At 73.5% G+C, this 115,343-nt stretch carries 90 protein-coding genes and 5 pseudogenes (1 of these 95 running past the window's edge); 36 read left to right on the top strand and 59 right to left on the bottom strand.

Annotated elements, in window-relative coordinates; translation table 11 throughout:
- Positions 1 to 945, top strand: partial view of a beta-N-acetylhexosaminidase gene (locus tag DEH69_RS12980; RefSeq protein ID WP_113687098.1) — the 3' portion only. The gene continues 516 nt to the left of window position 1, outside the view; only the last 945 of its 1,461 coding nucleotides appear in the window; the start codon falls outside the window, past its left edge; it ends in the stop codon at positions 943 to 945.
- 159 nt (positions 946 to 1,104) lie between these two features.
- Here the strand turns inward: DEH69_RS12980 and DEH69_RS12975 are convergent, their stop codons facing one another.
- A complete protein-coding gene (locus tag DEH69_RS12975; RefSeq protein ID WP_113687115.1) occupies positions 1,105 to 2,529 on the bottom strand; it encodes a cation:dicarboxylase symporter family transporter in 1,425 nt (474 codons plus the stop codon).
- 235 nt (positions 2,530 to 2,764) lie between these two features.
- Here DEH69_RS12975 and DEH69_RS12970 point away from each other — a divergent pair, with 235 nt between their 5' ends.
- Both DEH69_RS12970 and DEH69_RS12965 read left to right on the top strand, forming a co-directional pair.
- On the top strand, positions 2,765 to 4,405 hold the full coding sequence (locus DEH69_RS12970) for a sensor histidine kinase (protein WP_113687114.1): 1,641 nt from the start codon (positions 2,765 to 2,767) through the stop codon (positions 4,403 to 4,405).
- Complete coding sequence (locus DEH69_RS12965; RefSeq protein WP_113687097.1) at positions 4,402 to 5,130, top strand: response regulator; 729 nt, start codon at positions 4,402 to 4,404, stop codon at positions 5,128 to 5,130. The genes DEH69_RS12970 and DEH69_RS12965 overlap by 4 nt, the downstream gene beginning before the upstream one ends.
- Before the next feature lie 60 nt (positions 5,131 to 5,190).
- On the opposite strand, the gene DEH69_RS12960 is transcribed toward DEH69_RS12965, so the two are convergent.
- Both DEH69_RS12960 and nhaA read right to left on the bottom strand, forming a co-directional pair.
- Complete coding sequence (locus tag DEH69_RS12960) at positions 5,191 to 6,027, bottom strand: endo alpha-1,4 polygalactosaminidase (protein ID WP_113687113.1); 837 nt, start codon at positions 6,025 to 6,027, stop codon at positions 5,191 to 5,193.
- 103 nt (positions 6,028 to 6,130) lie between these two features.
- The gene (gene nhaA / locus DEH69_RS12955) at positions 6,131 to 8,017 is read right to left on the bottom strand and encodes a Na+/H+ antiporter NhaA (protein ID WP_113687096.1); all 1,887 of its coding nucleotides are present in this window, start codon (positions 8,015 to 8,017) and stop codon (positions 6,131 to 6,133) included.
- 122 nt (positions 8,018 to 8,139) lie between these two features.
- On the opposite strand from nhaA, the gene DEH69_RS12950 reads away from it, so the two are divergent.
- The 3 genes from DEH69_RS12950 (at position 8,140) to DEH69_RS12940 (ending at position 12,086) form a co-directional block, all read left to right on the top strand.
- Positions 8,140 to 9,471: a TerD family protein gene (locus DEH69_RS12950; RefSeq protein WP_113687095.1), complete on the top strand. Its 1,332-nt coding sequence runs from the start codon at positions 8,140 to 8,142 to the stop codon at positions 9,469 to 9,471.
- Between the two features lie 105 nt (positions 9,472 to 9,576).
- Entirely contained in the window at positions 9,577 to 11,187 is a 1,611-nt protein-coding gene (locus DEH69_RS12945) for an alkaline phosphatase (protein ID WP_258534632.1), read from the top strand.
- 26 nt (positions 11,188 to 11,213) lie between these two features.
- Complete coding sequence (locus DEH69_RS12940; RefSeq protein WP_113687093.1) at positions 11,214 to 12,086, top strand: hypothetical protein; 873 nt, start codon at positions 11,214 to 11,216, stop codon at positions 12,084 to 12,086.
- A 71-nt stretch (positions 12,087 to 12,157) separates the two neighbouring features.
- Here the strand turns inward: DEH69_RS12940 and DEH69_RS12935 are convergent, their stop codons facing one another.
- Positions 12,158 to 13,075 carry an NAD(P)-dependent oxidoreductase gene (locus DEH69_RS12935; protein ID WP_181727415.1) on the bottom strand — a complete coding sequence of 306 codons (918 nt, stop codon included), beginning with the start codon at positions 13,073 to 13,075 and terminating at the stop codon, positions 12,158 to 12,160.
- Positions 13,076 to 13,286: 211 nt separating this feature from the next.
- On the opposite strand from DEH69_RS12935, the gene DEH69_RS12930 reads away from it, so the two are divergent.
- Both DEH69_RS12930 and DEH69_RS12925 read left to right on the top strand, forming a co-directional pair.
- Positions 13,287 to 14,612, top strand: a complete 1,326-nt coding sequence (locus DEH69_RS12930; RefSeq protein ID WP_220131254.1) for a cytochrome P450 — start codon at positions 13,287 to 13,289, stop codon at positions 14,610 to 14,612.
- Positions 14,613 to 14,713: 101 nt separating this feature from the next.
- Positions 14,714 to 15,472 (top strand): bifunctional 2-polyprenyl-6-hydroxyphenol methylase/3-demethylubiquinol 3-O-methyltransferase UbiG, encoded by a 759-nt coding sequence (locus DEH69_RS12925; protein ID WP_113687091.1) that lies wholly within the window; start codon positions 14,714 to 14,716, stop codon positions 15,470 to 15,472.
- Positions 15,473 to 15,578: 106 nt separating this feature from the next.
- Here DEH69_RS12925 and DEH69_RS12920 read toward each other — a convergent pair whose 3' ends face one another.
- Both DEH69_RS12920 and DEH69_RS12915 read right to left on the bottom strand, forming a co-directional pair.
- On the bottom strand, positions 15,579 to 18,932 hold the full coding sequence (locus tag DEH69_RS12920) for a ferritin-like domain-containing protein (protein ID WP_113687090.1): 3,354 nt from the start codon (positions 18,930 to 18,932) through the stop codon (positions 15,579 to 15,581).
- Positions 18,929 to 20,332 (bottom strand): NAD(P)/FAD-dependent oxidoreductase, encoded by a 1,404-nt coding sequence (locus DEH69_RS12915; RefSeq protein WP_181727414.1) that lies wholly within the window; start codon positions 20,330 to 20,332, stop codon positions 18,929 to 18,931. Before DEH69_RS12915 ends, DEH69_RS12920 begins: the two co-directional genes overlap by 4 nt.
- Positions 20,333 to 20,627: 295 nt before the next feature.
- Here DEH69_RS12915 and DEH69_RS12910 point away from each other — a divergent pair, with 295 nt between their 5' ends.
- From DEH69_RS12910 to DEH69_RS12900, 3 genes are all read left to right on the top strand, one after another.
- Positions 20,628 to 22,223, top strand: a complete 1,596-nt coding sequence (locus DEH69_RS12910; RefSeq protein ID WP_113687088.1) for a tryptophan halogenase family protein — start codon at positions 20,628 to 20,630, stop codon at positions 22,221 to 22,223.
- Between the two features lie 44 nt (positions 22,224 to 22,267).
- Entirely contained in the window at positions 22,268 to 22,729 is a 462-nt protein-coding gene (locus DEH69_RS12905) for a flavin reductase family protein (RefSeq protein ID WP_258534631.1), read from the top strand.
- 141 nt (positions 22,730 to 22,870) lie between these two features.
- Positions 22,871 to 25,741: an AAA family ATPase gene (locus DEH69_RS12900; protein WP_220131252.1), complete on the top strand. Its 2,871-nt coding sequence runs from the start codon at positions 22,871 to 22,873 to the stop codon at positions 25,739 to 25,741.
- An 8-nt stretch (positions 25,742 to 25,749) separates the two neighbouring features.
- Here the strand turns inward: DEH69_RS12900 and DEH69_RS12895 are convergent, their stop codons facing one another.
- The 4 genes from DEH69_RS12895 to DEH69_RS12880 all read right to left on the bottom strand — a co-directional run bounded on the left by DEH69_RS12895 (position 25,750) and on the right by DEH69_RS12880 (position 29,877).
- Positions 25,750 to 25,974, bottom strand: coding sequence for a hypothetical protein (locus tag DEH69_RS12895; RefSeq protein WP_113687085.1), 225 nt, complete (start codon positions 25,972 to 25,974; stop codon positions 25,750 to 25,752).
- On the bottom strand, positions 25,947 to 26,657 hold the full coding sequence (locus tag DEH69_RS12890) for an NAD(P)-dependent oxidoreductase (RefSeq protein ID WP_181727412.1): 711 nt from the start codon (positions 26,655 to 26,657) through the stop codon (positions 25,947 to 25,949). Before DEH69_RS12890 ends, DEH69_RS12895 begins: the two co-directional genes overlap by 28 nt.
- A 228-nt stretch (positions 26,658 to 26,885) precedes the next feature.
- Positions 26,886 to 28,223, bottom strand: coding sequence for a family 43 glycosylhydrolase (locus DEH69_RS12885; RefSeq protein WP_113687083.1), 1,338 nt, complete (start codon positions 28,221 to 28,223; stop codon positions 26,886 to 26,888).
- A 73-nt stretch (positions 28,224 to 28,296) separates the two neighbouring features.
- Positions 28,297 to 29,877, bottom strand: a complete 1,581-nt coding sequence (locus DEH69_RS12880) for an N-acetylmuramoyl-L-alanine amidase (RefSeq protein ID WP_258534630.1) — start codon at positions 29,875 to 29,877, stop codon at positions 28,297 to 28,299.
- 163 nt (positions 29,878 to 30,040) lie between these two features.
- Between DEH69_RS12880 and DEH69_RS12875 the strand changes: the two genes are divergently transcribed.
- The 5 genes and pseudogenes from DEH69_RS12875 to DEH69_RS12855 all read left to right on the top strand — a co-directional run bounded on the left by DEH69_RS12875 (position 30,041) and on the right by DEH69_RS12855 (position 33,564).
- Entirely contained in the window at positions 30,041 to 30,754 is a 714-nt protein-coding gene (locus DEH69_RS12875) for a helix-turn-helix domain-containing protein (protein ID WP_113687081.1), read from the top strand.
- Between the two features lie 26 nt (positions 30,755 to 30,780).
- Positions 30,781 to 31,482, top strand: a complete 702-nt coding sequence (locus DEH69_RS12870) for an SRPBCC domain-containing protein (protein WP_113687080.1) — start codon at positions 30,781 to 30,783, stop codon at positions 31,480 to 31,482.
- 193 nt (positions 31,483 to 31,675) lie between these two features.
- The gene (locus tag DEH69_RS12865; RefSeq protein WP_113687079.1) at positions 31,676 to 32,143 is read left to right on the top strand and encodes a hypothetical protein; all 468 of its coding nucleotides are present in this window, start codon (positions 31,676 to 31,678) and stop codon (positions 32,141 to 32,143) included.
- 131 nt (positions 32,144 to 32,274) lie between these two features.
- Positions 32,275 to 33,067: pseudogene (locus DEH69_RS12860) on the top strand (phosphotransferase).
- Between the two features lie 2 nt (positions 33,068 to 33,069).
- Positions 33,070 to 33,564: an NUDIX domain-containing protein gene (locus DEH69_RS12855; RefSeq protein WP_258534629.1), complete on the top strand. Its 495-nt coding sequence runs from the start codon at positions 33,070 to 33,072 to the stop codon at positions 33,562 to 33,564.
- 51 nt (positions 33,565 to 33,615) lie between these two features.
- Here DEH69_RS12855 and DEH69_RS12850 read toward each other — a convergent pair whose 3' ends face one another.
- Complete coding sequence (locus tag DEH69_RS12850; RefSeq protein WP_147255551.1) at positions 33,616 to 34,026, bottom strand: hypothetical protein; 411 nt, start codon at positions 34,024 to 34,026, stop codon at positions 33,616 to 33,618.
- Positions 34,027 to 34,308: 282 nt separating this feature from the next.
- Positions 34,309 to 35,088: a DUF6882 domain-containing protein gene (locus DEH69_RS12845; protein WP_147255549.1), complete on the bottom strand. Its 780-nt coding sequence runs from the start codon at positions 35,086 to 35,088 to the stop codon at positions 34,309 to 34,311.
- A gap of 219 nt (positions 35,089 to 35,307) precedes the next feature.
- Between DEH69_RS12845 and DEH69_RS12840 the strand changes: the two genes are divergently transcribed.
- Positions 35,308 to 35,685, top strand: coding sequence for a nuclear transport factor 2 family protein (locus DEH69_RS12840; protein ID WP_113687076.1), 378 nt, complete (start codon positions 35,308 to 35,310; stop codon positions 35,683 to 35,685).
- A 78-nt stretch (positions 35,686 to 35,763) separates the two neighbouring features.
- Here DEH69_RS12840 and DEH69_RS32675 read toward each other — a convergent pair.
- From DEH69_RS32675 to DEH69_RS12820, 4 genes and pseudogenes are all read right to left on the bottom strand, one after another.
- A pseudogene (locus tag DEH69_RS32675) lies at positions 35,764 to 36,029 on the bottom strand (IS630 family transposase); the annotation flags it as partial.
- Between the two features lie 71 nt (positions 36,030 to 36,100).
- A complete protein-coding gene (locus DEH69_RS12830) occupies positions 36,101 to 36,385 on the bottom strand; it encodes a response regulator transcription factor (RefSeq protein WP_220131251.1) in 285 nt (94 codons plus the stop codon).
- Between the two features lie 33 nt (positions 36,386 to 36,418).
- On the bottom strand, positions 36,419 to 38,527 hold the full coding sequence (locus DEH69_RS12825) for a glycoside hydrolase family 3 N-terminal domain-containing protein (RefSeq protein WP_113687074.1): 2,109 nt from the start codon (positions 38,525 to 38,527) through the stop codon (positions 36,419 to 36,421).
- 114 nt (positions 38,528 to 38,641) lie between these two features.
- On the bottom strand, positions 38,642 to 39,793 hold the full coding sequence (locus DEH69_RS12820; protein WP_113687073.1) for a LacI family DNA-binding transcriptional regulator: 1,152 nt from the start codon (positions 39,791 to 39,793) through the stop codon (positions 38,642 to 38,644).
- Positions 39,794 to 40,275: 482 nt separating this feature from the next.
- Between DEH69_RS12820 and DEH69_RS12815 the strand changes: the two are divergent.
- Positions 40,276 to 40,421 (top strand): annotated as a pseudogene (locus tag DEH69_RS12815) (IS5/IS1182 family transposase); the annotation flags it as partial.
- Between the two features lie 369 nt (positions 40,422 to 40,790).
- Here DEH69_RS12815 and DEH69_RS31485 read toward each other — a convergent pair.
- Entirely contained in the window at positions 40,791 to 40,934 is a 144-nt protein-coding gene (locus DEH69_RS31485; protein WP_181727411.1) for a hypothetical protein, read from the bottom strand.
- Positions 40,935 to 41,076: 142 nt separating this feature from the next.
- A complete protein-coding gene (locus DEH69_RS12810) occupies positions 41,077 to 41,952 on the bottom strand; it encodes a carbohydrate ABC transporter permease (RefSeq protein WP_113687072.1) in 876 nt (291 codons plus the stop codon).
- 86 nt (positions 41,953 to 42,038) lie between these two features.
- On the opposite strand from DEH69_RS12810, the pseudogene DEH69_RS32670 reads away from it, so the two are divergent.
- Positions 42,039 to 42,395: pseudogene (locus tag DEH69_RS32670) on the top strand (zinc ribbon domain-containing protein); the annotation flags it as partial.
- A gap of 14 nt (positions 42,396 to 42,409) precedes the next feature.
- Here the strand turns inward: DEH69_RS32670 and DEH69_RS12800 are convergent.
- Genes DEH69_RS12800 through DEH69_RS12790 form a run of 3 tightly spaced genes read right to left on the bottom strand, consistent with a single transcriptional unit; the run spans position 42,410 to position 46,118 of the window.
- Positions 42,410 to 43,405, bottom strand: a complete 996-nt coding sequence (locus DEH69_RS12800) for a sugar ABC transporter permease (protein WP_258534628.1) — start codon at positions 43,403 to 43,405, stop codon at positions 42,410 to 42,412.
- On the bottom strand, positions 43,402 to 44,472 hold the full coding sequence (locus DEH69_RS12795) for a LacI family DNA-binding transcriptional regulator (protein WP_113687071.1): 1,071 nt from the start codon (positions 44,470 to 44,472) through the stop codon (positions 43,402 to 43,404). The genes DEH69_RS12800 and DEH69_RS12795 overlap by 4 nt, the downstream gene beginning before the upstream one ends.
- Positions 44,473 to 44,528: 56 nt before the next feature.
- Positions 44,529 to 46,118 (bottom strand): FAD-dependent oxidoreductase, encoded by a 1,590-nt coding sequence (locus DEH69_RS12790; RefSeq protein ID WP_113687070.1) that lies wholly within the window; start codon positions 46,116 to 46,118, stop codon positions 44,529 to 44,531.
- A 275-nt stretch (positions 46,119 to 46,393) separates the two neighbouring features.
- Here DEH69_RS12790 and DEH69_RS12785 point away from each other — a divergent pair, with 275 nt between their 5' ends.
- From DEH69_RS12785 to DEH69_RS12765, 5 genes are all read left to right on the top strand, one after another.
- Positions 46,394 to 48,028 carry an extracellular solute-binding protein gene (locus tag DEH69_RS12785; RefSeq protein WP_147255547.1) on the top strand — a complete coding sequence of 545 codons (1,635 nt, stop codon included), beginning with the start codon at positions 46,394 to 46,396 and terminating at the stop codon, positions 48,026 to 48,028.
- Complete coding sequence (locus tag DEH69_RS12780) at positions 48,018 to 49,673, top strand: FAD-dependent oxidoreductase (protein ID WP_258534627.1); 1,656 nt, start codon at positions 48,018 to 48,020, stop codon at positions 49,671 to 49,673. Before DEH69_RS12785 ends, DEH69_RS12780 begins: the two co-directional genes overlap by 11 nt.
- 23 nt (positions 49,674 to 49,696) lie before the next feature.
- Positions 49,697 to 51,301, top strand: coding sequence for an FAD-dependent oxidoreductase (locus tag DEH69_RS12775; RefSeq protein WP_113687067.1), 1,605 nt, complete (start codon positions 49,697 to 49,699; stop codon positions 51,299 to 51,301).
- Between the two features lie 322 nt (positions 51,302 to 51,623).
- The gene (locus DEH69_RS12770; RefSeq protein WP_181727410.1) at positions 51,624 to 55,199 is read left to right on the top strand and encodes a polysaccharide lyase family protein; all 3,576 of its coding nucleotides are present in this window, start codon (positions 51,624 to 51,626) and stop codon (positions 55,197 to 55,199) included.
- 12 nt (positions 55,200 to 55,211) lie between these two features.
- Entirely contained in the window at positions 55,212 to 56,864 is a 1,653-nt protein-coding gene (locus tag DEH69_RS12765) for a GxGYxYP domain-containing protein (protein WP_113687065.1), read from the top strand.
- A gap of 41 nt (positions 56,865 to 56,905) precedes the next feature.
- On the opposite strand, the gene DEH69_RS31480 is transcribed toward DEH69_RS12765, so the two are convergent.
- Genes DEH69_RS31480 through DEH69_RS32030 form a run of 3 tightly spaced genes read right to left on the bottom strand, consistent with a single transcriptional unit; the run spans position 56,906 to position 57,953 of the window.
- Positions 56,906 to 57,217 (bottom strand): hypothetical protein, encoded by a 312-nt coding sequence (locus DEH69_RS31480; protein ID WP_181727409.1) that lies wholly within the window; start codon positions 57,215 to 57,217, stop codon positions 56,906 to 56,908.
- Positions 57,218 to 57,234: 17 nt separating this feature from the next.
- Positions 57,235 to 57,477, bottom strand: coding sequence for a hypothetical protein (locus DEH69_RS32035; RefSeq protein WP_220131250.1), 243 nt, complete (start codon positions 57,475 to 57,477; stop codon positions 57,235 to 57,237).
- Positions 57,474 to 57,953, bottom strand: a complete 480-nt coding sequence (locus tag DEH69_RS32030) for an ABC transporter permease (protein WP_220131249.1) — start codon at positions 57,951 to 57,953, stop codon at positions 57,474 to 57,476. Before DEH69_RS32030 ends, DEH69_RS32035 begins: the two co-directional genes overlap by 4 nt.
- An 11-nt stretch (positions 57,954 to 57,964) precedes the next feature.
- Here DEH69_RS32030 and DEH69_RS12750 point away from each other — a divergent pair, with 11 nt between their 5' ends.
- The 5 genes from DEH69_RS12750 (at position 57,965) to DEH69_RS12730 (ending at position 63,950) form a co-directional block, all read left to right on the top strand.
- Positions 57,965 to 58,537, top strand: a complete 573-nt coding sequence (locus tag DEH69_RS12750) for an arabinan endo-1,5-alpha-L-arabinosidase (protein ID WP_220131248.1) — start codon at positions 57,965 to 57,967, stop codon at positions 58,535 to 58,537.
- Positions 58,538 to 58,798: 261 nt separating this feature from the next.
- Entirely contained in the window at positions 58,799 to 60,097 is a 1,299-nt protein-coding gene (locus tag DEH69_RS12745) for a helix-turn-helix domain-containing protein (protein ID WP_113687064.1), read from the top strand.
- Between the two features lie 30 nt (positions 60,098 to 60,127).
- Positions 60,128 to 60,871 carry a toll/interleukin-1 receptor domain-containing protein gene (locus DEH69_RS12740; RefSeq protein ID WP_113687063.1) on the top strand — a complete coding sequence of 248 codons (744 nt, stop codon included), beginning with the start codon at positions 60,128 to 60,130 and terminating at the stop codon, positions 60,869 to 60,871.
- Positions 60,868 to 62,868, top strand: a complete 2,001-nt coding sequence (locus DEH69_RS12735; RefSeq protein ID WP_113687062.1) for an ABC transporter substrate-binding protein — start codon at positions 60,868 to 60,870, stop codon at positions 62,866 to 62,868. Before DEH69_RS12740 ends, DEH69_RS12735 begins: the two co-directional genes overlap by 4 nt.
- Positions 62,865 to 63,950 carry a hypothetical protein gene (locus DEH69_RS12730; protein ID WP_258534626.1) on the top strand — a complete coding sequence of 362 codons (1,086 nt, stop codon included), beginning with the start codon at positions 62,865 to 62,867 and terminating at the stop codon, positions 63,948 to 63,950. Before DEH69_RS12735 ends, DEH69_RS12730 begins: the two co-directional genes overlap by 4 nt.
- Positions 63,951 to 64,012: 62 nt before the next feature.
- Here DEH69_RS12730 and DEH69_RS12725 read toward each other — a convergent pair whose 3' ends face one another.
- The 3 genes from DEH69_RS12725 to DEH69_RS12715 are packed head-to-tail and all read right to left on the bottom strand — an operon-like array spanning position 64,013 to position 68,267.
- Positions 64,013 to 64,612, bottom strand: a complete 600-nt coding sequence (locus DEH69_RS12725; RefSeq protein WP_113687061.1) for a GNAT family N-acetyltransferase — start codon at positions 64,610 to 64,612, stop codon at positions 64,013 to 64,015.
- Positions 64,609 to 66,393, bottom strand: a complete 1,785-nt coding sequence (locus DEH69_RS12720; protein ID WP_113687060.1) for an IucA/IucC family siderophore biosynthesis protein — start codon at positions 66,391 to 66,393, stop codon at positions 64,609 to 64,611. Before DEH69_RS12720 ends, DEH69_RS12725 begins: the two co-directional genes overlap by 4 nt.
- Positions 66,390 to 68,267: an IucA/IucC family siderophore biosynthesis protein gene (locus DEH69_RS12715; RefSeq protein WP_113687059.1), complete on the bottom strand. Its 1,878-nt coding sequence runs from the start codon at positions 68,265 to 68,267 to the stop codon at positions 66,390 to 66,392. The genes DEH69_RS12720 and DEH69_RS12715 overlap by 4 nt, the downstream gene beginning before the upstream one ends.
- Before the next feature lie 134 nt (positions 68,268 to 68,401).
- Between DEH69_RS12715 and DEH69_RS12710 the strand changes: the two genes are divergently transcribed.
- The 3 genes and pseudogenes from DEH69_RS12710 to DEH69_RS12700 form a co-directional block, all read left to right on the top strand.
- Positions 68,402 to 68,617, top strand: a complete 216-nt coding sequence (locus DEH69_RS12710) for a hypothetical protein (RefSeq protein WP_113687058.1) — start codon at positions 68,402 to 68,404, stop codon at positions 68,615 to 68,617.
- A 277-nt stretch (positions 68,618 to 68,894) separates the two neighbouring features.
- The gene (locus DEH69_RS12705; RefSeq protein ID WP_113687057.1) at positions 68,895 to 69,110 is read left to right on the top strand and encodes a DUF5988 family protein; all 216 of its coding nucleotides are present in this window, start codon (positions 68,895 to 68,897) and stop codon (positions 69,108 to 69,110) included.
- Positions 69,111 to 69,164: 54 nt separating this feature from the next.
- A pseudogene (locus tag DEH69_RS12700) lies at positions 69,165 to 69,518 on the top strand (acyltransferase domain-containing protein); the annotation flags it as partial.
- Between the two features lie 42 nt (positions 69,519 to 69,560).
- On the opposite strand, the gene DEH69_RS12695 reads toward DEH69_RS12700, so the two are convergent.
- The 6 genes from DEH69_RS12695 to DEH69_RS12670 all read right to left on the bottom strand — a co-directional run bounded on the left by DEH69_RS12695 (position 69,561) and on the right by DEH69_RS12670 (position 84,680).
- Positions 69,561 to 70,724, bottom strand: coding sequence for a glycosyltransferase (locus tag DEH69_RS12695; protein ID WP_113687055.1), 1,164 nt, complete (start codon positions 70,722 to 70,724; stop codon positions 69,561 to 69,563).
- A complete protein-coding gene (locus DEH69_RS12690; RefSeq protein WP_113687054.1) occupies positions 70,721 to 71,653 on the bottom strand; it encodes an alpha/beta fold hydrolase in 933 nt (310 codons plus the stop codon). Before DEH69_RS12690 ends, DEH69_RS12695 begins: the two co-directional genes overlap by 4 nt.
- A 3-nt stretch (positions 71,654 to 71,656) precedes the next feature.
- Positions 71,657 to 71,923 (bottom strand): acyl carrier protein, encoded by a 267-nt coding sequence (locus tag DEH69_RS12685; RefSeq protein WP_113687110.1) that lies wholly within the window; start codon positions 71,921 to 71,923, stop codon positions 71,657 to 71,659.
- Positions 71,924 to 72,000: 77 nt separating this feature from the next.
- On the bottom strand, positions 72,001 to 76,533 hold the full coding sequence (locus DEH69_RS12680) for a type I polyketide synthase (protein ID WP_113687053.1): 4,533 nt from the start codon (positions 76,531 to 76,533) through the stop codon (positions 72,001 to 72,003).
- Positions 76,534 to 76,535: 2 nt separating this feature from the next.
- Positions 76,536 to 83,411: a type I polyketide synthase gene (locus DEH69_RS12675; protein ID WP_258534625.1), complete on the bottom strand. Its 6,876-nt coding sequence runs from the start codon at positions 83,409 to 83,411 to the stop codon at positions 76,536 to 76,538.
- A gap of 492 nt (positions 83,412 to 83,903) precedes the next feature.
- Positions 83,904 to 84,680: a (2Fe-2S)-binding protein gene (locus tag DEH69_RS12670; RefSeq protein ID WP_113687052.1), complete on the bottom strand. Its 777-nt coding sequence runs from the start codon at positions 84,678 to 84,680 to the stop codon at positions 83,904 to 83,906.
- Positions 84,681 to 84,765: 85 nt separating this feature from the next.
- Here DEH69_RS12670 and DEH69_RS12665 point away from each other — a divergent pair, with 85 nt between their 5' ends.
- The gene (locus DEH69_RS12665) at positions 84,766 to 85,950 is read left to right on the top strand and encodes a cytochrome P450 (protein WP_220131247.1); all 1,185 of its coding nucleotides are present in this window, start codon (positions 84,766 to 84,768) and stop codon (positions 85,948 to 85,950) included.
- Positions 85,951 to 85,969: 19 nt separating this feature from the next.
- Here DEH69_RS12665 and DEH69_RS12660 read toward each other — a convergent pair whose 3' ends face one another.
- From DEH69_RS12660 to DEH69_RS12545, 23 genes are all read right to left on the bottom strand, one after another.
- Positions 85,970 to 86,851: a dioxygenase gene (locus DEH69_RS12660; protein WP_113687051.1), complete on the bottom strand. Its 882-nt coding sequence runs from the start codon at positions 86,849 to 86,851 to the stop codon at positions 85,970 to 85,972.
- A 30-nt stretch (positions 86,852 to 86,881) separates the two neighbouring features.
- Entirely contained in the window at positions 86,882 to 87,739 is an 858-nt protein-coding gene (locus DEH69_RS12655) for an SDR family oxidoreductase (protein ID WP_113687050.1), read from the bottom strand.
- On the bottom strand, positions 87,736 to 88,251 hold the full coding sequence (locus tag DEH69_RS12650; RefSeq protein WP_113687049.1) for a MarR family winged helix-turn-helix transcriptional regulator: 516 nt from the start codon (positions 88,249 to 88,251) through the stop codon (positions 87,736 to 87,738). Before DEH69_RS12650 ends, DEH69_RS12655 begins: the two co-directional genes overlap by 4 nt.
- Positions 88,248 to 88,502 carry a hypothetical protein gene (locus DEH69_RS12645; RefSeq protein WP_113687048.1) on the bottom strand — a complete coding sequence of 85 codons (255 nt, stop codon included), beginning with the start codon at positions 88,500 to 88,502 and terminating at the stop codon, positions 88,248 to 88,250. The genes DEH69_RS12650 and DEH69_RS12645 overlap by 4 nt, the downstream gene beginning before the upstream one ends.
- Before the next feature lie 15 nt (positions 88,503 to 88,517).
- On the bottom strand, positions 88,518 to 89,828 hold the full coding sequence (locus DEH69_RS12640) for an ATP-grasp domain-containing protein (RefSeq protein ID WP_181727408.1): 1,311 nt from the start codon (positions 89,826 to 89,828) through the stop codon (positions 88,518 to 88,520).
- Positions 89,829 to 90,539: 711 nt separating this feature from the next.
- On the bottom strand, positions 90,540 to 91,595 hold the full coding sequence (locus tag DEH69_RS12630) for a glycoside hydrolase family 5 protein (RefSeq protein WP_181727407.1): 1,056 nt from the start codon (positions 91,593 to 91,595) through the stop codon (positions 90,540 to 90,542).
- 127 nt (positions 91,596 to 91,722) lie between these two features.
- Entirely contained in the window at positions 91,723 to 92,817 is a 1,095-nt protein-coding gene (locus DEH69_RS12625) for an ABC transporter ATP-binding protein (protein ID WP_113687044.1), read from the bottom strand.
- Positions 92,817 to 93,878, bottom strand: coding sequence for an ABC transporter ATP-binding protein (locus DEH69_RS12620; RefSeq protein WP_113687043.1), 1,062 nt, complete (start codon positions 93,876 to 93,878; stop codon positions 92,817 to 92,819). The genes DEH69_RS12625 and DEH69_RS12620 overlap by 1 nt, the downstream gene beginning before the upstream one ends.
- 16 nt (positions 93,879 to 93,894) lie before the next feature.
- Positions 93,895 to 95,046 (bottom strand): ABC transporter permease, encoded by a 1,152-nt coding sequence (locus DEH69_RS12615; RefSeq protein WP_113687042.1) that lies wholly within the window; start codon positions 95,044 to 95,046, stop codon positions 93,895 to 93,897.
- Between the two features lie 10 nt (positions 95,047 to 95,056).
- Complete coding sequence (locus DEH69_RS12610; RefSeq protein WP_258534635.1) at positions 95,057 to 96,037, bottom strand: ABC transporter permease; 981 nt, start codon at positions 96,035 to 96,037, stop codon at positions 95,057 to 95,059.
- A 76-nt stretch (positions 96,038 to 96,113) separates the two neighbouring features.
- The gene (locus tag DEH69_RS12605; RefSeq protein ID WP_181727406.1) at positions 96,114 to 98,087 is read right to left on the bottom strand and encodes an ABC transporter substrate-binding protein; all 1,974 of its coding nucleotides are present in this window, start codon (positions 98,085 to 98,087) and stop codon (positions 96,114 to 96,116) included.
- Between the two features lie 127 nt (positions 98,088 to 98,214).
- Positions 98,215 to 99,816: an FAD-dependent oxidoreductase gene (locus DEH69_RS12600; RefSeq protein ID WP_181727405.1), complete on the bottom strand. Its 1,602-nt coding sequence runs from the start codon at positions 99,814 to 99,816 to the stop codon at positions 98,215 to 98,217.
- The gene (locus tag DEH69_RS12595; RefSeq protein ID WP_113687039.1) at positions 99,813 to 100,925 is read right to left on the bottom strand and encodes a LacI family DNA-binding transcriptional regulator; all 1,113 of its coding nucleotides are present in this window, start codon (positions 100,923 to 100,925) and stop codon (positions 99,813 to 99,815) included. The genes DEH69_RS12600 and DEH69_RS12595 overlap by 4 nt, the downstream gene beginning before the upstream one ends.
- A gap of 304 nt (positions 100,926 to 101,229) precedes the next feature.
- A complete protein-coding gene (locus tag DEH69_RS12590) occupies positions 101,230 to 102,105 on the bottom strand; it encodes an anchored repeat-type ABC transporter permease subunit (RefSeq protein WP_113687038.1) in 876 nt (291 codons plus the stop codon).
- Positions 102,105 to 102,848, bottom strand: coding sequence for an anchored repeat-type ABC transporter ATP-binding subunit (locus tag DEH69_RS12585; RefSeq protein ID WP_113687037.1), 744 nt, complete (start codon positions 102,846 to 102,848; stop codon positions 102,105 to 102,107). The genes DEH69_RS12590 and DEH69_RS12585 overlap by 1 nt, the downstream gene beginning before the upstream one ends.
- A complete protein-coding gene (locus DEH69_RS12580; protein ID WP_220131245.1) occupies positions 102,845 to 103,855 on the bottom strand; it encodes a choice-of-anchor M domain-containing protein in 1,011 nt (336 codons plus the stop codon). The genes DEH69_RS12585 and DEH69_RS12580 overlap by 4 nt, the downstream gene beginning before the upstream one ends.
- 58 nt (positions 103,856 to 103,913) lie before the next feature.
- Complete coding sequence (locus tag DEH69_RS12575; RefSeq protein WP_220131244.1) at positions 103,914 to 105,512, bottom strand: anchored repeat ABC transporter, substrate-binding protein; 1,599 nt, start codon at positions 105,510 to 105,512, stop codon at positions 103,914 to 103,916.
- A 98-nt stretch (positions 105,513 to 105,610) separates the two neighbouring features.
- Positions 105,611 to 107,803, bottom strand: a complete 2,193-nt coding sequence (locus DEH69_RS12570; protein WP_181727403.1) for a choice-of-anchor M domain-containing protein — start codon at positions 107,801 to 107,803, stop codon at positions 105,611 to 105,613.
- A gap of 236 nt (positions 107,804 to 108,039) precedes the next feature.
- Positions 108,040 to 108,345, bottom strand: a complete 306-nt coding sequence (gene rpsN / locus DEH69_RS12565; protein ID WP_113687035.1) for a 30S ribosomal protein S14 — start codon at positions 108,343 to 108,345, stop codon at positions 108,040 to 108,042.
- A gap of 16 nt (positions 108,346 to 108,361) precedes the next feature.
- Positions 108,362 to 108,598: a 50S ribosomal protein L28 gene (gene rpmB, locus DEH69_RS12560; RefSeq protein ID WP_113687034.1), complete on the bottom strand. Its 237-nt coding sequence runs from the start codon at positions 108,596 to 108,598 to the stop codon at positions 108,362 to 108,364.
- Positions 108,599 to 108,649: 51 nt separating this feature from the next.
- Positions 108,650 to 108,814: a 50S ribosomal protein L32 gene (rpmF, locus tag DEH69_RS12555; RefSeq protein ID WP_113687033.1), complete on the bottom strand. Its 165-nt coding sequence runs from the start codon at positions 108,812 to 108,814 to the stop codon at positions 108,650 to 108,652.
- A 120-nt stretch (positions 108,815 to 108,934) separates the two neighbouring features.
- Positions 108,935 to 109,540 (bottom strand): fructosamine kinase family protein, encoded by a 606-nt coding sequence (locus DEH69_RS12550; protein ID WP_113687032.1) that lies wholly within the window; start codon positions 109,538 to 109,540, stop codon positions 108,935 to 108,937.
- A gap of 168 nt (positions 109,541 to 109,708) precedes the next feature.
- On the bottom strand, positions 109,709 to 111,748 hold the full coding sequence (locus DEH69_RS12545) for a heavy metal translocating P-type ATPase (protein WP_113687031.1): 2,040 nt from the start codon (positions 111,746 to 111,748) through the stop codon (positions 109,709 to 109,711).
- 98 nt (positions 111,749 to 111,846) lie between these two features.
- Between DEH69_RS12545 and DEH69_RS12540 the strand changes: the two genes are divergently transcribed.
- Both DEH69_RS12540 and DEH69_RS32665 read left to right on the top strand, forming a co-directional pair.
- Positions 111,847 to 112,248, top strand: coding sequence for a helix-turn-helix transcriptional regulator (locus DEH69_RS12540; protein ID WP_113687030.1), 402 nt, complete (start codon positions 111,847 to 111,849; stop codon positions 112,246 to 112,248).
- Between the two features lie 63 nt (positions 112,249 to 112,311).
- Entirely contained in the window at positions 112,312 to 112,869 is a 558-nt protein-coding gene (locus tag DEH69_RS32665; RefSeq protein ID WP_258534624.1) for a hypothetical protein, read from the top strand.
- Positions 112,870 to 113,140: 271 nt separating this feature from the next.
- Here the strand turns inward: DEH69_RS32665 and DEH69_RS12530 are convergent, their stop codons facing one another.
- The gene (locus DEH69_RS12530) at positions 113,141 to 113,653 is read right to left on the bottom strand and encodes a glutathione peroxidase (RefSeq protein ID WP_113687029.1); all 513 of its coding nucleotides are present in this window, start codon (positions 113,651 to 113,653) and stop codon (positions 113,141 to 113,143) included.
- 57 nt (positions 113,654 to 113,710) lie between these two features.
- Positions 113,711 to 114,496: a type I methionyl aminopeptidase gene (gene map / locus DEH69_RS12525; protein WP_113687028.1), complete on the bottom strand. Its 786-nt coding sequence runs from the start codon at positions 114,494 to 114,496 to the stop codon at positions 113,711 to 113,713.
- A 66-nt stretch (positions 114,497 to 114,562) separates the two neighbouring features.
- Here map and DEH69_RS12520 point away from each other — a divergent pair, with 66 nt between their 5' ends.
- Positions 114,563 to 114,904: a helix-turn-helix domain-containing protein gene (locus tag DEH69_RS12520; protein WP_258534623.1), complete on the top strand. Its 342-nt coding sequence runs from the start codon at positions 114,563 to 114,565 to the stop codon at positions 114,902 to 114,904.
- Here DEH69_RS12520 and DEH69_RS12515 read toward each other — a convergent pair.
- On the bottom strand, positions 114,841 to 115,233 hold the full coding sequence (locus DEH69_RS12515) for a hypothetical protein (protein ID WP_258534634.1): 393 nt from the start codon (positions 115,231 to 115,233) through the stop codon (positions 114,841 to 114,843). The genes DEH69_RS12520 and DEH69_RS12515 overlap by 64 nt on opposite strands.
- Positions 115,234 to 115,343: the final 110 nt, after the last annotated feature.

The raw sequence follows: 115,343 nt of genomic DNA, 5'->3' as shown, positions 1-115,343 counted from the left end.
TTCGGCGGGTTCAGGACCGGTTCCGTGGTGGGTCACAATCGCGAAGGGCGCGAGAACGACACCCCCCATGGCGGCTTCTACACCCAGGACGAGCTGCGCGACCTCGTCGCCTACGCCGCCCGCCGAGGGGTGCGGATCATGCCGGAGATCGACGCGCCAGGCCATATGCAGGCGGCGATCGCGGCCTACCCCTGGCTGGGCAACGACCCGGACCGGCAGCTGCCGGTGCGCATCCGCTGGGGCATCTCCCAGCACGTCCTCAACACCGCGGACGGCACCGTGGAGTTTGTGCGGCAGGTGCTCGACGAGCTGACCGATGTCTTCCCGTTCGAGTATGTGCACATCGGCGGCGACGAGGTCCCGCCCGACGAGTGGGCCGTCAGCGTCGAGGCCGGGCGGCGGATCGCCACCGAGGGCCTTGACGGGCCCGAGCGCCTGCTCGGCTGGTGGGCCGGGCAGCTGGCCACCCACCTCGGCAAGCTGGGCAGGAGGGCCGCGGTCTGGGACGAGCTGATCGAGCAGGGCGTGCCTGACGACGCCGCGGTCTTCGCTTGGCGTGGCGTGGACCGCGTGGAGCTGGCGACGCGTTCGGGCCTCGACGTGGTCGCCGCGCCCGAGGAGTTCACCTATCTCGACTGGGCCGAGGCGGACGGGCCCGACGAGCCGCTGGCCATCCGGCACGGCCTGCCGCTCGACAAGGTGCACGGCTTCCGCCCGCTTCCCTCCGTGCTCGGCGTCCAGGGCCAGCTGTGGAGCGAGTACCTGCCCACCACCGACCTGGTGGAGTGGCGCGCCTATCCCAGGCTCGCCGCTCTCGCCGAGGTGGGCTGGCGCGCGGGGGAGCGGGACTTCGCCGACTTCCACGCCCGGCTGACGGGCCACCTCCCGCTGCTCGACGCGCTCGGCGTGCGCTACCACCCGCTCGCGTCCCTGGGAACGGCCTGACCTGGGAACGTTCTGACGCCGAACGTTCTGGCAAGGGGGCGGCCAGGGCAGTGAGGGCTGCCCTGGCCAGCGGCCCGTCGGGGAGACGGCCTCGAACGCGGCGCCAGGCCCGCGCGAGCGGGGGAGTGCCGGGCGGGGCGCCGCGGCTTGCGAACGGGGTCAGACGCCGACCGGATCCGCCTTCTCCGTCGTCGCCTTCCCCCGCGCGGGCGCGGCGGCAGGCGCCTCGGGCTCGGGCGGCGCCGCGTGCCCGTGGTCGACGAGCGTCTTCTCGTCGAACGGCACGCGCCCCGCGAGCACCTCCCGCATCCGCTCCTTGTCGACCTCCTTCGTCCAGACGCCGATGACGACCGTGGCCACGGCGTTGCCCGCGAAGTTGGTCAGCGCGCGCGCCTCGCTCATGAAGCGGTCGATGCCGACGATCAGCCCGACCCCGTCGAGCAGTTCGGGCCGGTGCGACTGGAGCCCGCCCGCCAGGGTGGCAAGGCCCGCGCCCGTGACCCCGGCCGCGCCCTTGGAGGCGATGATCATGAAGATCAGCAGCGAGATCTGCTCGCTCAGCGTCAGCGGGTCGCCCATCACCTCGGCGATGAACAGCGACGCCATGGTGAGGTAGATCGCCGTGCCATCCAGGTTGAACGAGTAGCCCGTCGGCACGGTGATGCCGACGACCGGCCTGCTCACGCCGGCGTGCTCCATCTTGGCGATCAGCCGCGGCAGCGCCGACTCCGACGACGACGTGGACAGGATCAGCAGGAACTCCCGGCCCAGGTAGCGCAGCAGGGAGAACAGGTTGACGCCCGTCACCAGGCGCAGCAGCAGGCCGAGGATGCCGATCACAAAGATCAGGCACGTCGCGTAGAAGCCGACCATGATGATGGCGAGCGACCGCAGCGCGTCGACCCCGGTCTCGCCGACCACGGCGGCGATCGCGCCGAACGCGCCCACCGGGGCCAGCCACATGATCATCGCGAGGATCCGGAAGACCAGCCGCTGGATGTGCTCGACGCCGCGCAGCACCGGCGCGCCCGCCGAGCCCATGGCCTGGAGCGCGAAGCCCGCGAGCAGCGCGATCAGCAGCGTCTGGAGCACCTCGCCCTCGGTGAACGCCGAGACAAACGTGGTCGGGATGATGCCGAGCAGGAAGTCCACGGTGGACTCGCTGGCGCCCTCCGCCTGGGCGGCGCCCGCGTCCGCGGTGGCCTCGGTGATGCGCAGCCCCGAGCCGGGCTCGAGGAAGTTGCCCACGAGCAGGCCCACGGCCAGGGCCAGCGTGGACATCACCACGAAGTAGCCGAGGGCAAGGCCGCCGACCGCGCCCACCTTGGCGGCCTTGCGGACCGATCCGATGCCCAGCACGATCGTGCAGAAGATGATCGGGGAGATCATCATCTTGATCAGGTTCACAAAGCCGGTGCCCAGGGGCTTCAGCTCCACGCCGGCGTCGGGGAAGGCGAGGCCCACCACGATGCCCGCGATCACCGCCAGGATGACGGCGATATACAGATAGTGGGTCCGGTCGCGCCGACGGGCGCCCTTCCCGTCCGGCTTGCTTCCCGGTTCCGTCGTCGTGGTGGGGGCCACGGTGGTCTCCTCGTCGTCGTGGAGCGGTGGGTGGAGCGGTGGGTGGAGTGGTGCGTGCGATGTGAGCGGCTCGCGTGGCGCCAAGGCCACGGCGGGGGCCGGGGGCGTGCCGCGCACCCGGCGTCCCGGTGACTCTCCACCCGCCTGTGACCCCCGTCACGGTTGCGTTCATATCGTTCGCCGACCACCGAAACGTGGGTTTCCCCCACGTTGACCGTCCGTGCACACTGTCGACATGCGCCTGCCTCGCCCCCGGAGCCTCGCCGGCCAGCTCTTCGCCCTCCAGGCGGCGCTGGTCGCCGTGCTGGTCGCCGGGTGCGTCGTGTTCGCCTATGTCACCGACCGGGAGCAGGCCGAGGACGCCGCGCTCGACCAGGTGACCGCCGCCGCGCGCGCCATCGCCAGCTCGCCCTATGTGCGCGAGGCCGCCCTCGCGCCCGACCCCTCGCCCGCGCTCCAGCCGTACGCCGAGGGCGTGCGCCGCGACACCGGCATCACCTTTATCACGATCATGGACACCGAAGGGGTCCGCTGGACCCACCCCAACCCCGAGCGGATCGGCGAGCACTTCGTCGGCCACACCAGGCAGGCCGTCGAGGGCGCCACCTTCACCGAGACCTACACCGGCACCCTCGGCCGCTCCGTCCGCGTGGTCACCCCCGTGCGCTCGGGACCCGAGGGCGGGGGCGAGGTGATCGCCCTGGTCAGCGCGGGGCTCACCGTCGAGGCCATCGGCGACCGGCTGGCCGGGCAGGTCACCGCGCTCCTCGTGGTCGCCGCCACCGCGCTCGCGCTCGGCGGGGCCGTCACCTATGTCCTCAGCGCCCGGCTGCGCCGCCACACCCACGGGATGAACGCCGCGGAGCTCGGCCGCATGCACGACTACCACCAGGCGACCCTGCGCGCCGTCCGCGAGGGGCTGCTGCTCGTCGACTCCTCGGGCAGGATCGGGCTGATCAACGACGCGGGCCGCGAACTCCTCGGCCTCACGGGCGACCCGGCGGGGCGGCACATCCGCGACCTGGGCCTGCCCGAGCCCCTGACCGACGCGCTGCTCTCCGCGGGTCCCCGCGTGGACGAGGTGCATGTCACCGAGGACCGGATCGTCGCGCTCAACACCTCGCCCGTCTCGGGCGGCGAGCGCCACGGCTCCGTCGTCACCCTGCGCGACCACACCGAGCTCCAGGCGCTCGCCGGTGAGCTCGACTCGGTGCGCGGCTTCGCCGAGGCCCTGCGCTCCCAGGCGCACGAGGCCGCCAACCGCCTGCACGCCGTCGTCTCGCTGATCGAGCTGGGACGCGCTGACGAGGCCGTGGAGTTCGCCACCGCCGAGCTTGAGCTGGCCCAGGCGCTCACCGACCAGGTGGTGGGCGCGGTCGGCGAGCCGGTGCTCGCCGCGCTGCTGCTCGGCCAGGCCGCCGAGGCGAACGAGCGCGGCGTCGAGCTGGTCCTGGCGCCCGAGAGCCGCATCGACGACGGCGTGCTCCCGCCCACCCTGCCCGCCCGCGACCTGGTGACCATCCTCGGCAACCTGGTCGACAACGCCGTCGACGCCGCCGTCGAGGCCGCGGCCGAGGTCGCCACCGGGCCCACAGGGGCGCGCGTCACCGTGACGGCGCGCGCCGAGGACGGCGAGCTGCTGCTCGCGGTGCGCGACACGGGCCCTGGGCTGACCCCCGAGGCCCTGGACGCCGCGTTCCGCAGGGGCTGGACCACCAAGCCAGCCGAGGCCGAGGGGCCGGGCCACGGCCTCGGCCTCGCCCTGGTCGGCCAGGCCGTCCGGCGCAACGGCGGCACCCTCGCCACCGCCCGACCACCCGAAGGCGGGGCCGAGTTCACCGTTCGGCTGCCCCTGCGCACGGAGGTGCCCGCATGACCCTCACAGGACCTGGCGGCGAACGCGCCACCCGCGTCGCCCTCGACCCGGCCATACGCGTCCTGGTCGTCGAAGACGACCCGCTCGCCGCCGACGCCCACCGCCAGTACGTCGAGCGCGTGCCGGGCTTCACCGTCCGCGGAGCGGCCCACTCCGCCGCCGCGGCCCGCCGCGCCCTCCAGCGCGTCCGCGTGGACCTGCTGCTCCTCGACCTCTACCTGCCCGACGGCCACGGCCTGCGCCTGGTCCGCTCGCTGCGCGCGGCGGGCCACAGCATCGACGTCATCGCGGTGACATCCGCGCGCGACCTGGCCGTGGTCAGGGAGGGCGTCTCGCTCGGCGTGGTCCAGTACGTGCTCAAGCCGTTCACGTTCGCGACCCTGCGCGACCGGCTCGTGCGCTACGCGGAGTTCCGCGCGTCGGCGGGCGAGGCCAGCGGCCAGGAGGAGGTCGACCGCGCCCTCGCCGCGCTGCGCGCCCCCCGCCCCGCCGCGCTGCCCAAGGGCATGAGCGGCCCCACGCTCGAGGCCGTGACCCGGGCGCTGCGCGAGCGTGAGGGCACGGCGACGGCCGCGGAGGCGGCGGCCATCGCGGGCATCTCCCGCATCACCGCCCGCCGCTACCTGGAGCACCTGGTCGCCTCGGGGCTGGCCGAACGCGCCCCCCGCTACGGCCAGGTGGGCCGCCCCGAGCTGCACTACCGCTGGCGGGTCAGGCCGTCCTAGGCAACGGCGGCCGCGACGCCCCGGCGGGGCCCCGGCGAGGTCAGGGCCCCACCCGCGCGCTCAGCAGGTCTCGCGCCAGGCGTCCAGGTCCCATCGCTTGACCAGCGAGCTGAGGCCCAGCGCGGTGGTCTCCGCGCAGAACTCGTCGGCGGCCAGCTCGTACTCGACATGGAAGACGGCCTTGCCCGCCTCGATGAACGGCCGCAGCCGCTCGCACTCGCCGAACGCCGCGCACTCCTCGTTCACCGCGAAGTCGAAGTCGTCGAGCAGCTCGGGGATCTGGTCCAGGTCGTTCTTGAGCCCCACGGAAAGGCCGCGCTCCCTGGCCAGCTCGGACACCATGCGGTTGTAGGCGAGCTGGTCACCGGCGGTGAGTGGGAAGCCGGTGTCGTTGAGGTAGCCGTCGACCAGGTCGGGCTCCACCGCGTCGAAGCCCTTCTCCGCGCACATGTCGAACCGCTCGGCCAGCAGCGGGCGCAGCACGTCGCGCTCCCTGATGTCGAGCCAGCGCTCGCCCTCCCAGCCGTTGCCGAGGCCGCGCAGCTCGCCGGGGAAGTCGGCGGCGTCGGGCCGCCAGTCCTCCCACGCGCCGACGTTGATGTAGCAGATCACCCTGACCCCGCGCCCGTGCAGCGCGTCCACCACGTCGGCGCCGTGGTCGAAGCCGTCGATGTCGTAGACCGGCACGTCGACATCGGGGTCGAGCGTGCCGTTGAGCTGCCACTGCCAGTCGAGGCCGGGCTCGGGCCGCCACAGCTCGGGCGTCTCCGATGGAGGAGGCGCCGGAGGGTCCTGGGCCGACGGCGCGTCATCGGAGCCGCCGCCCGAACAGGCCGTCGCCACCAGGGCGATCAGGGCGATCACGGTGATCAGGGCCAGGAAGGGGGCAGGTGACAGGGCGCGCGGCCGGGACGTCCAACGCGGCACGAGGGGGCGAGCGGGCACAGCGCAGTACACCCCGGCCCGCCGTCACACCGCAAGTCGGGCCGCGCCCCACGGCTCAACGAGCCAGCGCCGCCCGCGCCTTGGCCGCGCGCACCGCCTCGGTCAGGCTGTCGATGTCATAGGCGCCGTGGTGGCGGCGGCCGTTGACAAAGAACGTCGGGGTGCCCGAGACGCCGCTGAGGTCGGCCGACTCGATGTCCTCGGCCACGCGCGTCGCGCCCCGCCGCCGCTGGAGGTGGTCGCGGAAGCGGTCGACGTCGAGGCCCAGCTCCTCGGCGTATCCGACGAGGTCGGGCATGCGCAGCGCGCCCTGGTGGTCGAGCAGCAGGTCGTGCATGCGCCAGAACGCGTCCTGCTCTGCCGCCGCCTCGGCCGCCTCGGCGGCAAGGCGCGCGTTGGGGTGCACATCGTGCAGCGGCAGGTGCCGCCACACGTACCGCAGATTGCCGACCTCGGCGAGCAGCCGCCGCACGACCGGCTCGGCCTGGCCGCAGTACGGGCACTCGAAGTCCCCGTACTCCACGAGCGTCACCAGCGCCTCGGCGGGCCCGCGCACATGGTCGCGCCCCGGGTTTACGTCGGGCGACAGATCGGTGATCAGCTCGGACCGGCCCAGCAGCGCGTCGACCCTGGCCCGGCGCGGCAGCAGCCGCAGCCCCCGCGACACCAGCCACGCGAGCGCGGCCGCGCCGACCACCGAGGAGAGGATCCCGATCTTCGCCTCCTCGAGGCGTTCGCCGCTCAGCGCCTTCGTCGCGATCAGCAGCGACACCGTGAAGCCCGCCGAGGCCATCGTGCCGGAGGCCAGCGTCGAGCCCCAGCCCACGGGCGGGCGCAGCCGCCCCCCGCTCAGCCGGGCCGTCAGCCAGGACGCGCCCGCGATCCCGAGCGGCTTGCCGATGAGAAAGCCCAGCAGGATCCCCAGCGTGACGGGCGAGGCGAACGCGTCGGCCAGCCGCCCGCCGCCCAGCTCCACTCCCGTGTTGGCCAGCGCGAACAGCGGCACGATCACAAAGCTCGACCACGGGTGGAACAGCCGCTGGAGCCGGTCGTTGGGCGAGAGCGCCGACGCGAGACCCGAGCGCACCGACCGCTCGTACTCGGCCGTCGGCTGCTCCCTGAACAGCCGGAACAGGTCGGTGGCGCGCTCCAGATCCCCGCGCGCCGCCGGATAGGCGAACGTGAGCAGCCCCATCACCAGGCCCACCACGATCGGGTCGACGCCCGACTCCAGGAACGCCACCCACGCCGCGATCCCCAGCACCGCGTAGGCCGCGCCCCGGCGCAGGCCCCCGGCGCGCAGCGCCAGGATCAGCGCGAAGACGCCCAGCCCGATCAGCAGCGCCAGCAGGTCGAAGTCCTCGCTGTAGACGAACGCGATCACGCCGAGCGCGGCGAAGTCGTCCACGACCGTCACCGTCAGCAGGAACGTGCGCAGCCCCTTGGGGAAGCGCGAGCGGAAGAGCGCGAGGATCCCCAGGGCGAACGCCGTGTCCGTGGACATCGCCGCCCCCCAGCCACCGGCCGACGAGCCGCCCGCGTTGATCACGAGGAAGATGGCGACCGGCAGCAGCATCCCGCTCAGGCCCGCCGCGAGCAGCGGCACCACCCGCCGCCGCTCGCGCAGCTCGCCCATGTCGAACTCGCGGCGCGTCTCCAGGCCGACGACGAAGAAGAAGAGCGTCATCAGGCCGCTGTTGACCCATTCGCGCAGGTCGAGCGCCACCTCCCAGGCGCCGAGGCGGATCGACAGGTCGGTGTGCCAGACGGAGGCGTACGAGGAGGGCGCCGCGTTGATCCACACGAGCGCCATGACGGCGGCGGCGAGCAGCACGACCGCGCCGCCCGTCTCCGTTTTCAGGAAGAGGCGCAGCGGGGTCCGCGTGTCCTGCTCGTCCGTCGTCTGGCCCGAATAGGGCGGGGATGTCCCGGGTTCGGTCACCCGGCAATTCTGCCCGCGCCCCTCGCGTTCTCCCGGGCGGACGCGGCCCTGCTGCCCCGGGCGCGCGCTGATTACACTGCGGAGCGCGACACCGCAGGGACCGCCGCCGCACGGGAGACGCCATGAGTCAGCTCGCCAAGGGCGCCAACGCGCCACTGACCGACGGCTCGCAGGTCGTCGCCGAACTCCACTGCTCGGGGGCGCCCGTCGACCTGAGCGCGCTGCTGCTCGCCGCCGATGGCAAGGTCAGGTCGGACGCCGACATGGTCTTCTTCAACCAGCCCGAGGCCGAGGAAGGGGCCGTGCGGCACACCCCGACGGGCGGCGCCCAGCTCCCCGAGCGCGTCGTCGTCGAGCCCGCGAGGCTGCCCGCCGACGTCGACCGCGTCGTGCTCGTCGGCAGCTGCGACCCCGAGGACGAGAGCCACACGTTCGCCGAGGTCGGAGGGCTCGCCGTGCGGGTCGCGCACGGGGCGGGCGAGGGCGTCGAGTTCGTCGTCCCGCCGCTCACGGAGGGGGAGCGGGCGGCCGTGCTGGTCGAGCTGTACCGCAGGGGCGGGGGGTGGAAGATCCGCGCCGTCGGGCAGGGGTACGCGGCTGGACTCGCCGGGGTGGCCACGGACTTCGGCATCTCGGTGGACGAGGATCCCGCGCCCGAGCCACCGGTCGCCGCGCCCGCGCCAGCGCCGCCCCTCGCCCCGCCCGTGCCCGCCGCGCCGCCGCCCCCGCCCGCCCCGCTCGGCGCGGTCAGCCTCGACAAGGGCGGGCGCGTCGCCATCGGCCTCGACAAGGGCGACGCCGACCTGGTCGTCACCGCGCGCCTGATCTGGGACGGCGGCAGCGCCCAACGCGTCATCCAGGGCGCCGACCTCGACTTCTACGCCCTCTTCGTCCCCGCGTCCGACGTGCTCCCCGGCGCCCTCGAGCCCGGCACGCTCGTCCGCAAGGACCATGTGCCCGAGGGCGCGCCCCCGCCCGCCGAGGCGGTCAAGAAGCGCGGCCGCTACCGCCGCCCGAGCGGCGAGGCAAGCAAGGACGCCGTCTACTACAGGAACCTGGGCTCGCTCAAGGAGGCCCCGTTCATCTCCCTCGACGGCGACGCCCGCATGCCGGGCAAGGAGACGATCAGGATCACGCGCCCCGCCGACCAGGGCTATGTGCTCTTCTGCGCCTACTCGGCCCTGAGCAACGGCGCGGGCTCGTTCCTCAGCTTCGGCGCCCATGTCGTCGTGAGCGACGGCCGGGGCTCCGAGGTCACGGTGCCGCTCTTCGAGAAGACCAGGACCCGCTACTGGGTCGCCATCGCGCTCGCCGACTTCACCGCCTCCGGGGGTGTGGCCATCAGGCAGATCGAGGCGTACAGCGCGCGGATGACGGAGAAGCGCCCCCTGCTCCACCGCGACGGCACGATCGCGATGAACGCCGGGCCCGTGGAGTTCAAGCACAGGACATGACGCCTCCCGCGGGTTAAGGGCCGGGGGCGGGGGCGCGGCGGGTGTTCACGCACGGTTCCCCTGTTCCCCGGGACGGGTTCAGCGCGGCGCGGTGTCATGCGAGCCGTGCACGAGAAAACTCCAGGTCCCGCGGCCCTCGCCGCGACCCGACGCAGATTCGTGACCGTCACGGGAGCCGCCGCGGCCCTCGCCATGACCGGCGCGCTGACCCGCGGCGACGACGCCACCGCCGCGGCCCGCGCGACCCCTGCGTCCCGCCTGGACCGCGGGCCGCTGTTCACGCTCGGCGTCGCATCGGGCGACCCGCTGCCCGACGCCGTCGTCATCTGGACCCGCCTCGCGCCCGAGCCCCTCGCGCCCTTCGGCGGCATGGACCGCGGCCCCGTCGAGGTGCGCTGGGAGGTATCCGAGACCGAGTCGTTCGCCCGGATCGTGCGCCGCGGCACCGCGACGGCCCGCCCCGAGTACGCGCACACCGTCCATGTCGACGTCCGCGGACTGCGGCCCTGGCGGCGCTACTTCTACCGCTTCCGCGTCGGCGGCCAGCTCAGCCCCGTCGGCCGCACCCGCACCGCCCCCGCGCCCGGGGACCGCCTGTCGTCGATGACGCTGGCGTTCGCCTCGTGCCAGGCGTGGTTCGAGGGCTTCTACACCGCCCACGCCGACCTCGCGCGCCGCGACCACGACGTCGTCCTCTTCCTCGGCGACTACATCTACGAGTTCGGCGCGGACAAGGGCATCAGGCCGGGCTCGGGCGACCTCCACGCGATGCGCCAGACGGTGACGCTCGACGAGTACCGGGAGCGTTACGCCCTCTACAAGCTGGACCCCGACCTGCAGGCCGCCCACGCCTCCGCGCCCTGGATCGTCACCATGGACGACCACGAGGTCGTCGACAACTGGGCCGACGAGTTCCCCCACCCCGGCGGCCCCGCCGACCAGTTCCTGGTGCGCCGCGCCAACGGCTTCCGCGCCTACTGGGAGCACATGCCGCTGCGCCTCGACCAGGCGCCCACGGGCCCCGACATGCGGCTCCACCGGCGACTCCGCTATGGGACGCTCGCGGAGTTCAGCGTGCTCGACACCCGCCAGTACCGCTCCGACCAGGCCATGGGCGACGGCATCAAGCCGCCCAACCCCGGCTCGCTCGACCCGGCCCGCACCCTGACGGGCGACGAGCAGGAGCGCTGGCTGCTCGACGGCCTCGCCACCTCCCGCGCCCGGTGGAACGTCATCGGGCAGCAGAACGCGATGGCGCGCCTCGAAATGGTGCCTGGGCCCGAGCAGGGCGTGCCGATGGACACGTGGGACGGCTACGCCGCCTCGCGCGACCGCGTCATCGGCGGCGCCCACGAGCGCGGCGTGCGCAATCTGATCTCGCTCGGCGGCGACCTCCACCGCAGCGTGGCCTCCGACCTCAAGCTGGACTTCGACGACCCGGGATCGGCCACCGTCGGCACCGAGTTCGTCGGCACGTCCATCAGCTCGGGCATGGACGGCATGGACCACGACGAGGACGGGCTGACCCTGCTCGCCGAGAACCCCCACATCCACTACCACAACGTCCAGCGCGGCTACGTCAGTTGCCGGATCACCCCGGACGAGTGGACCTCCGACTACCGCGTCGCCGACCGGGTCACCACGCCGGGCGGGCGCATGTCCACGCGCGCCAGGCTGGTCGTCGAGGACGGCCGCCCCGGCATCCAGCGCGCCTGACCCCGAGCCCACAGGAAGACGAGCCCATGCCCGAGCGTTCGCGCCCGCACCGCCTGCTGCCCCCGGCCACCGCCGCGGTCGCCGCCCTGCTGGTCGCGGCCCCGTCCAGCGGCGCGCCCCACGCCCCGGGCGCCCCACGGGCCACCGTCGCCCTGACCGCGGAGCCCGGCGCGGTGGAGCTGACCCCGCTGCCCTGCTCCGCCACGGCGTTCCAGGCCGTCATGGCCAACACGGGCGCCGATGACAGGTTCGCCGACATGACGATCGCCTCGCCCGGCCAACTGGCCCTCTCCCGCGACATCTTCTCCAGCTACCTCCCGGCCGCCGAGCCCGACCAGCCGGTCCCCGCCGAGATCGAGGTCACGGCCCCGCGCGACACCGAGCCCGGCACCTATGACATCCGCCTCAAGGTGGAGCGCGAGCGCCTGACCGTCCCCGTCCATGTCCGGCCCGCGCCGCCCAAGGGGCCGGGCGACAACCTGGCCATCGGCGAGGCGGCCTTCGCCTCGTCCACCCATGGCAACTTCGCGGTCTGCGGCGGCGTCGACGGCAACGCCGACCACGCCGACTGGAGCCGCGCCACCGGCTGGAACGACGGCACCTCCCGCGTCTTCCCCGACACCTACGGCGTCCGGCTCGACCGCGCCCACGAGGTCAGCGAGGTCAGCGTCCTGACCCTGGACAGCACGGCCAACCCCGCCGCGCGCTTCGGCATCAGGGACTGGGACGTCCAGGTCATGACCGACGGCACATGGCACACGGTCGCCGAGGTCCGCGGCAACACCCGGGGCCTGGTCACCACGGCGTTCCCCGCGACCGAGGCCGAGGCGGTCCAGCTCCTGATCCACGCGTCGAACGACGCGAACTACTCACGCGTCATGGAACTCGAGGTGCGCTGACCGTCGCGCCGCCCCTCGCGCCGCCCTTCGCGCCCCTTTCGCGTCGACGCTGCCCGGCGCGGGACGGCTCCTCAGGGGGCCGTGCGGCGGGATTCGATCGTTTCCAGCAGGCTCGTGGGGCCCTGCGCGCCTTGGCCATCCGCGGCGCGCCGCTCCAGCAGGGACATCAGGTGGTCGAGGCGGCTGGTGTCGATGCCGCGGGAGCGGCGCAGGGCGATCAACGGGCGGGTCATCGCGGCCAGTTCGGTGACGGAGCCATACGCGGCCGGATCGTAGTCGCCCGTGTCGGCCTGCTGGGCGATCAGCGGCATCAGCGGCGGGATCTGGCCCATCGTGCGGGACACCACGGGGGCGAAGTCGGACGCCGGGACGCCCTCGGCGCGGACCAGGGCCAGGGCGTGCAGATAGCCCACCCAAAACTCGAAGTACAGGCTGTTCATCGCCGCTTCGAAGAGCGGCGCGACCCCCGGGTCCGCGCCGACGTAGCGGGACGCCTTGCCGAGCGCGAGAAGCGTCGGCTCGTGCCGCTCGTACGCCGCGCGCGGGCCCGCGTAGAGGAACTGCGTCTCCGGGCTGCCGATCATCCTGTGGTCCGCCATCGCGGGCGCGGCCAGGTAGTCGGCGCCCCGCTCACCCGCGTACGCGGCGGCGCGGCGCGCCTCGTCGGGGGAGTGCGACGTCACGTTGACCAGCGTGCGGCCCGCCACCGCGCCGCCCGCTTCCGCGATGACCCCGCGGGCCGCCGCGTCGTCCGTCACACACAGGATGACCAGCGGCGCGGCCGCGGCCGCCGTCGCCGCCGTCTCCGCGCGGATCGCGCCGGCGGAGACGAGCGGGTCGACGCGCCCGGGCGAGCGGTTCCACGCGGCGGTCGTGTGCCCCGCGGACAGCAGCGCCCTGACGATCGCGCCACCCATGCGCCCGGTGCCGAGAACGGCCACCTCGGCGGACGGGGGGCGGGCGGACGGGGAGTGAGGGGTGTCGTTCATTTTGCCAGCCTGCCCGGCCGGGGCGCCGGGCGGCGACGGCGGCGGCGAATACCACTCATCCGCGCGGGATGGGGGCGGCGCGGGGCGGTGCGGAGGGGGCATCCGTGCTCCTCAACCCCCCGCTCGCGGCCCCTCGATGCGCGATGTGGCGGCCGGGGCGGCGCACCACACTGGGACGGTCCGTCCGGAGCCGAACTCACGAGGAGTGGGGATGACGACTGCCGCGACGATTCCACTGGCGGGTGACGCGGTCCCGGTCCTGGGCCACGCCCTGCCGCTGCTGCGCGACCCGCTGGCCTTCCTCTCGTCCCTGCCCGACCACGGGGACCTCGTCAGGCTGCGCCTGGGGCCGCTGTCCCTGGTCATGGTCTGCGACCCCGTGCTCACCCGCCATGTCCTGCGGGACGACCGGACGTTCGACATGGGCGGGCCGATCATGGACCGCGCGAGGGAGCTCGCCGACGGCGTCGGCACCTGCCCGCGCGAGCGGCACCGCAGGCAACGGCGGCTGTGCCAGCCCGCGTTCCACCGCGGCCGCATGCCCGCCTACGGGGGCGTGATGGCCGCCTCGTGCGCCGAGGTCGCCGCCTCGTGGCGCGACGGGCAGGAGATCGACATCACCGACGAGATGGGCGCGCTCATCCTGCGGATCGTGGCCACCACCATGTTCTCATCGGCGTCCCCCGAGCTGACCCGCTCCATCTCGGAGGACTTCAAGGCCATCTCGGGCCCGGTCTTCTGGCGCATCGTCATGCCGCCGCGCTTCCGGGGGCTGCCCACCCCAGGGAACCGCCGCTACCGCCGCGCGCACGCCAGGCTGCGCCGCACCGTCGCTGACATGATCGACGCCCACCGCGCCGCGGGGGCCGACCGCGGCGACCTGCTGTCGTCGCTGCTCACCGCGCGGGACCCGGACAGCGAGGTGGAGCGAACGGCGCTGACCGACGAGGAGGTGATCAATCAGGTGATCAACTTCTTCACGGGCGCCGACGCCACAGGGCCCGCCATGGCCTGGGCGCTGTGCCTGGTCGCCGCCCACCCCGACATCGAGCGGCGGCTGGCCGACGAGGTGGACGAGGTGCTTGACGGCGGCCCGCCCTCGTGGCACCACCTGCCCAGGCTCAGGCTCGCCGAGCGCGTCATGACCGAGGCGCTGCGGCTCTACACCCCCACGTGGTTCGGCAGCCGCGTGGTCACCGAGGACACCGACCTGGGCGGCCACCGGCTGCCCGCCGGGACCATGATCGGCTGGAGCCCCTATGTCATCCACCGCCTGCCGCAGCTGTACAAGGAGCCCGAACGCTTCGACCCCGACCGGTGGCTGGACGCCGACGTCGGGCACGAGGCGTACTTCCCGTTCGGCGGCGGGGCCCGCAAGTGCATCGGCCAGCGCTTCGCCCTCTCCACCGCCGTGCTGACGCTGGCCGCCATCACCTCCCGCTGGACGCTGCGGCCCGTGGACGGCGGGCCGATCCGGCCCGTCGCCAAGGTGCTGCTCGCGCCGCACGGCACGCGCATGCGCGCTGTCGCCCGCTGAGCCCCATCCCCCTTCCCGCCCCATCCCCCTTCCCGCCCCATCCCCCTTCCCGCCGCGCGCCTTCCGCGCGGCGGACCCCCGAGAAAGGAAACCGCTGGAGCATGACGGCACACGGCACCACGCCCGTCCCCACGGATGCCCTGGCCGAGCGGTCGCGGACCGTCGGCGCCCTCTTCGACGACGTCGCCGAGGCGCTCACCCGGCTCGGCGACTGGATGAGCGAGGCCCCCGGGCTTCGCGAGTGGCTCGACGCCCGGCTGCCGGGCGGCGCCCGCGCGATCGATGTCGGCTGCGGCACCGGCCGGTTCTGTCCCCGGCTCGCCGAACGGTACGAGGAGGTCGTCGGCGTCGACCCCGCGGGGGCCCTCCTCGACATCGGCCGCAAGACCAACGCCGGGCCCGGCATCCGGTACGAGCGGCGCAGCGCCTATGACGTCACCCCGGAGCGGGACGGGCGGTTCGACCTGGTCTTCTCCTACAGCGCCGTCTTCCACATGCGCCCCTACGAGGCGATCCTGCCGCATCTGATCTCGCTCGTGGCGCCGGGCGGGCGGATGGTGATCTTCGAGCCTGAGCGGACCGCGCTGCACGACCGCAAGGGCAAGGACGCGGACTGGCTGGTCAACGTGGCATTCCAGAGCGCCCAGTTGGCGTACCGGATGGCGGGCGACGTCGGGGCGGCCATCGACGCGCTGCGGCTGTTCTTCCACCCCAGCTGGCAGAAGCTCAGCGAGGGCAGCGCGCTGCCGAGCCGCGAGGAGTTCGGCGAGGTCTTCTCCACCTGGCTGCCCGGCTCCGAGCTGGCCCATGATGTGGTGCCCGGCATGGCCGTCGCCGTCTGGGAGGCCCCGGCCGACTGAAGCCGACTGAAGCCGACCGGAGCCGACCGGAGCCGAACCGGAGCGCGTGGAGCGGCCCGGGGGACATCCCCCGGGCCGCCGCCGCGCCATCCCCGCCGCGCGCCGCTCACCCGCCGCGCGGGTCGAACCCCGTGAAGTAGTCGGCGTAGAAGCGCATCAGCTCGGGCACCCGCTCGGGCACCCCGGGCAGCTCCGCGGCCATCGCCGCCAGATGCGTGAACCGCAGCACGATCGACCGCATCGCCACATCGGGCCTGGCCAGGAACCCCGGCTCCTCCTCGAGCTCGAACGAGGGCCCCGCCGTCCGCCCAGGGCGCCCCGACGGCAGCGTCACCAGGTGCTCGGCCAGCGGCCGCATCATCCCGGTCATCACGTCGATCGCGGCGTTCATCAGCTGGGAGCGGCGCAGGCTCCCGTCCGCGGCGAACCCGAAGTGCTGGATCATCAGCTGGTTCATGAGGAAGTACGACCGGTTGAACACGACCATCGCCGCCCGCGCCGCAGGGTCGGTCACCTGCTCGCGCGCCGGATTGCCGCCGTGCAGCGAGGGGTTGCGCAGCACCGGGTAGGCGGGCGTCCACGGCGGGCGCCGCCGCCCCGGCTCCTTCCGCGCCCGCTCGCGGCTCTCCGCCATCAGCAGGTCCGAGATCCGCAGAAACGTCTCGTAGTGCGACTCCTCGTCGTGCTCCACCGCGGTGAGGACGGCCCCCTCGCCGTGCTCGGTGACGAAGTCGATGGCGAACAGCGCGCTGGAGACATCGTCTACCTCCAACTGGTAGTCGGGATGGGCGGTGTTGACCGACTCGCGCATGAACAGGTGGTGCTCGCCGCCCCCGCGCCCCCGGTCCACCAGGAAGAGGTCGGGCACCGTGCGGATGCCCTCGCGGATCGCCTCGTAGAGGTCGCTCAGCGACTGGTAGGGATAGGGGCTCGCGCCATGCGCATGACCCTCCGCGTCATCCGCCAGCTCGGGCGTCGCCCCGTGCGGCTGCTCGATCGCGATGAAGCGCTGCACGCTGCCGAGCCCGAAGCCCTCCAGGCTCAGATCGAGCGGCACCCGCAACTCGCCGTTGACCGTGCCGAAGTCGATCGCCGGGAGGTGGAACGGCTGGCCCATGGCGGTGATGATGTTGTTGATGACGAGAAAGTGCATCATCTCCTCGCGCGCGACGTTCAGCAGGCTGCCGCGCATCCCGTTGGACAGCGTCTCGCCCCCGTCGCCGCACGCCACGCGCAGCTGCTCCTCGGTCCACTCGCCGCGCCGCACCAGCTCGCGGCCCGCGCCGAGCAGCGGGATCGACCAGGCGGCGTACAGGTACTGGAGCATCACGGCCAGCTCGAGCCGCGCCGCCTCCCGCAGCCCGGCGTAGAGCTGGGCGCGCGTGGTGATCCGGCCGTCCCTCGCGCGCCGGGGCACCAGCAGCGGCGGCGGCCGCCGACCGGCCTCGTCCGCCCGCAGATAGGCCAGCAGCAGCCGCGCCTGCGGCCCGGTCATGTCGCGGGTGGGCGGCATGTAGAACGTCTTGTCCCGGTGCGCCGGGTCGCACATCAGCCAGATCAGCCGCGCGTGCGTGGCGACGCGCGACCGGTCGGCGAGGCTGAAGATCTCGTCCTTCATGAACGAGTACAGCAGCTCGTACGGCGCGAACACCTCGCGGTAGAGCACGTCGAGGGTGACCTGGTCGCGCGGGATGGCGTCCAGGTGCGCGCTGTCGTGCAGGGCGCGCACCTCCACGGTGGCCATGGCGGGCCAGTATCCGAGGGCGTCGTCGTTGTCGTACGCGCGGGCGGCGGAGCCCGGCGCTTCGAGGTCGCACGGCGGCTCGTCGCCCTCGGGCAGGAGCAGCAGCCGGGTGGTGCCCGCCCGCGCCCGCCGCACGCCCAGCGTGGCGCGCCCGTCGGGCCCGGTGGACAGCGCGCAGCCCGCGGCCCAACGGCCCCCCGCGGCGCGCACGTCCACGACGCGGATGTCGCCGCAGCGCGCGTCGGGCGCGCTCGCGCGGGCGTCGCCCGGCAACGCGCGGGGGTTGAAGAACTGGAGCACCCGCAGCCCCTTCACCGCCGCTGGGCGCCCGAGCCGGTGGACCTGGAGGGCGACCTCGGCGGTGCCGTCCCCACCCGCCACCGGGTCGGGCTCCTCGAGGAACAGCGCGGAGTCGTCGATCCGCACGACCGTCTCCTCCTCGGTGAGCAGCACGGTCGGCTCCCTCCCATCGGCCGTGCCGAGCAGCACCAACGGCTCGGCTGGCGACGCCCGTTCGCCCGGCCCGCCCGGCTCCTCGGGCCCGCCCGGCCCGCCCGGCACGGTGGGGACGGTGACCAGTCCGCCCGTCGCGTCGGTGTCGCCGAGGTAGGCCGCCGCGGGGACCCTGGCGACCAGCCGCCCCGAGTCACGCGTGCGCAGCTCCAGGTCGCCCACGTCGAGGCGCGGCCCGAGCCGGTGCAGCGGCCCAGGGCCGGGTTCGGCGGCCCTTGAGACGGCGGGGACCGCGGTGATCAGGTCGAGCGTGGTGTGCTCCGCGGTCACCTCGACCGCGGCGTTCCCGAGCGGGGAGCCGGGCGCCCGGCGCGCGGTCAGCAGCCGCCCGGCAGGGCACGTCCGCGCCTCGCCGCGCCGCCAGGGCGCGATGGTGCCGCGCACCCGCCAGACGTCGGGGGCGTCGTTGGCGCGCGGCGCGGCCATGTCGGTCAGCGCGAACCGCACCACGAGGCCGCCGAACCCGGCGGCCCCGACGCGCTCCCGCAGCAGCCGCGCCGCGCGCGACGCCTCGGCCTCCGCGAGCCACAGCAGCCCGGCCCCCTGGCCTTCGCCCGCGCCCTCGCCGGGGTCGGCCGCCACGGCGAACTGGTGGACCACCGAGCGCCTGAAGTGCGCGGCCAGCGGGTGGTCCCCGGCGTCCAGCACATGGCGCGAGCCCTGCCAGCGCGGTGGCTGGAGCCCGGTGACGGGCCCGGTCGCCATGTATCCGGTGTCGTGCGAGCGGCCCCGCCTGCCGAAGCCGAGCCTGCCGACCATGACGGTGGTGGTCCAGCTCGACGCGGGGTCGATGTCCAGGACCCGGGCGCGGTTGAACGTGGTGCCCAGGTAGTCGTTGTAGTGGCCCCACAGGTCCACATGGCGGCCCACCACGGGGTCGTCGGCCTCGGCCCGGCCCGGGGAGCGCTCCCAGCCGGTGATGCGCGCGTCCACCCAGAAGTGGCCGTTGCCCCCGAAGTTCCACCCCTTGACCGTGGAGAACCGGCCGTCCGGCGTGGTGGTGCCGTCGGGCTCGAACCGCGTGCCGAGCGCGTCGAGATGGGCGTGGTAGTCCGACGCGGGCCCCTCGGGCGGGAACGGGCGCCCGTCGACGGTGAGTGCGCTGTTGCGCGCCAGGTCGTAGAGCCCGGAGCGCGGCCCGGTGGGCAGCCGGGTGACGGCGGTGCCGGCGAAGTGCAGGCGCGGCAGGTCGAAGACGCTCAACGGGCCTCCCTGAGCGCGGAGTCGATCGCGGCGACGGCGCCGAGCGCGGACTCGATGGCGCCGTTGATCCAGGCGGGGGTGGCCGAGCAGTGCTCACCGGCGAAGAACAGCCGCCCCTGCGGCCTGGCGGCGCGCCGCATCTCCTCGGCGTGCGCGGCGGCGTCCTTGCCCCACCGCCAGCGGCGCGATGTGCAGCCCTTGCTCCAACGGTGGCCCGCCCAGGCGACGCTGGCCGCGCCGAGCACGAACCCCGGCTCGGCGAGCGCGGGATGCAGCGGCGCCAGCTCGTCCACGACGGCGGCGTGCCGCGCGTCGGGTGGGTACTGGCCGAGCAGGTCGGCGTCCTCGGCGATGGCGTAGGAGCCGAGCAGAGCCACGCCCTTGGCCGGGTCGCCCTCGCGCGGGGGGTAGTACGTCTGCCGGGTGCGGCCGCCGGTCGCGGACGCGCCCCCGCTGATGCCGTCGCGCTCCCAGAACGCCTCGCGGCAGTGCAGCGCTATCTTGGTGGCCGCGCCGTAGTCCACGCTGTCGATGACGTCGCGCTTGTCGTCGTCCACGCCGGACAGGGCGAGGCCGCGCACCACGGAGAACGGCAACGTGCACAGCGCCAGCGGGTGTTCGCGGCCGATCGCGCGGCGGCGGTGGCGCAGCGCGAGGTGGACCAGGTCGGGCGCGACATGCACCCCGGTGACCTCGCGTCCCAACAGGACGGGCCCGGCCAGGCGTTCGGCGAGGCGGTCGGCCAACTGGCCCATGCCGCCGCTGAGATACATCAGCCCGCCGCCCGACTCGAGCAGCAGGTCGTCGAGGAACCCGTAGAGCCTGGGGCCGCACCCCATGCGCAGCCCCGGGTGGTCGCCGAACACCGCGGCCAGGTCGATCCGCTCGGCGGCTGGCCCGTGCAGATAGGGCGTGAGGTCGAGCTCGTCGGCCAGGCCGAGGAGCGCGGTCAGGTCGACGGCCAGGTGGTCCCTCAGCTCGGCCGGGCCGATCGCGTGCACGACCGCCGCGAGCCAGGCCCCGAACACCACGGTCGCCCGTCCGTAGCCCTCCGTCGGCACCGTGCGCCGCAGATCCTCCACGAGCGGCCGGGACGCGTCCTTCACCTGGACCCAACCGGCCCCGGTGCTCAGGTAGTTGTGGTCGTCGCTCAGGATAGTGCGGAACGGCCGCAGCGCGTGCGAGAGCCCGAGCCTCTCCACGTACCGCAGGGTCAGCGCATGCTCCGCCGGGATCCGCATGGCCCCCAACTCGGCGTAGGGAGCGCCCTCTTCGGGCCCGAAGCGGTGGGTCCAGATCCGGCCCCCGATCCGCTCGCTGCCCTCGATCACCGTCACCCGGTGCCCCAGCGACTCCAGCTCGTGCGCCGCCACCAGGCCCGCGATGCCCGCCCCGAGCACGGCGACGCTTCCGCCGCCGCCCTCGTCGGTCCCTTCCCCCGTGACTGCGGATCGGGTCCGCGTTGTTGCCCACATGGGAGACGACTCTCCGGGATCAGGGGGCCGTGCCACATCCCCCGGTCGATCAGCGGGAAGTGGGGCGCGCCGCGTTTTTCCACCGTTTCCGTACGCTCCTGTCGACGGCCATCCCACGCGATCGCGTAGGTTGCTCGGCCGTTTCCCGCGAAGGCCGCTCGGCCGCTCCTACCATGGGCCCGGATCCGGCACACGGGGCGAACCAGGGAGGAATTCGGCCATGGATCGGCGCATCAAAAAGATCGTGATTCTGGGTGGCGGCACGGCGGGGTGGATGTCCGCCGCCTATTTGGCGAGGGCCCTGGGCGACACGGTGCGGATCACCGTTCTCGAGGCCCCCTCGATTCCGAAGATTGGCGTGGGCGAGGCCACGATTCCCAATCTTCAACGGGTGTTCTTCGACCATCTCGGGCTCTCCGAGGAGGAGTGGATGCCCGAGTGCAACGCCGCCTACAAGGTGGCCGTCAAGTTCGTGAACTGGCGCACGCCGGGCGAGGGTCAGGCCGCCGCGCGCACGATCGACGGGCGGCCCGACCACTTCTACCACCCCTTCGGCCTCCTCCCCGAGCACGACGGGGTGCCGCTCTCGCACTACTGGGTCCACAACCGCCATAGCGGCGTCACCGACGAGCCGTTCGACTACGCCTGCTTCCCCGGGGTGGCGCTCATGGACGCGCTCAAGGCGCCACGTGACCGGGACGGCAGGCCCGTCACGTGGTACGCGTGGCACTTCGACGCCCACCTGGTCGCCGACTTCCTGCGCCGCCACGCCACGTCCAAGCTGGGCGTCGTCCATGTCGAGGACGAGATGACCGAGCCGCGCCTCGACGCCCGCGGGTTCGTCACGGCGCTCGCGACCAGGAGCGGCGCGCTCCTCGACGCCGACCTGTTCATCGACTGCTCGGGCTTCCGCGGCCTGTTGATCAACAAGGCGCTGCACGAGCCGTTCATCGACATGAACGACCACCTGCTGTGCAACAGCGCGGTGGCCTACGCCCTGCCGAACGACGACGAGGCCGTGGGGGTCGAGCCCTACACCTCGGCGATCGCCATGCGGGCGGGCTGGACGTGGAAGATCCCCATGCTTGGCCGCTTCGGCACGGGCTATGTCTACTCGGACGCGTTCTCCACCAGGGACCGGGCCACCGAGGACTTCTGCCGCCTGTGGGGCCTCGACCCCGACGCCTACGCCGACAAGTTCAACCATGTGCGCTTCCGCGTCGGCCGCAACCGCCGCGCCTGGGTGAACAACGTCGTCGGCATCGGCCTCGCGTCCTGTTTCCTCGAGCCGCTCGAGTCCAGTGGCATCTACTTCATCTACGCCGCTCTCTACAACCTCGTGAAGCACTTCCCCGACAAGGGCTTCGACCAGGTATTCACCGACCGGTTCAACGCCGAGATCGAGTGGATGTTTGACGACACCCGTGACTTCATCCAGGCCCATTTCGCCCTCGCGCCACGCGACGACACCCCGTTCTGGCGGGCCAACAAGGAGCTGCGCCTGCCCGACCAGATCAGGGAGAAAATCGCGATGTACCGCGCTGGCCTCCCGATCAACCGGCCTTTCAGCACCGAGGGCGAGTACTACGGCAATTTCGACGTCGAATTCCGCAATTTCTGGACCAACGGCAGCTACTACTCCATCTTCGCGGGCCTCGGCCTGGTGCCCGACCACCCCCTGCCCACCCTGATGCACCGCCAGGACTCCGTCGAGGGGGCCCAGCACCTCTTCGCCCGGGTCAAGGAGGAGCAGCGGGAGCTGGTCGACTCCCTCCCCTCCAACTACGCCCATCTGCGCCGCCTGCACGGCAAATGACGCGGGGAGCGCCAGCGATGGACGTCGAGGGCTACCGTGCGCTGATGAGCGCGTTCCCCACGGGCGTCGCTGTGGTCACGAGCATCGACGAGAACGCCGAGCCCAGGGGCGCCACGTGCTCGTCGCTGTGCAGCGTGACGCTGACCCCGCCCACCCTGCTGGTGTGCCTGACCACGCGCAGCAGCACCCTCGCCGCGATCCGGGACAGCGGCAGATTCGGCGTCAACCTCCTGCACGCCCGCGCGAGGCGCGTCGCGGAGATCTTCTCCACGCCGGTCGACGACCGGTTCGGGCAGGTGCCGTGGAAGCGGCTGGGCCAGGGCGGGGTGCCCTGGCTCATACGCGACGCCTTCGCGGTCGCCGACTGCCGCGTCGCGGGCCTCTCGGCGGTGGGCAGCCACACGATCGTCCTGGGCCGCGTGGCGGGCACCCACTCCTCGCCCGCGGTCCCGCTGCTCTACGGGCTGCGGCAGTTCTCGCGATGGATCCCCGAGGAGGGCGCTTGATGATCTCCACGCGCCGGCGCGCGCCGCCGTTCACCCGCCCACCCTCGTGAGAAGGTGCGATTCCAGGCGTCATTGCTGTAACAGGGGTAACAGCTTGATTATGAGATGAGTCGGAACAATACGCATTCGCTCAGGAAACGCATGCCATCGCGCCATCTCGCCTCGTCCGTTCCCCCGTCCCTCCCCATGCGCCCCAAAGCCCGCCCCGCCCCGCCGCTCCTCGGCAGGGATCGGCAGTGGCAGCGGGTGCAACGCCTCATCGACGCGGCCAGATCCGCGCCGCGCCGCGGCGGCGTGCTCCTGGTGGAGGGCCTGCCGGGGACCGGCAGGAGCAGGCTGCTGAACGACGCGGCGGCCCTGGCGGCACGCGGCGGCTTGTCGGCGGCCCACGCCGCGGCGGACGAGCTGCGCAGGGCGATGCCCCTCGCGCCGCTCGCCGCCGCGTTGGGCCAAGGGCCCGGTGGCGGCTCCCTGACCACGGGTGCCGGGCCCTTGGCCCCCCAGGGCGGCGGCCCCCCGGGGAACGCCGCGCTGATCGAGCGACTGAGCGCCCGCCTCGACGAGTTGCTGCGCGGCGGCCCCGTGGCCGTCGTGCTCGACGACCTCCACTGGGCCGACGCCGTCACCCTGGCCGCGCTGCGCGCCCTGGTGACCCGCTTCGCCGCCCAGCCCGTCGTGTGGCTGCTCGCCCGCTGCACGGGCGAGGGCGGCTCCACGGTCGAGCGGCTCTTCACCGTGCTGCGCGAGTCCGAGGGCGCCGAGCTGCTGTCGCTCACCCCGCTCGCCCCGCTCGCCGTGGGCGAGTTGACGGCCCAGCGGCTGGGGGCCGAGCCCGCCGCCGAGCTGCTCGCCTATGTCGAGGGCGCCGACGGCAACCCCGCCGCTTTGGTCGCCCTGCTCGACGGTCTTGCCGAGGAGCGGCGCGTCCAGGTCGTCGAGGGGCGGGCGCGTCTCGCGCGTTGCCCTTCGGGCGGCAGCCCGCCGCACGGGTTCAGCGCGCTGGTGCGCCGCCGCATGGAGCCGTTCCACCCGACCACCAGGCTGCTGCTCGACGTGGCCGCGGTGCTCGGGCGGGCCTCCACGCCCGACGACATGTCGCGCATGCTGGGCGAGACCCCGGCCGCGGTGCTGCCCGCGCTGCGCGAGGCGCTGGCCTCCCGGATGGTGGTGTGCGAGGAGGACGCCATCGCCTTCCGCCACGAGCTGGTGCGCCAGGCGCTGCTCGCCACCATCCCGGGACCGTTGCGCGGCGCCCTGCACCGCCAGGCCGCCGACATGATCCTGGGCTGCGAGGGGGGCGTGCAGCGCGCCGCGGCCCACCTCGTGCACGGCGCGCGCCGCGGCGACGGGCAGGCGGTCGAGGTGCTGCGCGCCGCCGCGTCCGCCGTCGCGGCGGCCGAGCCCCGCGCCGCGGCCGAGCTGGCCCTGCGCGCCCTGGAGATCAGCCGCCCCGAGGACGCAGCGCGGCCGCCGCTGTTTCGCATCGCCGTCGAGGCCCTGACCCGCGTGGGCCCGCTGTCCCGCGCGGTCGCCCTGGCCCGCGAGGCGCTCGCGGCGCCGCTCCCCGCCGACCAGGCCACCGCGCTGCGCCACGGCCTCTCGCGCGCGCTGCTGCTCGCGGGCCGCGCCGCCGAGACCGCGCCAACGGGTCACCCCCCGGCCGACCTCCCCGAAGAGGCCCTGGTCACCGACCTGCACGGCCTCGCCGCGCTCGACGTGTCCGCGGCCGCGCTGCGGGCCCGCGAGGAGACCGAACGCCGCACCGCCGCCTCATCGGGGCTGCTCGGCGCGCTGGCCACCACCCACTGGTGCGCGGGCCGCGTCGGCGAGGCCCTGCGCGTCGCCCGCGCCGCCGTGGCCCGCGCCGAGGACGAGGCCCCTGGCCCCGGCCCAGGACCCGTGCCTCCCCGGCTGCTCCTGGCGTCGATGCTCACCCAGCTGCGGCAGACCGCGGAGGCCACGGCCACGGTCGAGCTGCTCGCCGCCGAGATCGAGGCCGACGGCACGCCCGTGCTGCGCGGCGCGCCCATGATCCTCAACGCCTGCCTCGCCCTCGCCGGGGGCGCCCTCGACGCCGCGGCCACCGAGGCCACCGCGGGCCTCGCGGCCGCCGAGGAGACGGGCATGGCGCTGCTGTCCGCGCTCGGCGGCCGCGTGCTGGCCGAAGTGGCGCTCAGGCGCGGCGACCTGGCCGCCGCCGAAGGACACGTCGAACGCCTCGCCGGGCTCGTGGCCGAGCAGCGGGCCGAGAGCGACGAGGCCCGCGCGCTCACCGCGTTCCGCGGCTGGCTCGCCGCCAGGCTCGCCGCCGCCCGCGGCGATCTCACCGCCCTGGCCACGGCGTTACGGACCATCCATGGGGACCGGCGCGCCCTGCGCCGCCTCCTGGTCGCCGAGCCCGCCGCCGCAGCCTGGCTGGTGCGCGCCGCCCTCGACGCCGGGGACCGCGAGACGGCGGGGGCCACCGCGGGGCTGGCCCAGCGCCTCGCGTCGGACAACGCCGAGGTCCCCTCGCTCGCCGCCGCCGCCTCGCACGCGTCGGGCCTGTACGAGCGGGACCGCTTGGCGCTGCGGCGCGCGGGGGAGGAGCACCAGGACCCATGGGCGCGGGCCTCGGCCGCCGAGGACCTGGGCAGCCTGCCGGGCGGCGACAGGGAGGCGGCCGTCGACGCCCTCGACCGCGCCATGTCCGGATACGCGAGGCTCGGCGCCGAACGCGACGAGGCCCGCGTGCGCCGCAGGCTGCGGCGCCTCGGCGTGCGGCGGCGGCACTGGAAGCACGCCCACCGGCCCACGTCGGGGTGGGCCAGCCTGACCGCGACGGAGCGGCGCGTGGCCGACCTGGTCGCCCAGGGCATGACCAACCGGCAGGCCGCGGCGCAGCTCTTTCTCTCGCCGCACACCGTCGGCTTCCACCTGCGGCAGATCTTCAGGAAGCTGGGCATCCAGTCCCGCGTCGAGCTGGTGCGCCTGCACGCCGACGCGGTCGAGGACCCCAGGGGCGCCGCCTGACGCGGCGGCTACGTGGACGCGGCCCGCCAGCCCTGCTCGGCGGTGAAGCCGATCAGCTCACGGGCCGTGGACGAGTCGACCGCCGAGCCGAACGTCCCGAGACCGGCCCCGAGTTCGGTCGTGGGGTGGTAGCGCGCGAACGGCTCGGCGGTGGGCACGTCGGACGCCGAGTCGGGCGCGGCCACGTTGAGCGCGTGACACCCGGTCAGGCCCGAGCGCAGCGCGGCGAGCACCGCACCGGCCGCGTCCCTGGTGTGGAGCCAGGCCCACAGCTCGCGGCGGTTCGCGCCGGGGGCGCGCCGCACCCGCTCCAGGTGCGCCGCCAGCCGCTCGCCCTCCCCGACGAACGGGAAGCGCGGCTGCGTGCGGGGCATGCCCCAGCGCCGCCACGCGAACGCCCCCACCTCCTCGCCGAGCACCTTGGAAAGCCCTCATAGGGGGCGACGGCCACGGTCGGCTGCGCCTCGTCCAGCGGCACACGGGGCGGCGAAAGCTCGCGCCCGGCCCACGCGTAGCCGTACCACGACACGCTCGACGCGGCCACCGCCGTGCGCGCCCCCGCGTGCCCGGCCCCTTCGAGGACGAGATACGCGGTGTGCACGTTCTGGATCAGCGTCTGGTCATCGGGCACGATGCCGGGGGCCAGGATGGCCGCCAGGTGCACCACCGCGTCCACCGGGCCGTCGGGCCCGGTCAGCGCCGACGCGGCGAACTCCGGGTCGCGGAGGTCGCCGACGAGCGCCCGCTCGGCGCCCACGCCATCGGCGGGCCGCCGGTCGACCGCCACGACCCGCAGGCCCGCCGCGACCAGCGTCCGCGCCGTGGTGTGCCCGATGCCCCCGGCCGCCCCCGTCACGGCGACCACGTCGCCTGGCCCGACGACGCGCCGTTGATCCCTGCCCATGTGCTGGCTCACCCCTTGACCCCTGCCACGAACAGACCCCTGCCACGAACGGACCATCACCACGAACAGGCCACGACCACGAACAGGCCACGACCACGAACAGGCCACGACCATGAACAGCGCCGCCCGCGCGGGGCGCACGGGCGGCGCTGTCCGTTCGGTGAGGCGGGCGAGCGCCTCGCGCTCTTCGATCAACTGCCTTGGCTCAGGCCCCGGTTCGACCGAGGCCCTGGCCGTGTCTCAGGCCACCTCCACATAGTCGAGCTCGGCCCATCTGCTCTGGAACTGGAGCCGGATCGTGTTCCGCCCCTCGACCAGCTCGACCGGCACCGACACCTCGGTCCAGTTCTCCCAGCCGCGGTCCTGATAGGTCACCGTGCCCGCGGGCGCGCCGTTGACCGAGAGCGCGTGCCGCGCCTCGCCGTACCCTGCCGCGTACCCGATGTGCAGCGTATGGGCGCCCGACCCCGCGGCGAACACCGTGACGTCGACCCAGCTGTCCGCGTAGTCGATCCCCGCGGCCACCGCGCCCTGCGAGGCGCTGCCGGTCTGGCGCACCGACGCGTTGTTGAGCGAGCCCCGCTCCGCCTCGTGCCGCACGCGGCTGCCGCGCACCACGGGGTAGTCGTTGTCCCAGCCCAGCTCGGCGACATACATGCCGCGCCCGCCCTCGGGGCGCCAGCCGTGGAAGAGGATGCGGTCGTCCACGACATCGGCGCCACCGGGGCCTTCGACCGCGTTGTCCAGGGTCGCCGTCGTCATCAGCGGCCGGTAGGCCCGCGTGTACGGGCCGGTCAGCGATGTCGAGACGGCGTAGCTCGTCTGGTAGTTGGACGTCGTGTACACGCCCGCGGAGTAGAACAGCACATAGTGCGAGGCGCGCTTGATCAGCACGGGCGCCTCGATCACGCCGTCCTCGGACGGCAGGTCGTTGCGCAGCAGCTCGGTCCTGCCGCCCACGAACGTGATCCCGTCGGCCTCCGTGCGCTGGAGCCACAGGATCGCTGGCTGGCCCACGGCGTTGCCGTCGTTCTTGTACAGCAGGTAGCGCGTGCCGTCGCTGTCGACAAAGCTCGACGGGTCGATGTCGCCGCCCTCGCCCGCGTTGCACACCAGCGGTTGGTCGGACGTCGCGAGGAACGGCCCCGCCGGGCTGTCGGCGAGCGCCGCGCCCAGGCACATGCGGCCCGAGGCGGTGTCGGGGCCCGTGAAGTACATGAGATAACGCCCGTCCGCGCGCCGCGAGACGTCGGGCGCCCAGAACCCGCCGCTCCCGGTCCACGCGGGCCGGTCCGGCATCACATCCCCCCGCACGGTCCAGGGCCCGTCGGCTGAGGGGGCGGTGGCGTGGGGCACGCGGCCGTGCCGCGAACTCGTCGAGTACGCGTGGTACGTGCCGCCGTCGACGAAGATCTCGGGGTCGGGGAAGTCGTCGTTGATCACCAGACTCGGGGGGACGGAGAGCGGCGCCGGGTCATCGGCGCGCTCGCCCGGCGCGCTCGCGGACGCGGGGGACAGCGGCAGCAGCGTGAGCAGCACCGCGACCGCGCCGAGCAGGGCGCCTGTCGTTCTGCGCATGAACGGCCCTTTCCTCGGGGGGACATGACGAGGGGCGCGCGCGACACACGTCACGCGCGCCCCTCATGTCGGTCTACCTGCCAGCCTGGAGGGCTGTCCAGGTCTGGGGACCGACGAGACCGTCCGCATCGAGCCCCCGTGAGGACTGGTAGTCGGTCACGGCCTGCCGGGTGAGCGGGCCGAACTGCCCGTCGACCGAGACGGTCCTGCCCAGCGCGGCGGTCAGCGCCCGCTGGAGCCTGGAGACCGCCTCACCCGTGCTGCCCTGGCCCAACGACGTTTGCGCGCCCGCAGAGAGCAGCGCGGTCCACGTCTGCCGACCCACGATGCCGTCGGAGCTCAGGCCCTTGGCGGTCTGGAACCCGCGGACCGCCGCCTCGGTGGCGGGCCCGAACTGGCCGTCCACCGTGCCCGCGTCCTGCCCGTTCTGGTTGAGCAGGTACTGGAGCGCGGTCACCTGGGCCCCTGACGATCCTGACCTGAGGGTCGAGTAGGAAGGGAAGTCGAGCTCGGGCGTCCCCGGCTCGCCCGGCTCGCCCGGCTCGCCGCCGACCAGCTCCATGTAGTAGTTCCAGTCCCAGTTCGGGCCCGGGTCGGTGTGGTCGTTCCCCGGCACCTCGGCGTGGCCGACGATGTGCTGCCGGTCGAGCGGGATGCCGTACTCGGCCGCGAGGTGGGCGGTCAGCGCGGCGGACGAGCGGTACATCGAGTCCGTGAACCACTCCGGCTCGTCCACCCAGCCCTCGTGCTCGATGCCGATGCTGTGGGAGTTGGCCGAGCGCGCGTGCCAGGCCGTGTCGCCGTCGCGCACGGTCTGCGTGACCTCGCCGTCCGAGGAGCGGATGACGTAGTGGGCGCTGACCTGCGAGGCGGGGTTCTGGAACCAGCTGATCGAGCCCGCGTAGGAGCCCTGGGTGACATGGATGACGACGGTGTCGATGGCCGCTGAGCGGCCCGCCGCGTAGTTCTCGGCGTGCGCGGGGACCCACAGGGCGGGCGGGTAGTCCTCGCTCGACGCGCCCACGTCGGCGGCGCCGAGGGAGCCGCGGTCGGGGAAGACCGGGCGCGGCGGGACCACCACGGTCTCGCCGCCGTCGACGGCCGCCTCGACGCCGTTCTCCAGCAGGTCGTAGACGGCGTCGGCGTACAGGCGCGCGGCCGCGTCCGACGAGGCGCCGCCGTACTCGACGACCACGTCGTACCAGGCGTCGACGTCGTCGTCCTGGCCTTCGATGTCCGTGCCGAGGTCGTCGGCATACGCGCGTAGAACCGCCGCGGCGCCAAGGATGTTGGCCGGGGTGTTCTCGCGTAGCTCGTCGACGGGGAGGCCGGTCTCGTCGGCCGCCAGGTCGAGCGTGCGGTGGGTGGGGTTGTCGACCAGGTGCATCACGCCGTAGCCGCGGGCCTGACTGGGGAGCCCGTCGTGGCTGTTGAGCCTGGTCTCGCCGTAGCCGACGGCGACCAGCAGGTCGCGGGGGACGTCATAGGCGGCCGCGGCCTCGTCGAACGCGGCGTTGACGCTCGTCGGGACGCGGGGCGACGCTGTGGTGCCTGTGGCCGTCGCGGGCTGGGCCGAGGCGAGCAGGGCCGCGAGGGCCACGCCCGCCAGGGCCGTCGCGGCCAGGCGCCCGGTGGGGGCAGTTCGTCTGAACACGCTTCTCCGTTCGCAGATGCGGTACGCGGCGCCCCGTGGGGTCGGGCGCGCGCCTGATCCACCCTCAGGTCCAGAGCATGGCCATGTCAACGACCCAAGGGGCGATGTAACCGACAAGTAGAATCTCCTTGACATGAAAAGTTGTCGGTGGGAGGGTGGGGGCATGTGGGACGTGACCGTGATCGAGGACGCGTCGGCGGCCGCCGCGACGCTCGACCCCGTGCGGGCCAGGCTGCTGGCCGAGCTCGCGGCGGGCCCGGCGTCGGCGACGATGCTCGCGGGGCGGGTGGGCCTGCCGCGCCAGAAGGTGAACTACCACCTGAAGACCCTGGAGCGGCACGGCCTGGTCGAGCTGGCGGGCGAGCGGCGCAAGGGGAACGTCACCGAGCGGCTGATGCGCGCCTCGGCCGCCTCGTATGTGATCTCGCCGCTCGCGCTCGCGCAGGTGCAGCCCGACCCCGACCGCTTCCGCGACCACCTCTCCGCGCGCTGGATGCTCGCCGTCGCCGCCCGGCTGGTGCGCGACGTCGGGTCGCTGATCACCGGCGCGGCGCGGGCCCGCAAGCGGCTGGCCACCTATGCGCTCGACGGCGAGATCCGCTTCGCCTCGGCGGCGGACCGGGCGGCGTTCGTCGAGGAGTTGACGCGCGGCGTCGGCGCGTTGATCGCCCGATACCACGACGAGCACGGTGAGGGCGGGCGCGCCCACCGGATCGTCCTGGCGCTGCATCCGGCGGTGAAGCCGGAGGGCGCGTCCCCGGGCGTGGACGCGCCCGCGTCCGGCGGGGGTGTGCCTGGGGCGGGTGGGGGCGTGCCCACGCCGGGCGCGGGTGCGCCCGTGCTTGATCGGCCGTCGACCACACCTGACGGAGCCTGACTTTTTCTACCGATAAGGAACTGACCATGTCCGGAGAGTTTGAGATCGCCCGCGAGTTCGAGGTGGCCGCGAAGCCCGAGGAGGTCTGGGACGCGATCACGACCGGCACGGGCGGCTGGCTGTGGCCGTCGGAGTACAAGCCGGGGGAGGACGAGTCGATCACCACATGGGACCCGCCGCACCGGCTGACGGTGCGCGAGGAGATCGCGGACCCGTCGTTCGGCCAGACGCTCAACCAGCTCGACCACGTGATCGACGCGCGCGAGGGCGGCTCCTTCGTGCGATATGTGCACAGCGGGATCTTCGTGGCCGACTGGGAGAACCAGTACGACGGCGCCCAGAAGCACACCACCTTCTACCTGCACACGCTGCGGCAGTACCTGGAGCACTTCGCCGGGCGGCAGGCCGTGTTCACCAGCGTCGAGGGGCCCGCCGCCGCTGGCGCCCCCGACGCCCTGGAGACGGCGGCCCGCGCCCTCTCCCTCCCCGGCGACGCGCCCGTGGGCGGCGCGGTCCGGGTCACCCTGCCCGGTGTGGGCGAGACGGACGCGGTGCTGGACTACCGCGACCGGCACTTCATCGGCCTGCGCACGGACTCCGCGCTCTACCGCCTGTTCGGGCGGAACCACTTCGGGCACGTCGTCGGCGTCAGCGTCCACGATTTCGCGGCCAACGCGGCGCCCGTCGAGGGCGCTTGGCGGGAGTGGGCCGAGGCGGTCTGGGGCTGAGCGGAGTATGGGCGGGGGCGGCTATGGAGGGTCAGGCGGCCTCTGCCGCCTGCCGAGGCGGCGCGCGTCGTGCGGCAGGCGCGCTGGCTCCTGTGCCCCGCCCCGCTCACGGGGGTCGGGTCCTCTTCCGAAACGGGGCACATTCCGTTCCCCGCACGGTGTGCGCCGTGTCAGAAGGCCAACCATCCTGGCGTTGAGCCCGGGCAAACGCCGCGCCGCCGAGACGGCGCACACGGACGACGCCCAAGACCCCGAGGCCACCACCGTTGACGTGCATGTTCTCAACGCCCGCCACGACAACGGTATGCGCGGCGCGCTGGTCGCGATCCCCGAGATCGGCTCCCTGCTCGAGCTGACCTGGGAGCCGGTCACCCGCGCCTACCGCGAACGCGGCTACCGCTGGGCGCTGGACGAGATCCTGCCTCCGAGCGACACGCCGCCCGAGGAGCGCCTCGGCACCGTGCGGTTCGAGATCGACTTCGGGGCGACGCGCCAGGTCGGCGGGCGCACGGTCAGCTTCGCGGAGCTCACGGGGCGCGCCGGTGGGCACCCCGGTGGGCACCCCGCGGCCGCGCTCCGCCTCGGGCAGTGGGCCGAGTTCGTCACCGGGCAGATCGGCCTCGCCGAGATCCGCGGCACCCAGACCCGTCCACGGCCCTGACCCCGGGCCCGCCCGCCGACCCGCCGCCCCGCCCTCGGAGCAGGACCGGGCGGCGGTCAACGGAGGGGAGCGCGAGCCACGTTCGCCCGGCGTCGAACGACCAACGCGTGGAACGACTAACGTGAGCCCGCATGGACGTCGACGAGGCCCTGGTGCGGGCCCTGCTGCGCGAGCAGCACCCGGATCTCGCCGCGCTCGACCTGCGGCCGCCGACGCGGGGCTGGGACCACGAGCTGTGGCGCCTGGGCGACGCGCTCGCCGTGCGCCTGCCGCGCACCCCGCGCGCCCCCGAGCTGCTGCGCAAGGAGCACCGTTGGCTTCCCGGCCTGGGTGCCCGGCGAGCCCGCCGACCGCGTGCCGATCGCCCAAGGGCGTGACGCGGCCGATCGTCTGGCGGCCTTTCTGCGGGCGTTGCACCGCGAAGCGCCCGCCGACGCGCCGGGCAACCCCGATCGCGGCGTGCCGCTCGTGCGGGTCGCCGACGGGGTCGACGAAGGGCTGCGCGCCGCCGTTGACCACGGCCTCCCCGACGGGGTGCGCGACGTGTGGGACGACGCCGTCGCGGCGCCAGAGGCGAAGGGGCCGCCCGTGTGGCTGCACGGCGATCTCCACCCCGCGAACGTCGTCGTCGCGGACGGAACGCTCGTCGGCGTCATCGACTTCGGCGACCTGTGCGCCGGTGACCCGGCGACCGACCTGGCCGCCGCGTGGCTGCTCCTGCCGTCAGGGACGCACACGCGCTTCTTCGACGCCTACGGGGACGCGGACGACGCGGCGATCCGGCGCGCCCGGGGGTGGGCGGTGCGGGCCGCCCTCGGCCTTCTCGCCATCGGCAGGGCCGGGGAACGCGGCCTCCCGGGCGGCAAGCCCACCTGGGGCCCCGCGGGCCGCGCGGCGATCGACCGCGTGCTGGCCTCCTTGTGAAGGTGAGCCCGCCGCTGGCCGACGACGGGCGCGGCAATGTGCTGGTCTCCTTCGAACGCGGGCGCGAGGACGCGCCCCCCGAGGGCGCCCCGACTCCGCTCGCGCTGATCGCCCTGTGGCATGGCCCCCGCGTGCTGCTGGTGCGCGACCGCTTCAGGGACGCATGGGAACTGCCGGGCGGCAGCCGGGAGTCGGGGGAGTCGCCACGCGAGGCGGCGGTGCGGGAGCTGGGTGAGGAGACGGGGCAGCGCGCCGATGAACGGCTCCTGTTCATCGGATGGGCCCGCTTCCTGCTCGCGCCGGACGGCCGATCGGAGCACGGCGCCCTCTACGGCGGCCTGGTCGCCCGCCCCCGGCCGTTCGAGCCCAACGGCGAGATCGCCGCCGTCCACTGGTGGGACCCGCGCGAGCCGCCCCCTGCCCCTGCCCAGCCGCTCGACCTCCACCTGGCCCGCCTCGCCGCCCCGCGACCGGCCCGAAGACACATGCCCCAGTGACACGTGCGTGAGTGACGCGTGCCCGATGACACGTGCCCGATGACACGTGCCTCAGTGCGGCGTCCACATCATGCCGGTCGTCGCGTCGCTGAGCGTGCCGTCGGGGGCGAAGTGGGCCTTCACCTCGGAGAGGCCGAACTCGCCGCTGAGGAAGTCGGGCAGGCCATGGCCGTGCACGGGGCGCCCGAGGCGAGTGAAGTACGCCTCGGCGACCGCCCGCATGACCCGGGGACGTTCATCCGCGGGCGTCTGGCCGTGGAGCCAGCTCGCCCCCGCCTTCACCTCGGCCGCGGCCGCGTCGGGGAACGTCGACGGGCCCAGGTCTCGCCCGGTCACGCGCTCGTCCGTGACCGCGAGAAACTGCCCGCCGAGCGACGTGAACACCAGGCCCGCGCACGTCGCCGCGGCCCGCGTCAGTCCGACGGCCAGCGACTCGGGCGTCAGATAGGGGGTCAATTCCAAGCGGCCACGCCAGTTCGGGAACGTTGGCGTCCTCGGGCAGACCCGCGGCCGCGCGGTACGCGGCCCTGATGTCCTCCGTGCCGGGCGCCCACGCGAACCAGCCCTCGCCCAGGTCGTAGCTCCCCAGGGCGCGCGCCGCCAGCGCCCCACCGGGGAAGCGCAGCTCGCCCGCCGCCGCGTCCCACACCGGAGGCCGCCCCTGGAACCCCAGGTGCTCGCCCGCGTAGTCGACCATCGCCACCGTCTCCCGCAGCGAGTACGCGATGGACCGCGCGGTCGCCATCAGCAGCGGGGCGGAAAGAAACGATCGGCGTGGATCTCGTTCCTCCGCGGATCTATCAACTCCTGTTGAGGAGCGGTCGCCAGGGCCGCGGGGCCGCCGTCCGCGCCCGTCACGGTCACCTCCCGCACCGCGCCCCCGCTCAGCGTCACCGTCACCGTGTCGCCCTCGGGCAGCCGCCCCGCGAACCCGTCCCCCGTCGCCGAAGGCGTCACCCCGTGCCGGGCGAACCACCCCTTGACCGCCACCGACGCGTCGCCGCCGAGCAGCGTCGCCGGACCCGTCCGCAGCGCGTCGACCAGCCGCCAGGGGCGCGGCTCGGCGCGCGGCACGGCCGGGTCGTTGGTGACGAGGAACGCCAGGGCCCGTTCGTTGAGCGCGCACACCGCCGCGCCCCTGGCGTCGAGCAGCCCCATGCAGATCAGCAGCAGATGGTCGGCGGCGCGCCGCGGGTCGGGGAAGCCGCTGAGGTCGAGCGTGCGCCCCGCCAGCTCGGGCACGCCGTCCCACTCGCCGATCTCCCGCAGCGACGCGGAGAGTTCGGCGCCCCGCGTTCCGGCGAACGCGCCGTTGCCCCACGCCCACAGCCATGTGCCGTCCGGCACGTAGGTGCCCAGGACATGGCCGCGGAGCGTGACCCCGCCCCGCCGCAGCGAGGGGGCGTCGAGGTCGATGTGGGTGGTGCCGCGCGGGACGAGCGTGTCGAAGAGGTCGAGCTGCTCGGAGACCCAGGCGAGGCGGGGCCGGGCGAGAGTGAGGAGTGCGTCGCTGAAGGTGCTCATGATCATCAACGACTCCGGCGACGCCCGAACGGTTCCCCGCCCCGCCGCACCGCACCGCGATCCGCCGCACCGCACCGCGATCCGCCCGGCCGCGATCCGCACCCTCGCCAACAACCCCGCGGATCAGCCCTTAGCCGGTGCTGTGACCGGGATGGTCCACCGTGATCGGAAGACGGCTCGCGGGACGAGCGCACGCGCAACGGCTGGTATTACTGGGGCATGGAGGAAGAGACGGCACGCTCCGCGATCGACACGTTCATCTCCGCGTTCAACGCCTCGGACGACAGCTATGTGACTGCCCTGCTCTCCCAGGCCCTGACCTCAGACGTGGTCTTCTGGGGGCCGTTGGGTCGCAGTGAAGGAATCGCGGCGGTTGAGCAGTTCGTGCTGGACATCCGGCGCCACCCGGCGGGGACCGGTACGATGGTGCGCTGCTCGGCGGTGGACATGCCTGACGAGTGGGCCCGGTACCAGTGGGTCTTCACCACGCCTGATGGAGGCCCCCGCCTGGCGGGAACGGACGTCGTCCATCTGCGGCGGAGCCTCATCGACCAGGTCATCGTCTTTGCGGGGGAGATCGAGCCGCCCGCCTCCTGAGTCGTCCTTCTGCCGCTGTCCTTCTCGTGGACGTGTCTCTTTCGGCACTCCGGAGCTGCGGTTCGCGGTCGGTCGGGCTGCGGCGTTGAGGGGGCGCCCGCCCCGGCGGATGTCCTTCTCGCTGCGGATGCGCGCGCGTTCCTTGCGTGGGGCGGCAAGTACGTCGGGGTGGCGGGCGTCGGCGTGGCGCCAGCGCAGGTAGCGGTGCAGTGCCTGGGTTTGCGTGGGGTGGCTGCGGTGGTGGGGGAGTGGGCCAGGGTGAGCTGCCGCAGCGGGCCGAAGTGGGCCTCGATCGGGTTGGCCCAGGATGCGTAGGTCGGGGTGAAGCACGGCTCGACCTTGTTCTCCTCCGCCAGCGGGAGCCCGCGGTGGGCCGGATCCCCAACGGCCCGAACAACCCGGCGAACCCGCGCGGTCACCACATCTGGAGCCAGCCGTGCTCATGCGCCATGCGGAACGCCTCGGCGCGCGACGCGACGCCCAGCTTGCCGACCGCCGCGGCCAGGTGGTTGCGCACCGTGCCGTGGGACGGCTGGGTGCGGCGGGCGATCGACGCCACCGGCGTGTCGTACTCCGCGAGCCGCAGCACCTGAAACTCCCGTGGCGTCAACGGGCACGCGGGCGCGGTCAGCGCGTCGGCGGCGAGCGCGGGGACGGCGAACGGGAGGACGTCAAGACCGTAGCCGCCCTCGCCGCCCACCCGCGCCGCTGCCAGCGCCCGCGCAGCGCCCCCTCAGCGCGTCAACACCACGCTCACCCGGCTGGAAGCCACCGCGCTGGAGCCCACATACACATCCACCCGCCCCGGCTCGAGGCGGAACTCCCCGCGCGAGTCGTTGGCCCAGAAGCCGAAGTCCTCGGCGCCCAGCGTGAAGCGAAGCTCGCGCTCCTCGCCGGGGGCGAGGGTGACCCGCTGGAAGCCGCGCAGGCGGCGGACCGGTTGGACGATGGAGGCCGCCCGGTCGTGCAGGTAGAGCTGGACGACCTCGTCGCCCGCGCGAGCGCCGGTGTTGGTGACGCGGACGGTGACGTGCGCGGCCGCGCCCGCGTGGAGGTCGGCGGTGGAGACGGTGTCCACGTCAAGCACCGGGGCGCCCGTCTCGAACGTCGTATAGCTCAGGCCGTGCCCGAACGGGAACAGCGGCCCCGTCGGCAGGTCGAGGTAGCGGGAGACATACGCGTCGGGCGCGCTGTCGGGCGGCGCGGGGCGCCCCGTGTTCTCGTGCGCGTAGGTGAGGGGCACCTGGCCGACCGAGCGGGGGAAGGTCGCGGGGAGCTTGCCACCGGGGTTGACCGCGCCGAACAGCACGTCGGCGATCGCCCTGCCCCCCTCGATGCCGGGGTGCCACGCGACGACCACGGCGGGCGCCGCGTCGATCCAGTCGCTCACGTCCAAAGGCCGCCCGTTCAGCAGCACAACGGCGAACGGCTTCCCCGTCGCGGCCACCGCGTGGATCAACTCCGGCTGCCCCGAAGGGAGTCGGATGTCGGACCGGGACGACGCCTCGCCGCTGATCGCGGAGGGCTCGCCGACCACCACGACGGCCACGTCGGCGTCGCGCACCGCGGCGAGGGCGGCCTCGCCGTCCGCCGCGTGGGCGATCCGGGCCTCGGGCGCCGCGGCGCGCAGCCCTTCGAGCACGGTGGTCGCGGGAAAGCGGGAGGCGCCGGGGCCCGCCCACGTGCCGTGCAGATCAGCGGAGTTGGCGAACGGCCCGACGACGGCGACGGATCCGCCCGAAGGGCTCAACGGCAGCACAGGCCCCTCGTTCTTCAGCAGTACAAGGGAACGCTCCGCGACCTCGCGCGCGGCCTGCCTCGACTCGGGCGTCGGCGCGGTGAGTTCGGCGCGCTCGTCGGTGTAGGGCCGCTCGAACAGGCCGAGTCGGAGCTTCAGGCGGAGGATCCGCGCGACGGCGTCGTCGAGGCGTTCGGGCGCGATGGCGCCGCTCGCCAGCAACTCCTCGCCGTGGTCGACCAGATGGGTGCTGACCATCTCCATGTCGACACCGGCGGACAGGGCGGCGCCGGCCGCGTCGGCGCCATCCTCGGCGAAGCCGTGCGGCACGAGCTCGGCCACTCCGTTCCAGTCGCTGACGACCGTTCCATCGAAGCCCCACTCCTCCTTGAGGATGTCGGTCAGCAGGTGCGCGTAGGCGTGCGCGGGAACGCCGCTGACGGTGTTGAACGCGGCCATCACCGTGGCGACTCCGGCGTCGACGGCGGCCTTGAAGGGCGGCAGGTAGACGTTGCGCAGCCGCTGCTCCGAGACGTCCACGGTGTTGTAGTCGCGGCCGCCCTCCGCCCCGCCGTAGGCGGCGAGGTGCTTGGCGCACGCCGCGACGCGGTGCGGAAGGGCCAGCTCGGCCGGGTCGCTGCCCTGGTGCCCGCGCACCTTGGCGGCGGCGAACGCGGCGGTCAGATACGGGTCTTCACCGTTGCTCTCGGCGATCCGGCCCCAGCGGGGGTCGCGCGAGACATCCATCATCGGCGCGAACGTCCAGTGCATGCCGAGCGAACGCGCCTCGCGCGCCGCCACCTCGCCATCCCTTTCGGTGACTTCGGGGTCGAAGCTGGCCGCCTGCGCCAGCGGGATGGGGAAGGTGGTCAGGCAGCCGTGGATCACGTCGAAGCCGAACAGCAGCGGGATGCCGAGCCGCGTCTCCTCGACGGCGATGCGCTGGAGGGCGTTGGTGTGCTCGGCGCCGTACAGGTTGAGCACGGAGCCGAGCGTGCCCGCGCGGGCCGCCGACTCCACCAGGTGGTTCTGGCCGCCCCCAGGCCCCGTGTCACCGGTCCACGCCAACTGCTGGAGCTGGCCCAGCTTCTCGGCGACCGTCATCCGGCCGAGCAGGTCGTCGATCCGTCGGTCAAGGGCCCGTTCGTCCTGGGTCGTGCGCGCACCTGAAGTCACGGAAGGCGACGATAATGCGCTTTATTGGTGGGCACAAGACCCCTAGGTGACCGCCCGCCCGGCATCCCGCCCCGGCGAGCGCCCCCCGCGTCGGCCCGCGTCGCGCGGCGGCCCCAGGGTCGGGCCCTCGCGCAGCGCGCAGTCGAGGGTGACGCGCAGCGGCGCCGCGCCGGGGTCGGCAAGCAGCCGCACCAGGGCGCGCACCGCCTCCTGGCCCATCTCCCGGCGCGGGATGCTCATTTCGGCGATATCGGCGACGCCGGGGCGCTCCGGCGCTCCGCTGAGCCCGACGAGCGTCAGGTCGCCGGGGACCGAGCGGCCCGCGCGCTCGGCGGCGTCCTTGACGTGGGTGGCCTGCGTGGAGTCCTCGACCACTAGGGCCGTCGTGCCCCGCTCGGCCGCCCACGCCGCGGCGGCGGTCGCGTCGGCGAGCGTGCCGTCGGAGTCGACGCCTGGCGGCGGCTCGCCCAGGGTGAGCACGGGGGCGTCGGCCGCGCCCAGGCCCAGCTCGGCGCGGGCGCGCCGGAAGCCCGCGCGGCGCCCGGGGATGCCCTCGTGGCCGTGCGCGCTCTGCACCATGGCGATGCGGCGGTGGCCGCGCGCGGCTAGCTCGTGGACGATGGCGGCGGTGCCGCCGAGGTAGTCGGCGGCCACGTAGGACAGCTCGACGCCGGGGATCTCGCGCTGCCCGACGAAGACGAACGGGTAGGAGTCGGCGGCCAGCCTGGCGATCTCCTCGCTGGACTCGTCGGTGCCGACGAGGACCGAACCGTCCGCGAGCTGAAGGCTGTTGATGCCTCCGGCGTAGATCGACCGCTGGCGTCCGGCGTTCTGCGAGCCGGTGAACAGCAGCAGGTGGTACCCCGCGCGCTCGGCCTCCTCCTCGATGCCGACCAGGAACTCGTGGTAGAAGTCCCGGCTCTCCATGGGGAAGAGCGGCTGGTAGGTGAAGACGCCGATCAGGCGGTTGCTGCCGCCGGCCAGGTTGCGGGCGGCGATGTTGGGGACATAGCCAAGCTCCTTGACCGCCCTCCACACCCGGTCCCTGGTGGCCTGGCTGACCCTGATCGAGCCGTAGTCCCGCTCGTTGATCACCGAGGAGACGATCCCGGTGGACACGCCCGCGTGCGCGGCGACATCGGCCTGTGTGACCCGCCGGGCACCGCCCGTCTCGGTCCGGCGCGCTCTTCCCATGAACTTCCCTGCCGTTGGCTGTCTCTGGCCGCCCGTGCGCCCCGCCTGGGTGCCATGCGCGAGGGGTGACGCCCCAGCGTAGCCGGTCCTGCGCTGTGAGCGTATTGCCCGATACGCTTTATCTCTGCGTGGAGCGTCGCCGCGCCTGTCCTGGCGCCCAGGGGCCCACGGCCATGCCGGGCGAGCACGCCCGCACCAGCTGTGGCCATGTGCGGTCAGGTGCGGTCAGGCGCGGTCAGGCGCGGTCGAACGCCATCGACCGGGATCCTTCGCTGTTGAGTTGTTGATCGATATCACCTCCCAGGAGGCATCTTTCGCCACGGGCTCGGAGTTCGTCCTGGACGGGGGCCTGCTGCTCGGCCCTGCACTCCAGCCCGAAGCCGACATCGCAGCTTGAGCTGGCATCGCGGTACGGAGCGTGCAGTCGCGGGCGCCCATCTTGTTCAAGGCGAGGCGATCTTGCCTTGCGATGATGACACGCTGTGGCAGTTGTGATCACGGCGTCCGAGCCGTCCTGGACAGCTCCACTCTCCGGGCTGAGCCCGCGCTGCTTCGGCAGGTTGGTGGCCGGTTGCGACGGCAGGGCGCGGATGCGGTGCGGCGGGGCCCTCCGTGGAGTCTGCCGCTGTAAGACCGCGTGCTGTTCGTGACAGCACGGGACATCCCTTGAGTGGAGGATAAGGACCGGCCCGCTACCTGAGCTCAACGGGTCCGCAGGTCACGACGAGGGCGGCGGCCAGGGCAGGCCCGAAGGGTGCGCCACCGTAAGCGACCACTGGGAAAACGGCCGCCACGTACGGTCGCGGCTGCGTCCGTTCGGCGAACGGTCGGCCAGCGACGAGACCGACCGTTTACCGGGACGGCCGGTCACCCGACGCCCCCCTCCGGTAGGTGCAAGCCCTGACCCGCACCCACCATGAAAGAAGCGGCCGGCGGACGGCGAACGGGAGGACGTCAAGCCATTGGCCGTCGCCCACAGCCCACGCTCACCGAGGCGTCACCGCGCCGCGCCCCACCGCCGCCTCCGGGGGGGCAGGTCGCGATAGCCCAGGATCACGACGCCGACGGCGAGCATGACGGGCCAGCGCCGGTGGAGGGCGGCAAGGACCTTGGGGCTGTGGGGCGTTGTGGTGTGGGTCATGCCGTCAGCGTGCCGCCGCCGCGCGACGTGTCCCACCCTCGCCGTGGCACCGATCGGGGGTGTGGAACGCGTGGGTGACCCATGCGTTCCACACAACCCTCCCGCGCGGCTCAGCCCTTGACCTGCTCAGCCCTTGACCTGCTCAGCCCTTGACCGCGCCGACGAGCACGCCCTTGGCGAAGTGCCGTTGCAGGAACGGGTAGACGAGCAGGATCGGCACGATGCTGATCACCAGGATCGCCATCTGGAGCGACTGCTGCGGGGGCAGCACCTCGGTGGCGCCCGCCTGGTCGCCGCCGAGGTTGGCGCCGTTGACCACATAGGTGCGCAGCACGAGTTGGAGCGGCCACTTGGTGGTGTCGTTCATGTAGAGGAGGGCGGTGAAGAAGCTGTTCCAGTAGGCCACGGCGTAGAAGAGGCCGATGACCGCGAGGACGGCCTTGGACAGCGGGAGAACGATCCGCAGCAGGATCGTCAGCTCGCTCGCGCCGTCGATGCGGGCGGAGTCCATGAGTTCGCCCGGCAGGTCCATGAAGAAGGCGCGCATCACGATGACGTTGAAGCCGTTGATCAGCACCGGGAGGATCAGTGACCAGTACGAGTCGAGCAGGCCGAGCTGCTTGACCACGAGATAGCTGGGGATCATCCCGGGGCTGAACAGCAGCGTGAACAGCACGGTGAGCAGCATGGGCTTGGCGCCGAACGAGCCGGGCCTGGAGAGCGCGTAGGCCAGCATCGCCGTGCAGGTGAGTGACAGCACGGTGCCCACGACGGTGATCCCGGTGGACACCAGCAGCGCCTGGGTGACGGTGTCGCCAGCGAGCACCGCGCGGTACGCCTCCAGCGTCGGGTGCTCGGGCCACAGCACGAACCCGCCTGCCTGGGCCACCTGTTCGGGGTCGGCGAGGCTGGTGGAGACGACAGAGAGGAAGGGCAGCACGACGAGCGCGCACGCGATGAGGAGCACGATGCCCTTGAGGCCGCGGACTGCCGGGTGGGGGGTGGCGATGGCGTTCATCAGGCTTCCTTAGGCTTCCTTCGTGGATACCCTGGCCTTCAGGCTGGGCAGGAAACGAGGCTCCCGCGGAGCAGGGCAGAAAGAACCGGGTCGTCGACCGCCGCCGGGACTTCCTCCACAAGCTGTCGACTCGACTCGTCCACGAGAACCAAGTGGTAGTGATCGATGACCTGTCCTTCCGGACCGTGGTCAAGAACCATTTCCTGGCGCGCGCGATATCCGGCGCGTCGTGGACGAAGATTCGGTGCCTGCGCGTGTGGACGTGCGAGTGCGGCACCACGCATGACCGCGATGTGAACGCGGCACGCACCATCCTGGCCGCCGGGCTGGCGGCGTCTGCCTGTGGAGACGGTGTAAGAGCTCAACGGGAGTCCTCCCGGACGGGGCGGTCGTCGGTGAAGCAGGAACCCCAGCGGGCGACCGCTGGAACCCCCCGCCTTTGAGGCGGGGGAGGAAGTCAAGACTGGTAGACGCCCCTCTCTCCGAAGATATGGGCGATCTTGTTGGCGCCGAGCACGAGGACGACGGCGACCAGCCCCTTGACCAGGCCGACGGCGGCGGCCACGCCCCATTCGCCGCCCAGCACGCCGTGGTTGTAGACATAGGTGTCAAGCACCTCCGAGCCCTCGAGTCCAACGGCCTGCTGCTGGAGGATGATCTGCTCGAACCCCACGGTCAGCGCGTCGCTCAGCCGCAGGATCAGCAGGAGCACGATGACGCCCTTGATGCCGGGGAGCGTGACATGCCACGTCTGCCGCATGCGCCCCGCGCCGTCGACGGCCGCCGCCTCGTAGAGCTGGGCGTCGATGCGGGAGAGCGCGGCGAGGAAGAGGATCATCGCCCAGCCCGCGTCCTTCCACACGACCTGGGAGGTGATGAGCATGGCGAACAGGTCGGGGTTGCCGATGATGTCGAGCGTGCCGTGACCCTGGTCGCGCAGCCAGGTGTTGAGCAGCCCGCCCGCGCCGAGCATGTTCTGGAAGAGCGCGACCACGATCACCCACGACATGAAGTGCGGGAGATAGAGCACGGATTGGACCAGGCGCTTGACCCGCTCGGAGAGCAGGGAGTTGAGCAGCAGGGCCAGCGCGATGGGGATGGGGAAGACGAGGACGATCTGGATGAACGAGATGAGCAGCGTGTTGCGCAGCGCGTTGAGGAACGCCGGGTCGCCGTTGACGATCACCTCGAAGTTCTCGAAGCCGTTCCACGCGGATCCCGAGATGCCGAGGAACGGCTGGTAGTCCTGGAACGCGGTGACGTTGCCGAGCAGCGGCAGGTAGTGGAAGAGGACGATGACGGCCATGCCGGGCGCGGCCAGGAGGAGGAGCAGCCGGTCGCGGCGCATGCGGGCCAGGCGGCCCGCGGGGCGCCCGGCGCGTTCGGTCGGCTTCTGGCCCGCGGTGGGCGGGCCAGGCGGCCGGTTCTTCGGGGTCTTCAGGGTGAGGCTCATGGGGTGCTCCCTGGGGGTGGAGGGGCGACCGTGCCGGTGAGGGTGTGCTCGCAGGGGAGCAGCACCTGGCGGTCGTGGTCGCCCGATGGGTCGCCGAGGAGCTGGACCAGCAGGCGCACGGCGCGGCGGCCCATGGCGTTGCGCGGCACCCGCAGACAGGCCCAGGGGTGCGGCTCGGCCGGGCCGCCCGGGTCGTCGACGAGCAGGACGACGGAGAGGTCGCGGGGGATGGTGACGCCGCGGACGCCGGTCATGACGGCGAGGACGCGCACCAGGTTGACGGACTCGACGAGCACGGCGGTGGTCCCGGCCGCGAGCGCGGTGTCGAGCCACTGGGTGGTCAGGGCGTCGGGCGCGGTGAACGCGGGCTCGGGAACGTCGAGTCCGAAACGGGCCAGGGCCGCCCTGAACCCCTCCCACCGGTCGGTCTGCGGCTCGTCCCGCTTCTCCTCGCCGAGGTAGGCGATCCTGCGGTGGCCCTGGGCGACCAGCTGGTCCACGATGCGCGCGGTGGCGGCGCGGTAGTCGCCGCCGACATAGGCGATGTCGGCGTCGGGCACCTCGCGGCGCCCGATGAAGACGAACGGGTAGCCGTCGCGCGCGAGCCGGGCCAGCTCCCCGTGCCCGGCGTGGTGGCCGAGCAGGACGCTGCCGACGGCGTGGCGCAGCGCGTTGACCCCTTCGGCGTCGTAGATGCGGCGGATGCCGTCCTCGGTCTGGGTGGCCGTGAACAGCACCAGGTTGCACGCCTCGGCGACGGCCTGCTCCTCGATGCCCCGCATGAACTCGAAGTAGTAGTCGCCCGTGCTGGTGGGAAAGACGGGCTCGAACGTGTGCACCCCGAGCAGCAGGCCGCGGGTGGCGCGGGGCGCCGCGGCCGAACGGCCCGCGCCCATGGGGGAGTAGCGCAGCTTGCGCGCCGCCTCCAGGACGCGGCGCCTGGTCTCGGGGGAGATGCGCTGCCGCTCGGCCGCGCCGCCGAGCACCATCGACACGGTGGACTGGGAGACCCCGGCCTCGCGCGCGACATCGGACTGGCGTGGGCCCCTGGCCTGGAGAGATGACACGGTGAACAGGTCCTTCGTTCGTCGTGGGGACGGGCGTTGCGTTGCGTCGCCGCGGGCTACGGGCGTTCGGCCGCGGGCGGTGGCCAGTCGAGGATCGCACCGCCCGCCAGCAGCTCGTGGCGCAGCGCCTCGTAGGGCACCTTCTGCACCGGGCAGCCCTCGGCGTGGGCGAGCGCGGCGGCGGCGCCTGCGGCCTCGCCGAGCATCATGAAGACGGGCTCCATGCGCACGGACGCGTAGGCGACGTGGGAGGCCGAGACGGCGGCCGCGACCAGCAGGTTCTCGCACTCGCCGGGGCGCGGCACGAGCGCGCGGTAGGACAGGCCGAACGGGCGGGTCACGCTCTGCTGCACGTTGCCCTCGTTGCGCGGGGCGCCGTCCACGACGACGCGCTTGGCGTTGTGCGAGTCCATGACGTAGGAGGCGAGCGCGACCGGGTCGGACGCGGACGCGCGGGCCGTGCCGTCGGCCTGGGTGATGACATAACCGGCCACCATGCGGCGGGCCTCGCGGATGTAGAGCTGCGGGGGCCAGTGCGCGGTGTCGGTGAACTCCCGTGGGGACAGGCCGAATCGGCGCGTCTCCTCGTGAACGGCCGCTGGCAGCCCGGGATCGTTGGCCAGGAAGTACAACAGCCCCGCCTGGTAGCGGACATGGTCCTGGAAGATCTCCTCGCGGCGGGCGTGCCCGGCGTCGGGCCAGTCGTAGTTCGCGCCGATGTGGTCGGAGGAGAACGCGCCGTGGTTGTTCATGTCGAACACCTCGCCGTGCGGCCCCGAGTGGACCAGGCATGTGCGCCCGTACAACTCGTAGCCGCCCGCCTCGACATGGCGGCGCAGCAGCTCGTACCTGCCGGGGTCGTAGCCATCGGGCCGCGGGAAGGGCAGCCGGTCGTCCGCGGTGGTGACACACAGGCGGAACGTGTACGCCTGGATGCGGTGGTCGCCCTCGCCGGGCTCGCCGTGCGGGTCGGGTGAGATGCCGGGCAGCAGGCCGCTCGTCGGGTCGCCGGGCGTTCGGTAGGGGTCGACGGGGAAGCGGAACTGGTGGTTGGTGCTCGGCTGGACGCCTGCCAGCGTCTCGCCGTAGGCCGTGGCGGGCTCCCTGCCCGTGGTGTAGGTGACGCCCGCGGCGGCCATCAGGTCGCCCTCGTAGGACGCGTCGACGAACCAGGGCGCGCGGTAGCGGGTGCCGTCGTCGGCGCGCAGCTCCTCGATCCGGCCCTCCGTCAGGGTGATGGCGTCGAGGTGCTGGCGGCGGCGGACCTCGACGCCCGCGTCGGCGAGCCAGCGCTCGTGGATGCCCTCGGCCACGTGCGGCTCGAAGTCCCAGCGCGGCGCGGGTGATCCGTAGTGCCGGGCCACCTGGTCGTAGAAGGCGCGGGCGAGGCCGCCGACGGAGTCGGGGTGGCCGGTGTCGGTGAGGCCGAGGCCGCCCGTGGTCATGCCGCCGACGTGGTCGCCGAAGACGGCGAGCACCACGGACAGGCCCGCGCGAGCGGCGCGCACGGCGGCGGTGACCCCGCCCGACGTACCGCCGTAGACGACGAGATCGGCCTCGACGAGCGGGGATTGTCCGGGCTGTGCGCCCTCGGCGCCCGGCGGGTGCCAGTGGCGGAGTCCTGCGAGCGCTTCCCCTGCGGGCATCGATGTCCCTCCACATGAATGGCTGTTGGGCACGGTCGGCTGATGGGCTGGGGGATATTCATAGCATCGGCATCCTGCCCGCGTCCACCAGTGATATCGCTAATTCCCGATGGCTCGATACCTGAGCGTAATCCCCTGGAAAATCAGGCGGCGCACGCATCTTGACGCATCACCGTGGCCGTCGGCTAGCTTCAACGGCAACCGGCGCCAGATGTGCACCCCATCAAGTCGCGCCCCTATCACCGATATTAGCAATCGCAGGAAGGGGTTCCGCCGTGACCATCGGACCCATGAGCCGCCGCCGTTTCCTCGCGAGTGCCTCGGGGGCGGCACTCGCCACCGCCTCCCTCCCGCTGCTGACGGGCTGCGGTGACGGCGGGGCCGACTCCTCGGCCCAGGGGGCCGCCAACCGCGCGGTCACGCTCCCCGAGCACATCCCCTTCACCGGCGTTACACCCGACCTCCCGGCCTCCCAGGACGGCGTGCTCGCCGGGTACTTCGCCTATCCGACGCCCGTGCGCGGCATCGAGGGCGACCCCGGCAGCGGGGGCGAGGGGATCACCGCGCTTGTCAACATCTTCGACCCCGTGCCGCCCGCCGTGGGGGACAATCCCTTCTGGCAGGCACTCAACGAGCGCCTCGGCACCGAGCTGAGCCTCAACATGGTGCCCGACTCCAGCTACATGCAGCGCCTCTCGGCCGTGCTGGCGGGCGGCGACCTGCCCGACCTGGTGGAGATCCGCCTCGACCAGCCGCAGCGCGCCCAGCTTCTGAAGGCCCAGTTCACCGACCTCACCGAGCACGTGTCCGGCGACGCCGTGCGCAGGTACCCCTTCCTCGCGAACATCCCCACCGAGTCCTGGCGCACCTGCGTCTACAACGGCGGCATCTACGCCCTCCCCACGCCCCGCCCCTCGGTCGGCAACATCATGCTGTGCCGCGCCGACCTCATCGAGGAGCGCGGACTCAACCCCGAGCCCGCCGACTTCGCCGAGTTCGCCGAGCTGTGCGCGGGCCTCACCGACGAGCGCGCGGGCCACTGGGCGCTCGGCTTCGGCTCCGCCGGGCCGCTGTCCACCTGGGCGTTCCTCATGCAGATGCTGGGCGCGCCCAACGAATGGGGCGAGCAGGGCGGGGAGTTCACGTCGTGGTTCGAGACGGAGGAGGCCAAGCAGGCCGCCGACGACCTCGCCCGCCTGGTGCGCGACGGCGTCTTCCACCCCGACTCGTTCGCCGCCACGTCCGACCCGCGCATCTGGTTCGGCACCGGGAAGACCGCGCTGAACCGCGACGGCGCCGCCGCCTGGGACCTGCTCACCCGCACCTACGACATCTCCGTGGGCGCCGTGGTCGCCCCGGCCTACGAAGGCGGCGGCGACGCCGCGCACTTCGCGGGCGGCGCCACCTTCGCCCTCACCGCGCTCAAGAAGACCGACGACGCCCGGCGCGTCGAGCAGCTGCTCTCCCTCGCCAACTGGCTCGCCGCGCCCTTCGGCACGGAGGAACACCTCTTCCGCACCTATGGCGTCGAAGGAGAGCACTTCACCTTCGAGAACGGCGTCCCCACCCTCACAGGCGCGGGCGAGACCCAGACCAGGCTCCCGCTCGAATACCTCACCGACGGGCCGCCGTTCCTCGGCCCCGGCGACGAGACGCGCGTCCGCGCCCAGCACGCCTACCAGGAACGCGTCGTGCCCGGGCTCGTGCGCAGCGCGGGATCCGGCCTCTACTCCGACACCGACACCACCAAGAAGGGCGTCATCCAGCGGCTCATGCAGGACACACTCAACCAGATCATGCGGGGCAACAAGCCCGTGTCCGACTGGGACGACGCCGTGCGCGACTGGCGCAACCAGGGCGGCGATGCCATCCGCTCCGAGTACGAGGCGGAGTTCGCCCGTGCCAACTGACGCCCCCCGCACCGCCGTAGGCCGCCCCGACCTGCTGGTCGCGGGCGGCGGCCTCGGCGGGGTCGCCGCCGCGCTCACCGCCGCGCGCCTCGGCCTCACCGTGGTCATCACCGAGGAGACCGACTGGCTCGGCGGCCAACTCACCGCCCAGGCCGTGCCGTCCGACGAGCACCCCTGGATCGAGACCGAGCACATCGCCCGCGGCTACGCCACGCTCCGCTCCCGCATCCGCGACCACTACCGCCGCAACTACCCCCTCACCGCGCAGGCTTCGGCCGACCCCACCCTCAACCCAGGGCTCGGCATGGTCAGTCGCCTCTGCCACGAGCCGCGCGCCGCCGTCGCTGTCATCGACGAACTCCTCGCCCCCCACCGCTCGTCGGGCCGCGTCACCGTGCTGTACCACCACACGCCGGTCGCCGCGCACACCGAGGGCGACCGCGTGACGGCGGTGACGTTCGAGAACGCGCGCGACGGCCGACGCGTCACGTTCGAGGCGCCGCTGGTCGTCGACGCCACCGAGCTCGGCGATCTCCTCGAACTCGCCGACGCCGAGCACGTCATCGGCGCCGAGTCCCGCGACGACACCGGCGAACCCCATGGCGCCCCCGTCGCCGACCCGCTCGACCAGCAGGCCATCACCTGGTGCTTCCCCCTCGAATACCGGCCCGGCGAGAGCCACATCGTCGAACGCCCGCCCTCCTACGACCACTGGCGCACCCACACCGACCCGTTCTGGCCCGGGCCCCAACTCTCCTGGGACAAGGTCGACATCCACACCATGGGCGCCCGCGAGAACCGCATCTTCGAGGACCCCCAGGACGCCCCCACCTCACGCGACCTGTGGCACTTCCGCCGCATCAGGGCCCTCGCCCCGTTCGAGCCGGGCGCGTTCGACTCCGAGATCACCCTCGTCAACTGGCCCAACACCGACTACTGGGAGGCGCCGTTGATCGGCCCCGGCGTCACCGCGGCCGACCGCGCCCGCGCACTGACCCGCTGCCGCGAGCTCTCCCTGAGCTATCTGCACTGGATGCAGACCGAGCAGGACCTCCCGGGGCTGCGCCTCCGCCCTGACCTCGTGGACACCGACGACGGCCTCGCCAAGTCCGTCTACATCCGCGAAGCCCGGCGCATCCGCGCGAGGTTCACCGTTCTCGAACAGCACGTCGCCGTCGTGGACAGGCCCAACGGCGCGGGCGCCGCCACGTTCCCCGACAGCGTCGGCGTCGGCCACTACAACATCGACCTGCACCCCAGCTCATCCGGCGTCTCCTACGTCAACCTGGAGTGCTACCCGTTCCAGATCCCGCTGGGCGCCCTCATCCCCGTGCGGCTGCGCAACCTCCTGCCCGCCGCCAAGAACATCGGCACCACCCACCTCACCAACGGCTGCTACCGCCTGCACCCGGTGGAGTGGTCCATCGGCGAGGCGGTGGGCGCCCTCGCCGCCCACTGCGCCGCCGAACGCACCGAGCCGCACGCCGTCGCCGACTCCCCGCGCGCCACCGAGGACCTGCAACGACTGCTCACCGGCACCCTCGGCGCCCCCGTCACCTGGCCCGACTCCATCCGCACCACCCGGCCCTCCCAGGCCCGCCGAAACGCCACCCCGCTCTACGCCCGCCCCGAGCGGCGGGCCTGACCAGGAAGGCAGGACCCCCACCCATGGAGCGACGACGCTTCCTGGCGGCGGCGGCCACCGCCGCCACCGCCACCGCAGGAACCCTGGCCGCGGCCCCCGCCGCGAAAGCCGGGGCCACCGCGGCCCCGCGCGCCGAGACCTACGACGCCGTCGTGTATGGCGCGACCCTGGCCGGGATCATGGCCGCCCTGCGCCTGAGCAAGCGCGGCTACACCACCTGCGTCCTCGAACCCACCAACCACATCGGGGGAGTTGTCAGCGGCGGCCTGGTCAAGACCGACATCCCCAACACCATCGGCGCCCTCGCCGGACTCACCCGCACGTCGTTCTTCGACGCCATCGGCGCCCACTACGGCGTCGGCTCCCCGGCCCAGTACCGCTTCGAGCCCAAGGTGGCCAGGCTCATCGCGCGCCGCCTCCTCGACGAGGCGGGCGCCGTCATCCGCAAGAACCAGCGCATCAACGGCCCCGCCGACCTGACCATGAACGGGCGCCGCATCGAGTCCGTGCGGTCATCCGCCGGATGGGTCAACGCCCGGTTCTTCATCGACGCCTCCTACGAGGGCGACCTGATGGCCGCCGCGGGCGTCCCCTACCACGTGGGCCGCGAGTCCTCCGCCACCTACGACGAGTCCTACGCGGGCTTCCGCCCCAACTCCGTGCTGCGCCGCGGCCTTTTCAGCCCCAACACGGGCTACCCCGTGGGGCCCGTGCCCACGGGCGCGGAGGGCGACGCGGACGAGAAGGTGCAGGCGTACAACTTCCGCGGCGTGCTCACCCAGGCCGCCGACCGGCTGCCGTTCCCGCGCCCCGAGGGCTACGACCCCGCCGACTACGTCCATCTGCGGTCGCTGCTGGAATACCGCGGCATCACCGGCATGACCCAGATGGTCGGCACCACCGCGGCCATCCCCGGCGGCAAGCACCAGACGAACCAGGGCCTCTTCATCGGGTACGACCTGCCCGGCGCCAGCTGGGAGTACCCGGACGGCAGTTGGGCCAGGCGCGAGGAGATCATCGCCCAACAGGTGCGCTGGCACCAGGGGATGCAGTACTGGCTGGCCAACGACCCTTCCCTGCCCGAGTCGTTCCGCGCGGACACCGCCACCTGGGGCCTGCCAGCCGACGAGTTCACGGACAGCCCGCACGGCGCGGGCTTCCCCCACCAGCTCTACATCCGCGAGGGGCGACGCATGCAGGGCGCCCATGTCCTCACGCAGCACGACCTGTTCGCGCCGAACAACACCAAGTCCACGTCCGTCGCCTGCTGGCAGTACGGCCTTGACTGCCACACCGTGCAGCTCTACCCCGACGGGACCCGCTATCTCATCGGCGAGGGCTCGCTCACGGGCGAGGAGGGCAACGTGCTGGTGGACCTCTACCAGATCCCCGCCGAATCCCTCTTCCCCTCCTCCGGCTCCATCGACAACCTCACCGTGCCGATCTGCTTCTCCGCGAGCCATGTCGCCTATCTCTCCCCGCGGATGGAACCCAACTACGGCATGCTCGGCGAGGCCGCGGGCGAGCTGGCGGCCCAGTCGATCGCCAGAAACCAGCCCGTGCAGTCGTACCGCTACGCGGATCTGGCGGCGGCGCTCGAGGAGTTCGGCAGCGTTCTCGCGACGTAGCGCGCTGAGCCGTTGTCGGGTGCGGGTGGTGGGGGTGCGGGTGGGCCGCCAGGGGCGGCGGGCCCCGTCGCGCAGAGCGCGACGAACGCCGCCGCCCTGGCGGCGTGGCGGCCTGGCGGCGTGGCGGCCTGCGGCCTGGCGGCCGATCGCTCGCGCCGGGGCGGTCGTCCAAGGGCGAGCCGGACCGCCCCGGCCCCTCGGGGCCACCCCCATCGCTCCATCCCCTCATCGCTCCACCACACGTCCGTTCGGCGAACCGAGCGGAGCTCACATCGCGGAGCTCACATCCCGGAGCAAGCGTTCACCTGACCGGAGGTCGTCTGTGTCTGTTCAGCCCGTGCCGCTCTGGCGCATCGGGGTGCCCGAAAGTGTCAGTCGGGCCTCGGAGTTCGGCGGGGAGTGGCCCCCGGGCGACGAGCCCGCGCTGCGGTATCGCGTCGGGGTGTCGTCGCCCGAGCGGGACTGGCCCCTCTTCCATCCCAGCCCCCTCAACGCGAGCACCGGGTGGCGCCAGCACCGGATGGAGGTCGCCTTCGACGTCGCCGAGGGACAGGTGCCGGGCGACGGGTGTGTCCTGCGGCTGCGGTTCGCCGGGTCGCACGGGCCCTGCCCCGACCTGGCCGTGGACCTCGACGGCGCGCACCGTGGCCTCTTTCACCCCCACGTCGTGCGCGACGACCGCGCCGAGGTCGACCGGCAGGGGCCCATCGCGGGGGAGTGCGCCCTCGACATCCACCTGCCCGCCGCCTGGCTCGCGCCCGGCGCCCATGTCCTCACCCTCACCACCACCGTGGACCGGGCCGCCGCCACCGGGCTCGAAGGGGCCGCGCTGGACGCGCTCGACAACGAACTCCCGCGCCACCGCGAGCAGTACGGCAACTGGTTCGGCGCGGGCATCACATGGCGCGGCCTCGGCCTGTGGCCCGCCGCCGCGCCCGCCGCGCAGAGCGCCGATGTCGCCCTCGCCCCCACCCCCCTGTATCTCCAACGCGCCACCGGGCTCGACGCGTTGATCGATCTCACCGTGCGCGTGCCCGCGGGCGCGCCCTGGCCGCCGACCGCCGACGTCCACGTGGCGGGCAGGGCGCACCGCCTCGAACTCGGCAGGGCGGGAAGGGACTTCGGCGATGTGCGGGTCCGTTTCCCGGTGCCGGAGTTCGACGGGGACACCGAGGCCACCGTCCTGCTGGCCGAACATGGCGGCGAGCCGGTCGCGTTCACGCTCCACCCGGCCCGCAAGTGGACCCTGCACCTCATCCCGCATGTCCACCTCGACGTCGGCTACACCGACGCCCAGGGCAAGGTCCTCGAACTGCACAGCCGCAACCTCGACCGCGCCATCGCCGCCCTTGAGCGCGACGACGGCTTCCGCTTCTCGCTCGACGGCTCGCTCATCCTCGACGAGTACCTGGCCACCCGCGCCCCAGGGCGCGCCGAGCGCGTGCTGGCCGCGCTGCGCGAACGCCGTCTGGCCGTCAACGCGTTCCACAGCCTCTTCCTGTCCGGCGTCGCCAGCCTGGAGGAGACCTACCGGGCCGCGTATGCCGCCGTGCGGCTCCGCGATGAGTACGGCGTCCCCGTCGAGTACGCCAATCTCACCGACGTCCCCTCCTACAGCTCCGCCCTGCCCGCCGTCCTCACCTCGCTCGGCATCACCGCGTTCGTCGGCATCGAGAACCACAGCAGGGGCGCCAACGCGGACAGCGACGCCCAGCACCTCGCCACCCCCGTGCGCTGGCAGGGCGTGGACGGCAGCACCGTGCTGACGCACTTCGCCGACGCGTATTCCCAGCTCCGGTTCATGGTCGCCGACCCGCAGACCGTCACGGGCGGGGCCCAGTCGCTGCCCCGCTATGTGGCCCGTTATGAACGCCCCGACTACGCGCCCCACGACCTCGCGCTGATCGGCACCCACGCCGACAACGAGGACCTGGCCGACGGCGACGCCGGGTTCGCCGCCCGCTGGAACGCCGTCTACGCCCACCCCAGGCTGCGCATGTCCACCCTCGCCGACTACCTGGACGCCGTCCGCCCCCTGGCCGACCGGCTGCCGCTGTGGCGCGGCGACGGCGGCAGCTACTGGGAGGACGGCGTGGGAACGGGCGCCGCCGTGGTCGCCGAGCACCGCGCGGCGCAGTCCGCGCTGCCAGCCGCCGAGGGGCTGGCCGCCCTGGTGGCCCGCGCCGACCCCGGATACCGGCCCAACAGGGAGGCGCTTGACCGGGGTTGGGAGGGCGCGCTCTACGGGTGCGAGCACACGTGGACATGGTCGCACAGCGTCGGGCACCCGCACGGGGACCAGGTCGGCGACCAGCTCGACTGGAAGCGGCACCGCGTGCACACCGCGCACCGCACGGCCATCGACGAGGCGCGGCGCGCGCTGAGCCAGCTGGGCGAGCTGGTCAGCACCGATGGGCCCACCCTGCTGGTGCACAATCCCCTCGGCTGGGCGCGCGCCGTCACCGTCGAGGCCGAGGTCCCCGCGGGCACCCCGATCGGGGATCCCGCGCTGCCGTACGAGGTGCTCGAGGACTGCGACGGGCTGCACCGCGTGCGGCTCACCGTGCCCGATGTGCCGGGGTTCGGCTACCGGGCCCTGCCGCTCGGCGCCGCCCACAGGGTGAACCCCAACGGCGACGAGGGCGACCCCACCGCCGACGCGGCCCGCCCCGCCGCACCCGCCGCACCCGCCGCGGCCTTCGCGCCGCCGCAGTGGCGGCCCGTTCCCGGGCAACTCACCACCGCCCGCTGGGAGATGGATCTTGACCCGGCGACCGGCGCCGTCGTCGGCCTCGTCCACCGCGCCACCGGGCGGCGCCTTCTCGATCCCGTGTCGCCCTACCGGCTCGGGCAGGTGCTCCATGTCATCAACGGGCCCGACGCGCTCACGCGGGGCGACCGCCCCGCGCACACCGGCGTCCCGCACCGCCACGCCCGCGCGCCCCGCAGCTCGTTGCTGACCCGCCGCCCCTCCAGCGCGCCACCCGAACTCACCGTCGCCACCGCCGCGTTGACCCCGGTCGGGCTCGCCCGCACCCATGACGGCTGGCGGCTGCGGGCCGTGGGCACCGGGCCCAGCCTGCCGTTCGTCCAGACGGACCTGCTGCTGCGCGACGACGACGACCGCGTGGAGCTGACCGTGCGCCTGGAGAAGGAGCGCGTCCTGGCCAAGGAGTCCGTCTATGTCCCCTTCCCCTTCCTCGCGGCGGCCGCGGACGGCTCGGGGCCCCGCGTCCGCTACGACCGCCAGCAGGGCTGGGTCGATCCGGCGACCGACCACGCCCCCGGCGCGTGCAACGAGTGGTTCACCACCCACCATGGCGTCGCCGTCGACGACATCGCGTGGTGCTCGGCCGACGCCCCGCTGTTCACGGTCGGCGACGTGGTGCGCGGCACGTGGGCCGAGACGTTCGAGGCGGCCAACGGCACGGTCCTGTCCTGGGTCATGAACAACTACTGGCCCACCAACACCCCACCGGAGCAGGAGGGTTCGCTGACGCTGCGGTACGCGTTCACCCCGCTCGGCGCGTTCGACCCGGCCGCGGCCTCCCGCTTCGGCCTCGAAACGCGCGCCGCCCCGATGGTCTCCGAGGTCACGCGCCTCGACAAGCACGACATCGAGCCCCGCCAACTCCCAGCCGACAGCGGCACATTGCTCGATCTCGGGCTTCCAGGCGACTGCCATGCCACCGTGGCCGAGCCCCGCGACCGGCGCGGGCTGCTGCTCCGCGTGCAGAACCTCACCCCCGAGCCCCGCACCCTGGGGCTGCGCCACACCGGTGACGCGGCCGTCCTGTGCCGCGCCGACGAGCACGAGCTCCACGAACTCCCCCTGAACGACCAGCGCTTCACCCTCGACCTGACCGCATGGCAGGTCGTCACCGTCAAGCTGCGATAGGAGCCGCACCGCATGCACCTCGACCGAAGGGCCTTCCTCGGCACCGCCGCGGCGGCCGGAGCGGCGATCCCGCTGCTCGGCACGGCCACCGCCCACGCCGCGCCCGCCCCGGCGCCCGCCACCGTGCCCGCCGCCGCGGCGGGCGCGGCGGCGGGCGGCGTGAGTGCCGCGGGCATCAGCTGGCCAGGGGCCCAGGCCCTGCCGCGCTTCGCCGCCCCCACGAGCCTGCTCACCGCCGACCTCTCGGGGCGCACGCCCTCGGAACAGCTCACGCTGATCAGCCTCCAGGGCATCGTCAACCGCACCGTCCCCCGCGTCTACCTGCTGGCCAACGTCGGCGAGGGCAAGACCACATGGCTGCCCCAGACCGGCGTTCCCCATGGCGGCCCGCTGCCGCTGCGCGAGCTGGTCGAGCGGTTCCGCGGTGAGATCACCGGGGCGATCATCCCCGACCCCGAGCTGCCGGGGACCATCAGCGTGGCCACCACCCTCGCGGGCCTTGAGGACGCCGTGATCGCCAGCGCCACGACCGCGGCCAACCTCGGGCTGCCGGTGGTCGAGGACCTGCGGGGCCGGTTCGCCGATGAACTCGAAGCCTCCACCTGGCAGATCGACCACCTGTGGCCACGCACCGAGCGCCGGATGGTGTGCAGCATGAACACCTCCCTCACCGCCTATCTGCGCGACTACTCCATCGCCAACCGGGCGCTGATGGTGTGGCTCGACTACCACGACCCGGCGCAGCGTTCCCTTGTCGTGCGGCTCGCCGACGAACTCCCCACCCACGCCCCGTACATCGGCTGGCTGCGCGGCGACACCGCGGGCGTCCCCTATGAGAGCCCCATGGTCGAGCTGCTGTCCCGGCGCAGCGTGCACGTGCTGGCCGCCGACACCGCGCAGAACCTCACCGTGTGGGGCGGGGTGCGGACGCCCGTGGACAACTCCCCGCCCCGGCCGCCCACTCCGGCCCTGGAGAACAAGATCTATGTCACCCTCGTCTACAGCGACGGCGACAACCTCCAGTACGCGCAGCACAAGATGCGGCAGCTGTGGGACGACCCGGCCAGGGGCGAGATCCCGATCAACTGGCCCGTGCCGCCCGAGATCCTGGACGCCGCGCCCGCGCTGTACTCCTGGTACCAGTCGACCGCCACCCCCAACGACTATCTGCTGAGCGGCCCTTCCGGCCTCGGCTATGTCTTCCCCAGCGCCTACCCGACCGCGACGTTCGACGGCTTCGCGCAGCGCACGGCCCGCTACTGCGCCGCCCTCGGCATCGACTCCACCGCGATCATCAACCGCCTCGACAGCGTCTACGAGCCGCTGACCGAGGCGTCGGTGCGCTCCTACGCCGACGGCATGGACCCCGTCGGCCTCTTCCAGAACTGGTCGGGCTGGACGACCGAGCAGCCGATCATCGCCGGGGTGCCCATAGGCCGCTCGCGCATGGCGCTCAACCAGGGCGAGCTGAGCGCAGGACTCGACCTGGCCGCTGCCGAGTTCGACGAGGCGGGGGGTCAACGCCCGGTGTTCGCCACGATCTTCCTCGCCGCGTGGGACATGACGCCGACCCTGGCCGCGCCGGTGATCGCGGGGCTCGACGACCGGTTCAGGGCCGTGCGCGGCGACCACTTCTTCCACCTCGTCAGGCAGGCCGCCGCCTGAGGCCGCCCCGCCGACTCGCCGCCCTGGCCCCCGGGTCGCGCTCAGCGCGCCACCCGGGGGTCGGCCATGCCCTGGAGGACGTCGGCCGCCGTGTTGGCCACGATGGAGATCGCGCCGAGCACGAGCGTCACGCCCGCGACGGCGGGGAAGTCGGAGACCGGGATGCTGGCTCCCAGATAGCTGCCGAGCCCGGCGCGTTCCGCCGCGATGGCCTCGGGCGAGGCGTTGGCGCCGAGCGTGGCGGCAACCGCGTCGGTGTGGGAGATCTCCTGGAGCACGAAGAGCACCAGGGACAGCGCGAGCAGCAGGCCGAGCAGCGACGCGGCCCGTGCGGCGAGGAAGCGCGGAGTCATCGGGGGAACCGTTCGTGTCAACGACCGTCGCGGGCCAGCAGGTTGCGCACCGCGTTCCCGGCGAGGTTCGCCACGAGACTCAGCGCCATGACGGCGAGGCCTGGGATCGCCGGGATCCACCAGTGGGCCGCCAGCTCGGGCAGAGCCCTCGCCGTGTCGGCGCCCAACCCCTGTGCGGGGGCCGACTGTCCGAGGCCAAGGAACGACAGGCTCGCCAGCACGAGCACCACGCTGCCCACGTCAAGGCTCGCGGTGATCACGGCCGAGGGCACCACGCCACCACGCCGGGCAGCAGGTGCGGCACGATCAGGCGCGTGCGCCCGACCCCCGCCATCCTGGCCGCCTCCACATGCGGCCTGGCCGCCAGCACCCGCACCTCGCCGCGCACGATGCGGGCGTAGAAGGGCCACCACACCACCGAGATGGCGAGGAACGTGTTCCCGAGCCCCGAACCCAGCGCCGCGGCCACCGCGATGGCGACCAGCGTGCCCGGCAGGGCGAGGAACAGGTCGGTGATCCGCATCAGCACCGCGTCGGCCCAGCCGCCGAACGCCCCGGCCACCAGGCCGGTCAGGCCGCCAGCCAGCAGCCCGAGCGCCACGATGGCCAGCGCCATCAGCCAGCTGGTGCGCAGGCCGGGCAGCGTGCGCGACAGCAGGTCGCGGCCGATGCCGTCCGTGCCGAGCAGGTGGCCGCCCGGGCCGACGGGCGCGTACAACTCCCCCGCGGACTGCACCGGATCGTGCGGTGCCAGTCAGGGCGCGAGCAGCGCCACCACGGTCACCACGCCCGCCAGGGCAGCGGACCTCGGACGACTTCAACGCGATCGACCCGAACCTCGTCGTCGACGGGCAGGGCCGCTGGTGGCTGTCGTTCGGGTCGTTCTGGTCCGGGCTCAAGATGATCCAGATCGACCCGGCGACCGGCAAGCGCACGGGCGGCGCGTTCCACTCGAGCGCCGGGCGCGGCGGCGGCGCGATCGAGGCCCCGACGATCTTTCAACGGTGCGCGCACTACTACCTGTTCGTGTCGTTCGACCTGTGCTGCCGGGGCGCGGACAGCATCTACCGCGTCATGGTGGGCCGCTCCACCAGCGTCACGGGGCCGTATGTCGACCGGAACGGCGTGGCGATGACGGCGGGCGGCGGCACCGAGGTGCTCGCGGGCCACGGAAGCGTCAACGGGCCTGGCCACCAGGATGTGTTCGCCGACACGGACAACGACATCCTCGCCTATCACTACTACGCCGACGACGGCAGGTCGCTGCTCGGCATCAACTGGCTCGGCTGGGACTCCTCGGGCTGGCCGTACGTGCACTGAGCGCGCCTGCCGCCTCGCGTCTCCCGTCTCCCGCCTCCTCCGGGCCGGGGTCCGCCGCGGTCCGCCGCGGCCCGGAGGGGGCGGGGGCCGAGGGTGGCGTGGAACGCGCCCGCGCCCTCGACACGGCGGAGAGCCCTTTGTTCACTCTCCGTATGGGAAACGGGAAACAGTCTCCATCGCCTTGTTCCGCCCCCATCCGGTGCCGCAGGCTGACTGCCGGTGGCCGACACCCGATCGGGAAGGTCGGCCACGGGGGTTCGGATGCCTGAGATCTCGCGACCGTTCGGCCCCGAACTCCGCAGGCTGCGCCTGGCGGCCGGGCTAACGCTCGACCGCCTGGCCGCCTCGGTGCACTACAGCAAGAGCTTCCTCAGCAAGGTGGAGAACGGGCACAAGCGCCCCACGCCCGAGCTCGCCCGGCTCTGCGACACCGCGCTCGACGCGGGCGGCGCCCTCGCCGCCCTCGTGCCCGACCCCGCGGTGCCCACGAAGCTCTCCCCGACGGGTCACGACGGCGAAGTGTGGTTGTTACGCATGAACAAGGACGGCTCGGGCCGGTTCGAGGCCATGGACCGGCGGCAGGTGACCGCGGCGGGCGCGGGCTCGGCGCTCGCCTTCGGCCTGGGCGGCCCGCGCTCGACCGCGGACGCGGGAGGAACGAGCCTCATCGAAGCATCCCGCTCGCTCTTCGGCCAGTTCCGCCGACTTGGGCAGGCGTCGGACCCCGGGATGCTGCTGCCGTCGCTGATCGCCCAGACCCACGGCCTGGAGCAGGCGGCGCTGCGCTCCGGCCCGCGAACGCGGCGCGACATGCTGGTCGTGGCGTCACGATTCGCCGAGTACACCGGCTGGATGGCCCAGGAATCGGGGAACGACGAGGCCGCCCTCTGGTGGACCGACCGGGCCGTGGAGCTGGCGGCCGCTGGCGACGACCCGCATCTCGCGGTGTACGGACTGGTCCGACGCGGCCTGGTGAGCCTGCTGCGCGGCGACATCGCGCAGGCGGTCGGCCTCGCGGAGCACGCCGTCAACGCCGGTGCGCCGCCCCGGATCAGAGGGCTCGCCGCACAGCAGCAGGCCCAGGCGTACGCGCTGAGCGGCGACTACGGGGCCTGTATGCGCAGCCTCGACCGGGCGCGCGAACTCCTGGCCCTCGACCGGCCGGATCCCGGCGCGCCCGTCATCGGCGCCTCGCACGTTCCCGATGTGGTCTCCATGTACACCGGCTGGTGCCTGCACCACCTCGGGCACCCGGGGCGCGCCGCCGAAGTGCTCGCCAGGGAAACGGCCAGGGTTCCGGCCCATGCCCTGCGGACCCGCACCCGCTATGGGGTCCGCCTGGCCCTGGCCCACGCGGCGGCGGGGGAGATCGAGCAGGCGTGCGAGGTCCTTCGTCCGCTGCTCGGCCAGGCGAGCGCCGTGCACTCCGCCACCATCGTGGCCGATCTCCGCCGCACAGCCCGCGTCCTGGCCCGTCATCAGCGCAACGCCGCCGTGCGCTCCCTGAGCCCTGACCTGGCCGCAGCCCTGAGCGGCCCCTCGTCTTCCCCCTTCAAGTGATTCGGATCCGACCGAGAAAGGGCCGTTTTCGTGCCTGAAGTGTTCATCAACTACCGCACCATCGACGGCAAGGAGGCCGCGTACACGTTCTACAACGAGCTCACGCGCCGATTTGGCGAGGGCAAGATCTTCCTGGCTGCCCCGTCCATCGAGGCGGGGGCCGACTACAGCGACGCGTTGCACAAGGGCGTGCGCCGAAGCAGCGTGCTCCTGGCGTTGATCGGCGACCGCTGGCTCGACGCCCCGGACAAGGACCGGCCGGAGACGAGGGCGCTCGACAACGAGAAGGACTGGGTCCGCCGGGAGATCGAGGACGCGTTCGAGTACGGGGTCGAGGTCATCCCGATCCTCCTCGGCCGGAAGACCGAACAGCTCGATCCCGGGCGCCTCCCCGGCTCGCTCGCCCGGCTCGCGGAGCACCAGTACATGCGGTACACGCTGCGCTCCGCCCAGCACGACCTGGCGCTCATAGGGGACCAGCTCGCCAAGCGGGTGCCGGAGCTGGGCGCCGCCGACGAGGGCCCGCCTGACGGCGCCGCCCCGGCCAGGGAGCCGGACTCCGACGAGCCGGACGCACCGGAGAGCGGCGCCATGCGCACCTCGCACCAGCGCGGCGGCATCGGCAACATCAGCGGTTTCAGTGGCAATGTCGGAAACATCATCGCGGAGTCACACGGTCCCCTGCACACCGGCTCAGGGAACATCTTCGGTGCCCACAGCAGCGACGACGCCGACCACGGCGACTCCTTCCGCCGACCGAGGGGCGAGAGGTGACGACGTTCACGACGTCCGTCCTCAGCGCGGACGCCCCGATGCACTCGGGGACGGGAGACCAGCACGTCCACTACTACTACGACATGAAGGACGCGACCCGGCGCCTCCGCGCGCAGGACCGCGATCCGCGGAACGTCGCCGAGCGCGACCTGAACTGGCTGTACCAGCGATTCGTCCCACCGGGAGGATTCGGTCGGGCCCGCGGTCTGCTGCGGGGTCACGGCTCCGTGGTGCTCTCGGGGGCGGCGGGCAGCGGCAGGCGCACGGCGGCGTTGATGCTGCTCTTCGAGTCGGGTGCGGACGGGGCGGGCATCCACGAGATCGACCCCGGCCACGGCGAGGACGAGGCCACGCTGGACCGCGGCTCGATCGGCGACGGCGACCGCGTGGTGCTGGACCTGTCCACCAGCGATACGACGCGCTACCTCAGGGTCCAGACGGAGCTCGCCGGTTTCAGGGCCGTGGCGGAGAAGCGCCGTGCCCGCCTGGTCGTCGTGATCTCGCCGCACCTCAAGGGCTCGCTCGCCCCGGAGCTGCGCCACCTGATCGCGGATGTGGAACGCCCGCCTGCGGATGAGCTGATGATGCGCTATCTGCGGCGGCAAGGGATCGCTCTGTCCCCGGTCGAGCTGAGAGAGACCGCGGTGGCCGACCACCTGGCCAAGGCGCCCCTGCGCGACGTGGCGTGGCTCGCCCACCTCATCGGCGTCGCGCGGGAGCGTGACCCCCGCGGGCGCTTCCCCGAGTGGTGGGCCGAGGCCCTGGCCCAGGTCATGGACCATGGGACACGGACGGCGCGGTTCATCGCCGGTCTCGAGGACGGAAGGCAGCGGGCGCTCGCCCTGACGGTGGCGATGCTGCACGGCTCCCCGCCGGACACCATCCACCAGGCGTCGGTCGACCTCCTGAATCGCGTGGGTCATCCCGAGGACGAGCGGCCGCGGCTTGACCGGGCCGATCTCACCAGCGAGCTGGCGAAGATCTCGGCCCCCGTCGAGACCGGGGATGGCGTTCGCTTTCGGGACCTGGGGCGCGACCGGGCGGTCCTGAGCCACTTCTGGACCTACTTTCCCGATCTGCGCCCCGACTTCCGCGTCTGGGTGGAGAACTGTCTGCGCACGCTCCGGCTCGACGGCGAGGCGCGCCGGTCCCTCGTCGCGCGCTTCGCCGAACAGGCCCTGCGCGTCGGCCAGCCCGAAGACCTGCTGGGACTGGCCCGCGCCTGGACCGAACGCGGGGACGGGCGGCGTCTCCTGCCGGACGCGGCCGAGCTCCTGGCGCATGGACTCCGCCATGGCGTTCACGGGCACGCGCTGCGGCGGCAGATCCTCGACTGCGTGAGCAGACCGGCTCTGCCCACGGCGTTCCGCCTCGCCATCGTCGTCGTGTGCGAGGAGGTGATGGCCCTGCGCCACCCTGACCAGGCCCTGGTCAGGCTGCATCATCTGGCCCGCGCCGAGGGCTCGTCGGACAGGCGCCCGGCGTGCGACGCGCTGACCGCCCTGGCGATCCGCGAGCGCCGCCTGTGCGCCTACCTTCTGCGCCGCCTCGTCCCCCACAGCGAGGAAGCCCCCCGGTTCCCGACCGCGGACGGCCGGATCTTCCTCGCCCTCGCGGACGAGGTGTCCGGCAGCCACGCCTCCCTGATGGGCCCCGTCGTCGTGGAGAGACTGAGCGCGGGCTGGGCCGCCGTCCTCCGGCAGCTCGCCCAGGAGGTGTGGGCTCCCCATGTCGAGCGGTGGCTTGACGCCGCGCTGGCCGCCGACCAGGGGCATCGCGCGCTGCTTCTCGCCACGCTCGCCGACTCCGGCGCCGACCAGCCATCCGCGGTCAGCCGCATGTATGTGGTCTCGCGGCGGTGGGCCCACGCCAGGGTGAGCGACCGCGTGGAGGCGGGCGCCGTCGCCGCCCACTTCCGGCGGTGCCTCGACGCCGCCCAGGGCCTCGCGCCACTGGCGTTCGCCACGTCCGCGCCGCACACCTCGGAGATGCCATGAGCTCCGAACGCCGCGTCCTGACGGTGTTCCTCACCATCATCTGCGGCCTCGTCCTCGGAATCGCCGGGCTGAGCACCGGCTGGCCGTCGTGGCTGTGGCCCGCGCTGGGCGGCGTGCTCGCGGTCGGCGGGTTCATCGCGTTCAGGGGCGATGACCAGCCATACGGGTACATCCCGCCCGAGAGCACGCTGGAGCCCGATCTGCCGATCGCCCCTCCGCCGCGCCAGGAGCACCGGGTGACCAACGTCGTCCTGCCGAGCGCCGCTCCCGACTACCACTTCCTCTTCTCAGCCACCGTGCGGTGGATCCCCCAGGAAGCGGAGGTTCCGGCCTACTTCGACCCCTGCGGCCTCGCCGTGCAGGCGGTCCTGCTGCGGGCCCGGGCGTTCGCGGCACGCCAGCACCCCGCGAACAGCACGATGGCCCAGCATCAACTCAACGGTGTGCTTGGCGTGATGGAGCTCGACACGTCGGGCCGTGTGCTCGCGATGGCGAAGAGCGTCACCCTGAGCCTCACGGAGACGGACCATGAGCGCCTGACCAAGCTGTCGAATGTGCGCAAGGACGAGGAGGTCTGGGAGCACGAGCGCAACTACGAGCGCAACAAGCGGGCGTATCTGACGGACGACGTGCTCAAGGACCCGGGCAGCACGGTCGTGTGGTGGCTGGCCAGAAACGGCGAGCAGGTGGAGCAGACGGTCGAGCGCATCGGCCTGCTGGCCCAGCTCTCGGCCGCGGCGAACAACAGCGAGGTCGCCCCGCCGTTCCGCGAGCTGCTGGACCGGATGCCCGAGGAACAGGCGGTCGAGCGCGGGCCGTTGCCGGAGGAGCCGCCGGGGCGGGCGGCCGAGGTGGCGGCCGAGGCCCTGATGCGATGGCTCGGCCTCGCACGGGACGACCCCGACATGCGGCTCATCGCCGACCGGCTCGCCGACGATCTGCGGGCCACGGGGCGGAAGGAGGAGGGCGACGACCTCTCCCACCTCTTCACCTTCCCCGACGAGTCACCGGGCCCCGGGCCGAGCGAAGAGGGCGAGAACGCCCCCCGCTCCGAGGACCCGCGCCCGCCGTACGGCGTCTGACGCCGGGCCCGTGAGGGCGGCGGTGGAGGCCCGTGCCAAGCCCTGCCAAGCCTGCCATGGCCTCAGCGTTCCGGCGTGTGACCCGTGTCGCGGGGGTGGATCAGCAGGCGGGCCGTCTTCTCCGGGAAGCGGATCGTGCCGCTCGGGCGGTAGCCCGCGGCGGTGAAGGCCCGGGTGGAGGGGATGTTGCGCTCGTCCGGCTCAGCCACCACCCTGGCGCAGTCGGGGTCGGCCTCGAAGAGGCCGCGGGCCAGCGCGGCCAGGAGCGCGCGGCCCAGGCCGCGGCCGAGGCGGTCGCGGTCGCCGATCGCGATGTGCACGCCCAGGTCGTGGGGGTGACACGGGTAGTGCGCGGCCAGGCGGTCGCGGGCCACCCGGTAGATCTCGACATAGGCGAGCGGCGTTCCCCCGCGGTCGATCAGGCAGGGCAGCGAGTGGGATCCGGCGCGTTGGGCGGCCAGCTCGTCCGCCCACGCGGCGCGGGTCCACGCCTGGTTCCAGAACGCCGCCACGTGCGGGCGCGCCATCCAGCGGTGCACCAGGTCCAGGTCCGTCCCGCGGGCCGCGGCCACCCTGGCCGACCACGGGTGGCCGAGGCGGGGCAGTGGCGGCCCGGGGATCTCGTCGTTCTCGCACGCGGCGTCCGTCCGCGGTGCGGTCACCTGGCCTCCGCCGTCAGGGGATTGGGGGCGTCGAAGTAGACGGACTGGGCGTCGAGCGGGGCCAGCACCTCGTCGATGCCGTGGAGGCGCGTGAACAGGTTGCTCTTGCACGGCAGCGTCGGCGCCGAGAGCCAGCGCCGCGCCAGCCGGTCGCCGCCAGGGCCCGCGTCGGCGAGGGCGGGCAGCGCGGCGGCGAGCCGCGCGCGCAGCGCGTCGATCAGGTCGCCCTCGCGGGCCAGGCCCTCCGCGGCCAGGCAACCCACCGGCGCGAGTGCCTGATTGCGCAACAGGTAGTAGGACAGGCGGTCGTCGGCGAGCGCGTCGTCCACGACGGCGAGCGTCGAGGAGTCGGCGCCGGACGCGGCCAGCAGCCGGGGGAGGTGGGAACGCGCCAGGTAGTAGCCCTGGTTGTCGCGGAACGCGCCCCCCGTCACGCGGCCATCGGCGTCCAGGCGGACCAGAGTGTTCTGCTGGTGGCCCTCAAGACCGATGCCGGTGGCGGCGTAGAGGTGCAGCATGGGCACGAGGACGCGGTCGGTGTAGTCGGCCACCCAGCGCTCGGCCGCGCCGGTGCCCTGCGCGGACACCGCGGCGCCGAGCGCGCTGCGCCCGAGCCCGGGGCGCGGGGCCACCAGGCCCGCCAGGCACCGCAGTTGGCCCACGCCGGGCGGCACCTCGCGCACCGCGACATCGAGGCCCGTGACCTCGGGACCCCCGGGGCGGCCAGGCTCGTCTACCGCGATCCAGGCGGGGTCGCGGGTGATGGCGAAGCCGGGGTGCGCCGCGAACGTCGCTGCGCCATAGCCCGCGTCCAGCAGGCGGTTGATCTCGAGTCCCCTGATCAGCTCCGTACGCGTGGACTCCCTGCGGGAGTTGGTCAGCCGCAGGCCGAGGGAGAGCTTGAGCATCACGGGCGCGCCGGGCCGGTAGACGGTGCGCAGGCTGGACGTCGGCCACCAGTGGGGGCCGAGCTCGCCCAGCGGCTGAAGCGCGCCCGACGCGACGAGGGCGGCGATCCTCGGCCGCTGCGGCAGGTCGTGGGCCTGCCACGGGTGGGCGGGGATCAGCAACCGCCCGTCGGGGGCGGGGTGTTCGGCCAGGTCGGCCATGAGGCGAACGGTGTCGCGCCCGGCGAGCGAGGGCGCGCCCGCCACGGCGTCGTGCGAGACGACCGAGGGGTCGGCGGCGAACCAGTGCAGCCGGAACGAGCCCCGCAGCTCGGGAGAGTAGCGCGCCGCGTCGCGCTCCGAGATGCCATCCCTGCTCTTGGGCGCGGGATGGAGCAAGTGGCCAAGCAGCAAAGCCTGTTCGGCGTCGAGGAAGCCGTCGACCCCGGGCGGGGGTGCGGGGGCGGCGCGGCGCGCGGCGACGAAGGCGGTGACGCGGCGGACGGACTCGGCGGTGCGCTCGACCAGGTCGGCCGCCTCCCCGGGGGGAACGCCGCCCGCGCGCCGCCCGCCCTCGACCGTGGCCTCGGCGGCCAGCAGCGCCACCGCGGTGACGGGGTCGGCGTGGGCGCCGAGCGGCCCGCCGGGGCCGCGCAGGGTGATGGGGCCGAAGCGGTGCCAGCCGGTCGCCGACCAGTGCGTCAGCTCGGCGACCAGGGTCAGGCCCGATGTGGGCAGCGCGATGTGGACGGGGCCCGAGGTGCGCGTGGGCGCGTTCTCCTGGAGCCAGCAGCGCAACACGGCCTCGAGGTGGGCGTGTTCGGCCGCGGCGCGCGGATCGGCCGAGTCGAGCAGGTCGGTGGGCCGCGCCGCGGTCGTGGGGGATGGGCTCATCGGGCACTCTCCTGGCGGGGCCGAGCGGCGGCGAGCGGGTTGGGGTGGGTGCCGTTGGGGTGCAGCGCGTGGCGCAGCGCCCGGTCGGTGTAGCGGGTGACGACGAGCCGGTCGCGGTTGAGGCCGTAGCGGGGGATGTGCGGGATGAGCAGGTCGTATGCGGCGAAGCGCTCGGCCAGCTCGGGGAAGCGGGCCTGGAAGGCGAGGATGGTCTCGCGGGCCATGGCCCAGAACGTCTCCTCGGGAACGCCGAGTTGGTCGGCGCACAGCGGGGCCAGATAGCGGAAGTGGCCCACGAAGACCTGATCCATCACATGCTGGCGGATGATCGAGGGGTGCTTGCGCGGCAGGATGTGGCCGTGGCTGTCGGGCTCGGGGCCGCGCTCGGGCACGTCGTCGAAGGACACGCAGACGTCGTCGACGAAGTCCTTGAGGAACAGGCGGCGTGGGACGTCGCGTTCGTCGTAGCCCAACAGGGTGTTCTGGCCATGGGGGTTGAAGGTCACCCCGTAGCGGTAGAGCACATGGAGCAGCGGGTCGAGCAGCGTGCCGAAGAGGTGCCTCAGCCACTGCTCGGGCGGCAGCCCCGAGGCGCGCACCAGCGCGGCGACGAACGCGTCGCCCGCGCTGTCCACGTGCAGCAGCGAGGCGAACGTCCGCACCCGCTCGGTGGGTTCGGCGCGCGAGGAGACCGACTCGCGCCATATGCAGCCCAGCGTCTCCAGGTGCTGGTAGGGCACATCGGGGAACGCGTCCAGGTAGGGGTGGCGCACCGTGACCGAGGCGACCTCGCCGAGGAAGACCGTCCTTGTCTCATCCGCGAGCAGCCTGTCGCGGTCGAGGAGGCCGCGCAGCCACTGGGTGACGGCGGGCGCCCCCGACGTGCAGTGCGGCGGAATCCCGCGCCACACCAGGGTGTTGAGGATCTTCAGCGGCAGCTTGACGTCATAGCGCCTGGGGTTGCTGACGTTGGCCATGGTGCGGATGGACTGCCCTGGCAGATAGGCGTCGGGGCTCTCGCCGAGCGGCACGATGCGGCGCTGGGCGATGTCCGCGGCGTGCAGGATCTGGATGGCGTGGTCCCACTGCCAGGGGTGCGCGGGCATCCACACGAAGCTCTCGGGCGCGAGCCCCGCGCGTTCGAGCACGGCGGTGAACCGTGCGCGGGTCTCCTCGTCCAACTCCCGGGAGAGCACGTCGCGTTCGGACAGCTCCGGGGTGGCGCGGAACTCCGCGAGGCCCCGGTGGACGGCCAGCCAGCGCAGATGGACGGGCTGCGCCGACTCGGGGGCGTAGGCGCGGACATGGGAGGCGGAGAAGCCGATGCGCCCCTTGTTCGCCACCAGAAGGTTGTGCCCGGTCATGCGGCACTCCAACTCGGCGTGTCCCAGGGCCAGTAGCTCGCTCGCGCGCTCCCCTCCCCGGGTGGCGCGCGCGGCGTCGACGGCCTGGGTGGCGGCCAGCTCGGTGAAGTAGGTGGCGATGGTGGACGCGTCGGTGCCCAGCGTGGAGGCGGCGTCCAGCAGGAAGCGCTGCGCGTCCCAGGCGGGCTCGGCGATGGAGTTCCCCAGCATGCCCGTGGCGGTGCGGGTGATGGAGTCCGGGTCGACGCGCAGCCAGCCGAACGCGCCGGGCGCGGCGGAGAATACATAGGTCGTGCCGCTGTCGAGGTCGACCCGGTAGCGGCCGGGCTCCGTCTCGACCGCCTTGAGCATGTCCTCGAAGCACCACTCGCCCAGGGCCTTGGCGAGCAGCCGACGGCCCGACTCCCGCCAGGCCGCGGGGGTGACCTCGGGCAGCTCGGGGACGGGGTGGCCCGACGCCGTCAGCTCATCGGCCGTCAGGTCGTCGGCGGTGGGGTGGCGCTGGGGCATCGAGCGGCTCCGGGGGAGGGTGGGGCAGGGGCGAACGGGCTCCGCGCCCGAGACCCGCCCAAGATTAGGTTAGCCTTGCCTTATGGGCAACGGTGCCCCTGACGCCCCCTCAACAGCACTTTCCTGACCGAGACTTGACCCTCGAGCGCGGCCTCCACCTCGCCGCGCCACGCGGCCAGCTCGTCGAGGGCGCGCCGCCCTCCCCGGCGCGGCCCGTGCCCGCCCCCGGGGTGAGCCGCCACACCGCCGCAACCGTCGCGGCGGCGATCAGCGGGAGGCACAGCACGACTCCCAGGGTGGGGCTCACCGAGACCGGGGAGGGCGCGCCGTTCGTCACCCGCCCACTGTAGAAGCGGCGCGCCGGGGCGCGCACGGGCGGCGAACGCCATGGCCCAGGCGGCAGGCTAACGTTCGCATGCGCGTATCCCGGGGTCATGGGCCGACGGGTGGCGCGCCCGGGCTGGGGTGTCGGCCAGGGGTGGTCCCGGGTCCGCCGAAAGGCGGCCGCGCAGAAGAATCCCCTGCATGACCTGGTGAGAAGACTCGTGGAGACCCACACGGCACGCGCGGAGCACGGTCTTTCGCCCGCACCCGACGCCTGTCTCGTCACCGATGGAGTGAACCCAGATGAGCCTTCCCGAACCGAATGTGATTCTGCGCGGCGGGCCCCTCGAGAGGGCCGATCCACAGCGCCTAAGGCATGTCCGCGACACCGAGATGACGCTCAAGATCCCGGTCGGCAACGCCTACGAGCACTTCCATCCCACGCCCGAGACGGTCCTGCACGACGGAAGCGAGCTGCGCGTCTTCGAGTGGGCGCGCCGCACCTACGTCGCCGAGTGACCGTGCCCCGACCGGGGCGGTAGCCGGGCAGTCCCTCTCGACGACGCCGCCTACTGGGTCGCCAACCTGCGTCGCACCGTCAGGTTCGCGGACGCCGTGCGCGCCCTGGTGGAGCGGGGAGACACCACGTTCATCGGGGTCGGCCCGCACCCCGTGCTGTGCTCCAGCGTCGTCGAGACCGCCGACGCCATCGGCGTCGAGGCCACCGCGACCGGCAGCCTCCGCCGCGACGACGGCGGCCCCCGGCGCTTCCTCACCGGCGTGGGGCAGGCGTGGGCATGGGGCGTCCCGGTCGCGTGGGGCGCGCGGCACACGCCCGAGCAGCGCCGCCGCCGCGTCCTCGACCTGGTGAGCCGCCACACCGCCGCCGTCCTCGGCCACTCGTGGACGACGCGATGTTCGCCCTGATCGAGGAGGAGCTGCGCACGGAGTAGCCCCTGCCGGGCCCGTTCAGGCGCCCGCGGCCAGCTTCTCCAGGCTGTCGGCGGCGGCCCCCGCCCCGCCCGCCGCGCGGAACGACGCGGCCACCCGCCGCGCCCCGGCCGCGAGCCCCGGGTCGCCGAGCGCCGCGTCGATTGCCGCGCCGATCCGCTCCCTGTCCACGCGCCCGAAGCGCAGCCGCACCCCGGCGCCCGCCTCGGTGACCTGGCCCGCGACCACCGGCTGGTCGTCGCGGATGGGCGCCACCACGAGCGGCAGCCCGTGCCACAGGGCCTCGGTGACGGTGTTGTGCCCCGCGTGGCACACCACCGCCCGCACCCGCCCGAGCAGTTGGGTCTGCGGCACGGACCGCAGGACCAGCACATCGGGGCCCGGCTCCTCGCCGTCGAGCACGCCAGCGGGGTCGGCGAACACGGCACGCACCGCGCCCGCCCTGGCCCGCACCGCCGCGACGCACTCGGCCAGAAAACGCGCCCCCGCGCCGCCGTTGACCGTCCCCAGGCTCACCAGCACCACGGGAACGTCCTCCGCAAGCCACTCCCAGGGGAAGTCATCCGCCCCGGGCCGGTCGCCGAACGCCGGGCCCACAAAGCTCAGCGGGCTCTCCCGCGCCGGGTGCGCGCCGACCAGCTCGGGCGTCGAGTAGACCAGCGTCAGCCACGGCGAGAACCGCGGATCGTGGCGCGCCGCGGGGTCGCCGAACCGCGCGCGCAGCCCGTTCAGCAGCTCCAGGATCCACTCCTCGACCTTGGGCAGCCCCGCGGCGCCGAGCAGTTCGCCCGTCGTGGTGCACGACGTGGCGTACGGCAGCCCGAGGCGTTCGGCCACCAGCGCGCCCGCCACCGTCTGCTGGTCCGCCACGACCACATCGGGGCGGAACGCGCGCACCGCCGCCTCCACATCCGGCGCCATCGCCTCGGCCAGCGGCCCGAAGCCCGCCTCCCACAGGAACTTCAGCGCCTCCAACCCCCTTATGCCGGGCGGCCGTTCACCGGGCACATCGGGACCGGCGCACGCGTGCACGGGAAAGGCGCCACCGGTCAGCCGGTCGATCAGCGCGGGCCGCCCGGCCCAGGCGACGCCGTGCCCCCGCGCGCCGAGCTCCGCGGCCACCGCGGCGGCGGGGTTGATGTGCCCGGCGAGCGGCGGCACGGTGAACAGGAAACGGCTCATGGCGCGACCCCCACCCGTTGCCCGGGCTCCAACGGAGCCCCCGAGACCTCAGGCGCACCCGACACACCCGACACACCCGACGCTTCCGACACGCGCGACGCCTGGGCGTCGACCCAGGCGAGCGCGAGGCGCCCCACCTCCTCGGGCGCCTCGACCAGCACCGAGTGCTTCTGCCCCGGCACCTCGGCCACCCGCACATCGGGCAGCAACGCCCGTGCGTGCGCGGCCTGTTCGGCGACGAGCCCGTCGCCGCCGTTCACCAGGTACACCGGGCAGCGCAGCGACCTGATCCGCTCGTCGCTCAGCACCTCGCTGTCCGGTATGTCGCGCACTATCGTCGTCTCGTCCATCAGCCGCCCCGCCGACGCGCCGAGCCGCGCGAGGTGCGCGTCGTACCGGCCGATCTCGCGGGTGGACGACATCGTCCGGTACTGCTCGACGAACCACACGAGCGCCCGGTCGGGCGACAGCTCCGACGATGTCGCCTGCGCGAGCGCCGCCCGCATGATCTCCGCCCACGCCCTGGTCGGCGGCCCCGACTCGATCACCAGCGCCGAAGCGGCGCGCTCGGGGTGGCGCGCCGCGAAGTCCAACGCCACCGTTCCGCCGAAGGAGTTGCCCACGAGGTGGACGGGCCGCTCGATGCCGAGCGCGTCGAGCAGCGCGTCCAGGTCGGCCGTGAAGTCCCCGACCCGGTAGCCCGTCGGCGGCCGCTCCGAACGGCCGTGCCCGCGCTGGTCGTAGAGCACCACGTCATAGCCCGCCTCGGCGAACGCGGGGGCGAGCGTGAAGTAGAAGCTGGCCAGGCTGTCGATGAACGCGCCGTGCAGGAACACCACGACGGGCGCGGGCCCAGGCCCGGCCGCGCCGCCGCGCGGCGGCAGCCGCCGCACGTTGAGGTCGACGCCGTTCGCCCTGACCCTCGCCATGGCTCAGCCCTCCGCGGTCGCGGCGCTCAGGCGGCCCGCCACATGGTCGACCAGGCGGCCCACGGTCAGCGCGATGATCTCGTCGAGGTCGAGATCCGCAAGGAACTCCGCGAAGTTGACCCGGTCGCCGTACCGCTCCTCCAGGCGCTCGGCCAGCGCCACCAGGTCGATGCTCTCCAGCTCAAGGTCGTCGGCGAACCTGCTGTCCATCCCGATCACCGCCTCGGGGTCGAGACCGGCCCCCGCGTCGTCGAGGACGGCCTCGATCATCTCGGCGATCTCCGCCAGCACCGCTGCCGTGGGCGCCGCGTCCGCGGGCGCGGCCTCCTGGGCCGGTCGTACGGGGTTCACGTGCCGCTCTCCTCATCATCGTTGCTCTCGTCAGCGCTGTTGTCGTGAGCGCTGTTCTCGTCAGTGCTGTTGTCGTGAGCGCTGCTCTCGTCAGCGCTGTTCTCGTCCACGTCCGTGGTCCAGGCCACGACATAGGTGCTGCTTCCTTCGGCCATCGGGGCGTATGCGACCCGGTGCGCGCGGCCGTCGACCGCGACGCGCAGCGCGGAAGGGCCCGCCGCCACCACCGCGAAGTCCCGTGGGCGGCCCCGCAGTCCGGTGCCCCTGGCCTTGGCCACCGCCTCCTTGGCCGCCCAGAATCGGGTGAACCACAGCGCCACGGGCTCGCCCGTGGCCGCGCACCGCTCCGCGAGCAGGTCGCGTTCCCCCGCGCCGAGCGCGATGGCGATCGTGCCATCGGGCCGGTCGACGACCTCCTCGACGTCGATCCCCGCCCCGCGCCCGCGCTCCGCGACGATCGCCACCGCCACCCGCCCGCGGTGCGCCAACGACACGTCGAGCGGCGGCAGTTCACGGCCGTGCACGCCCTCGGCCCAGGGCCGCCCGCTGGCGTCGTTGCGGATGCGGACCTCGGCGGGGAACACCGGGCCCTCGCCGCGCTCCCACAGCCAGCGGCGCACCGCGTCCTTGGCGGCGATCCGGCCCAGCAGCCACTGGCGGCGGCCGCGCGGGGGGCGCTCGTCGTAGGCGCGGCGTTCCGCGCTGCCCAGCTGGGTCCTTATCACCAGGTCGCGCGACGCCAGGTCGGGCCAGCGGTCGACGAGCAGCGACCAGCCGCCGGGGCGGGCCTCGGACAGCGCGCGCCGCTCGGGGTAGCCGCTCGTGCGGCGCGCGTCGGGCGCCGCGAACCTGTGGTCGCGCCACCCGGCGATCTCCGCCCACACCGCGCCGTCCACCGTCAGCTGCGCCTCCGCCTCCACGGCCGCGTCGCTCACCGACACGACCCTGATGTGGCACCCGACGCGCGCCCCGGTGGGCGGGTGGGGCCCGAAGAAGCGGATCTCGCGCATGGACACGGGGAACACCACGACCCGCTCGGCCAGGCTCACCATGATCCAGTAGCCGAGCAGCTGGCCGACGTTGTCGAGCAGCGCGCCGGGCGCGGGCGGCGCGGTCAGCACGCCGCGCACGTGCCGCTCGCCGATGGCGGTCAGCTCCGCCATGCCACGGAACGCGGGCCCGTGGAACATCCAGCGGTCCCGGTACAGCTCATCGGCCGTGTGGGCGCAGGGGCGTTCGGCCTGGGCGTCGACCGGCCAGGGCGCGGGCGGGCGGGCGGGGAACGCGTCGCCCACCTCGACCGTGGCGCGCGCGTGGCGGCCGAAGGCGAGGGCGGTGTGGTCGGGGCCGCTTCGGGTGCCGGTGATCTCCACGTCGACGGGCGGCGCCGCGTCCACCCACTGTTCGAGGCGCACGTCGTGCACCGCGACCGCGCGGCGGCCTGGCGCGCGCCACTCCGCGGCGTCCATCAGGTGCCGCACTATGGTCGTCGCCGGAACGACGGGCCGCAGGTCCTCGGCGTCGGGCCAGCCCGTGCGCTGGGGGAAGAAGCAGTGGTCGAGCAGGTAGGGCATCGCCTCCGTCGACACCCGCAGGCGGACCGTGCCGTCGGGCGCTGGCCTCGGGGGCCCTTCGCCGCGCCCGCGCCTCGGCGGCCCGGGGGCGGCGCGGCCCGTGGCGCGCGCGGTGAGGACGGCCGCCGCCGTGGTGGCGGTCTCCGCGAGCGCGGCGCGCAGCTCGGCGGCGACGGGGTGGGCGGCGGCGAGGGCGTCGAGGCCGCTGGTGGCGCCTCCTCCGACGGGCGCGACGAGGGTGTCACCGGCGCCCAACGCCGCCCGCACGCCGGTGCGTAGCTCCTCGCGCGCGGGCTCGCCGAGCGAGACCAGCGGCGCGCCCAGGTCCAGGGCCACCGTGGGCCCCCGGCGCGCGGGCGCGGCGGTGGGGCGCAGGGTGTCGGGGTCGAGCGCGGCGCCCTCGGCCCACAGCGCGGTCGCGACCCTGCGCAGCTGGGCGAGGCCAGGGCGGTGCGGGGAGTGGGCGGCGACGGTCAGGTGGTCGCGGCCCTGGAGCGTGTCGTCCACGAGCGAGCCGAGCTGGCCCACGCCCGCCTGCACGAACACCCGGAAGCCCGCCGCGTACATGGCCTCGATCAGCGGCCCGAACCTGACGGGTTCGAGCAGGTGCCGCACGAACAGCGCGCGCACGCCGTCGGGTTCGGCGGGGAACGGCCGAGCGGTCGTGCCCGACCACACCGGCACCTCGGGCGTCCGCAGCGGCAACCGGCCCGCGCCCTCGGTGAGTTGGCCGAGGTAGGGGGCGAGCATCGGGGTGTGGAAGCCCGACTGGAACGGCAGCACCTGGCACAGCACCCGCCGCGAGCGGAAGAGGGCCACCAGCGCGTCGACGGACTCCCGAGGGCCGCAGATCATCGACTGGCGCGGGGAGTTCTCGTGCGAGAGCACCACGTCGCCGCGGCCCCGCTCGGCCAGCGTGGCGGTGACGCGCTCGGCCGACGCGCCCACGGTCGCGAAGACCACCCCGGGCACGCGCAGCGACCCCGGGCCGAACGACGCCAGTATCGCGTCGGCCTCCTCAGGCGGATACATCCCGCCCGCGCGCATCGCCGCCCACTCGCCGACGCTGTGCCCCGCCACGCCGTCGGGGGCGACGCCCATGCGCCGCAGCGCGGCGTCGAGCAGCCGCGCCACGGTGAGCACGCCCTTGCCATGGGTGACCAGGTCATCGGGGTCGGCCGCGGCCCACGCGCCGGGCGCGGGGAGGGAGAAGCGCGCGGCGATGTCGTCGAGGCCACCGGGGGCGAACTCCGCCTCAAGGCCGGGGAAGAGGAACGCGACCCTGCCCCGGTGGCCTTGGTCGGCGAGCAGCGGGGCTGGGGAGAACCAGACGTCGTTGCGGCCTCGCCAGGCCCCGCCCTTGGCCACGACCCTGCGGGCCAGCGCCAGCCGCTTGGCCGTCGGGTCGACGATGCCCAGGCGGCAGCCGCCCCCCGCGCTCTCGGGCGCGGCGCGGCGCAGCGCGGCGTCGTCGGCAGCGAGGCGTTCGGCGAGCGCCCCCGGGTCGGCGGCGGTCAGCCGCACCACCAGCTCGGGCTCGCGCACGGTGAACGGCGCGGCGAACGCCGGGGCCGACGGGGCGCGTTCGAGCACTACATGGGCGTTGATGCCGCCGAAGCCGAACGCGTTCACCGCCGCGCGGGGCGGCCTGCCGTCCCAGGGCAGCGCGTGGGACGCCGGGCGGAACCTGGTGCGGGCGAGCGCGGCGCGCGGCTCGTCGCAGTGCAGCGTGGGCGGCAGCGTGCCGTGGTGCAGCGCGAGGGCCGCCTTGATGAGCCCGGCCGCGCCCGCCGCTGGCATGGCGTGCCCGATCATCGACTTGACCGAGCCGATCACGGGCGCCCGGTCACCGCCCCCGCTCGGCGGCCCGAACACCTCCGTGAGCGTGGCGAGTTCGGCGGCGTCCCCGGCGGGCGTCCCGGTGCCGTGCGCCTCAAGCAGCCCCAACGCGTCGGCCGCGCGCGGGTCGAGCCCCGCGGTCCGCCACGCCCTGGCGACCGCCCGCGTCTGCCCTCCCTGGTCGGGGGCCGCCAGGCTCCCGGCGCGCCCGTCGCCCGCCACCCCGGTGCCGCGGATGACGGCGTAGACGCGGTCGCCGTCGCGCTCGGCGTCGGCCAGCCGCTTGAGCACCACGATGCCGGTGCCCTCGCCGATGAGCACCCCGTCGGCGCCCGCGTGGAACGGGCGGCTGCGCCCGCTCGGCGACAGCGCCCCGAGCCGCGCGAACACGCTCCACAGCGTGACGTCGTGCGCGTGGTGCACGCCACCGGCCAGCATCGCGTCGCACTCGCCGGAGGCCAGGCGGGCGATGGCGTGCTCCACCGCGATGAGCGACGAGGCGCACGCGGCGTCGAGCGTGTAGGCGGGGCCGCGCAGATCGAGGCGGTTGGCCAGCCGCGAGGCGGCCAGGTTGGGCACGAGGCCGATCGCGGCCTCGGGCCGCTCGGGCCCGAGGCGTTCGCCGAACGCCTCGCGCACCCTGGCCAGTTGCTCGCCCGTCAGCTCGGGCAGCACCTCGCCGAGGGTGCGGGTGAGCTGGTGGGCCGAACGCAGCCGCTGGTCGAGGCGGGCGAGCGCGGGCGTGAGATAGCCGCCGCGCCCCAAAACCACCCCGACCCGGTCGCGGTCGGGCAGCCGCTCCTGGCCACCGGCGTCGTCGATGGCGTCGGCGGCCACCGAGAGCGCGATCAGCTGGTCGGGCTCGGTGCCCGCCACCGAGGCTGGCATGATCCCGAACCGCGCGGGGTCGATCTCCGCGAGGCCGTCCACGAAGCCGCCCCTGCGGCAGTAGACGGGGTCGGGGAAGAACTCCTCGTCCCAACGCCAGGGCGGGACATCGGAGATGGCGTCAACCCCGGCCACCAGGTTGTCCCAGTACGCCGCCAGGTTCCGCGCCCCCGGCAGCAGCACCGCCATCCCGGTGATCGCGACCGGCACGCTCGCCCTCGGTGCCATCCTCACCAGCCCGAAGCGGTCAGGACGACGGAGCCACCGGCCGGGACATCGCCCCACGCCAGCTCGCGCAGCAGCGCCTGGGCGCCCTCGTGCGGGGCGATCAGCTCGATGCCGCGCCTGGCGTAGTCGCGCCCCAACTCGGGGGTGACCATGCCGGGATGGGCGCCAGCCGGGGCCCAGGGGCCCCAGTGCACGGTCAGCGCGCGCCGCCCGGTGCGCGCCGCCCACTCGGCGCCGACGCCCTCCAACGCGTCGTTGGCCGCGGCGTAGTCGCACTGGCCTCGATTGCCGAGCACGGCCGAGATGCTGCCGAACAGCACCGCGAACGAGGGCCCGTTGAAGCCGGCGCCGACCGCGTCGAGCAGCGTCCGCGCGCCGTCCACCTTGGTGCCGAACACCCGGCGGAACGCGCCCTCGTCCTTTTCGGCGATCAGCCGGTCCTCGATCACCCCCGCGGCGTAGACGACGCCGTCGACGCGGTCGAACCGCGCCCTTATGTCCTTGACCGCCTGCGTGACCGACTCGTGGTCGCGCATGTCCACGGCCTGGTAGTGGGCGGGGCTGCCAAGTCGCCGCAGCTCGCCCAGCGTTCCCTCGATCTCGCGCTGGGCGAGGATCAGCCCGGCCCGTCGGTCGACCTCGGCGGGGGAGAGCCCGCCGCGCGCCGCGAGCGCCGCGCGCAGCGCCGCCCGGTCGCCAGCGCCCGCGGTGTCGGCGTCCTCGGGCCCGCTGAACGGCCGTGTCCTGCCGAGCAGTTCGATCCGGCAGCCGCACGCGGCCGCGAGCGCGGCGGCGATGTGCGCGGCGATGCCGCGGGCCCCACCGGCCAGGACCACCACCGACTCACGGTCGAGTCCGAGGGCCGCGGCCTCGGCCGCCCCCTCGCCCGCGGGTCCCGCGCCCCGCCCCGCCGAGGCGCCGAGCCCCGCCTCGGCCAGCTCGAAGCCGGTGCGCGCCGCGCCGGAGCGCAGTACGACGGGCGAACGGTCGGGCGCGGTCAGCTCGTCGAGCAACGCCTCGGCCGCGGCGGCGGGTTCGGCGGGGTCGAGGGCCACGACGCGGGCCAGGGTGTCCGGGTACTCCCTCGCCACGGTGCGGAACAGGCCGTGCAGGCCGTGGGGTTGGGCGCCGGAAGGCCGCGCGCACAGCAGCCAGCGCGGCGAGCGCGCGAGCGCGGCCTTGAGCGCGCCGAACGACTCGGGCAGCGCCGAGGCGTCGCGGCGGTCGGTGAGCGGGCCGAGCAGGACCACGCCGTCGACGGGCCCTTCCGCGTCGGACAGCGCGTGGGCGGCGCCATGGCGGGTGACCCGCGCCCCGTGCCGTTCGAGCCCTTCGGCCAGGGCGTCGGCCACCGCGTCGCCGCCGAGTAGCGCGAACCGCTTCCCGGCGAACGCGCCACCCGACCCACCGGCCTCGCCCGACTCCGCGTCGGCGAGCGGCACTTCGCGCAGCACCAGGCGCCTGGGTGCCACCCCGGCCAGCCCATCGGGCCCTTCGGCGGCGGCGGGCTCGTTCTGGCCGCCGGTGCGCTGGGCGGGGATGTGCGCCTCCCCCGGGGGCGCGGTCCGGCCCTGGCCGGGGCCGGTCAGCCTGGTGGAGAGCCAGTCGGCGATGGACGCCACGGTGCGGGACCTGGACAGCTCCTCAAGATCCGCCTCCGCGACGTCGGAAGCGGAGGCGGAGCCGCCGAGCGCGGTCACCAGCTCCCCGGCGATCTCGGTGCGTTTGATGGAGTCGATGCTGAGGTCGGCCTCCAGGTCGAGGTCGGGGTCGAGCATGTCCACGGGGTAGCCGGTGCGTTCGCTGATGACGCGCAGCACGGTGCCGGTGACATCGGTGGCCTTCGCCTCGTGGGCCTGCGCTTCGGGGGTGCCCGTTCCGCCCGCGGCCGGTATCGAGGCGTGGGCCGGTGCGTGGCCGCCCGCGTCGGCCACGGCGGCGGGCAGCTCGGGAAGCCCGGGCAGCTCGGGCAGCCGCGCCGGGGCGGCGGGCGCGGCCTGGGCGGGCGCGCCGCCCAGGTAGGTGAGGAGCACATCCCGCTGAGCGGCGACCAACTCCCGTGTGCTGCGGAGGTATTCGACCAGGAGGGCATCCGGGTCCTGCTGGGGCATCGCGTTGTTCTCCAGGGGGGTGAGCGGTACTCGTCTGGCCGGGCGCAGGCCGCCCGGCAGCGGGTCGCCCGCCGCGGTGCGGACGAGGTGGCCGTCGACGGTCCAACCGGCGGGGCGTGTGGGCGAGGGGACGGCTGGCCTGCCGTGGTGGAGCCAGGCGGTGCGCACGGGCACGCCCGCGACGGCGAGGCGGGCGAGCGTTTCGAGGAAGCCGCGCAGCCCGGCGCCTGGCCGTGGCTCGCACGCCACGGCGTGGTGGGGGCGGTCGCCGAGGACCGCGCCGACCAGGCCGGTGAGCGCCGCCCCGGGACCGGCCTCCACGAACACCCGGGCGCCCGCGGCGTACATGGCCTCGATCTGCGCCACGAAGCGGACCTCGGCGCCGAGTTGGGCGGCGAGCTCGGCGCGGATCGCGTCGGGCCCCGTGGGGTAGGGGGCCGCGGTGCGGTTGGCCCAGACGGGGAACTCAGGTGCGCGCAGGGGGTGGTGGGCCAGCGCGGCGGCGAAGCGCTCGCCCGCCCCTTCGAGCAGCGGGCTGTGGAACGCGCAGGCCACCGGGAGCCGCTTGGGCCGGTGTCCGGCGTCGGTGAGCAGCCGCACGGCCTCGTCGACCGCGTCGGTGGCCCCGGAAATCACGGTCTGCGTAGGGGAGTTGTGGTTGGCCGCGGTCACCCGCCCGTCGAGCTTGCCCAGGCGCAGCACCTCTTCCACGGTCCCCGCGTCGGCGGGCACCGCGGCCATGGTGCCGGGGTCGTCGCCGACGGACGACAGGATCGCCTCGGCCCGGTCGGCGCTGAGCGCGAGAAGCGCGTCGGGCGTCAGGGCCCCGGCGGCGCAGAGCGCGGCGAGCTCGCCGTAGGAGTGGCCGCCCGCCATGGCGGGGCGCACCCCGGCGCGGGTGAGCAGGTCGTGGGCGGCCAGGGCGGTCAGCCCAAGCGCGGGCTGCGCGACGCGCGTGTCGGTGACCGCGGCCCTTCGGCGTTCACGGGTCGCGTCGTCGAACGACGCGGGCGGGAAGACGGCGTCCACGGGGGCGGCGTCCAGCTCAAGATAGCGGTGCAGCTCGGGGAAGGCGGTGAACAGCTCGGCGAACATCCCGGGGCGCTGGCTGCCCTGCCCGGGGAAGAGGAACGCCACATCCCCCGGGCCGCCTTCCCGCTCCCCGTCCTGCGTGGCCACGAAGACGCCGGAGCCGGGGTCGCTCTCGCCCGCGATCGCCCGGCGCAGCTGGCCGGGCAGGGCGTCGAGGCTCTCGGCGACCACGGCGACGGCGACGCGCCCGGGCCTGGCGTCGGCCTCGACGGCGGCCGAACGGGCCAGCTCCCGCAGGGGAGTCGAGGCCGCCTCCCCGCTCTCGACGAAGCGCAGCATCTCCTCGGCCGCCCGCGCCGTGCGGAAGGTGAGGAGCTCGGCGGGCCACACGGCGCGGCTCGTGGCCGGTGGGGGCCCGGCCGGGTGGGCGGTGAGGACGGCGTGGAAGTTGGTGCCGCCGAAGCCGAACGCACTGACCCCGGCGACGCGTTCCTCCGCGGGCGCGGCCCAGGGGCGGGGGCTGGTGTGGAAGGCGAAGGGGCTGGTCTCCTGGTCCCAGGCGGGGTTGGGGCGCACCAGGTTCCCCGTGGGCGGCAGGACCCCGGTGTGCAGGGCGAGGGCGGCCTTGATGAGCCCGGCGAGCCCAGCGGCGCACTTGGTGTGCCCGATCTGGGACTTGACCGAGCCGAGCGCGCACGCGCCGGGCTCGGCGCCCGCGTCGATGAACATCTCGGTGAGCACGGTGAGTTCGGTGCGGTCCCCGACGACGGTGCCGGTGCCGTGCGCCTCGACGAGCCGCACCTCGGCGGGCGCGATCCCGGCCTGGTGATAGGCGCGTTCGAGGGCGGCGCGCTGGCCCTCGGCGCGTGGCGCGGTCAGCCCGAGGTGGCGCCCGTCGCTCGCGGCGCCGACGCCCTGGATGACGGCGTAGACGCGGTCGCCGTCGCGCCGCGCGTCGGCGAGCCGCTTGAGGACCACGCAGGCGACGCCCTCGCCCAGCGCGATCCCGTCCGCGTCCGCGTCGAACGTGCGGGAGCGGCCCGTGGGGGACAGGGCGTGCACGGAGGAGAAGAGGACGTAGTCGTGGATGCCGTTGTGCAGGTCGGCGCCGCCGCACAGCGCCACGTCGGCCGCGCCCGTGGCCAGGTCCTTGCACGCGGCGTCGAGGGCGGCGAGCGACGAGGCGCAGGCGGCGTCCACGGTGTAGTTGGCGCCGCCGAGGTCGAGGCGGTTGGCGACGCGGCCCGCGATGACGTTGGCCAGCATGCCGGGGAAGGAGTCCTCGGTGAGCATGGGCAGTTGGTCGCCGAGGGCGTCGGGGAGCGGCCCGGTCCAGCCGGGCAGGACGGTCCGCAGGGTCAGGGCCGTGGACAGGTCGCTCCCGGCCTCGGCGCCGAAGATGACGGATGTGCGGGCGCGGGGGAAGGGGCGCCGGTCGTAGCCCGCGTCCGCGAGCGCCCGCCTGGTGGCCTCAAGCGCGAGCAGCTGGACGGGCTCGATGCCCGCGAGCGAGGCCGGGGGGATGCCGTAGGCCAGCGGGTCGAACGGGATCCGCGGCAGGAACCCTCCCCACTTGGAGACGGTGGTCGCCCCTTCGCCGCCTTCGGGCGCGTAGTAGAGCCGTGGGTCCCAGCGTTCGGCCGGGACCTCGGTGACCGCGTCCACGCCGTCCAGGACGTTCGCCCAGAACTCGTCGAGGTCGCGCGCCCCCGGGAACATGCCCGCCATGCCCACGATGGCGATCTCGAGCGGCTCGGGCTCGGGGGCCTCGGCCGCGTGCGGGCGCCCGCGCAGCGTGGTGGCGCGCCCGGCCAGGAAGTCGGCCGCCGCCGGCCCCACGGCGTGGTGCAGCTCGGCGACCGTGGTGGTGGCCGAGCGCAGCACGGCGACGTCCCCGGCCATGAACATCCCGGCCGCGCGCTGCCGCCCGCCGTCCACCGCGACCAGCTGGTCCCCGACGCGCTCAACGCCCTTGCTGGCGATGCGCAGCCGCCCGAGGTTCAGCCGTTCGAGCCGTTCCCACGCCTCGCGCTCGGGCACGTCAAGGGCCCGCAGCTCGGCCTCGGCGGCCCTGAACTCCGCGGTGAACGGGCTCTCGACGCACCGCGTGGCGTGCCCGGGCGCCGTGACCAGCAGCTCCGTCGCCCCCGCGGCCACCACGCTGCGCTGGAACTCGGGGCCGATCGCGCCGTGCGCCACCGCCTCGGCGGTGAACAGGTAGGCGGTGCCCATCAGCACGCCCACCGCCACCCCGCGCCGGGTCAGCGGGGCGGCCATGGCGGCCACCATCGCCGCGGAGCGCGCGTCGTGGACGCCGCCCGCGAACAGCACCTGAAGCCCGTCGGCCGCCGAGCCCTCATCGGCGGCGAACGCGTCGAGCACCGCGAGCTGCGCCTGCCACAGCGGGAAGCTGGCGCGCGGGCCCACATGGCCGCCGCACTCCGAGCCCTCGAAGACGAAACGCCGCGCCCCCGCGGCGAGGAACTGCCGCAGCAGCCCGGGCGAGGGAACGTGCAGGAACGTCGCGATCCCCGCCTCCTCCAGGGCCGTGGCCTGCGAAGGGCGGCCCCCCGCGATGACCGCGTGCGTGGGGCGTTGGTCGAGCACGGCTTCCAACTGGGCGGCCCGCACGCTCTCCTGGGCGAACCCGAGCAGCCCCACGCCCCACGGCGCGTCGCCCACCGCCGCGCGCGTGCTCTCAAGCAGCGCCCTCGTCTGCGCCCCGTCGGCCAGCGCGAGCGCGAGCACCGGGAGGCCCCCGGCCTCCGCGACCGAGGCGGCGAACCCGGGTTGGTCGCTCACCCGGGTCATCGGCCCCTGGACGACGGGGAGTCGGGTGCCCAGCGCCAGGGCGGCCGGGGACCCGGGCCGCAGCGCCTCGCCCGCCGCGTCGTCGTGGAACGCCTCCGCGATCGCCGCGCGCACCGCGCCCACGGCCTCGGCCACGGTGCCGTGGCGCTCGGCGAACTCGGCGGCGAGAAAGCCGTCCTGGCCCACCGGAAGCAGCTGCCGCCGCGGGTCGTCCACGCCGAGCCGCCCGATGACGTCCTCGTCCGCGCCGTCGAGCGATGGCGCGTCGGGCCCGCGCCGCCGCAGCACCCGGTGGCCGCCGATGACCACGGTCTCGGTGCCGTCCATGCGCCGCAGCAGCGCCGCCGCGCCCTCGGGGAGCGCGCTCTCCTCAAGCAGCGCCAACTGCGCGTCGAGCACCACCCCGGCCGCGCCCCCCGCCACGGCCGCCGCCGCGGTGTGCTCGCCGATGCCGCCGCACGCCCACACGGGAAGCCCGGGACCCTCGTCGCCGAGGAGCCGCTGGAGCAGCACGAATGTGCTCAACGCGCCCACGCGGCCTCCGCATTCGTGCCCGCGGGCGATAAGCCCGTGCGCTCCCGCGGCCCTCGCCTCGTGTGCCTCGTCCAGGTCGGTCACCTCGCGCAGCACGCGGCACGACGCCGGAGCGCCGCTCCACCGCGCGCCCGCGCCGAGCACCACGGTGGCGACCCCCGCCAGCTCGTCGCGCTCCATGGCGCACTCCGTTCCCACCCGCACCCCGAAGGAGCCGGGAGCCCAGCGCCGCAGCCGCGCCAGCGCCTCGCGCGCCGCCGAGTCCCCCCGCCCCAGATCCAGGATGCCGAGCCCCCCGGCCCGGGAGACGGCCGCAGCGAGCCGGGCGTCGGGAACGCCGAATGGTGTGATGCCGATGACAATGTCGGGATTCTGCGAGACGGGGGTCACGACACTCCGAGTCAATGTCTGCGCTGCGTCACAGCGTGGGGATGCGGACCTGCGCGAAAGTACGTGCCACTAATGCGACGGGTCAAATTATCAAAGCGCTCAAATTCTCGTCACACATGTGGGCGGACGGTGAGGGCCAAGCTGTGGCCGACCATATGACCCACAAGGGGTGACGGCCGTGTATGCCCATGTCGTGACGGGTGCGACCTTGGCGTTTCATGGCGATGGGTGGTCGCCGAACTTCTTCCGCACGCCCTATGGATGCCCGGCATGGGCGGGGGCGAACCGCTCATGGGAGACGGCAATCAGAGAAGTGCGCCTGGGGTCATACGCCCGTAATGGTCGCGATACATATGCGTCGTTCCGAATCTCGTTCGAATTTCGCCCGCGGCCTTCACGTTTTTTGGCGGCGCTTCGCTTCGCGGGCTTCACCGTTCACCTTCCGGCCGCCCGGGGCGCGCCGGAACGCGCCCCGATGTGGCGCGCTTCACATCACCGGATCGAGCGAGCGGACGCGCGCCGCGCGAGTACGCAGTCCCCACATACCGGGCCGCGGCGCTCCGGCGCCGCGCGGTAGACGAGGCAGCAGCTGTGCCGCAAGAAGCGCCCACCCGCGGTCACCTCGGCCGTGCCCCGCAGCGGGGCCCTGGCCAGCAGCGCGCCAAGGACCGCCCCCGCCTCGCCCGCGACGCCGGGGCGGGCCCGGGCCAGCTGGGCCGCGGCGCCGTGCACGGCGGAGGCCACATTGCCCCACAGGATCAGGGGCGAGAGCGACAACGTTCGGAAGACGGCCGTCAGTTCGGCTACCGGCCCCCGGTCCAGACACGGGTGCAGCACATCGGCGGCGTCGGCCGAAGCATCGCGGGGGGCGCCCCGGCCGCCCTCGACGGCGACCGAGAGCGGGACGGGGCCGCCGAGCACGGGCCGCCACCACAGCGCCCCGAGCGACGCGGCGAAGGGCGCGCGCCGCAGCACGGCCAGCGCGAGCGCGGGTGAGACCAGCCGCGCGGCCAGCCCCAGATGGGCCACCGACGCGGCCACGCGCGGCTCGACCCGTTCGGGGGCGGTACCGTGCGACGCGGCGAGCGAGGCCCGCACCGCCGCCACCCTCGCCCTCAACGCCGTTGGATCCTCGGCAAGTTCGGCCAGGGGGCGCCACCGTGCGCCCGGCAGGGCCCCCACGGGGTGCCGCTCCACGGCGAAGAAGGGGCCGAGTGCGGCCAGGACATCCGACGGCGTGGGCGAACCCGCGGTCGCATCAGCGCACATCGCCCCATCATGCACGGCCCCATCATGCACGGCCCCGCGGCGCACGCCGGGGGCGTGCGGCCAAGGTGCGCGATACGGTCGGCGCATGGTGTTCGACCCCCGTGACCCGGCCTTTCTCGCCGACCCCTACCCGGCGTTCGCCGCGCTGCGCGAGCGCGCCCCCGTGCACCGGCACGAGGGGCTCGGCCTGCCGGTCGCCGTCTCGCACGCCGCGTGCTCCCAGGTGCTGCGCGAGCGCGCCGCGGGCCGCCTGTGGACCGATCGCGCCCCTGCCGAGGCGTTCCCGGCGTTCAACCTGCTGCACCGCAACTCGCTCCTTGAGACCGAGCCGCCCCGGCACACCCGCCTGCGCCGCCTGATCTCGGCGGCGTTCGCCCGCGGGCACATCCGCAGGCTGGAGCCGTGGGTCGCCTCCGTCGCCGGTGCCATGGTCGACCGGCTCGCCGCGGCCATCGCCGAGGACGGCTCGGCCGACCTGCTCACCCACCTCGCCGCGCCGCTCCCCGTCGAGGTGATCGCCGAGCTGCTCGGCGTCCCCGAGGCCGACCGCCCCAGGCTCCAGCCGTGGTCCAACGCCATCGTGAAGATGTACGAGTACGGCCTGCCGCCCGAGGGCGAGGCGGCGGCCGAGCGGGCCGCCGCCGAGTTCGTGGCCCATCTGCGCGGCCTCGCCGACGCCCGCGCGCGCGACCCGCGCGACGACCTGATCAGCGACCTGGTCTCGGTGCGCGACGGCGGCGACCGGCTCACCGGCGACGAACTGGTCGGCACCGCCGTCCTGTTGCTGATGGCCGGGCACGAGGCCACCGTCAACGTCATCGGCAACGGCGTGGGCGCCCTGCTGCGCCACCGCGACCAGTGGGAGCGGCTTGTGGCCGACCCCGCGCTGCTGCCGACCGCGGTGGAGGAGCTGATCCGCTATGACGCGCCCCTCCAGCTCTTCGAGCGCACCGCCACGGCGCCGACGGCGGTCGGGGGCTTCGATCTCGCGCCAGGCGACCGGATCGCCGCCCTGCTCGGCGCGGCGGCCCGCGACCCGGCCGTCTTCGACGACCCCGACACGCTCGACATCGGCCGCTCGCCCAACCCGCACCTGGGCTTCGGCGCGGGCATCCACTACTGCGTGGGCGCGCCCCTGGCCCGCGTCGAGATCGCCGCGGCCCTCCACGCCCTGACCACGCGCCTGCCGGGCCTTCGCCTCGCCGGAACGCCCGAGCGCCGCCCCGAGTTTGTGATCCGCGGCCTGCGGGCGCTCCCCGTCACCGCCTGAGCCCTCAGGGGCGGCGGACTCAGCCCAGCTCGAATGAGCGCCTGGCAAGACCCATCATGTAGCCGTCGATCACCGTGCGGGCCGGGCGTTCCGCGTCATCCGCGCTGCCCAGCGTGACAAAGACCGGCAGGAAGTGATCGGGCGTGGGGTGGGCGTACGGCATGCCCGGCGCGCGCTGGGCGTACGCCGCCAGCTCCTCCACATCGCCACGCTCCAACGCGTCGGCCGCCCACGCGTCGAAGTCGGACGACCAGCCGGGGACGACCCCCTCGGTGATCATCTCCCGCGTGGTGAACGGCAGTCCATGCGTCATAAAGCCCGACCCCACCACCAGCACCCCCTCCCGGCGCAGCGGCGCGAGCCTGCGGCCCAGGTCCATCAGGCGCCCCGGCTCGTGCGTGGGCAGGGACAGCTGGAGCACCGGGATGTCGCCCAGCGGGTACATCGCCATCAGCGGCACCCACGCGCCATGGTCCAGGCCCCGCTCGCCGTGCTGGTGCGGTGCCTGCCCCCGGGGCATCATCGCCGCGACGCGCCGCGCCAGGTGCCCGGCGTCCGGGGTGTCGTAGCGCATCTGGTAGTAGCGCGGGTGGAAGCCGCCGAAGTCGTACACCAGCGGCGTGTGCGCGGCGGGCGCGGACAGGGCGAGCGGCGCGTTCTCCCAGTGCGCCGAGACGATCAGGATCGCCCGGGGGCGCGGCAGCGCCTGCGCCCAGGCGAACAGCTCGCGGATCCACGGCCCGTCGTCGAACAACGGCGGCGCGCCATGGCTGATGTACAGCGCGGGCAGCGCCCCGTCGGCGGGCGTCCAGTCCCGCTGGGCGCGGGCGCGGGGCAGGGCGTCGGGGATGAAGGCGTCGTAGGCGGCGGCGGGTCTCTCGGGGTGGAACAGTCCGTGCACGGCGTTCTCCGAAGTCGGTGAGGGGGCCGGTCAGGCCCTGGCCAGCGCGGCGAGGGTGTCGCGCAGCGGGGTGGTGGGGCGGCCCGCGAGGCGCGCGAGGTCGCCCGAGGTGTGGGCGAGGGTGCCATCGGCGATGTCGGCCTCCAGCCGGGCCAGATAGGCCGCGACCTCGTCGGGCACGCCGTTGCCGACCAGGGCGGCGCGGTACGCGTCGGCCGGCAGGTCGCGGTACTCGACCTTGGTGCCCGACACCTCGGTGAGGGTGGCCGCGAACTCGGCCATCGACCACGCGGTGTCGCCCGACAGCTCGTACACGGTGTTCTCGTGGCCCTCGCCCGTCAGGACGGCCGCGGCGGCGGCCGCGTAGTCGGCGCGGGCCGCCGAGGCCACAAGCCCCTCGCCCGCCGCGCCCGGCAGCACGCCGGTGGCCAGCGCCTGGGCGACGGTCGCCGCGTAGTTCTCGGTGTACCAGCCGTTGCGCAGCAGGCTGCACGGCAGCCCCGAGGCCAGCAGATACGCCTCGGTCTCCTTGTGCTCGGGCGCGACCGCGATGGTCGTGGTGTCGGCGTGCAGCACGCTCGTGTACGCCAGCAGCCCGGCGCCCGCGGCCTTGGCGGCGTCGATGACGGCCCGGTGCTGGGGAACGCGCCGCCCGATCTCGTTCCCCGATATCAGCAGCACCCTCTCCGCGCCGTCGAGCGCGGTGGCGAGCGTCGCGGGCCTGTCGTAGTCGGCCTCGCGGACGGCGACGCCCGACGCGGCCAGGTCGGCGGCCTTCTCGGGCGAGCGCACGGCGGCGACGATCCGGTCGGCGGCCACGCCGCGCTCGCGCAGCTCGGCGATGACCAGGCGGCCGAGGGGGCCGGTGGCCCCGGTGACGACGATCATGAACGTTCTCCTTGGGTGAGGGGCGGCGCGAGCGCGCCTTCGGGGGCGAGCGAGGCGTTGACCGAGGCGTTGATCAGGTGGCCGATCTCCCGCAGCCGCCGCTGCTGCTCCCGCGTGAGCGGGTCGAACACCAGCCGCCGCACCTCCGCCACATGGCCTGGCGCGGTGGCGACGACCTTCTCCCACCCGGCCTCGGTGAGGGTCGCCAGGGTGCAGCGCCCATCGGCCGGGTCGGGGCGGCGGGTGACCCAGCCGCGCCGCTCCAGGCGCGCGGCGACGTGCGAGAGGCGCGAGAGCGACCCCTCGGTGAACGTCGCCAGCTCGCTCATGCGCAGCGTGCGCCCCGGCGCCGACGAGAGCCCCGCGAGCACCTGGTAGGCGAAGTGGCTGATGCCCGCGTCGCGTTGGAGCTGGGCGTCCAGCGCGGCGGGGAGCCGCACCAGGGTGCCGATCAGCGCCATCCAGGTCGCGCGCTCCTCGTCGTCCAGCCACCGTGGCTCATCCGCGCTCATACCCCCACCATAACTTGAAGCGTCAACCAAACGCGCCCGGCCAGCTCGTCGACGGGCAGCCGCAGCGACGCGTCGGCGGGCAGCACGACGAGCTGCTCGCGGTGGAACCCCAGGATGTGCGGGGCGCGGGCGACCGAGGGGTGCGCCTGGCCGGAGCAGTAGGCGCGGCCAGCCGCGCCAGGGCGCGCTCGACGGCGCGGCGCCCCGCGCGTTCCATGTCCGCCGCGGGCAGCGTTAAGGGCGCCCGCCACCGGGACGTTACCCGCTCACCGGGCGCCCGCCGCCGCCAGCGCCGCCACCCACGCCCTGGCCCCGGGCAGTAGCGCCCGGCTCCTCGCGGTGGCGGCGGGCCTGGTCACCGGTTCGGCCAGCTGCGCCAGCAGCAGCTCGTCGCCCGGCGCGACCTGGCCACCGGGGCGGCTCTGCCACCACACCAGAGCCTCGCCGGGCGCGAGGTCCGCGAGGCCGTCGCCGCCCGGCTCGGGGCCCCGTGCCGACCCGTCGTCGGCCAGCCGGTAACGCCCGGGCGCGGGAAGGGAGTCGACCACCTCAAGGCCGCCGCCGTGCCCGGCGCAGCTCACCAGCTGGGCCAGCGACGGCATCGCGACGGACGCGGTGCGCACGGGAACGGAGGGCAGCAGGCACGCGAGCACGTGCAGCGCGAGGCTCGGCAGTAGCCCCGCGGCCCGCTCGGCGCGCTGGACCAGCGAAACCACCGTCTGGAAGCGGGGGTTGATCTCCACGGCCAGCACCAGGCCATCGCTTTCCATGACCAGGTCGAGGCCGAACACCCCCCGGTAGCCCCGAAGACGCAGCTCCTCGCCGACCCCGCGGGCCGCCTCCCGCGCCCGCTCGTATGCTGCGCCCGGCAGATCGCCCGCGCCCAGCAGCTGGTTGCCGCAGTGGCCGCCCCAGTGGGGCGTCAACTCCGGTACGCCCACGAGCTGTCGTGACACCGCGGAGACCGCGACCCGGTCCCCGGCGACGCAGGCGCTGACGGTGAGCGAGGGGCCGTCGACCAGGCGCGAGACCCGCAGCTCCTCGCCGGGCAGCCGCGCTAGGAGGCGGGCCAGCTCGTCGCGGTCGCGCGCGGGCCATGTGCCGCGCCCGGTCAGGTTGTTGGCGCGGCGCTGCACGACGGCCGCGGGCCAGTGCGCGGGCCAGTAGGACGCGGCGGGCGCCCGCCCATCGGCCGGGACCACCACCGTCTCGGGCGTGGGCACGCCCGCCGCGCGGAAGATGCCCGCCGCGTGGATCTTGTCCCCGGCCAGCGCGGTCACCGCGGGGTCGGCGGCCAGCAGGGGCAGCCCACGGCCCGCGGCCCAGTCGCGCGCCGCCGTCCCGTGCTCGGGGGCGAAGGCGACCCCGACGCGGCGCGCCCCGCCCCTGCGGCCCACCGGGTCGCCGGAGAGCGCGGGCGTCGTGGGCAGCACCGGCGGCAGCCCTGGCGCTGCGGCCGAGGCGCTGAGGAACGGCGACCGGTCGAACCAGTGGATCTCGTCCACCAGTTCGCGCAGCAGCTTGGCCCCCTCGTCGTGCGCCACCCCCTCGATGCGGGTCGGCACCTGCTCGCTCAACGTCGGCTCCCCTCGCGCACGGTGGTCGTCACGGACCACTAACCGCCCGCGGGCCCGGGAGGTCACGGCCACCCGTTCCGGCAAATCCCACGAGCGGCACGCGACTTGGCGACCGGACCGTCGTTTGGGTGTGTGCCGCTTTCGCCGACCCGAGGGAAGCCACGATGCCCACGCTCCCGCCCTCGCCGCGCCCCCGTTTCCTTACCCTGGCCGCGCTGACGGCCGCCGCCGCGCTCCTCGCGCTCGCCACCCCGGCCCACCGCCAACACGAATCAGACGACCCAGGACCCGATCACGCTGTGCAACGTCGCGCCGCTCTCGCCAGGCGCCCGCGTGGACGGCGCGTGCGAGGCCGTCCAGACCGCCGTCCAGACCGCCGTCCAGATCGCCGTCCAGATCGCCGATGGGCTGTTGCGGGCAGGCCAAGGGCTGCCCGGTTCGCGGCCGGCGTGCGGCCCCGCTCCCTCAGGCCAAACCGGCCGCCGCCCACCACCCGCACGCCACCCGCGACCGCACCCGACCCACCCACCTAAGGTCACGCTCCCCCAACGGGCTCAGCGACCCGTAAAGCTGCGGGTCAGAGGCCACCCGTGGGGGCCGAAGATGCGACCCACCAGGCACCGTGGGGCACGCCGTGCCGGGGTAGGCCGAAGGGGCCGTTCGTCACCACCGCGGTGACGAACGGCCCCCGGGTCGTGCGGGTCAGGCAGCTCAGCCGTTCAGCTCGGCGATCCACTGCTTGATGAACTGGCCCTGGTACTCGCCACCGAGCAGGTTCCAGTCGTGGTCGTACATCTGCGGCTTCCAGTAGTTGTCGAACGCCCACGCCGTCCAGCTGATGTGCGGACGGGCGTCGAGGTAGGCGCGCAGCGGGGCGCCCCACTCCGAAGTGGTGCCCTCGGTCACCGGATCCGACCACTCACCCGCCGGGTTCCAGCCGAACTCCGTGAGCATCACCGGGATCTGCTCGGCCGCGTTGCCGAACTTCGGGTCCAGGATCGCCTCGGTGGCCGCGCCCTGGTTCGGGTAGAGGTGGTAGACGTACACGATGTTGCCGCCCGCGATGGGGTCGTTGACCGCGCCGTTCAACCGGGTTGACCACTGCGGGCTGCCCATGAGGATCAGGTTGTCCGGGGCCAGAGCGCGGACCCGGTCGACGACGGGCTGGATGTAGCTCTTCCACTGCGCCCACGAGTCGGGGTTGATCGGCTCGTTGTAGACCTCGTACAGGACGTTGGGGATGTCGGCGTAGCGCGGCGCGACATACTCCCAGAACTCCCTGACGAGATCCTGCGGAACGCCTCCGCTGCCGTAGTCCTGCACCCGGTGGAAGTCGACGATGATGTACACGCCGAGGTCCACCGCCTGCTGCACGTACGGGTCGACGTGCTGGGCGATGTTGTCCGCCAGGGACAGGCTGTCGTTCGGCGCCCACTCGGTGACGGGCAGCCGGACGACGTTGGAGTGCCAGCCGCGCGCCGGGTCGGTCGCGCGGGCGATGTGGTCGGCCATCGGCTGGGGGTTGCACTCGGCGCACTCGTTGTTGTGCCGGGGGCCGATCATCGAGACGCCCCTGAGGGTGACGGGGTTGCCCGACGAGTCGACGATGCGGTTCCCCTCGGTGGACAGCCACGGCACCGCGGCGGACGCCTCGGGGGGTGAGGCGGGCGCCTCGTCGGCCGAAGCGGGCCCCGGCAGCGCGAGGGCGGCGGTCACCGCGGCCAGCGCGGCCACGGTGGTGAGGAGCTTTCTCACGGATGTCTTCATGGACCTGAGCATGCGGCTCTCTCCGTTTCTTGTGTGGGGGGGTGGAGCTTGGGTGGTGCGGGGCCTCCTTCCGGTCGGGGACGGGGGACGCTGTGGGGGGATGGGCGGTCGGGGGAACGCGTTCGGCTCAGGCCCCCTCCGCGGCGGGGCCGAGCGCGGGAACGCCCGTGAGGGTCAGATCGGCCGCGCGGTGGCACGCGGTCATGCGGCCTTCCCCGGCCGCCGCGAGCTCGGGCGGGCTGCCCGGCACGTCGCACACGCCGTCGAGGGCGGCCTGGCAGCGGGTGTGGAACGAGCAGCCCGCGGGCGGCCTCGCCGGGTCGGGCAGGTCGTCGGCCAGCCGGACGCGGCGGCCCGCGCCGCGCAGCCGCGGGTCGGGCCTGGGCACCGCGGAGAGCAGCGCCTCGGTGTAGGGGTGGCGCGGCTGGGCGTAGAGCGGGGTGGTGGGGCCCGTCTCCACGACTTTCCCGAGGTACATCACCGCCACCCGGTCGCAGACGCTCTCGACGACGGACAGGTCGTGGGAGATGAACAGATAGGTCAGGCTGAGCTGTTCGCGCAGCTCGAGCAGCAGGTTGAGGATCTGGGCGCGCACCGAGACGTCGAGCGCGGACACCGGCTCGTCCGCGATGACCAGGCGCGGGCCGAGGATCAGCGCGCGGGCGATGCTGATCCGCTGCCGCTCGCCGCCGGAGAACGCGTGGGGGTAGCGGCGCATGTACCGCGAGGAGAGGCCGACGCGGGTGAGCATGTCGGCCACCCGGTCCTCGAGCTCGGAGCCGCTGGCCAGGCCGTGGGCCTTGAGCGGGTCCCCGACGATGCGCAGCAGCGTCATCCTGGGGTTGAGGGAGGAGAACGGGTCCTGGAAGACGACGCGCACCTGCCGCTGGTACGCGCGCAGCCCGCGCCGGGACAGCGCCCCGACGTCCCACGGGTCGCCGCCGTCGCCCGGGTCGTAGAGCACGCGCCCCGCGCTCGGCTCGACGGCGCGGGCCAGCGCGCGGCCCAGCGTGGTCTTGCCGCAGCCCGACTCGCCGACCAGGCCGAGCGTTTCGCCGGGGCGCAGCGTGAGGCTGACCCCGTCGACGGCGCGGACACGCCCGGTCACGCGCCCGAACGGGCCGCGCCTGACGGGGAAGTGGACCTTGAGGCCGCGCACATCGAGGAGAGGCGTGGCCGAGGCGTCGTTGAGGGGGCGGTCGTTCACGGGGTGCTCGGTCATCAGGCGTTCCCCTCCGCGTCGGCGTGCACGCAGCGCACGCCCCGGCTCGTGTCGAGCGCGACCTCGACGGGCCCCTCGCCCCGGTCGCACACGCCCGCCACCGCGACGTCGCAGCGGGGGTGGAACGGGCAGCCCTCGGGCCGTTCCGAGGGGTGCGGGACCGTGCCGCGGATGGTGTCGAGGCGCTGGCGCGGGCCCGTGCCAAGGCGCGGCACCGAGCCCAGCAGGGCGCGGGTATAGGGGTGTTGGGGATGGTGGAAGATGTCGTCCACGGGGCCGTGCTCGACCACGGTGCCCAGGTACATCACCACCACCTCGTCGGCGATCTCGGCGACCACGCCCAGGTCGTGGGTGATGAACAGCACGGACATCCCGGTATCGGCCTGGAGGTCCCTCAGGAGGTCGAGGATGCGGGCCTGGGTGGTGACGTCGAGCGCGGTGGTCGGCTCGTCGGCGATGAGCAGGGCGGGCTCGCACGCCAGCGCGATGGCGATCATGACGCGCTGGCACATGCCGCCGGAGAGCTGGAAGGAGTAGGACCGCAGGCGCTCGGCGGCGCGCGGGATGCCGACGCGGGTGAGCAGCCGCACCGCGCGCTCCTCGGCCTCCTCGCGGCTGAGCGGGAGGTGGAGCCTGATGGCCTCGACCACCTGGTCGCCGATGGTGTGCAGGGCGGAGAGCGCGGCCATGGGCTCCTGGAAGACCATGGCGATCTCCCGCCCGCGCACGGTGCGCATCTCCTCGCTCTTGGGGTCGAGCGCGGCCAGGTCGACGCTCTCTCCGCCGTCGCGGTGCCAGCGGATGGCGCCTTCGACGATGCGGCTTGGCGGCTCGACCAGGCCGAGCACGGACCTGGCGGTCATGCTCTTGCCGCAGCCCGACTCGCCCACCAGGCAGACGATCTTGCCCCGGGGAACGCTGAACCCCGCGCCGTCCACCGCGCGGACGATCCCCTCCGGGGTGTCCACATGGGTCTTGAGGCCCTCGATCTCCAGCAGCGGGGCGTGGTCGGGCGCCGCGGGCCGTGGCGCGGCCGGGGCGGTCGTGAGGTCGGGTGGCATGGCACAGTCCCCTTCGTTACCTTCGGTACGGGTCGGCGGCGTCGCGCAGGCCGTCGCCCGCGAAGTTGAGGGCGAGCACCGCGACGACCACGGCGAGCCCAGGGATCATGAGCCAGGGCGCGGTCTCAAGCACGCGGACGTTCTGCGCGTCCTGGAGCAGCACCCCCCAGCTGACGACGGGCGCCTGGAGCCCCAGGCCGAGGAAGCTCAGCGCGGTCTCGGCCAGGATCATCGCCGGGACCGACAGGGAGAGCTGGGCGATGAGATGGCTGCTGACCGAGGGCAGCATGTGCCCGAAGATCACTCTTCGCCGCCCGCACCCGTCGAGGCGGGCCGCGGTCACGAACTGCTCCTCGCGCAGCGCGAGGAAGCGCCCGCGCACCTCGCGCGCCAGATGGGTCCAGCCGATCAGGGCGAGCACCACCGAGATCGCGAAGTACCGTTGCAGCGGCCCCCATTCGGGTGGCAGCGCGGCGGCGAGGCCGAGCCACAGCGGCAGGCTGGGCAGCGACATGAAGAACTCGACCACGCGCTGGATCACGGTGTCGGCGCGGCCCGCGAGATAGCCGGAGAGCCCGCCGAGGACGACGCCGAGCACGAACGCCACGACGACGCCGATCAGTCCGATCGTCATCGAGACCCGGGTGCCGTGGATGAGCTGGGACAGCAGGTCGTGGCCCGTGCGGTCGGCGCCGAGCAGGTACATGGGCGCGCCCGGCTCGGTGGGCCCGAACAGGTGCCGGTCCCACGGGATCAGGCCGAGCAGCCGGTACTCCTCGCCCCGCACGAAGAAGCCCACGCCGATCCGCTGGGACGGGTCGGTGGTGAAGGTCTGCTCATAGGTCTCGTTGTCGACGGTCGTGGTGTAGCCGTCGACGTGGAGGCCGCCGTCGAACTGGATGGTCTGGGGCGGGGCGTAGGGGTAGTTCTCGTCGAAGTGCTCGGTGCCGAACGGCGCGAGGAAGTCCGCGAAGATCGCCACCAGGTAGAGCGCGGCGGTCACGGCGAGGCCCAGCATGGCGAGCCGGTGGCGGCGGAACCTCCGCCAGACCAGGCGCCACTGGGACGCGGAGTCCCTGGGCGGCGCCCCGCCCTTCTTCTCCGCGGGGGGTCCTTCGGGCGTCTGTGTCGTTCCGGCGGCGCCGGGCGCCGCCGCGAGGCCGGTCATGGCCCCCCTCCTATCCCCGGTCCAGCCGGACCCGCGGGTCCAGCCAGGCCAGCAGTACGTCCGACAGCAGGGTGCCGATGACGGTCAGCACGCTGACGATGAGAATGACCGAGCTGGCCAGGTACATGTCCTGGCTGCGCAGGGCGTTGAGCAGCAGCGGCCCCGTGGTCGGCAGGGACAGCACCTGCGCGACGACGACCTCGCCCGAGACCAGCGCGGGCAGAACGTAGCCGACGGTGGAGACGAACGGGTTGAGCGCGGCCCGCAGCGGATAGCGCACGAGCAGCTTGCGTTCGGGCATGCCCCTGGCGCGCGCCGCGACCACATAGGGGCGGTGCAGCTCGTCGAGCAGGTTGGCCCGCAGGACGCGGATCAGCCCGGCCGTGCCCGCCGTGGCCAGCACGAGCACCGGCACCCACAGGTGGCCGAGCAGGTCGATGACCTTGCCGAGGTTCCACGCGGCGTCTTCGAACTCCGGTGAGAACAGCCCCCCGACGCTCATCCCGAACACCGTCTGGCCGATGTACATCAGCAGCAGCGCGATCATGAAGTTGGGGATGGCCAGGCCGAGGAAGCCCACGACGGTGGCGAGGTAGTCGCCGGGGGAGTACTGGCGGACCGCCGAGTACAGGCCGATGGGGAACGCCAGCAGCCACGTCGTCAGCAGCGTGGTCACCGCGAGCACCACCGTGAGCGGCAGCCGGTCGGCGACCAGGTCGGCCACGGGGCGGCTGTACTCGAAGGACTGCCCGAAGTCGCCGTGGAAGAGGATGGAGGACATCCAGGTGACGTACTGGGAGGCCAGCGGGTCGCCCAGGCCGTATCGCTCGCGCAGCGACTCCAGTTGGGCCCGGTCGACCGACTCGCCCTGGTTCTCCAGGCGCGACACCAGCGTCGTCAGGTAGTCGCCCGGCGGGAGTTGGATGATCGCGAAGGCGACCACCGATATCCCGAAGAGCGTGGGAATCATGTAGAGGCACCGGCGTGCCACATAGCTCAGCACCGCGAGTCCGTCCCGTCGGCTGGTGGTTGATTCGGTCGATCGGCTCGGTGAGCCGGGCGCGCGGTCAGCGCTCGATGAAGAACTGCTCGGGGTGCACGCCGCCGGGATAGGGGTAGGTCGCGGCGAAGAAGGTGCGCTCCGGCATGTTGCGCAGGGCGTTGCCCACGACTCCGTAGCCGGGCAGCGCGGTGCTGATCCCGATCGTCCAGAACTGCTCCTTGGCGATCTCGAGGATCCGTCGCATCCCGTCGGCCCTGCCCTCGGCGTCGGTCTCGGAGGTCAGCTCCTCCGTGTAGATCCGGTACTGCTCCTTGGCGGGCTCGGGCGGCTCCATGCCCTCATCGCCACCGGTCTCCAGCCATGTGAACCACTCGGGGCAGAAGGCGTTGTTCTCGCCCCACTGCGGCATATACATCCCGGGCCCCGCCATGGGGTTGAGGCCGCCGTCGCCGTCCCACACCAGCGCGTCGTGCTCGTTGGCCTGGATGAGCTGGGTGCGCAGCGTCAGGTCCTCGCTCTGGATCCGGGCCTCGACGCCGACCTCGCGCCACATCGGCAGCAGGATCTCCAGCGCGTCGAGCAGCTCGGGCTTGGCGGCGCCCGCGCCGACCAGGACGCGGAACGATATCGGCTCGCCGTCGGGGCCGAGCCGCGGCCCGTCACCTCCGCGCCGCGTGAAGCCCGCGCGGTCCAGGTGCTCCTCGGCCGCGGCCACGTCGTACTCCGTGAACTGCGTGGCCATCTCCTCGTCGAAGAAGTCGGAGGCGCGGGAGGGCGCCACCTGCCAGGGCTCGCCCTGCCTGGCGTGCACGGCGTTGATGATCCGCTGCCGGTCGATCGCGTAGGACAGGCCGATCCTGAAGTCCCTGTTGCCGAAGATCTCCCGCTTGACCTCGTCCTGGCTCGTGAGGTTGAGCATGATCGAGAGGGTGTTGACCTTGTCGGTCTCCAGGTCGTAGAAGCCGTAGCCGCCGTCCTCGCGGCCCTCGGCGAGCACCGGCTTGTTCTGCGTCGTGGTCACATGGCGGTCCATCAGGTCCACCTCGCCGCCCAGCACGCGCAGCAGCACGACCTCCGCGTCCTGCGCCATGGTGAAGTCGACGCCGTTGAGGTAGGGCAGCTGGTTCCCCTCGGGGTCGACCTTCCAGTAGTAGGGGTTGCGGGTGAAACGCATCCGTGTGCCGTCGCCGATGGCGTCCTGCGGCAGCCACGCGTGCAGGCGCGGCAGCTCGGGGTCCGTCCACAGCATGCCGCCGTAGACGGCGTCCTGGAGCAGCTCGACCGGGCCCGTGTAGCCCCGGTCCTGGGCGGCCCGTTCGGCGTCGGGGGACAGGCGCGGGTGGAAGCGTTCGAGGAAGTGCTTGGGCAGCCGGGTCAGCATGTCGCCCGCCTCGCTCGCCATCTCCTCCAGATAGCGGGCGCGGGGACCGGCGAACACGATGTCGAACGAGTGCTCCCCGGTCCGCTCCAGGGTCGCGGCCTGCCCGCCCGCGAGGTACTGGCCCGGGGTGTCGGGCACGATCTCCGTGTCGGTGATCAGGTCGCGGTAGGCGAACTCCACGTCGTCGACCGTGAACGGCGTCCCGTCCGACCAGCGAAGCCCCGCGCGCAGCGTGAACGACACCCTGGTGGCGTCCTCGCTCATCTCGAACGACTCGGCGACGCACGGGACGACATCGCGCCACTCCGCGTCCCACGTCACCAGGTTCTCGTAGCCGATCCCGTGGTTGAGCCGGAACGAGTCACCCGCGCCGATGAGCGCGCTGCGCCAGGTCTCGCCATAGGTGCCGGGCCCGTCCACGGGCTGCACGACCAGGGGCCGCTGGGGCAACCGCTCGCTCAGCGGCGGGAGTTCGCCGCTGTCCACCAGGGCTTGGAGCTCGGGCGCCTGGCCGTTGCCTGTCACGGTCCCGCCGCCTCCACCACCCGATGGGCTGGTGGACAGGTCACAGCCGCGCAGCCCCAGCACGCCCAGGGCTCCCGCCGCGGTGACACCCCCGGCCAGGAGAAAGCCTCTCCGTCCGATCCGCCTGGTCATCGTTGACTCCCTTGTCGTCACAACCGTCTTCGAGGTCTTCGAGTTCTTCGGGTCCCGCGGTCGCCGCGGCTTCCGTCTCTTCGTCGGGCACCGGGTCGTCGGGCACCGGGTAACGCCGCCTGCCCGCTCACCAGCCGTGCACCTCGGGCCAGGACAGCTCGACGCCCTCGGCTGCCAGCTCCCGCCTGAAGTCGTCGAGGCGCCGGTCGTCGGCGCGCACCTGGTGCGGGGTGACGCCATGGGCCAGGCAGTGGGCGGCCAGCAGGGCGGCCGCCTCGCCGACGTTCCACTCGACGGGGTGCAGCCGGTAGCACCCGTTGGTGATGTGGGTCGTTCCGATGTTCTTGGCCGCGGGCAGCAGGTTCCGCGTGCGCCGGGGCAGCAGCGCGCCCAGCGGGATCTGGAACGGGGCGGCGGCGACATCGATGTAGTTGTCGCCCCCGGTCGAGGGGTGCAGGTCGATGCGGTAGGAGCCGATGCCGATCGAGTCGGGGTGGCGCACGGCGCCGCGCTCGCCCCGCACCGCGAGCGAGACCTCCTGCTCGGTGATGGTGTGCTCGGCCAGGATGCGCCGCGACTCCCTGATGTAGGGCGCCTGGCACAGCCCGTCCGCGGTGCCCACCACATCGGGCCTCGGCCGCAGCCCTGGCCAGCCCGTTCCGCCGTCGGGCCGTGGCATCTCGGTCTGCATCCAGTACAGGAAGGACCGGCTCATCCGCCGCGCGCCGTCCCTGTGGCGGGCCGCCTCCTCCTCGTCCACCTCGAAGAGCGGGCCCTCGACATAGTCGATCATCGGCCAGTTGACGATGATCACATCGCTGGCGAGCGCGCCGGGCGCGAAGGTGTCGCGGGCCAGGATCCTGCGGAACGCCCACAGGTCGAGGTCCCCCGCCAGGCCGCGCGTGGCGGGCTCGTCGGGGCCCGGGTTGGGCAGCAGCACCCTGGCGGTGGTGGCCAGGGTCTGCGGCTTGGGCGCGAGCAGGCCGAACATCCGGTCGGGCCAGTAGTCGGGCCGGTAGTCACGCCAGAACGCGTAGTCCTCCGGCTTGTCCACCGTGTGGTCCTCGCCCGCCAGGTGCTCGACGGCGAAACACCACGACACCGCCTGCATGTTGAGCGGCTGCCGTTCATCGGGGGCGCTGGGCTCGCCGGTGTCCTCGTGGGACTCGAAGCCCGTGACATACTCGGTCCCGGTCAACGGCAGCAGCGCGCCGGTCTCCGTGGCGTCCAGGACATAGGGCGCGGTCACCGTGAGGCGTTCGCCGCTGTCCCGGTGGGCCAGGGTCACGCCGGTGACGCGGTCGCCCTCGGTCGTGGCCGCCACGGGGTGGTAGGGCAGCCGCAGGTCAAGGCGCCCGAGGGCGCGGTGCGGCGCGAGCATCGCCATCAGCACGGCGTGCGAGGCGCTTGGCTCGGCGCACAGCGCGCTCACGCGACCCTTGCCCGGGTTGAGCCTGCGGTCGGCCGCCGCGGCGCGGGTCAGCGGGTACCAGCGGCGGTAGTACGCGCGGATCCCCTCGCGCAGCGCGCGATAGCTCGCGGTGCAGCCGAACTGCTCGATCCACGGGTGCTCGTCGGGGGGCGTGCCCTGACTGGTGAGCTGGCCGCCCACCCAGTCGTTCTCCTCGGTGAGCACCACCCGAAGTCCCCTGCGGGCGGCGGCGAGCGCGGCGGCGACGCCCCCGAGCCCTCCGCCGATGACGGCGATGTCCGCGGTGATCTCGCTCATCGGGCGCCTCCGTCGGCGTCGGCGGGAACGGCGGCCACGGTGGTGGCCTCCGGGGGTGAACAGGGCAGCAGCACCTGGTCGTCGCGGTGGGCGGCGGGCCCCGAGAGGGTCTGCACCAGGAGCCGCACCGCCTCGCGCCCGATCTCGCGCCTGGGGATGCCCACGCAGCTCCACGGCACCCCTGGCCTGGGGCCGCCCGCCGCGTCGCGCAGCACCACGACCGAGACATGCTCGGGGATGGCGAGGCCGCGCTCGGTGGCGAACCCCTCAAGGCGCCCGGCGAACGACTCGTCCTCGGCGAGGAACGCGGTCATCCCGTGCGCGAGGGCGTGGTCGAACCACTCGACGGTGAGCTCGTGGGCGTTCATCATCACCGGAAGCGCGGGGATGCCCAGCTCGGCGCAGGCGGCGCGATAGCCCGACTCCCGGTCGGCGACCGCCTCCACGCGGTGGGTGATGCCGAGGTAGCCGACGCGCCGGTGACCGAGCTCCACGAGGCGCGCCACCGCGTCGCGCGTGGCGGCGGCGTAGTCGGCGCTCACCCACGCGATCTCGGCCCCCGGCACCTCGCGGCGGCCTATGTGGACGAACGGGTAGCCCTCCCGGCTCAGCCGGGCCAGGTCCGAGTGGTCGTGGGCCACGCCGAGCAGCACGCTGCCGTCGGCGACGTTGAGGCGGTTGGAGCCGTCGCTGTACAACTGCCGCTGCCCGTCGGGGCGTTCCGTCGAGGTGAAGAGCAGCAGGTCGTACCCCTCCGCGACGGCCTGCTCCTCGACCCCGATCAGGAACTCGTGGTAGAAGTCGCGGCTCGCTATGGGGAAGACGGCCTCGAAGGTGTGGACCCCGAGGATCCGGTTGCGCTTGCCCTTCAGGCTGCGCGCCGCGGGGTTGGCGGCGTACCCCAGATCGCGGACCGCGTCGCGCACCATGCGCTCGGTCTCCGGCGGAATCCGGTGGCTCGCGGCCCGCCCGTTGACGACCGCGGACACCGTTGCCTGTGACACTCCCGCACGCCGGGCGACGTCTGCCTGGGTCGGTGCCCCGAGGCGGCGTTTGGCTGCCAAGATAACCCCTTGCTGTTTCGTATCAGCAATGCACGAGATGGACATGAGTGAGAGTTGCTGATTCGTTGCAGCACTGTAGGAGCGACCCGTGAGGGCGTCAACGGATCGGACAAGAATCGTCAGTTGGGCGTCGCGCGGGCGCGGCCGTGGCCGCGGCGGGGGCCGCTCGGGAGGGGGGTGACACCTCAGGGCGGGCCGTGGCGCGGTGCCAGCGGCCGCGCCACGGCCCTGGCCGCCATGGGGGGTGTCGTGGAGCCGATGCGACCCCAGGGCGACACCTAGATGATAATCGTTTTCGTTAGTGTCGCGGGGGTGATCCCGCTGTGTCTCCGGTCACGGCGCCGCCGCGTCATGCGGCCAAGGGCGAACGGCGGCGCCGCCATAGGCGGCTGAGCAGGCCATGGCGCGGGGCGAGGGTCCAGGCCAGCAGGAAGAGCCCTGTGGCGACCAGGACGATCGTGCCGCCGGTCGGCAGGTCGAGGCTCCACGACAGATAGAGCCCGGTGACGGCGGAGAGCCCGCCGAGCAGCGGGGCGATCAGCATCATGGCGGCGAGGCGGTCCGTGAGCAGCCTGGCCGTGGCGGCGGGGGTGACGAGCAGCGCCAGGACGAGGATGTTGCCGATGGTCTGCACGGAGATCACCACGGCGATGGACACCATGACATAGAGCGCCAGGTCGAGGGCGAAGACGGGCAGGCCGAGCGCCCGCGCCGACTCGCGGTCAAGGGTGACGGCGACGAACTCCTTGTGCAGCAGGAACGCCAGGACGAGCAGCGCCGCCGTCGAGACGCCGACCACCTGGATGTCCTCGTCGGGGATGCCGGTGATGGAGCCGAAGAGGAACTGCTGGAGGGAGCCCGAGTAGCCGGGGGAGCGGCTGATGACGACGATGCCGAGGGCGAAGGCGCCGACGAAGAACACGCCGATGACGCTGTCCTCGCGCAGCCTGCGGTTCTGGGAGAAGACGGCGACGGCGACGGCGGTGAGCACCCCGGCGATCGCGCCGCCGAGCACGAGGTTGCCCTGGACGACGAACGCGATGGCCAGCCCGGGGAAGACGGCGTGGGCGACGGCGTCGCCGATGAACGCCATGCCGCGCAGCACCACGTAGCAGCCGATGACGCCGCAGACGGCCGACGACATCAGCGCGACGAACAGCGCCTTGGGCAGGAAGGAGAGCGCGGGGTTGGCCAAGTCGGCGACGAACTCCTGTGGCGTGAGCATCACTTCACCCCCAGCGCGGCCAGCAGAGGGCTGCCTTCGCTGATGCCGAAGGCGGCCCGCCACAGCGCGGCGTCGCGCAGCGCCCCGGGGGTGCCCGTGGCGATGACCGTGCCGTTGACCAGGCAGATCGTCGAGCAGGTGTGCACGGCGGCGACCAGGTCGTGGGTGGTCATCAGCACCGCGCGGCCCTCCCCGCTCAGCTCGGTGAAGAGGTCGGTCAGCAGCTCCTGGGTGGGCACGTCGAGCCCGGTGAACGGCTCGTCAAGCAGCAGCACACTCGGGCGCAGCGCCAACGCCCGTGCCACCAGGACGCGTTGGCGCTGCCCTCCGGAGAGCTGGCCCACGGGGCGGCGGCGCAGCGCGGTCATGCCGACGCGGGCCATGGCCTCGTTGACGGCGCGGTGGTCGTCGATGCCGGGGCGGTGTATCCAGCCGACACGCCGCACCCGCCCCGCCAGCACGGCGTCCTCCACCGAGATGGGGAAGTCCCAGGCGAACTCGTGGCGTTGGGGCACATAGCCGATGCGCTGGCGTGCCCGCGCGACCGGGGCGCCCTCGACCTCGACCGTGCCGCGGGAGCGCTTGACCAGGCCGAGCACGGATCTCAGCAGGGTGGTCTTGCCCGCGCCATTGGGGCCGATGAGCCCCATGAAGTCGCCCGCCTCGACCGTGAGATCGACGTCGCGCAGCACCGGGCGGCCGCCGAGCGCGACGGTCAGGCCCTTCACGGACAGCGCGGTCATGACGCGGCCCCGCCCTCGCCCGCTTCCGCGTCCTGGCGTTCGGCGAGGCGGCGCGCCCTTCGGCCGCGCAGGGTGAGCGCCGCGGCGGCCACGAGCAGGGCGAGCAGCACGCCGCCCACGGCGGCGAGCGTGGCGGGCAGCGCCGAGCCTTCCGCGTCGTCGGCGCTCCCGTCGTCGGGCGCGGCGGTGTCGTCGGCGCCGTCGGCGTCGGGGGGTGCCGACTCCCGTTCCCCCGCGGGCTCGTCGGCGGGGTCCGCCGCGGCGAACGCCTCCCTGACGTCGGTCTCCTCGCCCACGGCGAAGCGCAGCGGGGCGCGGTCCCTGACGCGCTCGCCGGTGATCAGGTCGGCGGATATCTCGAAGTCCACGACGTAGACGCCGGGTTCGGTGAACACCCAGTTGGCGTGGGTGTGCGTGTTGAGGTCGACCCACAGCTCTTGGGGGCCGGGATCGTCGCCGTCCCAGAGCACATCGGGGGCGCCGAGGTCGCCGTTCTGGAGGAAGACGGCGAAGTGCCCGGGGCCGTCGACGCCATGCATGGTGAGGGTCACACCGCGGTTGACACGCTCCATGACCTCGGGGTCCTGGGTGTTCCAGCCGAGCCAGATGACCTCGGGCGCCTGGGTCTGCGGGATCACATGGAGGTCGCTGCCGGGCTCGGCGTCGAGGAAGGCGAAGTCCGGGTCGTCGGGCGCCTGTTGGACCGCGGCGTCGACGACCTGGGTGACCACGTCGGTCAACGGGCGCCACACCGGGGGCGACTGGGAGTCGTCGCGGCCGTGCACGCGCCACTCGCCGTCGGCGAAGCGTGGCCCGATGTCCACATGGCCGACGTTGAGCACCGCCTCGCCCGTGGCGTCGGCCTCGTCGGGCGCGATGGTCTGGCCCAGGTCGTCGTCGCCCTCCTGGGCGTGGGCGCCGGGAGCGGTCGTGCCCAGGAGGGCCACGGCGAGCAGGGCCGCGGCGGGGCGGGCGGCCTGGGCGGCCTTGGGGAGGTGAGCGTGCATGGTGTCGCGGCCATCCTTGGTCGAAGGGGTGGGTGAAGGGGCGGGCGAGCGGGGGAGTTCAGGCCAGGCAGTCGCGCAGCGACTCGGCGTTGGCGCGCATCATCGCGGCATAGCTCGTGACCTCTTCGTCGAACGCGTCGCCGTAGATCGCGCAGACCTCGATGCCCTGCTCCTCGGCGACCTGGACGAGGGTGCTCGACCGGCCGCGGAGGTTGGGTTCGAGGAAGACGGCGGGGACCGACAGGTTGGCGATGGTCTCGGAGAGCCTGCGGCGCTCGGCGAGGCTGGGCTCGGTCGCGGGGTTGGGGGTGACAAAGCCCGCGATCGAGACGTCGTAGGCCGCGCCGAGATAGCCGAACGCGTCGTGCGTGGTGACCAGATGGCGGCGCGAGGGCGGTATCTCGGCGATCGTGGCGGCGACATACGCGTCGAGCTCGTCCAACTCGCGCAGATACGCGGCGGCGTTGGCGCGGTAGTCGGCGGCGTGCTCGGGGTCGATCTCGGTGAGCGTGTCGCGGATGATCTTGACGTAGGCCATGGCGTTGCGGACGTTCTGCCACAGGTGGGGGTCGATCTCCCCGTGCACATGGCGGCCGAGTACCGCCTGGGGCAGCTGGTGGATGTCCTCGCCCGCGCGGCCGAGGAAGCGGAACCTCGGGTCCCCCGGCACCTCGGTGAGCGCCTTGTTGGGCACCTCGATCACAGTGTCCGACGCCGGGTGGCTCTCGGGGCGCCCGCCGTCGCCATGGGGGTCGGCGAGCAGGTGGACGCTTCCGCCCGTGCCGTCGGCGGCGCGGTCCACATCCACGGTGACATCGGCGTGCCCGGCGCCCAGCACGGTGGCGCCCGCCATGCCGGGCACCGAGTGGGGGTCGACCCCGACGGCGAAGGTGATCGCGGAGCTGCCGAGGCCGACCGGGCGGCTCTCCTGGGTGGCGGCTAGCTCGGCGGCCAACTCCAGGCGGTAGACGCCGGGTTCGGTGAACGCCCAGCTCATGTGCGTGTGCGCGTCCGGGGGCAGCGACGCGGTGTCGTCCCGGTAGCCTTCGCCCGCGTCGAAGCCGTCGGAGGAGTCGAAGAAGACGGTGGGGTCCCCGAATGTCTCGGTGAGATAGCCGATCAGGTCCCCAGGACCCGTCAACCCGGTGGCCTTGAGCCGCACTTCGGACGAACGCGTCGCGCCAGCCGCCTCGCCGGTGCCGCGCACGCGCAGGCCGAGCCACACGGTGTCGAGGTTGACGTTCTCCACCAGCGGGATGATCTCGGCGGCGTAGGTGATCGCGCGCTCGGCCAGCGGGACGTTGGGCACGCCGTCGGGGAGGTTGGCGTCGAGGGCGCGGATGACGCTCTGCTTCTCCAGGAGCAGATAGTTGCTGAACGCCGCGTCGGCGTACACGATGTCGCGGATGTCGCGCAGCGACGGCTCGTAGCTGTGCGGGTCGCCGCCCTCGGGCACCAGGGACTCGACGTCCACCAGGTCGCCCCCGACGTGGCGGGCCAGGTCGGCGAGGATCCCGGTCGTGGTGACGACGCTCGTTCTCCCGTCGTCCGGTGGGGTGGCCACCCCACCGCAGGCGCTCGCGGTCATGGCGAGCGCGGCCGCCAGGCACAGGCGCCCCGCGGCCCTGTGCCGTCCGTATGGTCTGTCCCCGGTCATCTGCCTTCCAGACAAGGTGGGTTGGGGTGGTTGTCGTCGGGGTCCGCGTGGGGCCGTGGGAGGGGGCGGTCGACCCCCTCCCACGGGGTCTCAGGCGCTCACGCGCGCGCCGTCAGGCGCCTTCGGCGCAGGGCGACCGCGGCGCCCCCGGTGGCGACCAGGGCCGCGCCGATCCCCAGCAGCAGCGGGGGCGGCGCGGTCCCGGTTGACGCGAGGTTGCCACCGGCGAGCTGGTCGCCCGGCAGCGCGCAGTCGTCGCCGTCCGCCGTCCTGCCGACCGTCACCGTCTCGGTCGTGGTGCCGCCCTGCGCCCCGAGACCGCTCGGCGCGTCCCCGACGGCGAAGGTGTAGGTCTCCGCGTCGCTGGTGATCGACGCGCCCGAGCCGGGGTCGGTCGCGGTGGCCCGGACGGTCAGCGTGTACTGGCCGGGCTCGGTGAACGTCCATTGCGCGTGGGTGTGCGCGGGGCTCTCCTCCCGCACGGTGCCTGGCAGGTCGTGACCGCCGTCATCGAGGAGCGAGACGACGCCGCCGAAGGTGTTGGTGGAGTAGAGGTGGACCGCCCCGGGCCCTTCCACCGCGGAGATGTCGATGGAGACATCGGTGTAGCCGCTGCCCGCCACGCCGCCTGTGTCCCAGCCTGGCCAGATCAGGTCGGGGTCCTGGGTGAGCGGCAGCAGGTAGCCCGAGGGGCTGCCCGGGTAGTCGGCGGGGATGTCGTCGGCGAACGCCTCGGGCTTGACATGCAGGATCACATCCTCGGGGGCGTGCCGAACATGGCTGCCGGTGACGTCCTCCCTGAGGTCGAGGAGCAGGTCGCCGCCCTCGGCCGTGACGTTGAACGTGTCGATGTGGCCGTGGTCGAGCACCAGCGCGTCGCGCGGGGCCGCGGGGACCTCGCGCTCCTCCTCGGTCGGGAGGCACAGGGGTGCTTCGTCCCCGCCGCCCGCCGAGCCGCCGCCCGCCCCGCCCGAGGTGTCACCCGCGGGCGCTTCGGACGGCTCCTCCGAGGGGGCGCCGGGGTCCGCGCCCGGCTCGTCGTGCGTGGTCACCCTGATGGTGACGGGCTCGGACTCGGCGACGACCGCGTGGTCGTGGTCGTAGAGCCGCGCCAGCACCTGGAGCCCGTCGGCCTCGTCGGCCGCCTCGAACGCGTAGCTCGCCCCGGTCCCTGCGTCACCGGCCAGCGCCCACTCGGCGTCGGCCGAGGCGCGGGTGAACCAGTGGTAGTGGTCGAGATCCGTCTCCGGATCCTGACGCGCCGTCAACTCAACGGTGTCGCCCGGGTGGTAGTGATCCGCCACGCCCTCGACGGTCAGCGTGGTCGCGCCTGGCTCCTCGCCCCCGTGGTCGTCGATGTGCACGGTCACGGGCTGGGACTCGGCGACGACCGCGTGGTCGGCGTCCAGCAGCTCGGCCTTGATCTGCTGCCCGTCGATCTCGGCCGTGCCGGTGTAGGCGTCGCCTTCGCCGCCCTCGGCGGCCTCCCATTCGGCCCGCGCCGAGTCCCTGGTGTACCAGTGGTAGTGGTCCAGGTCCGTCTCGACGTTGGGCACCGCCGTCAACTCGACGGCGTCGCCGGTGTGGTAGTGGTCGGCGAGCCCTTCGATCGCCAGGCTCGTCGGACCGGGCGGCGGCTCCTCCTGGTCGCCGACGGAGAACGCGTATGCCGCGGCGTCGCTGGTGAGCGACTGGCCCGTGTCGGGGTTGGTCGCGGTGGCGCGGGCGGTGAGGGTGTACTGGCCGGGCTCGGCGAACGTCCACTGCGCGTGGGTGTGCGCGGGCGTCTCCTCCCGCAGGGTGCCGGGGAGTTGATGGCCCCCGTCCTCGAGCAGGGAGGTCACCGTGCCGAAGCCGCTGAGCGTGTAGAGGTACACCGGGCCAGGGCCGTTGACCTCGGTGATCTCGATCTCGACGTCGGTGTAGCCGCTGCCCGCGACGCCGCCGGTGTTCCAGCCGGGCCAGATGAGGTTCTGGTCCTGCGTGAGCGGCAGCACATAGCCCGCGGGGGATCCCGGGTACTGCTCGGGGATGCCGTCGATCCAGGCGTCCTCCTTGACGTGCAGCAGCACGTCCTCGGGGGCGTGCCTGACGTGCGACCCGGTGACGTCCTCGGCCAGGTCGAGGACCAGCTCGCCGTCCTCGGCCGTGACGTTGAACGCGTCTATGTGGCCATGGTCGAGCACGAGCGGATCGGCCGCGTGCGCGGTGCCGTGGGCGCCTGCCGCCAGCGTCACCGCCAGCAGGCCCGTGACGGCTGGACGCCATCGCTGGCGTATGGATGCGGTCATGTCGGTCAACTGCTCCTTTTCCCGGGCGCGTTCGGCGCCCGCGAGACGAGGGGTGGACCGCGCGCCGCCCATGTGCTGGCCCAGGGGCGCGGCGGAGTGGAGAAAGCGGGGAGGTGCCTCCTCCGCGGAGAGCCTATGTAACGACAATCGTTTTCATCAAGGGGATACGGTGTGACCCTCTCGACGGTGGCTCACCGCGCTCCCGCGCTGTCGTCGACGCGGGTGCGCGGCCGTCCTCACCAGCTGGACTTGGTGACGCCTGGCAGCTCCCCGGCGTGCGCCATGCGGCGGACGTTGATGCGCGAGAGGCCGAAGGTCCGCAGGTGGCCTCGGGGGCGGCCGTCGACGCTGTCCCTGTTGCGGACGCGGGTCGCGCTGGCGTCGCGCGGCTGACGGCGCAACTCCCGCTGTGCCGCGTCCCGTTCCTCGGGCGTGCTGCCGGGGGCGCGGATGATCCGCTTCAGCTCGGCCCGGCGCTCGGCGTAACGGGCCACGATCTCCTTGCGCTTGTCGTTCTTGGCGATCTTGCTGGCCTTGGCCATCGGGGTGCTCCTCTCCTCAGACCTTCTCGCCGCGGGCGCGGATGCGGGCGACGGCGGCCTCGACGCCGATGGCGTCGACGGTCTTGATGCCCTTGGCGCTCAGCCGGAGCCGCACAAAGCGGTTCTCGCTGGGCAGCCAGTAGCGCTTGGACTGGATGTTGGGGTCGAACCGGCGCCTGGTGCGCCGGTGGGAGTGCGAGATCTGGTTGCCGAACCGCGGTGCGCGGCCGGTGAGTTGGCAGTGGGCGGACATCGGGGTCTCCTTTGCGGGGCGGGCGCTCGTGGTCGGTGCCTGTGGTCGGCGTCAGGGGGTGAGCAGGCCGCGCTGGTAGGCGCGGACCAGGCTGCGGGGGACCAGGTGCTCGCGGCCCTCGATCGTGATCGGCACCAGGTCGGGCCCGCTCGCCTTCCACTGGGCGCGCCGATGGCGGGTGTTGCTGCGGGACACGCGTCGCTTGGGGACGGCCATGGGACTCCTCCACTTATTGGAAACGATTGCCGTTTCCGTATAGTAGCGGTCCTGTGGTGTGGGCCACTCGGCTGAGGTAGCGCGCACCCTTCGGGCCTGCCCTGGCCGAACGTGGCGTTGTCAAGCCTGGCGCACGTTGAGCTCAGGGAGCATGCCGGTACTTATCCGCGGCTTAGGCCGGGGCGGGGTCTCTCCGGCAACAGGGCACACTCTGTGGTGAACAGAACGTGCCGCGTTTGAGAAGAGCACCCGGCCTCGCGTAAGCGGGGCATAAGCGCGAATGGGCCCGCTGAACGACGCGCGCGCCCGCCCAGGACCGGCCCGCTCCATAAGCTCAATGCGCGCGCGGTGAACGACGAGAGCGCAGCCGAACCGCTGGCCGACCGTTCCGGTGTGCAAGGCGGCGATCGAGGCGCCGAGATCGTCCCAGAAGACCGGGTCGTCGCGGCGGGGGCGCTGAGGGCGCAGCATCAGCACATGGGGCGAGGCATGGACGATCTCCGGGGTTCTGACATGGCCGGTCGCGCGGAGGCTCATCAGTCCGGCCGCTTCCACGGCGAAGGCACCGGAGGCCGTGTCCGGCAGGCACGTGGCGAAGACCCGCGTGCCGTCGCCCAGGGTGACGAGTCTCGCGACGGCGACGACACCGCCGGTGCGCCCCTCCACCGACCGCACGTCGAATCCGGCGTCCCTGATCCGTTGTGCGAGGAGTTCGGATCTCCGCACGCGCGTATCCCAACAGGCCGCCGATCACGGTGCGTTCGGCGCCCTCTTTCCTGAGGGCGCGCCACCGTGAGCGGCCACCACCGCGCCCCCACGACACCGGTACCCCGGCAGGCGGCGAGCGGGAGGGTGTCCGCGCTCAGCCGTCGTCGTGGCCGCCCGCAGGGCTCATCACCTCGCTCGTCCACGAGGCGCCCGCGATCGGCGGGCGCCTCTCGCCCAGCGCGCTGGCCCACGGAGGCGAGGGGCGAGGGGCGAGTTGACGCCCGTCCACGCGGACTCGCGCAGCAGGCGGAGGCCGTTGAGGCCGACGATCACCGTCGAGCCCTCGTGGCCCGCGACGCCGAGGGGGAGGGGGAGCGTGCCCGCGAGGTCCCAGGTGACCAGGACGGCGATGAACGTGCCCGCGATGACGAGGTTCTGGATCACCAGGCGCCTCGCGGTGCGCGAGAGGGTGACGACGGCGGGGATGGTGGCCAGCTCGTCGCGGACCACGATGGCGTCGGCGGTCTCCAGGGCGAGGTCGGAGCCCGCCTTGCCCATCGCGACGCCGCAGTGCGCGGCGGCGAGGGCGGGGGCGTCGTTGACGCCGTCGCCGACCACCAGGACGTGCCTGCCCTCCCGCTCCCACGCGCGGACGGCGGCCACCTTGTCCTGGGGGAGCAGCCCCGCGCGGACATCGGTGATGCCGACCTCGGCGGCCAGGTGGCGCGCGGCGCGCTCGTTGTCGCCGGTGAGCAACACCGGGGTGCTCCCCGTGAGGTGGGTGAGCGCCGCGACGGTGGCCGCGGCGTCGGGGCGCAGCCGGTCGGCGACGCCGAGCACGCCGACCGCGGCCCCGTCGCGCAGCACGACGACGGCGGTGCGCCCGGCGTTCTCCAACTCCCGTGCCACCGCGTGCGCGTGGCCGTCGTCCGCGGGCAACAGACGGGCCGGGGAGCCGACGTCGGTCAGGTGACCATCGACCATGGCGCGCACGCCACGGCCCGGCGCCGAGGCGAAGTCCTCCGCGGCGGCGATGACAAGGCCGCGCTCGTGGGCGGCCTCGACCACCGCGCGGGCAAGCGGGTGCTCGCTCGGGTGCTCGGCCGATGCGGCAAGCGCCAGCAACTCCCGTTCGTCCAGGCCGCCTTCGGCCAGCGGGCGCACATCGGTGACGCGCGGGGTGCCCTCGGTGAGCGTTCCGGTCTTGTCGAGCGCGACGGCGTCGACCTGCGCGAGGCGTTCCATGACGACGGCGGACTTGGCGAGCACGCCGTGGCGGCCCGCGTTGGCGATGGCCGAGAGCAGCGGGGGCATCGTGGAGAGCACCACCGCGCACGGCGAGGCGACGATCATGAACGTCATCGCGCGCAGCAGCGCCGACTGCAACGTCGCCCCGAACGCCAGCGGGATCGCGAAGACGGCGAGGGTCGCGACGACCATGCCGAGCGAGTAGCGCTGTTCGACCTTCTCGATGAACAGTTGCGTCGGGGCCTTGGTCTCCGACGCCTCCTCGACCATGCGCACGATGCGGGCGATCACCGAGTCCGCGGGGTCGCGTTCGACGCGCACGCGCAGGGCGCCCGTGCCGTTGACGGTGCCAGCGAACACCTCGTCCCCCAGCTTCTTGGTGACCGGCAGGGGTTCGCCCGTGATCGTGGCCTGGTCGACGTCGCTCGCCCCGTCGAGCACGCGCCCGTCGGCGCCGATCCGCTCCCCTGGCCGCACCAGGATCGTGTCGCCCACGGCCAGCGCCCCGGCCGCGACCGTCTCCTCACCGCCGTCGGGCAGCAGCCGTGTCGCGGTGGAGGGGGCGAGGTCGAGCAGGCCCCGCACGGAGTCGGCGGTGCGGGCGGTCGCCACGGCCTCAAGGGCGCCCGAGGTCGCGAAGATGACGATCAGCAGCGCCCCGTCGAGCACTTGGCCGATGGCGGCGGCGCCGAGCGCGGCCACCACCATGAGCAGGTCCACGTCCAGGGTCTTCTCCCTGAGGGCCATCAGGCCAGCCCACCCCGGCTCCCAGCCGCCGGTGACATAGACGGCGGCATACAGCGGGCCCCACAGCCACCACGGGGCGCCGAGCAGGTGCAGCGGGAGCGCGACCAGGAAGAGCGCGAGGGCGGCCAGCGCCCAGCGGGCCTCGGGCAGCGCGAGCAGGCGGGTCCTTCGGCGGCGCGCCGCGGGCGGGGCCGCGGGCGGCGGGGCCTTCGCGGTCAGGGTGGAGGACATGGCGCGGCGAGCCCTTCCCGAGGGGGACGATCGGACCGCACCACCATACAGGAATCATTGAACATCCATTCATGTATCGATGTCCGTAGGATGGCGCCATGGGCCACAGAGGAAAGACCCCCCGCGACGGCGCGGCGCCGCGCACCCGGCTCACCGCGGAGAACGCCTCCCAGGTGGCCACCACCCTCCAGGCGCTCTCCACCCCCTCGCGGCTGCTCATCCTGGCCCGCCTGCGCGAGGGCCCGTGCGCCGCGACCGAGCTCGCCGCCGCGGTCGGCATGGAACAGTCCGCGTGCTCCCACCAGTTGAGGCTGCTGCGCAACCTCGGCCTGGTCACGGGGACGCGCCAGGGCCGTTCGGTCGTCTACGCTCTCCACGACGACCACGTCGCCGAGCTGCTGGACCAGGCCGTCCACCATGTCGAGCACCTGAGGTTCGGCATGACCGACTCCGCCCCGGGGCGGGTGAGCGTTCGGGCCGAGGCGCGCCCCACGCGTTGAGCCGGGCGCGGTCGCGCGGGTGCGGGGGAGGGGTCCCGGCCGGGGCGTGGTTCGATGGCGGCCATGATGCGTAGGACGCCAACCACCGCCGCCGTCGCCGCCGTTGTCGCCGCTGTCGTGTGCGCCGCTGTCACGTCGTGCTCCTCGGAGTCCCCGGACTCCCAGGAATCCTCGGATTCTCCCGACGGGTCCGCGGCCGGGGACAAGGCCAGCGGGTCGGGCTCCGATGAGCCCGCGTCCGACCCCGCGTCCGACCCCGCGGCCACGCCCACCGAGGAGGCCACGCCCGCGCCCTCGCCGACCGGGCCGTGCGCCGACGGGACGTGCGAGATCGAGGTCGCCGTGGGCGATGTCGTGACCGTGCCGCAGGCGTACGGCCTCGGACCCATCGAGGTGATGGCGATCAGCGGCGACACGGTCGAGATGGTCGCGCCGCTCACGGGCTCGGGCTTCAGCGTCGCGGGCTGCGCGGGGGGCGGCAGCACGTCGTCGGACGGCGGCGGCGGCGTCGGCCTGAACTGCGGCGTGGGAACGGTCGCGACCGTCAATGACGTCATGAGCCTCGAGGTCGTCGAGATCGTCGACACCGCGGCCGTCCTCCGCATCGAACCCGCGGGGTGACACACGCCCCAGCGGCGCGGGCATGAGGAGTCAACGGCGTTCTCCCCCTCGCCTCACGCACCAGGCCGAGCAGCCGGGGCAGCCCCCGGCCGCTGGAACACCGCGTCCCGCCCCCGGCCAGGTCGAACGACAGGTCACGCGCCACCGCGACCTCGCCCCGCGCCGTGGGGAACGCCACCGTCAGGTCATTGACCCGAGTGGCGGCTGCCGGGGCAGGCCCGAGGGGCGCGCGCCACCCCCGGCGGGCGGCGCGCGGGAGGGCGTCCAGCCGTCAGCCGCCGTGCTCGGCCCCCCGCAGGGGAAGCCGTGCCTCGATCGCCGCCACCAGATCCTGGTCCTCCGGCTCGGTGCGCGGCCTGAATCGGCCCACGACCTCGCCCTCGGGGGACACCAGGAACTTCTCGAAGTTCCACTGGACATCGCCCGCCTCCCCCGAGCCGTCAGGCGTGCGCGTCAGCTCGGCGTAGAGCGGGTGCCGCCCCGGGCCGTTGACCTCGATCCGCTCGAACATCGGGAACGTCACGCCGTACGTCGCGGAGCAGAACTCCCTGATCTCCTCCGACGACCCAGGCTCCTGCCCGGCGAACTGGTTGCACGGGAAGCCGAGGACGGCGAAGCCGCGCTCGCCGTACTGCCTCTGGAGCCGTTCAAGTCCCGCGTACTGCGGGGTCAGCCCGCAGCGCGACGCCACGTTGACCACCAGGACCGCCTTGCCGCGGAAGGCGCCGAGCGAGGTGTCCTCGCCGTCGAGCGTGCGCAGGGGGGTGTCGTACAGGGTCGCCATGATGTGATGTCTCCCTTTCGCCGGTTCGTGGACACAGCGTGTCACGCGCGGCGCGTCCTAGGCGCGCCGCGCCGACGTCGGCAGGGTCAGGATCTCGGCTGCGTCGTCGGTGATGGCGATCGTGTGCTCGCTGTGCGCCGTCCGGCAGCCCGTCGCGCTCCTGAGCGTCCACCCGTCGGCATCGGTGACGAGCGTGGCGGTGTCCGCCATGACCCATGGCTCGAGCGCCAGCAGCAGCCCGGGGCGCAACGCGTATCCACGGCCTGGCCGCCCGGTGTTCGGCACGTGCGGGTCCTGGTGCATCGTCGACCCGATGCCATGGCCCCCGAACTCGGTGTTGATCGCGTAGCCCGCCTCGCCGAGCACCGTGCCGATGGCGTGGGAGATGTCGCCGATGCGGGCCCCGGGCCTGGCGGCGGCGATCCCCGAGGCGAGCGCGCGCTCGGTCGCGTCGATCATCGCGACGCTCTCCTTGGGCTCCGTGTCGCCGACGATGAAGCTGATGGCGGCGTCCGCGGCGACCCCTCCGCGCGAGACGGCGAGGTCGAGCGTCAGCAGATCGCCGTCGGCGAGCGTGCGGTCATGGGGCCGCCCATGGAGCACCGCGTCGTTGACGGCCGTGCAGATGTGGTGCCCGAACGGGCCGCGTCCAAAGGACGGCGCGTAGTCGACGTAGCAGGACTGCGCCCTCGCCTCGACGATCATCGTCTCGGCCCAGCGGTCGATGTCGAGGAGGTTGGTGCCGACCGTGGTGCGGGCCTTGAGCGCCTGGAGGATGTCGGCGACCAGGGCGCCGGTGTCCCGTGCGCGGGCCAGCAGGGTGGGGTTCAGGATCTCGATCACGTGGCGCCCTTCTCATGCGACCAATAACTATACCGGCCATACTATACCGGTACTAGAATTGGGTCCATGGTCAGACTTCCGCTCACTCCCGCGGAGGTCGAGCGCGGACGGCGCCTCGGCGCCCTGCTCCGTCGAGCCAGGGGAGAGCGCTCGATCCTGGAGACCGCGCTCGACGCACGCGTTTCGCCCGAGACCCTCAGAAAGATCGAGTCGGGCCGCGTGGCCACCCCGGCCTTTCCGACCATCGCGGCGATCGCCGATGTCCTCGGCCTCTCCCTCGACGCGCTGTGGGCCGAGATCAGCCAGCCCGACGCCGACGCCGACGGGAGGGAAGGCGCGCCCGGTCAGCGCGGCGGGCGCAGCGCCAGCAGGCGGCGTTCGCTCTCGCTGCCCGGCTCGGCCTGGTAGGCGACCAGCTCGTGGCCCGGTGAGCCGCCGATCGCGAACGTCTGGAAGTCCAGCTCCAGCTCGCCCACCTCGCCATGGAGGAAGACCTTGCGCTCCCGCGTCTTGGGCTCCACGTCGTAACGGGCCCAGAGCGCGGCGAAGCGCGCGTCCTCGCCCAGCGTGGCCAGCAGCCCGGCCAGCCTGGCCCGGTCCCCGAGGTGCCGCGTCGCCCGCAGCGCGGCCACGCAGGACGCCGCCGCGCGGTCCCAGTCGGCGTGGAACGTCTTGCCCGCCTCGTCGAGAAAGGTCATCTCGGCGAGGTTCCTGGTGTGCGCAAAGGCCGAGAACAGCGCCCGCGCGAGGGGGTTGAGGGTGACGATGTCGGTCTCCCACTGGATGACGGCTCAGGGGCCGCGGCGGACGAGCGCGGTGTGCATGCCTGCTGCCCGCGCCGGTGCGA

The organism is Streptomyces sp. PT12 (genome assembly GCF_003311645.1).
In the GTDB taxonomy this organism is placed as follows: domain Bacteria; phylum Actinomycetota; class Actinomycetes; order Streptomycetales; family Streptomycetaceae; genus Streptomyces.
The sequence above is the reverse complement of the archived record's forward strand: the minus strand, read 5'-3'. Positions and strand labels throughout refer to the sequence as shown.

Coding starts and splice junctions, on each gene's coding strand:
- DEH69_RS12970 (WP_113687114.1), top strand. CDS start 2,765: ATGCGCCTGCCTCGCCCCCGGAGCCTCGCCGGCCAGCTCTTCGCCCTC.
- DEH69_RS12965 (WP_113687097.1), top strand. CDS start 4,402: ATGACCCTCACAGGACCTGGCGGCGAACGCGCCACCCGCGTCGCCCTC.
- DEH69_RS12950 (WP_113687095.1), top strand. CDS start 8,140: ATGAGTCAGCTCGCCAAGGGCGCCAACGCGCCACTGACCGACGGCTCG.
- DEH69_RS12940 (WP_113687093.1), top strand. CDS start 11,214: ATGCCCGAGCGTTCGCGCCCGCACCGCCTGCTGCCCCCGGCCACCGCC.
- DEH69_RS12935 (WP_181727415.1), bottom strand. CDS start 13,075: ATGAACGACACCCCTCACTCCCCGTCCGCCCGCCCCCCGTCCGCCGAG.
- DEH69_RS12930 (WP_220131254.1), top strand. CDS start 13,287: ATGACGACTGCCGCGACGATTCCACTGGCGGGTGACGCGGTCCCGGTC.
- DEH69_RS12925 (WP_113687091.1), top strand. CDS start 14,714: ATGACGGCACACGGCACCACGCCCGTCCCCACGGATGCCCTGGCCGAG.
- DEH69_RS12910 (WP_113687088.1), top strand. CDS start 20,628: ATGGATCGGCGCATCAAAAAGATCGTGATTCTGGGTGGCGGCACGGCG.
- DEH69_RS12905 (WP_258534631.1), top strand. CDS start 22,268: ATGAGCGCGTTCCCCACGGGCGTCGCTGTGGTCACGAGCATCGACGAG.
- DEH69_RS12900 (WP_220131252.1), top strand. CDS start 22,871: ATGCCATCGCGCCATCTCGCCTCGTCCGTTCCCCCGTCCCTCCCCATG.
- DEH69_RS12885 (WP_113687083.1), bottom strand. CDS start 28,223: ATGCGCAGAACGACAGGCGCCCTGCTCGGCGCGGTCGCGGTGCTGCTC.
- DEH69_RS12875 (WP_113687081.1), top strand. CDS start 30,041: ATGTGGGACGTGACCGTGATCGAGGACGCGTCGGCGGCCGCCGCGACG.
- DEH69_RS12870 (WP_113687080.1), top strand. CDS start 30,781: ATGTCCGGAGAGTTTGAGATCGCCCGCGAGTTCGAGGTGGCCGCGAAG.
- DEH69_RS12845 (WP_147255549.1), bottom strand. CDS start 35,088: ATGAGCACCTTCAGCGACGCACTCCTCACTCTCGCCCGGCCCCGCCTC.
- DEH69_RS12840 (WP_113687076.1), top strand. CDS start 35,308: ATGGAGGAAGAGACGGCACGCTCCGCGATCGACACGTTCATCTCCGCG.
- DEH69_RS12825 (WP_113687074.1), bottom strand. CDS start 38,527: ATGACGGTCGCCGAGAAGCTGGGCCAGCTCCAGCAGTTGGCGTGGACC.
- DEH69_RS12820 (WP_113687073.1), bottom strand. CDS start 39,793: ATGGGAAGAGCGCGCCGGACCGAGACGGGCGGTGCCCGGCGGGTCACA.
- DEH69_RS31485 (WP_181727411.1), bottom strand. CDS start 40,934: ATGACCCACACCACAACGCCCCACAGCCCCAAGGTCCTTGCCGCCCTC.
- DEH69_RS12810 (WP_113687072.1), bottom strand. CDS start 41,952: ATGAACGCCATCGCCACCCCCCACCCGGCAGTCCGCGGCCTCAAGGGC.
- DEH69_RS12800 (WP_258534628.1), bottom strand. CDS start 43,405: ATGAGCCTCACCCTGAAGACCCCGAAGAACCGGCCGCCTGGCCCGCCC.
- DEH69_RS12790 (WP_113687070.1), bottom strand. CDS start 46,118: ATGCCCGCAGGGGAAGCGCTCGCAGGACTCCGCCACTGGCACCCGCCG.
- DEH69_RS12775 (WP_113687067.1), top strand. CDS start 49,697: ATGGAGCGACGACGCTTCCTGGCGGCGGCGGCCACCGCCGCCACCGCC.
- DEH69_RS12765 (WP_113687065.1), top strand. CDS start 55,212: ATGCACCTCGACCGAAGGGCCTTCCTCGGCACCGCCGCGGCGGCCGGA.
- DEH69_RS31480 (WP_181727409.1), bottom strand. CDS start 57,217: ATGACTCCGCGCTTCCTCGCCGCACGGGCCGCGTCGCTGCTCGGCCTG.
- DEH69_RS12745 (WP_113687064.1), top strand. CDS start 58,799: ATGCCTGAGATCTCGCGACCGTTCGGCCCCGAACTCCGCAGGCTGCGC.
- DEH69_RS12730 (WP_258534626.1), top strand. CDS start 62,865: ATGAGCTCCGAACGCCGCGTCCTGACGGTGTTCCTCACCATCATCTGC.
- DEH69_RS12720 (WP_113687060.1), bottom strand. CDS start 66,393: ATGAGCCCATCCCCCACGACCGCGGCGCGGCCCACCGACCTGCTCGAC.
- DEH69_RS12715 (WP_113687059.1), bottom strand. CDS start 68,267: ATGCCCCAGCGCCACCCCACCGCCGACGACCTGACGGCCGATGAGCTG.
- DEH69_RS12705 (WP_113687057.1), top strand. CDS start 68,895: ATGAGCCTTCCCGAACCGAATGTGATTCTGCGCGGCGGGCCCCTCGAG.
- DEH69_RS12695 (WP_113687055.1), bottom strand. CDS start 70,724: ATGAGCCGTTTCCTGTTCACCGTGCCGCCGCTCGCCGGGCACATCAAC.
- DEH69_RS12690 (WP_113687054.1), bottom strand. CDS start 71,653: ATGGCGAGGGTCAGGGCGAACGGCGTCGACCTCAACGTGCGGCGGCTG.
- DEH69_RS12685 (WP_113687110.1), bottom strand. CDS start 71,923: ATGATCGAGGCCGTCCTCGACGACGCGGGGGCCGGTCTCGACCCCGAG.
- DEH69_RS12680 (WP_113687053.1), bottom strand. CDS start 76,533: ATGGCACCGAGGGCGAGCGTGCCGGTCGCGATCACCGGGATGGCGGTG.
- DEH69_RS12670 (WP_113687052.1), bottom strand. CDS start 84,680: ATGTGCGCTGATGCGACCGCGGGTTCGCCCACGCCGTCGGATGTCCTG.
- DEH69_RS12665 (WP_220131247.1), top strand. CDS start 84,766: ATGGTGTTCGACCCCCGTGACCCGGCCTTTCTCGCCGACCCCTACCCG.
- DEH69_RS12655 (WP_113687050.1), bottom strand. CDS start 87,739: ATGATCGTCGTCACCGGGGCCACCGGCCCCCTCGGCCGCCTGGTCATC.
- DEH69_RS12650 (WP_113687049.1), bottom strand. CDS start 88,251: ATGAGCGCGGATGAGCCACGGTGGCTGGACGACGAGGAGCGCGCGACC.
- DEH69_RS12630 (WP_181727407.1), bottom strand. CDS start 91,595: ATGAAGACATCCGTGAGAAAGCTCCTCACCACCGTGGCCGCGCTGGCC.
- DEH69_RS12625 (WP_113687044.1), bottom strand. CDS start 92,817: ATGACCGAGCACCCCGTGAACGACCGCCCCCTCAACGACGCCTCGGCC.
- DEH69_RS12620 (WP_113687043.1), bottom strand. CDS start 93,878: ATGCCACCCGACCTCACGACCGCCCCGGCCGCGCCACGGCCCGCGGCG.
- DEH69_RS12615 (WP_113687042.1), bottom strand. CDS start 95,046: ATGACCGGCCTCGCGGCGGCGCCCGGCGCCGCCGGAACGACACAGACG.
- DEH69_RS12605 (WP_181727406.1), bottom strand. CDS start 98,087: ATGACCAGGCGGATCGGACGGAGAGGCTTTCTCCTGGCCGGGGGTGTC.
- DEH69_RS12600 (WP_181727405.1), bottom strand. CDS start 99,816: ATGAGCGAGATCACCGCGGACATCGCCGTCATCGGCGGAGGGCTCGGG.
- DEH69_RS12595 (WP_113687039.1), bottom strand. CDS start 100,925: ATGTCCATCTCGTGCATTGCTGATACGAAACAGCAAGGGGTTATCTTG.
- DEH69_RS12590 (WP_113687038.1), bottom strand. CDS start 102,105: ATGCTCACGCCACAGGAGTTCGTCGCCGACTTGGCCAACCCCGCGCTC.
- DEH69_RS12585 (WP_113687037.1), bottom strand. CDS start 102,848: ATGACCGCGCTGTCCGTGAAGGGCCTGACCGTCGCGCTCGGCGGCCGC.
- DEH69_RS12580 (WP_220131245.1), bottom strand. CDS start 103,855: ATGCACGCTCACCTCCCCAAGGCCGCCCAGGCCGCCCGCCCCGCCGCG.
- DEH69_RS12575 (WP_220131244.1), bottom strand. CDS start 105,512: ATGACCGGGGACAGACCATACGGACGGCACAGGGCCGCGGGGCGCCTG.
- DEH69_RS12570 (WP_181727403.1), bottom strand. CDS start 107,803: ATGACCGCATCCATACGCCAGCGATGGCGTCCAGCCGTCACGGGCCTG.
- rpsN (WP_113687035.1), bottom strand. CDS start 108,345: ATGGCCAAGGCCAGCAAGATCGCCAAGAACGACAAGCGCAAGGAGATC.
- rpmB (WP_113687034.1), bottom strand. CDS start 108,598: ATGTCCGCCCACTGCCAACTCACCGGCCGCGCACCGCGGTTCGGCAAC.
- rpmF (WP_113687033.1), bottom strand. CDS start 108,814: ATGGCCGTCCCCAAGCGACGCGTGTCCCGCAGCAACACCCGCCATCGG.
- DEH69_RS12545 (WP_113687031.1), bottom strand. CDS start 111,748: ATGTCCTCCACCCTGACCGCGAAGGCCCCGCCGCCCGCGGCCCCGCCC.
- DEH69_RS12540 (WP_113687030.1), top strand. CDS start 111,847: ATGGGCCACAGAGGAAAGACCCCCCGCGACGGCGCGGCGCCGCGCACC.
- DEH69_RS32665 (WP_258534624.1), top strand. CDS start 112,312: ATGATGCGTAGGACGCCAACCACCGCCGCCGTCGCCGCCGTTGTCGCC.
- DEH69_RS12530 (WP_113687029.1), bottom strand. CDS start 113,653: ATGGCGACCCTGTACGACACCCCCCTGCGCACGCTCGACGGCGAGGAC.
- DEH69_RS12520 (WP_258534623.1), top strand. CDS start 114,563: ATGGTCAGACTTCCGCTCACTCCCGCGGAGGTCGAGCGCGGACGGCGC.